This window comes from Pseudomonas sp. NFIX28, from assembly GCF_900107395.1.
In the GTDB taxonomy this organism is placed as follows: domain Bacteria; phylum Pseudomonadota; class Gammaproteobacteria; order Pseudomonadales; family Pseudomonadaceae; genus Aquipseudomonas.
Map to the genome: position 1 here is coordinate 112124 of NZ_FNPW01000001.1, position 109475 is coordinate 221598.

General features: G+C 61.2%; 123 protein-coding genes, 2 tRNA genes and 4 pseudogenes (1 of these 129 cut by a window edge). 83 read left to right on the forward strand and 46 right to left on the reverse strand.

From position 1 onward, the window contains the following. Positions 1–295 precede the first annotated feature (295 nt). The 6 genes from pdxH (at position 296) to BLV20_RS00470 (ending at position 5355) form a co-directional block, all read left to right on the forward strand. Positions 296–943, forward strand: a complete 648-nt coding sequence (pdxH, locus tag BLV20_RS00445; protein WP_092295385.1) for a pyridoxamine 5'-phosphate oxidase — start codon at positions 296–298, stop codon at positions 941–943. A 96-nt stretch (positions 944–1039) separates the two neighbouring features. Beyond that, positions 1040–1606, forward strand: a complete 567-nt coding sequence (gene moaB, locus BLV20_RS00450; RefSeq protein ID WP_092295388.1) for a molybdenum cofactor biosynthesis protein B — start codon at positions 1040–1042, stop codon at positions 1604–1606. Beyond that, entirely contained in the window at positions 1603–2838 is a 1236-nt protein-coding gene (gene glp / locus BLV20_RS00455) for a molybdopterin molybdotransferase MoeA (protein ID WP_092295391.1), read from the forward strand. Before moaB ends, glp begins: the two co-directional genes overlap by 4 nt. Positions 2839–2970: 132 nt before the next feature. Then, positions 2971–3966, forward strand: a complete 996-nt coding sequence (locus tag BLV20_RS00460) for a ubiquinone anaerobic biosynthesis protein UbiU (protein ID WP_092295394.1) — start codon at positions 2971–2973, stop codon at positions 3964–3966. Between the two features lie 10 nt (positions 3967–3976). Then, positions 3977–4867, forward strand: a complete 891-nt coding sequence (locus tag BLV20_RS00465) for a U32 family peptidase (RefSeq protein ID WP_092295397.1) — start codon at positions 3977–3979, stop codon at positions 4865–4867. After that, entirely contained in the window at positions 4864–5355 is a 492-nt protein-coding gene (locus BLV20_RS00470) for a ubiquinone anaerobic biosynthesis accessory factor UbiT (protein WP_371914281.1), read from the forward strand. The genes BLV20_RS00465 and BLV20_RS00470 overlap by 4 nt, the downstream gene beginning before the upstream one ends. A gap of 48 nt (positions 5356–5403) precedes the next feature. Here the strand turns inward: BLV20_RS00470 and BLV20_RS00475 are convergent, their stop codons facing one another. The 4 genes from BLV20_RS00475 to BLV20_RS00490 form a co-directional block, all read right to left on the reverse strand. Then, complete coding sequence (locus BLV20_RS00475; RefSeq protein ID WP_218190290.1) at positions 5404–5871, reverse strand: GNAT family N-acetyltransferase; 468 nt, start codon at positions 5869–5871, stop codon at positions 5404–5406. A 148-nt stretch (positions 5872–6019) separates the two neighbouring features. Then, positions 6020–6697, reverse strand: a complete 678-nt coding sequence (locus BLV20_RS00480) for a Crp/Fnr family transcriptional regulator (protein WP_092295406.1) — start codon at positions 6695–6697, stop codon at positions 6020–6022. 129 nt (positions 6698–6826) lie between these two features. Then, positions 6827–7474, reverse strand: coding sequence for a two-component system response regulator NarL (narL, locus tag BLV20_RS00485; protein WP_092295409.1), 648 nt, complete (start codon positions 7472–7474; stop codon positions 6827–6829). Further along, a complete protein-coding gene (locus BLV20_RS00490) occupies positions 7471–9285 on the reverse strand; it encodes a HAMP domain-containing protein (RefSeq protein WP_092295412.1) in 1815 nt (604 codons plus the stop codon). The genes narL and BLV20_RS00490 overlap by 4 nt, the downstream gene beginning before the upstream one ends. 315 nt (positions 9286–9600) lie before the next feature. On the opposite strand from BLV20_RS00490, the gene BLV20_RS00495 reads away from it, so the two are divergent. The 11 genes from BLV20_RS00495 to BLV20_RS00545 all read left to right on the forward strand — a co-directional run bounded on the left by BLV20_RS00495 (position 9601) and on the right by BLV20_RS00545 (position 25598). Then, a complete protein-coding gene (locus tag BLV20_RS00495; RefSeq protein WP_092295415.1) occupies positions 9601–10896 on the forward strand; it encodes an MFS transporter in 1296 nt (431 codons plus the stop codon). Then, positions 10883–12304: a NarK family nitrate/nitrite MFS transporter gene (locus tag BLV20_RS00500; protein WP_092295418.1), complete on the forward strand. Its 1422-nt coding sequence runs from the start codon at positions 10883–10885 to the stop codon at positions 12302–12304. Before BLV20_RS00495 ends, BLV20_RS00500 begins: the two co-directional genes overlap by 14 nt. 69 nt (positions 12305–12373) lie before the next feature. Continuing rightward, entirely contained in the window at positions 12374–16141 is a 3768-nt protein-coding gene (locus tag BLV20_RS00505; protein WP_092295421.1) for a nitrate reductase subunit alpha, read from the forward strand. Between the two features lie 9 nt (positions 16142–16150). Next, positions 16151–17689 (forward strand): nitrate reductase subunit beta, encoded by a 1539-nt coding sequence (gene narH / locus BLV20_RS00510; RefSeq protein WP_092295424.1) that lies wholly within the window; start codon positions 16151–16153, stop codon positions 17687–17689. A 2-nt stretch (positions 17690–17691) separates the two neighbouring features. Continuing rightward, complete coding sequence (gene narJ / locus BLV20_RS00515) at positions 17692–18447, forward strand: nitrate reductase molybdenum cofactor assembly chaperone (protein WP_092295427.1); 756 nt, start codon at positions 17692–17694, stop codon at positions 18445–18447. Beyond that, positions 18440–19120 carry a respiratory nitrate reductase subunit gamma gene (narI, locus tag BLV20_RS00520; protein WP_092295430.1) on the forward strand — a complete coding sequence of 227 codons (681 nt, stop codon included), beginning with the start codon at positions 18440–18442 and terminating at the stop codon, positions 19118–19120. The genes narJ and narI overlap by 8 nt, the downstream gene beginning before the upstream one ends. A 10-nt stretch (positions 19121–19130) precedes the next feature. Next, the gene (locus BLV20_RS00525) at positions 19131–20129 is read left to right on the forward strand and encodes a peptidylprolyl isomerase (protein ID WP_092295432.1); all 999 of its coding nucleotides are present in this window, start codon (positions 19131–19133) and stop codon (positions 20127–20129) included. 23 nt (positions 20130–20152) lie between these two features. After that, positions 20153–21145: a GTP 3',8-cyclase MoaA gene (gene moaA, locus BLV20_RS00530; RefSeq protein WP_092295435.1), complete on the forward strand. Its 993-nt coding sequence runs from the start codon at positions 20153–20155 to the stop codon at positions 21143–21145. A gap of 1551 nt (positions 21146–22696) precedes the next feature. Next, a complete protein-coding gene (locus tag BLV20_RS00535) occupies positions 22697–24709 on the forward strand; it encodes a ribonucleoside triphosphate reductase (RefSeq protein ID WP_092295438.1) in 2013 nt (670 codons plus the stop codon). 32 nt (positions 24710–24741) lie between these two features. After that, on the forward strand, positions 24742–24906 hold the full coding sequence (gene nrdD / locus BLV20_RS00540) for an anaerobic ribonucleoside-triphosphate reductase (protein WP_092295441.1): 165 nt from the start codon (positions 24742–24744) through the stop codon (positions 24904–24906). After that, a complete protein-coding gene (locus BLV20_RS00545; protein WP_175540112.1) occupies positions 24903–25598 on the forward strand; it encodes an anaerobic ribonucleoside-triphosphate reductase activating protein in 696 nt (231 codons plus the stop codon). Before nrdD ends, BLV20_RS00545 begins: the two co-directional genes overlap by 4 nt. Before the next feature lie 54 nt (positions 25599–25652). Here BLV20_RS00545 and soxR read toward each other — a convergent pair whose 3' ends face one another. Beyond that, on the reverse strand, positions 25653–26138 hold the full coding sequence (gene soxR, locus BLV20_RS00550) for a redox-sensitive transcriptional activator SoxR (protein ID WP_092295447.1): 486 nt from the start codon (positions 26136–26138) through the stop codon (positions 25653–25655). A 96-nt stretch (positions 26139–26234) separates the two neighbouring features. Here soxR and BLV20_RS00555 point away from each other — a divergent pair, with 96 nt between their 5' ends. From BLV20_RS00555 to BLV20_RS00565, 3 genes are all read left to right on the forward strand, one after another. Then, on the forward strand, positions 26235–27431 hold the full coding sequence (locus tag BLV20_RS00555) for an efflux RND transporter periplasmic adaptor subunit (RefSeq protein ID WP_092295450.1): 1197 nt from the start codon (positions 26235–26237) through the stop codon (positions 27429–27431). Between the two features lie 12 nt (positions 27432–27443). Then, positions 27444–30587 (forward strand): efflux RND transporter permease subunit, encoded by a 3144-nt coding sequence (locus tag BLV20_RS00560; protein WP_092295453.1) that lies wholly within the window; start codon positions 27444–27446, stop codon positions 30585–30587. 96 nt (positions 30588–30683) lie between these two features. Continuing rightward, complete coding sequence (locus BLV20_RS00565; RefSeq protein WP_092296957.1) at positions 30684–30899, forward strand: DUF3079 domain-containing protein; 216 nt, start codon at positions 30684–30686, stop codon at positions 30897–30899. A gap of 19 nt (positions 30900–30918) precedes the next feature. Here BLV20_RS00565 and BLV20_RS00570 read toward each other — a convergent pair whose 3' ends face one another. Beyond that, on the reverse strand, positions 30919–31680 hold the full coding sequence (locus BLV20_RS00570) for an alpha/beta hydrolase (RefSeq protein ID WP_092295456.1): 762 nt from the start codon (positions 31678–31680) through the stop codon (positions 30919–30921). A 479-nt stretch (positions 31681–32159) separates the two neighbouring features. Between BLV20_RS00570 and BLV20_RS00575 the strand changes: the two genes are divergently transcribed. Continuing rightward, on the forward strand, positions 32160–33764 hold the full coding sequence (locus BLV20_RS00575; RefSeq protein WP_092295459.1) for a serine/threonine-protein kinase: 1605 nt from the start codon (positions 32160–32162) through the stop codon (positions 33762–33764). An 86-nt stretch (positions 33765–33850) separates the two neighbouring features. Here the strand turns inward: BLV20_RS00575 and BLV20_RS00580 are convergent, their stop codons facing one another. From BLV20_RS00580 to BLV20_RS00605, 6 genes are all read right to left on the reverse strand, one after another. Further along, a complete protein-coding gene (locus BLV20_RS00580; protein ID WP_092295462.1) occupies positions 33851–34684 on the reverse strand; it encodes an enoyl-CoA hydratase/isomerase family protein in 834 nt (277 codons plus the stop codon). A 120-nt stretch (positions 34685–34804) separates the two neighbouring features. Further along, positions 34805–36091: a cation:proton antiporter gene (locus BLV20_RS00585; protein ID WP_092295465.1), complete on the reverse strand. Its 1287-nt coding sequence runs from the start codon at positions 36089–36091 to the stop codon at positions 34805–34807. A 12-nt stretch (positions 36092–36103) separates the two neighbouring features. After that, on the reverse strand, positions 36104–36547 hold the full coding sequence (locus tag BLV20_RS00590; RefSeq protein WP_092295469.1) for an acyl-CoA thioesterase: 444 nt from the start codon (positions 36545–36547) through the stop codon (positions 36104–36106). Continuing rightward, complete coding sequence (locus tag BLV20_RS00595; protein WP_092295472.1) at positions 36537–37325, reverse strand: glutathione S-transferase family protein; 789 nt, start codon at positions 37323–37325, stop codon at positions 36537–36539. Before BLV20_RS00595 ends, BLV20_RS00590 begins: the two co-directional genes overlap by 11 nt. Further along, positions 37322–38266 (reverse strand): DMT family transporter, encoded by a 945-nt coding sequence (locus tag BLV20_RS00600; RefSeq protein ID WP_092295475.1) that lies wholly within the window; start codon positions 38264–38266, stop codon positions 37322–37324. Before BLV20_RS00600 ends, BLV20_RS00595 begins: the two co-directional genes overlap by 4 nt. 29 nt (positions 38267–38295) lie before the next feature. Continuing rightward, the gene (locus tag BLV20_RS00605; RefSeq protein ID WP_092295478.1) at positions 38296–39324 is read right to left on the reverse strand and encodes a cupin domain-containing protein; all 1029 of its coding nucleotides are present in this window, start codon (positions 39322–39324) and stop codon (positions 38296–38298) included. A gap of 279 nt (positions 39325–39603) precedes the next feature. Here BLV20_RS00605 and BLV20_RS00610 point away from each other — a divergent pair, with 279 nt between their 5' ends. Next, a complete protein-coding gene (locus BLV20_RS00610) occupies positions 39604–40161 on the forward strand; it encodes a TetR/AcrR family transcriptional regulator (RefSeq protein ID WP_256577629.1) in 558 nt (185 codons plus the stop codon). A 117-nt stretch (positions 40162–40278) separates the two neighbouring features. Here the strand turns inward: BLV20_RS00610 and BLV20_RS00615 are convergent, their stop codons facing one another. Further along, entirely contained in the window at positions 40279–41055 is a 777-nt protein-coding gene (locus tag BLV20_RS00615; RefSeq protein ID WP_092295484.1) for an NAD(P)H-dependent oxidoreductase, read from the reverse strand. An 85-nt stretch (positions 41056–41140) separates the two neighbouring features. Here BLV20_RS00615 and BLV20_RS00620 point away from each other — a divergent pair, with 85 nt between their 5' ends. After that, positions 41141–42034 carry a LysR family transcriptional regulator gene (locus BLV20_RS00620; RefSeq protein ID WP_092295487.1) on the forward strand — a complete coding sequence of 298 codons (894 nt, stop codon included), beginning with the start codon at positions 41141–41143 and terminating at the stop codon, positions 42032–42034. 6 nt (positions 42035–42040) lie between these two features. On the opposite strand, the gene BLV20_RS00625 is transcribed toward BLV20_RS00620, so the two are convergent. Then, positions 42041–42976, reverse strand: coding sequence for a LysR family transcriptional regulator (locus BLV20_RS00625; protein WP_092295490.1), 936 nt, complete (start codon positions 42974–42976; stop codon positions 42041–42043). A 58-nt stretch (positions 42977–43034) separates the two neighbouring features. Continuing rightward, a complete protein-coding gene (locus BLV20_RS00630; RefSeq protein ID WP_092295493.1) occupies positions 43035–44009 on the reverse strand; it encodes a quinone oxidoreductase family protein in 975 nt (324 codons plus the stop codon). 422 nt (positions 44010–44431) lie between these two features. Here BLV20_RS00630 and BLV20_RS00640 point away from each other — a divergent pair. Beyond that, positions 44432–44505, forward strand: a tRNA-Cys gene (locus tag BLV20_RS00640). Positions 44506–44594: 89 nt separating this feature from the next. On the opposite strand, the gene BLV20_RS00645 is transcribed toward BLV20_RS00640, so the two are convergent. The 8 genes and pseudogenes from BLV20_RS00645 to BLV20_RS00675 all read right to left on the reverse strand — a co-directional run bounded on the left by BLV20_RS00645 (position 44595) and on the right by BLV20_RS00675 (position 48759). Continuing rightward, positions 44595–45644 carry a tyrosine-type recombinase/integrase gene (locus BLV20_RS00645; RefSeq protein WP_092295499.1) on the reverse strand — a complete coding sequence of 350 codons (1050 nt, stop codon included), beginning with the start codon at positions 45642–45644 and terminating at the stop codon, positions 44595–44597. A 1-nt stretch (position 45645) separates the two neighbouring features. Next, entirely contained in the window at positions 45646–45888 is a 243-nt protein-coding gene (locus tag BLV20_RS00650) for a DUF4224 domain-containing protein (protein ID WP_092295502.1), read from the reverse strand. Positions 45889–45926: 38 nt separating this feature from the next. Next, complete coding sequence (locus BLV20_RS00655; RefSeq protein WP_092295505.1) at positions 45927–46130, reverse strand: hypothetical protein; 204 nt, start codon at positions 46128–46130, stop codon at positions 45927–45929. 120 nt (positions 46131–46250) lie between these two features. Next, positions 46251–46844, reverse strand: coding sequence for a DNA methyltransferase (locus tag BLV20_RS31955; RefSeq protein ID WP_371914282.1), 594 nt, complete (start codon positions 46842–46844; stop codon positions 46251–46253). Between the two features lie 433 nt (positions 46845–47277). Further along, positions 47278–47595, reverse strand: a pseudogene (locus tag BLV20_RS31960) (DNA methyltransferase); the annotation flags it as partial. Positions 47596–47644: 49 nt separating this feature from the next. Further along, positions 47645–48073: a hypothetical protein gene (locus tag BLV20_RS00665; RefSeq protein ID WP_256577630.1), complete on the reverse strand. Its 429-nt coding sequence runs from the start codon at positions 48071–48073 to the stop codon at positions 47645–47647. Positions 48074–48115: 42 nt separating this feature from the next. Further along, complete coding sequence (locus BLV20_RS00670) at positions 48116–48295, reverse strand: hypothetical protein (protein WP_092295508.1); 180 nt, start codon at positions 48293–48295, stop codon at positions 48116–48118. Then, on the reverse strand, positions 48292–48759 hold the full coding sequence (locus BLV20_RS00675) for a hypothetical protein (RefSeq protein ID WP_092295510.1): 468 nt from the start codon (positions 48757–48759) through the stop codon (positions 48292–48294). The genes BLV20_RS00670 and BLV20_RS00675 overlap by 4 nt, the downstream gene beginning before the upstream one ends. A gap of 307 nt (positions 48760–49066) precedes the next feature. Here BLV20_RS00675 and BLV20_RS00680 point away from each other — a divergent pair, with 307 nt between their 5' ends. Continuing rightward, a complete protein-coding gene (locus BLV20_RS00680; RefSeq protein WP_081360799.1) occupies positions 49067–49297 on the forward strand; it encodes a hypothetical protein in 231 nt (76 codons plus the stop codon). Here BLV20_RS00680 and BLV20_RS00685 read toward each other — a convergent pair. Further along, positions 49294–51456: a DNA cytosine methyltransferase gene (locus tag BLV20_RS00685; protein WP_092295513.1), complete on the reverse strand. Its 2163-nt coding sequence runs from the start codon at positions 51454–51456 to the stop codon at positions 49294–49296. The two genes, BLV20_RS00680 and BLV20_RS00685, sit on opposite strands and share 4 nt — an antisense overlap. A gap of 53 nt (positions 51457–51509) precedes the next feature. On the opposite strand from BLV20_RS00685, the gene BLV20_RS00690 reads away from it, so the two are divergent. After that, positions 51510–51956, forward strand: a complete 447-nt coding sequence (locus tag BLV20_RS00690; protein WP_092295516.1) for a hypothetical protein — start codon at positions 51510–51512, stop codon at positions 51954–51956. 73 nt (positions 51957–52029) lie between these two features. Continuing rightward, positions 52030–52758: a DUF5677 domain-containing protein gene (locus BLV20_RS00695; RefSeq protein ID WP_092295519.1), complete on the forward strand. Its 729-nt coding sequence runs from the start codon at positions 52030–52032 to the stop codon at positions 52756–52758. A 13-nt stretch (positions 52759–52771) separates the two neighbouring features. On the opposite strand, the gene BLV20_RS00700 is transcribed toward BLV20_RS00695, so the two are convergent. The 3 genes from BLV20_RS00700 to recT all read right to left on the reverse strand — a co-directional run bounded on the left by BLV20_RS00700 (position 52772) and on the right by recT (position 55662). Beyond that, the gene (locus BLV20_RS00700; RefSeq protein WP_092295522.1) at positions 52772–53080 is read right to left on the reverse strand and encodes a hypothetical protein; all 309 of its coding nucleotides are present in this window, start codon (positions 53078–53080) and stop codon (positions 52772–52774) included. A 75-nt stretch (positions 53081–53155) separates the two neighbouring features. Further along, complete coding sequence (locus BLV20_RS00705) at positions 53156–54778, reverse strand: YqaJ viral recombinase family protein (protein WP_092295526.1); 1623 nt, start codon at positions 54776–54778, stop codon at positions 53156–53158. After that, complete coding sequence (recT, locus tag BLV20_RS00710; protein WP_092295529.1) at positions 54775–55662, reverse strand: recombinase RecT; 888 nt, start codon at positions 55660–55662, stop codon at positions 54775–54777. Before recT ends, BLV20_RS00705 begins: the two co-directional genes overlap by 4 nt. A gap of 127 nt (positions 55663–55789) precedes the next feature. Here recT and BLV20_RS00715 point away from each other — a divergent pair, with 127 nt between their 5' ends. Further along, complete coding sequence (locus BLV20_RS00715; RefSeq protein ID WP_092295532.1) at positions 55790–56053, forward strand: hypothetical protein; 264 nt, start codon at positions 55790–55792, stop codon at positions 56051–56053. Between the two features lie 113 nt (positions 56054–56166). Here the strand turns inward: BLV20_RS00715 and BLV20_RS31630 are convergent, their stop codons facing one another. From BLV20_RS31630 to BLV20_RS00735, 4 genes are read right to left on the reverse strand one after another with little or no spacing between them, the layout of a single operon-like run. Further along, positions 56167–56538: a hypothetical protein gene (locus tag BLV20_RS31630; protein WP_256577631.1), complete on the reverse strand. Its 372-nt coding sequence runs from the start codon at positions 56536–56538 to the stop codon at positions 56167–56169. Further along, entirely contained in the window at positions 56535–56729 is a 195-nt protein-coding gene (locus BLV20_RS00725) for a hypothetical protein (protein WP_092295535.1), read from the reverse strand. Before BLV20_RS00725 ends, BLV20_RS31630 begins: the two co-directional genes overlap by 4 nt. After that, entirely contained in the window at positions 56726–56917 is a 192-nt protein-coding gene (locus BLV20_RS00730) for a hypothetical protein (RefSeq protein WP_092295538.1), read from the reverse strand. Before BLV20_RS00730 ends, BLV20_RS00725 begins: the two co-directional genes overlap by 4 nt. Next, entirely contained in the window at positions 56914–57354 is a 441-nt protein-coding gene (locus BLV20_RS00735; protein WP_092295541.1) for a hypothetical protein, read from the reverse strand. Before BLV20_RS00735 ends, BLV20_RS00730 begins: the two co-directional genes overlap by 4 nt. A 978-nt stretch (positions 57355–58332) precedes the next feature. Here BLV20_RS00735 and BLV20_RS00740 point away from each other — a divergent pair. Further along, positions 58333–58746 (forward strand): hypothetical protein, encoded by a 414-nt coding sequence (locus BLV20_RS00740; protein WP_092295544.1) that lies wholly within the window; start codon positions 58333–58335, stop codon positions 58744–58746. 99 nt (positions 58747–58845) lie between these two features. Here the strand turns inward: BLV20_RS00740 and BLV20_RS00745 are convergent, their stop codons facing one another. From BLV20_RS00745 to BLV20_RS00775, 7 genes and pseudogenes are all read right to left on the reverse strand, one after another. Beyond that, positions 58846–59631, reverse strand: coding sequence for a hypothetical protein (locus BLV20_RS00745; protein ID WP_092295547.1), 786 nt, complete (start codon positions 59629–59631; stop codon positions 58846–58848). 78 nt (positions 59632–59709) lie between these two features. Then, positions 59710–60570, reverse strand: a complete 861-nt coding sequence (locus tag BLV20_RS00750; RefSeq protein ID WP_092295550.1) for a ParB/RepB/Spo0J family partition protein — start codon at positions 60568–60570, stop codon at positions 59710–59712. A gap of 603 nt (positions 60571–61173) precedes the next feature. Then, on the reverse strand, positions 61174–61647 hold the full coding sequence (locus BLV20_RS00755) for a hypothetical protein (RefSeq protein WP_092295553.1): 474 nt from the start codon (positions 61645–61647) through the stop codon (positions 61174–61176). A gap of 167 nt (positions 61648–61814) precedes the next feature. Then, positions 61815–62234: a hypothetical protein gene (locus tag BLV20_RS30730; protein WP_139192647.1), complete on the reverse strand. Its 420-nt coding sequence runs from the start codon at positions 62232–62234 to the stop codon at positions 61815–61817. 534 nt (positions 62235–62768) lie between these two features. Beyond that, positions 62769–63719: a hypothetical protein gene (locus BLV20_RS00765; RefSeq protein WP_175540113.1), complete on the reverse strand. Its 951-nt coding sequence runs from the start codon at positions 63717–63719 to the stop codon at positions 62769–62771. A 325-nt stretch (positions 63720–64044) separates the two neighbouring features. After that, positions 64045–64248: pseudogene (locus tag BLV20_RS00770) on the reverse strand (hypothetical protein). A gap of 25 nt (positions 64249–64273) precedes the next feature. Continuing rightward, positions 64274–65062, reverse strand: coding sequence for an XRE family transcriptional regulator (locus BLV20_RS00775; RefSeq protein WP_092295562.1), 789 nt, complete (start codon positions 65060–65062; stop codon positions 64274–64276). Positions 65063–65178: 116 nt separating this feature from the next. Here BLV20_RS00775 and BLV20_RS00780 point away from each other — a divergent pair, with 116 nt between their 5' ends. The 13 genes from BLV20_RS00780 (at position 65179) to BLV20_RS00840 (ending at position 71875) form a co-directional block, all read left to right on the forward strand. After that, on the forward strand, positions 65179–65382 hold the full coding sequence (locus BLV20_RS00780; protein WP_092295565.1) for a Cro/CI family transcriptional regulator: 204 nt from the start codon (positions 65179–65181) through the stop codon (positions 65380–65382). Positions 65383–65463: 81 nt separating this feature from the next. After that, positions 65464–65886, forward strand: a complete 423-nt coding sequence (locus tag BLV20_RS00785; protein WP_092295568.1) for a phage regulatory CII family protein — start codon at positions 65464–65466, stop codon at positions 65884–65886. Position 65887: 1 nt separating this feature from the next. Next, the gene (locus BLV20_RS00790) at positions 65888–66856 is read left to right on the forward strand and encodes a phage replication protein (RefSeq protein WP_092295571.1); all 969 of its coding nucleotides are present in this window, start codon (positions 65888–65890) and stop codon (positions 66854–66856) included. Next, positions 66843–67643: a hypothetical protein gene (locus tag BLV20_RS00795; RefSeq protein WP_092295574.1), complete on the forward strand. Its 801-nt coding sequence runs from the start codon at positions 66843–66845 to the stop codon at positions 67641–67643. Before BLV20_RS00790 ends, BLV20_RS00795 begins: the two co-directional genes overlap by 14 nt. After that, positions 67640–68002, forward strand: coding sequence for a hypothetical protein (locus tag BLV20_RS00800; RefSeq protein WP_092295577.1), 363 nt, complete (start codon positions 67640–67642; stop codon positions 68000–68002). Before BLV20_RS00795 ends, BLV20_RS00800 begins: the two co-directional genes overlap by 4 nt. Continuing rightward, positions 67999–68469, forward strand: coding sequence for a hypothetical protein (locus BLV20_RS00805; protein ID WP_092295580.1), 471 nt, complete (start codon positions 67999–68001; stop codon positions 68467–68469). The genes BLV20_RS00800 and BLV20_RS00805 overlap by 4 nt, the downstream gene beginning before the upstream one ends. After that, entirely contained in the window at positions 68466–69137 is a 672-nt protein-coding gene (locus BLV20_RS00810; RefSeq protein ID WP_092295583.1) for a recombination protein NinG, read from the forward strand. The genes BLV20_RS00805 and BLV20_RS00810 overlap by 4 nt, the downstream gene beginning before the upstream one ends. After that, positions 69134–69820 (forward strand): hypothetical protein, encoded by a 687-nt coding sequence (locus tag BLV20_RS00815; protein ID WP_092295586.1) that lies wholly within the window; start codon positions 69134–69136, stop codon positions 69818–69820. The genes BLV20_RS00810 and BLV20_RS00815 overlap by 4 nt, the downstream gene beginning before the upstream one ends. 156 nt (positions 69821–69976) lie before the next feature. Then, positions 69977–70249, forward strand: coding sequence for a hypothetical protein (locus BLV20_RS00820; RefSeq protein WP_092295589.1), 273 nt, complete (start codon positions 69977–69979; stop codon positions 70247–70249). 120 nt (positions 70250–70369) lie between these two features. Then, entirely contained in the window at positions 70370–70906 is a 537-nt protein-coding gene (locus tag BLV20_RS00825; protein ID WP_092295592.1) for a hypothetical protein, read from the forward strand. A 70-nt stretch (positions 70907–70976) separates the two neighbouring features. Further along, positions 70977–71300 (forward strand): hypothetical protein, encoded by a 324-nt coding sequence (locus BLV20_RS00830; protein WP_009048032.1) that lies wholly within the window; start codon positions 70977–70979, stop codon positions 71298–71300. A 1-nt stretch (position 71301) separates the two neighbouring features. After that, on the forward strand, positions 71302–71574 hold the full coding sequence (locus BLV20_RS00835; protein WP_092295595.1) for a hypothetical protein: 273 nt from the start codon (positions 71302–71304) through the stop codon (positions 71572–71574). 4 nt (positions 71575–71578) lie between these two features. Then, positions 71579–71875, forward strand: coding sequence for a hypothetical protein (locus BLV20_RS00840; protein WP_092295598.1), 297 nt, complete (start codon positions 71579–71581; stop codon positions 71873–71875). Between the two features lie 47 nt (positions 71876–71922). On the opposite strand, the gene BLV20_RS00845 is transcribed toward BLV20_RS00840, so the two are convergent. Beyond that, on the reverse strand, positions 71923–72309 hold the full coding sequence (locus BLV20_RS00845; protein ID WP_092295601.1) for a hypothetical protein: 387 nt from the start codon (positions 72307–72309) through the stop codon (positions 71923–71925). 58 nt (positions 72310–72367) lie between these two features. Next, on the reverse strand, positions 72368–72577 hold the full coding sequence (locus BLV20_RS00850) for a hypothetical protein (RefSeq protein ID WP_092295604.1): 210 nt from the start codon (positions 72575–72577) through the stop codon (positions 72368–72370). Positions 72578–72662: 85 nt separating this feature from the next. Here BLV20_RS00850 and BLV20_RS00855 point away from each other — a divergent pair, with 85 nt between their 5' ends. The 6 genes from BLV20_RS00855 to BLV20_RS00875 are packed head-to-tail and all read left to right on the forward strand — an operon-like array spanning position 72663 to position 78430. Next, complete coding sequence (locus BLV20_RS00855; protein ID WP_092295607.1) at positions 72663–73262, forward strand: hypothetical protein; 600 nt, start codon at positions 72663–72665, stop codon at positions 73260–73262. Between the two features lie 2 nt (positions 73263–73264). Next, positions 73265–74002, forward strand: coding sequence for a GIY-YIG nuclease family protein (locus tag BLV20_RS30735; RefSeq protein WP_139192648.1), 738 nt, complete (start codon positions 73265–73267; stop codon positions 74000–74002). Then, complete coding sequence (locus tag BLV20_RS00860) at positions 73950–75440, forward strand: terminase large subunit (protein WP_092295610.1); 1491 nt, start codon at positions 73950–73952, stop codon at positions 75438–75440. Before BLV20_RS30735 ends, BLV20_RS00860 begins: the two co-directional genes overlap by 53 nt. Further along, entirely contained in the window at positions 75440–76891 is a 1452-nt protein-coding gene (locus tag BLV20_RS00865; protein ID WP_092295614.1) for a DUF4055 domain-containing protein, read from the forward strand. Before BLV20_RS00860 ends, BLV20_RS00865 begins: the two co-directional genes overlap by 1 nt. After that, positions 76818–77930, forward strand: coding sequence for a minor capsid protein (locus BLV20_RS00870; protein WP_175540114.1), 1113 nt, complete (start codon positions 76818–76820; stop codon positions 77928–77930). Before BLV20_RS00865 ends, BLV20_RS00870 begins: the two co-directional genes overlap by 74 nt. A gap of 8 nt (positions 77931–77938) precedes the next feature. Further along, positions 77939–78430: a DnaT-like ssDNA-binding protein gene (locus BLV20_RS00875; protein ID WP_092295620.1), complete on the forward strand. Its 492-nt coding sequence runs from the start codon at positions 77939–77941 to the stop codon at positions 78428–78430. On the opposite strand, the gene BLV20_RS30740 is transcribed toward BLV20_RS00875, so the two are convergent. Then, positions 78414–78857 carry a hypothetical protein gene (locus BLV20_RS30740; protein WP_139192649.1) on the reverse strand — a complete coding sequence of 148 codons (444 nt, stop codon included), beginning with the start codon at positions 78855–78857 and terminating at the stop codon, positions 78414–78416. The genes BLV20_RS00875 and BLV20_RS30740 overlap by 17 nt on opposite strands. Before the next feature lie 185 nt (positions 78858–79042). On the opposite strand from BLV20_RS30740, the gene BLV20_RS00880 reads away from it, so the two are divergent. The 14 genes from BLV20_RS00880 (at position 79043) to BLV20_RS00945 (ending at position 89599) form a co-directional block, all read left to right on the forward strand. After that, the gene (locus tag BLV20_RS00880; RefSeq protein ID WP_092295623.1) at positions 79043–79816 is read left to right on the forward strand and encodes a hypothetical protein; all 774 of its coding nucleotides are present in this window, start codon (positions 79043–79045) and stop codon (positions 79814–79816) included. Positions 79817–79819: 3 nt separating this feature from the next. Beyond that, positions 79820–80797 (forward strand): major capsid protein, encoded by a 978-nt coding sequence (locus BLV20_RS00885; RefSeq protein WP_092295626.1) that lies wholly within the window; start codon positions 79820–79822, stop codon positions 80795–80797. A 55-nt stretch (positions 80798–80852) separates the two neighbouring features. Beyond that, a complete protein-coding gene (locus BLV20_RS00890; protein WP_092295629.1) occupies positions 80853–81158 on the forward strand; it encodes a HeH/LEM domain-containing protein in 306 nt (101 codons plus the stop codon). Positions 81159–81168: 10 nt separating this feature from the next. Next, positions 81169–81546 (forward strand): hypothetical protein, encoded by a 378-nt coding sequence (locus BLV20_RS00895; RefSeq protein WP_092295632.1) that lies wholly within the window; start codon positions 81169–81171, stop codon positions 81544–81546. 2 nt (positions 81547–81548) lie between these two features. Further along, positions 81549–81938 carry a hypothetical protein gene (locus BLV20_RS00900; RefSeq protein ID WP_092295635.1) on the forward strand — a complete coding sequence of 130 codons (390 nt, stop codon included), beginning with the start codon at positions 81549–81551 and terminating at the stop codon, positions 81936–81938. A gap of 1 nt (position 81939) precedes the next feature. Continuing rightward, positions 81940–82593: a hypothetical protein gene (locus BLV20_RS00905; RefSeq protein ID WP_092295638.1), complete on the forward strand. Its 654-nt coding sequence runs from the start codon at positions 81940–81942 to the stop codon at positions 82591–82593. After that, on the forward strand, positions 82590–83006 hold the full coding sequence (locus tag BLV20_RS00910) for a phage tail terminator-like protein (protein ID WP_092295641.1): 417 nt from the start codon (positions 82590–82592) through the stop codon (positions 83004–83006). The genes BLV20_RS00905 and BLV20_RS00910 overlap by 4 nt, the downstream gene beginning before the upstream one ends. A 69-nt stretch (positions 83007–83075) precedes the next feature. Continuing rightward, positions 83076–83732: a phage tail protein gene (locus tag BLV20_RS00915; protein WP_092295644.1), complete on the forward strand. Its 657-nt coding sequence runs from the start codon at positions 83076–83078 to the stop codon at positions 83730–83732. Positions 83733–83741: 9 nt separating this feature from the next. Beyond that, positions 83742–84122, forward strand: coding sequence for a phage tail assembly chaperone (locus BLV20_RS00920; RefSeq protein ID WP_092295647.1), 381 nt, complete (start codon positions 83742–83744; stop codon positions 84120–84122). Between the two features lie 44 nt (positions 84123–84166). Further along, the gene (locus BLV20_RS00925) at positions 84167–84439 is read left to right on the forward strand and encodes a DUF1799 domain-containing protein (RefSeq protein WP_092295650.1); all 273 of its coding nucleotides are present in this window, start codon (positions 84167–84169) and stop codon (positions 84437–84439) included. Further along, on the forward strand, positions 84436–87726 hold the full coding sequence (locus BLV20_RS00930; RefSeq protein WP_092295654.1) for a phage tail tape measure protein: 3291 nt from the start codon (positions 84436–84438) through the stop codon (positions 87724–87726). Before BLV20_RS00925 ends, BLV20_RS00930 begins: the two co-directional genes overlap by 4 nt. Continuing rightward, the gene (locus tag BLV20_RS00935; protein WP_092295657.1) at positions 87726–88064 is read left to right on the forward strand and encodes a phage tail protein; all 339 of its coding nucleotides are present in this window, start codon (positions 87726–87728) and stop codon (positions 88062–88064) included. The genes BLV20_RS00930 and BLV20_RS00935 overlap by 1 nt, the downstream gene beginning before the upstream one ends. A gap of 9 nt (positions 88065–88073) precedes the next feature. After that, on the forward strand, positions 88074–88823 hold the full coding sequence (locus tag BLV20_RS00940) for a phage minor tail protein L (RefSeq protein WP_092295661.1): 750 nt from the start codon (positions 88074–88076) through the stop codon (positions 88821–88823). Positions 88824–88825: 2 nt separating this feature from the next. After that, positions 88826–89599 (forward strand): C40 family peptidase, encoded by a 774-nt coding sequence (locus BLV20_RS00945; RefSeq protein WP_092295664.1) that lies wholly within the window; start codon positions 88826–88828, stop codon positions 89597–89599. On the opposite strand, the gene BLV20_RS30745 is transcribed toward BLV20_RS00945, so the two are convergent. Further along, positions 89563–90174 carry a hypothetical protein gene (locus BLV20_RS30745; RefSeq protein WP_139192650.1) on the reverse strand — a complete coding sequence of 204 codons (612 nt, stop codon included), beginning with the start codon at positions 90172–90174 and terminating at the stop codon, positions 89563–89565. The two genes, BLV20_RS00945 and BLV20_RS30745, sit on opposite strands and share 37 nt — an antisense overlap. 175 nt (positions 90175–90349) lie before the next feature. Between BLV20_RS30745 and BLV20_RS30750 the strand changes: the two genes are divergently transcribed. The 13 genes and pseudogenes from BLV20_RS30750 to BLV20_RS31640 form a co-directional block, all read left to right on the forward strand. Further along, positions 90350–90604: a hypothetical protein gene (locus tag BLV20_RS30750; protein ID WP_139192651.1), complete on the forward strand. Its 255-nt coding sequence runs from the start codon at positions 90350–90352 to the stop codon at positions 90602–90604. A gap of 190 nt (positions 90605–90794) precedes the next feature. Next, a complete protein-coding gene (locus BLV20_RS00955) occupies positions 90795–91409 on the forward strand; it encodes an AbiU2 domain-containing protein (protein ID WP_092295671.1) in 615 nt (204 codons plus the stop codon). A gap of 99 nt (positions 91410–91508) precedes the next feature. After that, on the forward strand, positions 91509–91853 hold the full coding sequence (locus BLV20_RS00960) for a hypothetical protein (protein WP_092295674.1): 345 nt from the start codon (positions 91509–91511) through the stop codon (positions 91851–91853). A gap of 88 nt (positions 91854–91941) precedes the next feature. Beyond that, positions 91942–92502 carry a tail assembly protein gene (locus BLV20_RS00965; RefSeq protein WP_092295677.1) on the forward strand — a complete coding sequence of 187 codons (561 nt, stop codon included), beginning with the start codon at positions 91942–91944 and terminating at the stop codon, positions 92500–92502. Positions 92503–92557: 55 nt separating this feature from the next. Beyond that, positions 92558–93007 (forward strand): hypothetical protein, encoded by a 450-nt coding sequence (locus BLV20_RS30755; protein WP_139192652.1) that lies wholly within the window; start codon positions 92558–92560, stop codon positions 93005–93007. A gap of 47 nt (positions 93008–93054) precedes the next feature. After that, positions 93055–96333: a TipJ family phage tail tip protein gene (locus tag BLV20_RS00970; protein WP_092295680.1), complete on the forward strand. Its 3279-nt coding sequence runs from the start codon at positions 93055–93057 to the stop codon at positions 96331–96333. Then, complete coding sequence (locus BLV20_RS00975) at positions 96333–96629, forward strand: hypothetical protein (RefSeq protein WP_092295683.1); 297 nt, start codon at positions 96333–96335, stop codon at positions 96627–96629. The genes BLV20_RS00970 and BLV20_RS00975 overlap by 1 nt, the downstream gene beginning before the upstream one ends. A gap of 9 nt (positions 96630–96638) precedes the next feature. Further along, complete coding sequence (locus tag BLV20_RS00980) at positions 96639–97364, forward strand: hypothetical protein (RefSeq protein WP_092295686.1); 726 nt, start codon at positions 96639–96641, stop codon at positions 97362–97364. A 56-nt stretch (positions 97365–97420) separates the two neighbouring features. Continuing rightward, a complete protein-coding gene (locus tag BLV20_RS31295; RefSeq protein WP_175540115.1) occupies positions 97421–97942 on the forward strand; it encodes a hypothetical protein in 522 nt (173 codons plus the stop codon). 347 nt (positions 97943–98289) lie between these two features. After that, complete coding sequence (locus BLV20_RS31635) at positions 98290–98649, forward strand: phage tail protein (RefSeq protein ID WP_256577643.1); 360 nt, start codon at positions 98290–98292, stop codon at positions 98647–98649. Positions 98650–98708: 59 nt separating this feature from the next. Further along, positions 98709–99134, forward strand: a complete 426-nt coding sequence (locus tag BLV20_RS00995; RefSeq protein WP_092295692.1) for a structural protein — start codon at positions 98709–98711, stop codon at positions 99132–99134. Then, positions 99131–99649, forward strand: a complete 519-nt coding sequence (locus tag BLV20_RS01000) for a lysis system i-spanin subunit Rz (RefSeq protein WP_092295695.1) — start codon at positions 99131–99133, stop codon at positions 99647–99649. Before BLV20_RS00995 ends, BLV20_RS01000 begins: the two co-directional genes overlap by 4 nt. Before the next feature lie 802 nt (positions 99650–100451). After that, positions 100452–100577, forward strand: a pseudogene (locus tag BLV20_RS31640) (lysis protein); the annotation flags it as partial. Here BLV20_RS31640 and BLV20_RS01010 read toward each other — a convergent pair. Next, positions 100567–101250, reverse strand: coding sequence for an SOS response-associated peptidase family protein (locus BLV20_RS01010; RefSeq protein ID WP_092295698.1), 684 nt, complete (start codon positions 101248–101250; stop codon positions 100567–100569). The pseudogene BLV20_RS31640 and the gene BLV20_RS01010 sit on opposite strands and share 11 nt — an antisense overlap. An 83-nt stretch (positions 101251–101333) precedes the next feature. Here BLV20_RS01010 and BLV20_RS01015 point away from each other — a divergent pair, with 83 nt between their 5' ends. Further along, positions 101334–101543, forward strand: a complete 210-nt coding sequence (locus tag BLV20_RS01015; RefSeq protein ID WP_092295701.1) for a hypothetical protein — start codon at positions 101334–101336, stop codon at positions 101541–101543. 2 nt (positions 101544–101545) lie between these two features. Here the strand turns inward: BLV20_RS01015 and BLV20_RS01020 are convergent, their stop codons facing one another. Then, positions 101546–101875, reverse strand: coding sequence for a hypothetical protein (locus BLV20_RS01020; protein ID WP_092295704.1), 330 nt, complete (start codon positions 101873–101875; stop codon positions 101546–101548). A 754-nt stretch (positions 101876–102629) separates the two neighbouring features. Here BLV20_RS01020 and BLV20_RS30765 point away from each other — a divergent pair. Further along, positions 102630–102710, forward strand: a pseudogene (locus BLV20_RS30765) (glycoside hydrolase family 19 protein); the annotation flags it as partial. Continuing rightward, positions 102701–103246, forward strand: a complete 546-nt coding sequence (locus tag BLV20_RS01030) for a lysis system spanin subunit (protein WP_092295710.1) — start codon at positions 102701–102703, stop codon at positions 103244–103246. The pseudogene BLV20_RS30765 and the gene BLV20_RS01030, both read left to right, overlap by 10 nt. 149 nt (positions 103247–103395) lie before the next feature. Here BLV20_RS01030 and BLV20_RS01035 read toward each other — a convergent pair whose 3' ends face one another. After that, on the reverse strand, positions 103396–104385 hold the full coding sequence (locus BLV20_RS01035) for a fimbrial protein (RefSeq protein ID WP_139192653.1): 990 nt from the start codon (positions 104383–104385) through the stop codon (positions 103396–103398). Between the two features lie 429 nt (positions 104386–104814). Between BLV20_RS01035 and BLV20_RS01040 the strand changes: the two genes are divergently transcribed. The 5 genes from BLV20_RS01040 (at position 104815) to BLV20_RS01060 (ending at position 108401) form a co-directional block, all read left to right on the forward strand. Continuing rightward, positions 104815–105054 (forward strand): YceK/YidQ family lipoprotein, encoded by a 240-nt coding sequence (locus BLV20_RS01040; protein ID WP_092295716.1) that lies wholly within the window; start codon positions 104815–104817, stop codon positions 105052–105054. A gap of 328 nt (positions 105055–105382) precedes the next feature. Further along, on the forward strand, positions 105383–105601 hold the full coding sequence (locus BLV20_RS01045; protein ID WP_092295719.1) for a hypothetical protein: 219 nt from the start codon (positions 105383–105385) through the stop codon (positions 105599–105601). A 337-nt stretch (positions 105602–105938) separates the two neighbouring features. Continuing rightward, positions 105939–106025 (forward strand) — tRNA-Leu (locus tag BLV20_RS01050). 289 nt (positions 106026–106314) lie between these two features. Further along, positions 106315–106941, forward strand: coding sequence for a TetR/AcrR family transcriptional regulator (locus BLV20_RS01055; RefSeq protein WP_092295722.1), 627 nt, complete (start codon positions 106315–106317; stop codon positions 106939–106941). A 188-nt stretch (positions 106942–107129) separates the two neighbouring features. Then, a complete protein-coding gene (locus tag BLV20_RS01060; RefSeq protein ID WP_092295725.1) occupies positions 107130–108401 on the forward strand; it encodes an OmpP1/FadL family transporter in 1272 nt (423 codons plus the stop codon). A 151-nt stretch (positions 108402–108552) separates the two neighbouring features. Here BLV20_RS01060 and BLV20_RS01065 read toward each other — a convergent pair whose 3' ends face one another. Then, positions 108553–109475, reverse strand: partial view of an efflux transporter outer membrane subunit gene (locus BLV20_RS01065; RefSeq protein ID WP_092295728.1) — the 3' portion only. Its footprint extends 538 nt past the window's final position; 923 of the gene's 1461 nt are visible here — the last part of the coding sequence; the start codon falls outside the window, past its right edge — the gene reads right to left on this strand; its stop codon occupies positions 108553–108555.

A 109475-nucleotide genomic window follows, 5' to 3' on the forward strand; every position in this document is an offset into this window, starting at 1 on the left:
ACGCGGATAGCCTGGCATTCTGCGTCGTTCTCGGGATTTTCGCGGGCAAGCCTCGCTCCTACGCGATTGCGCAGGCCCTGCTTTCGTAGGAGCGAAGCTTGCTCGCGAAGCTCTTCAAGGCTCACGCGGATAGCCTGGCATTCTGCGTCGTTCTCGGGATTTTTCGCGGGCAAGCCTCGCTCCTACGGGGAGGGGAGGCGTGTTGCGGGTAATCGGTGCGTGCCGTTGATGGCGATCAAGGTTGTGGGGCGCGCGGCCTCGCAGACTGCGCAAAACCTCAACGGAGATCACCGTCATGCCGCTTTCCCTGGCTCAGATGCGTCGTAACTACTGCCGCGATGGCTTGGCCGACGAGGCCGCGCCGGACGATCCGCTGCCGCTGTTTCGCCAGTGGTTGCAACAGGCCCGCGACACCGAGCAGGCGCCGGTGGAGGCCAACAGCATGTGCCTGGCCACCGTCGACGACCAGGGCCAGCCCCATTGCCGGGTGCTGCTGCTCAAGGGCGTGAGCGAGGACGGCTTGACCTTTTTCGGCAACTACCAGAGCGCCAAGGGCCTGGAACTGGCGGCCAATCCCCAAGCCGCCATGACCTTCTTCTGGCCGGCCCTGGAGCGCCAGGTGCGCATCGAGGGATCGGTGTCGCGGCTCGAGCCGCGGCTGTCGGATGTATATTTCGATTCGCGCTCCCTGGCCAGTCGCCTGGGTGCCTGGGCGTCGCCGCAGAGCCAGCCGCTGGCCGACCGCTTGCAGCTGGAATCCTTGCTGGCCAGCGTCACCAGCCGTTTCGACGGCCAGCCGGTGCCGCGCCCCGAACATTGGGGCGGCTACTGCCTGCGCCCGCAGCGCATGGAGTTCTGGCAGGGCCGCAGCGACCGCCTGCACGACCGCCTGGATTACCGCTTGCAACAAGGCGCCTGGCATCACGCCCGGCTGGCGCCCTGAGCCGGTGGTAGCCACGAGGTACCTCCTTGGAGGAATAGGTTCGCCGGCGGTTTCGGTTCAGGCTGGGGCCTATCTCATTCACGGGAAGGCTTGGATATGGCCCATCTGGCGCAACGTACGTTTCAACCCCTGAACATCGCCGTGCTGACCATCAGCGATACCCGCACCCTGCAGACCGACACCTCGGGGCAGACCCTCAGCGACCTGCTGCAGGCCGCCGGCCATGTGCTGGTCGATCGCGGCCTGGTGCCGGACGACATCTACCAGATCCGCGCCCGCGTCTCGCAGTGGATCGCCGACCCCGAGGTGCAGGTGGTGCTGATGACCGGCGGCACCGGCTTCACCGCGCGGGACAACACGCCGCAGGCGGTACTGCCGCTGCTGGACAAGCAGGTGGACGGTTTCGGCGAGCTGTTCCGCCAGGTGTCGCTGCAGGAAATCGGCATGTCCAGCCTGCAATCGCGGGCCCTGGCCGGGCTCAGCAACGGCGTGCTGGTGTGTTGCGTGCCGGGCTCGCCGGGCGCCTGCCGCACCGCCTGGAACAGCATCCTGCGCGAGCAACTGGATAGCCGCACCGGCCCCTGCAATTTCGCCCCGCACCTCAAACCGCAGCCCCATAAGGAGCCAGGGCAGCATATCGAGGCCTGTGGGGTGCGGCCGTGACCGGCTGTGGCTGCGACAGCGGCCAACTGATCCCGGTGGACCAGGCCATCGCCCATCTGCTGGACCAGGTGCCGCCACCGCCCACGACTCAGAGCATCGCGCTGGAGCAGGCCCTGGGCCGGGTGCTGGCGGTGGACATTCATTCGCCGCTGAACCTGCCCGGCTGGGACAACAGCGCCATGGACGGCTACGCCTTGCGCGCCGCCGACCTGCCGCCCAACGGTGGCTACCTGGGCCTGGGCGGGCGGATTGCCGCCGGGCAGGCGGCACAGGTTGCCTTGCCGCCAGGGCAGGTGGTGCGCATCTTCACCGGCGCGCCCTTGCCGCCGGGGGCCGATACGGTGGTGCCCCAGGAGAGCTGCCGGGTCGAGGGCGGGCAGGTCTGGTTGCCGCCGGCGACCGTGGGCGATCACGTGCGCAAGCAGGGCGAGGAGGTTGCTCGCGGCGCTCTGTTGCTCAAGGCCGGCAAGCGCCTGCGCGCCCAGGAATTGGGCTTGCTGGCCGCGGCCGGGATTGCCCGGGTCGAAGTCTACCGGCCGTTGCGCGTGTGCCTGCTGAGCAGCGGCGACGAGCTGCGCGAACCCGGCCAGCCCCTGGCGCCGGGGCAGATCTACAACAGCAACCGCTATTGCCTGTCGGCGCTGTTGCGCGGCTGGGGCGTCGAGGTGCACGACTACGGGGTCATGGCCGACGAGCTGGCGGCCAGCCGGCACGCCTTGAGCCTGGCCTCGTCGGAGTGCGACCTGCTGCTGACCTCGGGCGGGGTTTCGGTCGGCGAGGAAGACCACCTCAAGCAGGCGATCGAGGAACTCGGCCACGTGGATTTCTGGCGCCTGGCGATCCAGCCGGGCAAGCCCCTGGCCTTTGGCGCCGTGGCCGGCAAGCCGTGGCTCGGCATGCCCGGCAACCCCTCGGCGGCGCTGGTGACCGCGCTGGTGGTGGTGCGGCCGTTCCTGCTGCGGGCCCAGGGTGTGCTGGATGTGCTGCCGCGGCCCATGGCGTTGCCGGCGGGTTTCGAGTGGTTGCAGCGCAACCGTCGCCGCCAGTACCTGCGGGCCCGCCTGGTGCCCGGCGAGGACGGCCAGGTCTGCGTGCAACCGCACCCGCAGCAAAGCTCGGCGATGCTCAGCGCCGCCTGTTGGGCCGATGGCCTGGCGCTGGTGGAAGGCGAGCGCCGGGTGCAGCTGGGCGAGCCGGTGCCGTTCCTGTCGTTCGCCGAACTGATGCAATGAGCGCAATTGATTGCGGTCAAGGCCGTGGCTGCCGGCCTGGCTAGACTGGCAGCGCCTTTCCGATCGCTGCGCACTGGTTGGCGAGACGCAGCGCACGCGCCGTCCAGGCGCGCTCCCTGATGAGGATCCCCCATGCAACTGGTCTGTCCCGCAGGCAACCTGCCTGCGCTCAAAGCGGCGGTGCGCCAAGGCGCCGATGCCGTCTACGTGGGCTTTCGCGATGACACCAATGCCCGGCATTTCGCCGGCCTGAACATGGACGACAAGCAGTTCGACGCGGCGGTCGCGCACATTCGCCAGCACCAACGCAAACTCTATGTCGCGGTCAACACCTACCCCCAGCCCCAGGGCTGGGAGCGTTGGCAGCGGGCGGTGGACCGCGCCGCCGATCATGGCATCGATGCGCTGATCGCCGCCGATCCGGGTGTCCTGGCCTATGCCAGCCAGCGCCATCCGCAATTGAACCTGCACCTCTCAGTGCAGGGCTCGGCGACCAACGCCAGCGCCCTGGCGTTCTACGCCCAGCACTACAACATCCGCCGCGCCGTGCTGCCCCGGGTGTTGTCGCTGGCCCAGGTGCGCCAGGTGGCGGCCAGCAGCACGGTGCCGATCGAGGTGTTCGCCTTTGGCAGCCTGTGCATCATGGCCGAAGGGCGTTGCCACCTGTCTTCCTACATCACCGGCGAGTCGCCGAACCTGTGCGGCGTCTGCTCGCCGGCCAAGGCGGTGCGCTGGAGCGAGGATGCCGAAGGCTTGAGTGCGCGCCTCAGCGAAGTCTTGATCGACCGCTACACCGCTGACGAGGCGGCCGGCTACCCGACCCTGTGCAAGGGCCGGTTCCTGGTCGAGGGCAAGCGCTTCCATGCCCTGGAGGAACCCACCAGCCTCGACACCCTGGACCTGTTGCCGGAGCTTGCGGCCATTGGCGTCGAGGCGGTGAAGATCGAAGGCCGCCAGCGCAGCCCGGCCTATGTCGAGCAGGTCACCCGGGTCTGGCGCGCGGCGCTGGATGCCCATCGCGCCGCGCCGGCGAGCTTCGCGGTCAAGGCGCAGTGGCGCCAGGTGCTGGCCGGTTTGTCCGAGGGCAGCCAGACCACCCTGGGTGCCTACCACCGATCATGGCAATGAGGAATTAACGATGAAACTCAGCCTGGGCCCCGTCCTGTTCTATTGGGACAAAGAACAACTGGGGCGCTTTTATGCCGAGATGTCGGCCTTGCCCCTGGATGTGATTTACCTGGGGGAAACCGTGTGCTCCAAACGCCGGGCGCTGTCCCTGGACCAGTGGCTGGGCCTGGGGCGCGAATTGCAGGGCTGCACGTCGGCGCAGATCGTGCTCTCCAGCCTGACCCTGATCGAGGCCGCCTCGGAGCTGTCGAGCCTGCGCCGGCTGTGCGACAACGGCGAGCTGTTGGTGGAGGCCAACGACATGGGCGCGGTGCAGTTCCTCGCCGAGCGCAAGCTGCCCTTCGTGGCCGGCCCGGCCCTCAACCTGTACAACGGCCACGCCCTGGCGCAGCTGCAAGCCTGCGGAATGATCCGCTGGGTGCCGCCGGTGGAATGCTCGGCGGCGCTGATCCGCGCGGTGCTCGAACAGATGCGCGAACTGGGGCAGGCGCTGCCCGAGGTCGAAGTCTTTGCCTACGGGCATTTGCCCCTGGCCTATTCGGCGCGCTGCTTTACCGCCCGGGCGCAGAACCGGCCCAAGGACGACTGCCAGTTCTGCTGCATCCAGTACCCCGATGGCCTGGCGCTGAGCAGCCAGGAGGGCCAGGCGTTGTTCACCCTCAATGGCATCCAGACCTTGTCGGCGGAGGTCACCAACCTGCTGGCGGACTATGCCGGGCTGGTGGCCTGCGGCGCCGACCTGTTGCGCCTGAGCCCGCGGGCCCAGGGCATGGGCGAGGTGATCGAGGCCTATCAGCGGGTGCGCCAGGGCGCGACGCCGCCGGTGTTCGTCGAGGGCTGCAACGGCTACTGGCATGGCCAGGCCGGCATGTTGCGAGTCGAGGAGGTGGGCCTGTGTTGAGTGGATCATCCCCGCGCCAATCGAGCCGCAAGGCGTGGCTGCTGCGCGGCGCCGACCGCGTGCTGCCGCTGCTGCGGCGGGTACCGTTCGGCGTGCAGCGCCTGGCCTTGCAGCAAGGGCTCAACCGCTGCCTGGCCGAGCCATTGCGCGCCGGCGAGTTCGACCTGTTGCGCCGGCGCTGGCTGTGCCTGCGGATTCCCGACCTGGGCCTGGCCTGGTACGTGACCCGCGAGCGCGACGGCCTGCGCATTGCCGAACGGGCCCGGGCCGACGTGACCATCAGCGGCAATTGGCGCGAGTTCCTGCTGTTGGCCAGCCGCCAGGAAGACCCGGACACGCTGTTCTTTCGCCGGCGCCTGGTGATCGAGGGCGACACCGAACTGGGCCTGACCCTGAAGAACCTGATCGACAGCCTCGACCCGGACGTGCTGCCGGCCTGGCTGTGGCGCAATCTGGAGCGGGCGGGGAAGGGGTTGGCGGCGGGCTGAAGCCGCTGGTGCCGACCGCCCAGGAACGGCGGTCGGCCCCAGCGGTGCCTAGAGTTGCAGCGACCAGAATTCCTGGTCGAAATTCTTGCCGTAGGCCTTCTGGCCTGGCGTCACCTCGGTCATTTGGAAGCCGAGGCGCGCATACAGCGCCCGTGCATCGACCAGGCAGCTGTAGGTTTCCAGCTGCACCTGGGCAAACGAGTGCGCGCGGGCATGCTCGAGGGCGAGTTCGAGCATTGCCCGCCCGGCGCCTAGACCCCGGTGCTGCGGCAAAACCAGCACGAAGTTGAGAAATGCCACGCCGCCGGGGCGCTCCGATATCGCGATCGAGGCCACGGGCCGGTCTTCTATCACGCCCACCCAGATGCGGTTGAATGGGCTTGGCCATTGGAGGAAGGCGCGCATCTTGTCGGCGATGTTGTCCTGGAAGCGCCTGTCAAAGCCGAACTCCGTGGCATAGACGTCGCCATGCGCGGCGACGATCCACGAATGATCGTCCTGTTGTGCGACACGCACCGTCAATTCTTTAGCCGTCACCCGGGCCCCCTGTTGGTCTGGTGTGGTTTTGTCGTTCTTTTCGGCGTGGCGCCGCCTCGACCGTGCGCTGCAACGCCGCTGGAGGGCGATTCAACCAGCCTGGCGGCGATTGTTCCAGCGGCTTTTTTCATCCGTGGTAGGCGGCCAGCTCGTCGACGCCGAGGATCCGGATGTTACGCCGCTGCATGGCGATCAGGCCGTTTTCCACCAGCCGGTGGAGGATGCGCGAGAAGGTCTCCGGCTGGATGCCCAGCTTGGAGGCCACCAGGCGCTTGGACACTTGCAACACCACCTCGCCGCTGTGCGGGTCGCGTTCCTGCAACAGGAAGTTGACCACCCGCCGGCTGGCGCTGCCCAGGGTCAGGGTGTCGATGTCCTTGAGGCGCTGGTGCAGGTGCACGCTCATGCTCGCCAGGATCGCCAGGCAGACCTGCGGCTGGTCCTCCAGGGCATGGCGGTAATGGTTGCCGTCGATGCTGATCAGCACGCTGTCTTTCAGGGCGGTGGCGTTCACCGGGTAGAAGCGTGCCTGGCTGAACAGCAGGGCCTCGGCGAAGGTCTGCCCGGGCTGGATGATTTCCACCAGGTTCTCCTGGCCCTCGCCGGTGATGCGGTACAGCTTGACCTGGCCGCTGACCAGCAGGAAAAAGCGCTTGGCCGGGTCGCCCTGGTGCATCAGGGTGCCGTGGCTGGCCAGGCGCCGGAGCATGGCTTGGGCACAGACTTCTTCGAAGACCTTGTCCGGCAATTGGCTGAACAGATGATGGCGACGCAGCAACAGGACGATGGAAGGGTGGGTCAGCATGGCGTACCTCCGCTGCCGGCCATGGTAGGGCGCCAGGCGCCCAGGGCCTATGCCTCCGGCGGCTTACCTCCAAAGAGGCAAGCCGGGCGAAGAGGCAAGCCGGGCGAAGAGGCAAGGGGCAGGGCGTCTTCAGCCGGCGTTGCGCAGGTGCTCCATGGCCCACACCGCGGCCTCGACCCGCGAGCGCAGGCCGAGCTTGTGCAGCAGGTTCTTCACATGGACCTTGACCGTGCCTTCGGTGATGCCCAGCTTGTGGCCGATGACCTTGTTGCTGTAGCCGCTGGCGATGGTCCGCAGCACCTGGCGCTCGCGTTCGGTGAGTTCCACTTCCGCCTGGCGCGGCGGCGAGCGCAGGGCCTGGGCCATGACCCGGGTCAGCCCCGGGCTGATGACCAGGGCGCCGTTCAGCGCGTCGCGCAGGTATTGGATCAGCAACTCGGGCTCCATGTCCTTGAGCAGGTAGCCGTCGGCATCCAGGCGCAGGGCGTCGCGAATGTCGTCCTCGGCATCGGACACGGTGAACAGCAGCACCTTGCCGCGGTAGTCCATGGCCCGCAGGCGACGCAGGGTCTCGATGCCGTTGAGTTGCGGCATGTTGTTGTCGAGCAGCACCAGGTCGGGCCGCAAGGGTTCGATCAGGCCCAGGGCTTCTTCGCCGTGGCCGGCTTCGCCGACGATCTGCAGGTCGTCCTCGAGCTCGAGCATCTGGCGAATGCCGCGACGCATCATCGGGTGGTCGTCGACCAGCAGGATCCGGTAAGGGGGGGGGGGGTTCATGCGACGCTACCTTGTGGGGGGACTGCGAGAAATTCCGGGCGGAATTCCATCTGCACCAGGGTGCCCTGGGGCGTCCTGGAAGAAATCTGCAACTGGCCATGCAGGCTGCGGGCCCGCTCATCCATGATGTTCAGGCCGTGGTGTTCGCGTTGATTGCCGCTGTTGTCGTGGCCGTCGCTGAAACCGCGGCCATCGTCCTCGATCGACAGGCGCAGGGTTTCGCCGTGCTGGCGCAGTTGCAGCCAGACATTTTCCGCGTGGGCGTGGCGCAGGCAGTTGGAGAGCGCCTCGCGGGTGATCTGCAACAGGTGGATCTGCTCGCTGGCCGACAGCTCGAAGGCGAAGCTGTCGACGTGCAGGTGCACCTGGAAATCGCCCCGGCGCGAGAACTCCTCGGTGGTCGCCTGCAGTTCCCGCACCAGCCCGGCATCGTGGATCTGCAGGCGGAAGGTGGTCAGCAGTTCGCGCAGCTGGCGGTAGGCGTTGTTCACCCCTTCGCGCAGTTCGGCGGTGACGTTCTCCAGGGTGCTCACCGGTTCGCCACGGCGCATCAGGGTCTGCATGCGGCTGACCTGCAGCTTCATGTAGGACAAGGCCTGGGCCAGCGAGTCGTGCAGCTCGCGGGCGATGATCGCGCGTTCTTCGAACAGCAGCAGGCGATGGTCCTGTTCGCGCTGGCGCTTGAGCGACAGCGAGGTGCCGATCAGGTTGGCCAGGGCCTGGATCAGCTCGGTTTCCCAGGCTTGCGGGGCGTGGCCGTCGACGAAGTGCGCCTTGAGCTCGCCCAGTTCGCTGCCCTGGTTGCTGATGCTGAAACTCTGCCGGCGGACCGGCTGGTGCCGCTGGCAGGTGGCGCAATCGCTGACCGCGCAGACGTCCCGACTGTTGGCGCCATGCAGCGCGATCAACTGCTGGGCCGGGGCCTGCAACTGGCCTTGCAGGCACAGCGACAGGCGCAACCCCGGCAGGCGTTGCTGGAAGCGCCGGATCAATTCGTCCAGGCCTTCGGCGTTGGCCAGCCGCGTGGCCAGGCTGCGACTGCTCTGGTACAGCAGTTCCAGGGCGGCATTGGCCTGTTGCAGGTTGTGGGTCTTTTGCCGCACCAGGGTTTCCAGGGTGCGGTGGGATTGCTCGATGGTCTCGGCCATGGCGTTGAAGCTGGTGGCCAGTTGGCCCAGTTCGTCCCGCGACTGGTGGTTGACCCGCACCTGGAAGTCGCCACGGCGAAAACGCTGGGTGGCCTGCACCAGTTCCTGCAACGGCGTGACCACGCTGTACTGCAGTTCGTACAGGCCCAGCAGCAGGACGAACAGGGTGGTGAACAGCGCCGCGCCCTGGATCAGTTGTTGCCAGGTCTGCTTATGTTCGCTCTGGCGTTGCAGCAGGCTGACGAACTGGTTCAGCTGTTCGACGAAGGGCAGGGCCAGGGCCTGGAACGTGGCGGCGTCCTGCTGTTGCAGGGCCGGCTGCAATTGCCCGGCCCAGCGCTGCTGGATCTGCCGGTAGCTGTCCACCAGCTCGGGGTCGGCGCCGTCTTCCAGCACTGCCTTGAGCGACTGGCTGTCGAGGCGCTGTTGCAGGCTGCGGCGGATGCGCTCGATTTCTTCGGCGCTGGCGCCCGCGGCCAGCTTCCAGCTCAGGTGATAGGTCTCCATGCGCACCGAACCCGCGGTGTTGATCGCCGCGGCGTCGCCCTGGCTGAACCAGGCGATCAGCCCGGCGCTCAGCGAGCTGGCCAGCGCCAGCACGGCAATCAGGATGACCGCCAGGCCGGCGCGCGCGGGCAGGGAGCTGCGTAGCCAGCGGATCATGGGCACGGGCCGCGGGTAGAGAAGGGGAACATGGGCATGCGGGGTGGCTCTCCAGGAGGTGCCGATGGTTTTGCCGCCGGTCCCTGGCGCTCTACCTCTAAAGAGTTGTTGTTCGTCGAAGCTGCGCGATTGCCGGGCGTGGCGAGCGCAAGAGCTTGATAAACAAAGGGTCAAGAGGTTTTCCAGCACTACCTCGTTGGAGGTAGGCGGCGCAAGCATATGCCCGCAGGGCTCCGGGCTTCGTTGATGGAGGTCAAGTTTTTGCCGGGTTTGCCTCTCTAGTCTGCCGCCATGAATCACTGACTGGAGAGCGAGATGAGCCAACCGCGTGTGCGACAAGGCCTGGTGCTGGGCATGAGTACGCTGGCCTTCACTGTGTGCTTTATGGTCTGGATGATGTTCGCGGTGCTCGGCGTGCCGATCAAGACACTGCTTGCGCTCAACGAGACCCAGTTCGGCCTGCTGGCCGCCACCCCGGTGTTGACCGGTTCGCTGGCGCGCCTGCCGCTGGGCCTGCTGACCGACCGCTTTGGCGGGCGCAGCGTGTTCTTCCTGCTGATGCTCTGCTGCGTATTGCCGCTGTACCTGATCAGCCACGCCACGGCGTACTGGCAGTTCCTGGTCCTGGGCCTGTTCGTCGGCCTGGCCGGCGGTTCGTTTTCGGTGGGCATCGCCTACGTCGCCAAATGGTTCGAGCAGGACAACCAGGGCTTCGCCATGGGCATTTTCGGTGCCGGCAACGCCGGGGCCGCGCTGACCAAGTTCCTCGCCCCGGCGCTGATCGCCGCCGGCAGCTGGCAGCTGGTGCCGAAAGTCTTCAGCGCCATCCTGTTCATCACCGCGCTGCTGTTCTGGTTCCTCAGCGCCGACAACAAGGCCCACCGCAGCGCTTGCGGCGCCAGCCTGCGCGAGCAGTTGAGCGCGCTGAAAGAGCCGGCGGTGTGGCGCTACTGCCAGTACTACTCGATCGTCTTTGGCGGCTACGTGGCCCTGGCGCTGTGGATGACCCAGTACTACGTGCAGGAATACGGTTTCAGCCTGCAAAGCGCGGCGCTGCTGGCCGCCTGCTTTTCCCTGCCGGGCGGCGTGCTGCGCGCCGTCGGCGGCTGGATGTCGGACCGCTGGGGCGCGCAGAGCGTGACCTGGTGGGTGCTCTGGGTCAGCTGGGTGTGCCTGTTCCTGCTGTCCTACCCGCAGACCCAGCTGCAAGTGCACACCGTCGACGGCACCCTGGATTTCCACATCGGCCTGAACCCTGCGCTGTTCACCGTGCTGCTGTTCGTCATGGGCATCGCCTTCGCCTTCGGCAAGGCCTCGGTGTTCAAGTACATCGCCAACGACTACCCGCAAAACATGGGCGCGGTGTCCGGCATCGTCGGCTTGGCCGGCGGCCTGGGCGGCTTCGTCCTGCCGATCCTGTTCGGCGCCCTGGTGGACCTCACCGGCGTGCGCTCCTCCTGCTTCATGTTGATGTACGGCGTGGTCTGGGTGTCGCTCACCTGGATGTACTTCAGCGAAGTCCGCAGGCGCCCGCTGCTGGGCAAACAGCCGCCGGCCACCTCGTCCCCGTTTTCCAGCATTGCCCAAGGAGAAGATCATGTCAGTGCTTAACAAGCCCGATTCAGGCCCGGTGATTCATGACTGGCGCCCGGAAGACCCCGCTTTCTGGGGGCGCAGCGGCAAGCAGACGGCGACCCGCAACCTGTGGATCTCGATTCCCGCGCTGCTGCTGGCCTTTGCCGTGTGGATGGTCTGGAGCACGGTGATCGTGCGCCTGAACGCCATCGGTTTCAGCTTCAGCACCGACCAGCTGTTCTGGCTGGCGGCGCTGCCGGGGCTGTCCGGCGCCACCTTGCGAGTGTTCTATTCGTTCATGGTGCCGATCTTCGGCGGCCGCCGCTGGACTGCCCTGAGCACGGCTTCGCTGCTGCTGCCGTCGCTGTGGATGGGCTTTGCCGTGCAGGACCCGAACACACCCTACAGCGTGTTCGTGCTGATCGCGCTGCTCTGCGGCTTCGGCGGCGGCAACTTTGCCTCGAGCATGTCCAACATCAGCTTCTTCTACCCCAAGTCGCAGCAGGGCACGGCCCTGGGCCTGAATGCCGGGCTGGGCAACCTCGGGGTGTCGGTGATGCAGTTCTGCGTGCCGCTGGTGATTACCTTCGGCCTGTTCGGCTGGCTCGGCGGGCAGCCCCAGGTGCTGGCCGACGGCAGCCAGCTGTGGCTGCAGAACGCCGGGTTTCTCTGGGTGCCGTTCATTGTCGCGGTGACCTTGCTGGCCTGGTTCGGCATGAATGACCTGTCCAGCGCCAAGGCCTCGTTCAGTGAGCAGGCGGTGATTTTCAAGCGCAAGCACAACTGGCTGATGTGCTGGCTGTACCTGGCCACCTTCGGCTCGTTCATCGGCTTCTCGGCGGCCTTCCCGCTGCTGATCAAGACCGCCTTTCCGGAGGTGGTCGCGCTGAAGTTCGCCTTCCTCGGCCCGCTGGTGGGCGCCCTGGTGCGGCCGCTGGGCGGCTGGCTGGCGGACAAGCTCGGCGGTGCGCGGGTGACCTTGTGGAACTTCGTGGCGATGATCCTGATGGTCTTCGGGGTTCTTCACTTTCTACCAGAGGCCAGCCACGGCGTTCTTCCGCACAACGGCGCCGGCGGCAACTTCTACGGCTTCCTCGGCCTGTTCATGCTGCTGTTCATCACCACCGGCATCGGCAACGGCTCCACCTTCCGCATGATCCCGGTGATCTTCCGCACCCTGCACGAAAAAGCCGCCGCCGGGCAAGGCGCCGCGGTGCGCGAGCAGGCGCTGAAAAACGCCGGCAAGGAGTCGGCCGCGGTGCTCGGCTTCAGCTCGGCGATGGGCGCCTTCGGCGCGTTCTTCATCCCCAAGTCCTTCGGCACTTCCATGGCCCAGACCGGTGGCCCGGAGATGGCCTTCTACATGTTCGTCGGCTTTTACCTGAGTTGCATCGTGGTGACCTGGTGGTGGTACGCGCGCAAAGGCGCGGCGACTCCCTGCTGACACGACCCGAATCCAAACCTTGCCCGCTCGGGGCATAGAACCCCGCGGCAAGCCTGAGAGGAAAGCACCATGAGTCATTTGTTGGATCAACTGCGGTTCTTCAACCGCAAGCAAAGCGAATTCGCCGAGGGCCACGGGGAGACCCGCAAGGAGTCGCGCGACTGGGAGAACGTCTACCGCTCGCGCTGGCAGTACGACAAGATCGTGCGCTCCACCCACGGGGTGAACTGCACCGGTTCCTGCTCGTGGAAGATCTACGTGAAGAACGGCCTGATCACCTGGGAAACCCAGCAGACCGACTACCCGCGCACCCGCAATGACTTGCCCAACCACGAGCCGCGCGGCTGCCCGCGGGGCGCCAGCTATAGCTGGTACATCTACAGCGCCAACCGCCTGAAGTACCCGAAGATTCGCAAGCCGCTGCTCAAGCTGTGGCGCCAGGCGCGCCAGAGCATGGCGCCGGTGGATGCCTGGGCGAGCATCGTCGAGGACCCGGCCAAGGCCGAGTCGTACAAGAGCAAGCGCGGCATGGGCGGCTTCATCCGTTCCAGCTGGGACGAGGTCAACGAGATCATCGCCGCGGCCAACGTCTACACCATCAAGCAATACGGCCCCGACCGGGTCGTCGGTTTCTCGCCGATCCCGGCCATGTCGATGGTCAGCTACGCCGCCGGCGCCCGCTACCTGTCGCTGATCGGCGGCGCCTGCCTGAGTTTCTATGACTGGTACTGCGACCTGCCGCCAGCCTCGCCGATGGTCTGGGGCGAGCAGACCGACGTGCCGGAGTCGGCCGACTGGTACAACTCCAACTACATCATCGCCTGGGGTTCCAACGTCCCGCAGACCCGTACCCCGGACGCGCACTTCTTCACCGAGGTGCGCTACAAGGGCACCAAGACCGTGGCCATCACCCCCGACTATTCGGAAGTGGCCAAGCTCACCGACCTCTGGCTCAACCCCAAGCAGGGCACCGACGCGGCGCTGGCCCAGGCCTTCAACCATGTGATCTTCAAAGAATTCCACCTGGACCGGCCGAGCGCCTATTTCACCGACTACGCCAAGCGCTACACCGACCTGCCGGTGCTGGTGCTGCTCAAGCCGATGCTCGGCACCGCGCCGGGCAACGGTTACCAGCCGGACCGCTTCCTGCGCGCCTCGGACCTGGCCGGCAACCTCGGCCAGGACAACAACCCGGAATGGAAAACCATCGCCATCGACGCCAGCGGCGAGCTGGTGTCGCCCCAGGGCTCTATCGGCTATCGCTGGGGCGAGCAGGGCAAGTGGAACATCCTCGCCCGTGAAGGCGGCGCGGGGCGCGAGATCGACCTGAGCTTGAGCCTGATCGGTGGCGATGTCGCCGAAGTGGCCTTCCCGTATTTCGCCGGGGAAATCCAGGAGCACTTCCAGCATGTGGCCGGCGATGCCGTGCAATACCGCCGCGTGCCGGTGCGCAGCCTGACCCTGGCCGACGGCAGCCAGGTCAAGGTGGCCACGGTGTTCGACCTGTCGGCGGCCAACCTGGCCATCGACCGTGGCCTCGGCGGCGCCAATGTGGCCCGCGACTACGACGACGCCAGCGTGCCCGGCACTCCGGCCTGGCAGGAGCAGATCACCGGCGTCAGCCGCGAGAAAGCCATCCAGATCGCCCGCGAGTTCGCCGACAACGCCGACAAGACCCGTGGCCGCTCGATGATCATCGTCGGCGCGGCGATGAACCACTGGTACCACATGGACATGAACTACCGCGGGCTGATCAACATGCTCATGCTCTGCGGTTGCGTCGGCCAGACCGGGGGCGGCTGGGCGCACTACGTGGGCCAGGAAAAACTGCGTCCGCAATGCGGCTGGCTGCCCCTGGCGTTCGGCCTGGACTGGAGCCGCCCGCCACGGCAGATGAACGGCACCAGCTTCTTCTATGCCCACAGCTCGCAATGGCGCCACGAGAAAATGAGCATGCACGACGTGCTCTCGCCATTGGCCGACAAGAGCCAGTTCCCCGAGCATGCGCTGGACTACAACATCCGCGCCGAGCGCGCCGGCTGGCTGCCCAGCGCGCCGCAGCTCAACACTAACCCGCTGCACATCTGCCGCGACGCCACAGCACTTGGCATGACGCCCAAGGACTATGTGGTCAAGTCGTTGCATGAGGGGTCGCTGCGTTTCGCCTGCGAACAGCCGGACAACCCGCAGAACTTCCCGCGCAACATGTTCATCTGGCGTTCCAACCTGCTGGGGTCCTCGGGCAAGGGCCACGAGTACATGCTCAAGTACCTGCTCGGCACCCGTAACGGGGTGATGAACGAGGACATCGGCCAGGTTGGCGACTGCAAGCCGCAGGAAGCCGAATGGGTCGACGAAGGCGCGATCGGCAAGCTCGACCTGGTCACCACCCTGGACTTCCGCATGTCCTCGACCTGCGTGTATTCCGACATCGTGCTGCCGACCGCGACCTGGTACGAAAAGGACGACATGAACACCTCGGACATGCACCCCTTTATCCACCCGCTGTCGGCGGCCATCGACCCGGCCTGGGAATCGCGCTCCGACTGGGAAATCTACAAGGGCATCGCCAAGGCATTCTCGGCCATGGCGGTGGGGCACCTGGGCGTGGAGCAGGACCTGGTCACCGTGCCGCTGCTGCATGACAGCGTCGGCGAGCTGGCCCAACCGTTCGGCGGCACCGACTGGAAGAGCGCCGGCGTGGCGCCGCAACCGGGCAAGAATGCGCCGAACCTGCAAGTGGTAGAGCGCGACTACCCGAACATCTACAAGCAGTTCACCTCCCTCGGGCCGCTGCTGGAAAAACTCGGCAACGGCGGCAAGGGCATCAACTGGAACACCGACCGGGAAGTGCAATTCCTCGGCGAGCTGAACTACCGCGAAGAGGCGGCGGGCATCAGCCAGGGCCGGCCGAAGATCGATACCGCCATCGACGCGGCCGAGGTGATCCTCTCGCTGGCCCCGGAAACCAACGGCCATGTGGCGGTCAAGGCCTGGGCGGCGCTGTCCGGCTTTACCGGCATCGACCACAGCCACCTGGCGCTGTCCAAGGCCCACGAGGCGATCCGCTTCCGCGATATCCAGGCGCAGCCGCGCAAGATCATCTCCAGCCCCACCTGGTCGGGCCTGGAGGACGAACACGTCAGCTACAACGCCGGCTACACCAACGTCCACGAGAACATCCCGTGGCGCACCATCACTGGTCGCCAGCAGTTCTACCAGGACCACCCGTGGATGCAGGCGTTCGGCGAACAACTGATGAGCTACCGGCCGCCGGTCAACACCCGGACCATCGAGGCGGTGAAGGGCAAGCGCGCCAACGGCCACCCGGAAATCGTCCTCAACTGGATCACCCCGCATCAGAAATGGGGCATCCACAGCACCTACAGCGACAACCTGCTGATGCTCACCCTGAGCCGCGGCGGGCCGATTGTCTGGCTCTCGGAGATCGACGCGAAACGCGCCGGCATCGAGGACAACGACTGGATCGAATGCTTCAACGCCAACGGCGCGGCGACCGCCCGGGCGGTGGTCAGCCAGCGGGTCAAGGAGGGCATGGTGATGATGTACCACGCCCAGGAACGGATCGTGAACGTGCCCGGCTCCGAGACCACCAAGACCCGCGGCGGCCACCACAACTCGGTCACCCGGGTGGTGCTCAAGCCGACCCACATGATCGGCGGCTATGCCCAGCAGGCCTACGGTTTCAACTATTACGGCACGGTCGGTTGCAACCGCGACGAATTCGTCGTGGTGCGCAAGATGGCCCGCGTCGACTGGCTTGACGGCTCGGACGGCGATGAGCTGCCACGCCCCCTGCCGACCGAGATGGATTGAGGAGTTGTCATGAAGATTCGTTCACAAATCGGCATGGTCCTGAACCTGGACAAATGCATCGGTTGCCATACCTGCTCGATCACCTGCAAGAACGTCTGGACCAGCCGCGAAGGCATGGAATACGCCTGGTTCAACAACGTCGAGACCAAGCCCGGGATCGGCTACCCGAAAGAATGGGAAAACCAGGACAAGTGGAAGGGCGGCTGGGTGCGCAACGCCAACGGCTCGATCAACCCGCGCATCGGCGGCAAGTTCCGGGTGCTGGCGAACATCTTCGCCAACCCCGACCTGCCGAGCCTCGACGACTATTACGAGCCGTTCGACTTCGACTACCAGCACCTGCACACCGCCCCCCTGGGCGACCACCAGCCGATCGCGCGGCCGCGTTCGGTGGTGTCCGGCAAGCGCATGGAAAAGATCGAGTGGGGGCCGAACTGGGAGGAAATCCTCGGCAGTGAATTCGCCAAGCGGCGCAAGGACCAGAACTTCGACCAGATCCAGGCGGACATCTACGGCGAGTACGAAAACACCTTCATGATGTACCTGCCGCGCCTGTGCGAGCACTGCCTGAACCCGGCGTGCGCGGCGTCCTGCCCGAGCGGGGCGATCTACAAGCGCGAGGAAGACGGGATCGTCCTGATCGACCAGGAGAAGTGCCGCGGCTGGCGCATGTGCATCAGCGGCTGCCCGTACAAAAAGATCTATTTCAACTGGAAGAGCGGCAAGTCCGAGAAGTGCATCTTCTGCTACCCACGGATCGAGGCGGGCATGCCCACGGTGTGCGCCGAGACCTGTGTCGGGCGTATCCGCTACCTCGGCGTGCTGCTGTACGACGCCGACCGCATCGCCGAGGTGGCGAGCACCGCCAGCGAGCAGGACCTGTACGAGAAGCAGCTGGAAATCTTCCTCGATCCGCATGACCCGGCAGTGATCCGCCAGGCCCTGGAGGACGGCGTGCCGCAGTCGGTGATCGACGCCGCGCAGCGCTCGCCGGTGTACAAGATGGCCGTCGACTGGAAGCTGGCGCTGCCGCTGCACCCGGAATACCGCACCTTGCCGATGGTCTGGTACGTGCCGCCGCTGTCGCCGATCCAGAACGCCGCGGCCGCCGGCACCGTGGGCATGAACGGGGTGATCCCGGATGTCGACAGCCTGCGCATTCCGTTGCGCTACCTGGCCAACCTGCTGACCGCCGGCGACGAAAAGCCGGTCAAGCGCGCCCTCAAGCGCTTGCTGGCGATGCGCGCCTTCAAGCGTTCGCAGCAGGTCGAAGGCGTGCAGGACCTGCAGGTGCTCGAGGACGTCGGCCTGAGCGTGAGCCAGGTCGAGGAAATGTACCGCTACCTGGCCATCGCCAACTACGAGGACCGCTACGTGGTGCCCAGCGCGCACCGCGAGGAAGCCATGAGCGATGCCTTCGCCGAGCGTTCCGGTTGCGGCTTCAGTTTCGGCAGCGGCTGCAGCGGCAGTTCCGACACCAATATGTTCGGGGCGAAGAAGGCCAACCGCCGCGACGTCCTGAAAACCGTACAGCTGTGGGAGGACTGAACATGCGCATCCTTAAAGTGATTTCGCTGTTGCTCGACTACCCGAGCCAGGCCCTGGTCGAGGGCCGCGACGAGCTGGAACAGGCGATTATCCAGGCCCGGGAAATCAGCCCGAAGCAGCGCGGTGCGCTGTTCGAGCTGCTGGAGCTGCTCTGCAACAACGACCTGATGGATGGCCAGGAGCATTACGGCGCGCTGTTCGGCCGTGGCCGCTCGCTGTCGCTGCTGCTGTTCGAGCATGTGCACGGCGAGTCCCGCGACCGTGGCCAGGCCATGGTCGACATGCTCGCGCAGTATGAAGCGGCGGGGTTTGCCATCGGCGTCAAGGAGCTGCCGGACTACCTCCCGCTGTACCTGGAGTTTCTCTCTACCCGCGACGACCTCGAGGCCCGCGAGGGCCTGGCCGATGTCGCGCACCTGCTGGCCCTGCTCGCGGCGCGCCTGGAGGAACGCGAAAGCGCCTACGCCAGTTGTTTGCGCGCCTTGCTGCAGATCGCCGGCGAGGAGCCGCACCAGGCGGTGGCCGACCTGCGCGAGCAGGTGGCGGCCGAGCGGCGCGACGACTCCCTCGAAGCCCTGGACCAGGTCTGGGAAGAGGAGGCGGTGGACTTTCTCAAGGCCGAGCAGCAGGACCGTTGCAGCGCCATGCCCAGCGCGCCGGGCAAGCCCCGGGAGGAAAGCGCGGTACCGCTGCACTGGGTGGATTTTCAGCATCAGGGGCTGGCCGCCGCGCCAGCCGGGGAGGTAGGCAATGTCTAAGTGGAATCTGTTGGTGTTCGGGATCTATCCCTACGTCGCCCTGGCGATCTGCCTGCTGGGCAGCTGGGCGCGCTTCGACCTGTCGCAGTACAGCTGGAAGGCCGGTTCCAGCCAGATGCTCGACAACCGCGGCATGCGCGTGGCCAGCAATCTGTTCCATGTCGGCGTGCTGTTCGTGCTGGCCGGGCACTTTGTCGGCCTGCTGACCCCGGCCTCGGTCTATCACCATGTGATCAGCACCGAGCACAAGCAATTGCTGGCGATGGTCTCCGGCGGCTTCTTCGGCCTGCTGTGCCTGGTCGGCCTGCTGATGCTGATCAAGCGCCGCCTGACCGACCCGAGGGTGCGCGCCACGTCCAGCCCTTCGGACATCCTGATCCTGCTGGTGCTGCTGGCGCAGTTGCTGCTGGGCCTTTTGACCATAGCTGCGTCCACCGCGCACATGGACGGCTCGGTGATGGTGATGCTCGCTAACTGGGCGCAGAACATCGTGCTGTTGCGGCCCATGGACGCGGCGGCGGCCATCGCCCCGGTCGGCCTGACCTACAAGCTGCACGTGTTCCTCGGCCTGAGCCTGTTCGTACTGTTCCCCTTTACCCGCCTGGTGCACATGGTCAGCGCGCCGGTCTGGTACCTGGGGCGGCGTTATCAAATCGTTCGGCAGAAAGTCTGAGGAGACGCTCATGTCAGGTGGATGTGGATGTGGCGGCGGTAAAGGTGGCAGCGGCGGTTGCGGGTCTTCGGCCCGCGAGGAGCCGGTGCTGGGGGAAAGCGAAATCAGCATCGAGGCCGCGGTTGAAGGCAAGGCCGAGAAGGCCGGCGTGCGTGAGTTCACGCCGCCGGGCCAGGCGCCGGTGAGCGATAACGAGGCGCCCGCGCAACTGATCGCCAGCAGCGAGCAGGAGTGGCCGATCATCAGCGTCAACCAGGTGCCGATCACTGCGCAGGCGCTGGCCCGGGAGCTGCAATATCACCCGGCGGCCAGCCGCGAGGAGGCGGTTTACCTGGCGTCCAGGGCGCTGGTGATCCGCGAGCTGTTGCAGCAGCGCATCGCCGAGCTCGAGCTGACGCTGGAGATCGGCGCCGGCGAGAACGAAGAGGAGGCGGCCACCCGTTTGTTGCTCGAACGCGAGGTGCAGGTGCCGGAGTGCGACGAGGCCACTTGCTGGCGTTACTACGACAACAACCGTGCGCGTTTTCACAGCGCGCCGTTGCTGGCGGTGCGGCACATTTTGCTCGAATGCGCGCCGGACGATGCCGGGGCGCGTAGCGCGGCCCGGGTCCAGGCGGAGATCGTGCTGCAACGCCTGGATGAGCAGCCCGGTAGTTTTGCCGAGCTGGCGTTGAAGTATTCGGCTTGCCCGTCGAAAGCCCAGGGCGGCTCCCTGGGGCAGATCAGCAAGGGCCAGACCGTGCCGGAGCTGGAGCGCCAGTTGTTTGGCCAGGGCCCGGGGTTGGTCGCCAAACCGCTGGAAAGCCGCTACGGCTGGCATGTGGTCAGCGTCGACCAGCGGGTCGAAGGCCAGGCCTTGCCCTATGAGGCGGTGGCGACGGCGATCCGCAACCAGCTGCAGCAGGGCGTCTGGCAAAAGGCCGTGGTGCAGTACCTGCAGACCCTGGTCGGCGCCGCCGATATTCGCGGCATCCAGCTGCAAGGCGCCGACTCGCCGCTGGTGCAGTGAACGGTGTGGCCAAGGGGAATGGAATGAACAAGCTGATGCGGGATGGCTTCGGGCGGCAGATCGATTATCTGCGGATGTCGGTGACGGACCGCTGCGATTTTCGCTGTGTGTATTGCATGGCCAAGAACATGACCTTCCTGCCGCGCCAGCAGGTGCTGACCCTGGAAGAGCTGCAGCGGCTGGCGGCGTTGTTCGTCGGCCAGGGCGTGCGCAAGATCCGCCTCACCGGCGGCGAGCCGCTGATTCGCCCGGGCATCGTCGAGCTGTGCCGCAATATCGCCGCCTTGCCGGGCCTGCGCGAACTGGTGATGACCAGCAACGGCTCACAACTGGCGCGCCTGGCCCGGCCGCTGGCGGAGGCTGGGGTCAAGCGCATGAACATCAGCCTCGATAGCCTGGACGCTCAGAAGTTTCGCGCCATCACCCGCAACGGCGATCTCGACCGGGTGCTGCGCGGCATCGAGGTGGCGCGCGGGGCGGGCTTCGAGCGGATCAAGCTCAACTGCGTGGTGATGAAGGGCCGCAACTTCGAGGAGGTGCCGCAGCTGGTGCAGTACGCCATCGAGCAGGGCATCGATATCAGCTTTATCGAGGAAATGCCCCTGGGTGACGTCGGTCGTTCGCGGGGCGAGTCTTTCTGTTCCAGCGACGAGGTGCGGGCGCTGATCGCCCGCCACCATGCCTTGCTCGACAGCACCGAGAACAGCGGCGGCCCGGCGCGCTACATGCGCCTGGAGCGTCACCCGCAGACGCGGATCGGCTTTATCTCGCCCAACAGCCACAATTTTTGCGGCAGTTGCAACCGGGTGCGCATGACCGTCGAAGGCAAGCTGTTGCTGTGCCTGGGCCAGGACGATGCCCTGGACCTGCGCGGCTTGCTGCGCCGTTATCCGCTGGGCGACCAGCCGCTGATCGAGGCCGTGCAGCAAGCGTTGCGGCGCAAGCCGTGGCGTCATGATTTCAACCCCGAAGGCACGGTGCAGGTGGTGCGGTTTATGAATATGAGTGGGGGGTGAGATTGGGGGGATATCCGTTGCTGCGGTAACGGCGGCTTAGGGTTCCGCCCTTACGGCGGGTCACTTTGGAAAAGCCCCAAAGTAACCAAAGGGCTCTTGCCCCACCACTCGGCGCCTCGCTTAGGCTCGGTGTGCCCGAACGCAGGCATTACGGAGCGGGCCGCCGCCACGGGCCATCCATGGCCCGGGGCGGCTAAACCGGCATCCCTGCCGGTTTACCCGCTCCGTAATACCTCCGTTCGGCCAGCGTGGTTAACGGGGCGCTAGAGATCAAGATCAAGATCAAAAGCAAAAGCAAAAGCCAAAGCCAAAGCCAAAGCCAAAGCCAAAGCCGGGCGGAGCTTGCTGTTTTTGCCACACTACGGCTCTTCTGCCGGACATGCTTTGTGTAGCCGCTGCCGAGCACAGCGAGGCTGCGATCGGCCCGCAGGGACGCTAAACCTGACGCCTCGCAGGATCTGGGGAAACGCGGTGCCCGCCTGACGAGTCCTTCGGCCTCGATCGCAGCCTCGCTGTGCTCGGCTACAGGGCCCGCGTTCTCAGCCAGGCCGGCCGGTAGGCCGCCGTCTTGCTTTTGATCTGAGCGCCCCGTTAACCACGCTGGCCGAACACAGGCATTGCTCCGGGGGGCACGCCGCCACAGGCCATCGTCACACTACGGCTCTTCTGCCGGACATGCTTTGTGTAGCCGCTGCCGAGCACAGCGAGGCTGCGAACGGCCCGCAGGGCCGCTAAACCTGACGCCTCGCAGGATCTGGGGAAACGCGGTGCCCGCCTGGCGAGTCCTTCGGCCTCGATCGCAGCCTCGCTGCGCTCGGCAGCGGCTACAGGGCCCGCGTTCTCAGCCAGGCCGGCCGGCAGGCCGCCGTCTTGCTTTTGATCTGAGCGCCCCGTTAACCGCGCTGGCCGAACGCAGGCATTGCTCCGGGGGCACGCCGCCACAGGCCATCGTCACGCTACGGCTCTTCTGCCGGACATGCTTTGTGTAGCCGCTGCCGAGCACAGCGAGGCTGCGATCGGCCCGCAGGGCCGCTAAACCTGACACCTCGCAGGATCTGGGGATATGCGGTGCCCGCCTGGCGAGTCCTTCGGCCTCGATCGCAGCCTCGCTGCGCTCGGCAGCGGCTACAGGGAGTGCATTCTCAGCCAGGCGGGCCGGTAGGCCGCCTCGCGTTGTTTTTGATCTGAGCGCCCCGTTAACCACGATGGCCGAACGCAGGCATTGAGCCGTGGGTAACCCGGCAGGGATGCCGGGTTAGCCGCCCCAGGCCATGGATCAATGCCGGAGGGAGGGCATGCCGAGCCTTAGCAAGGCACCGAGTGGTGGGGCAAGAGCGTTTTGCTTACTTTGGACTGGGCCGGCTTCCGGATCTTCCAAAGTGAGCCGCCGTAAGGGCGGAATCCTAAGTCGCCGTTACCAAAAAAATGGATATGTACACGACCCCAAAAAACTTGATCGCGATCAATGGCAATCCAACCGACTCTCCGTAATCTCCCCGCATCTTGTGTTTTCAGATTTAAAAACACCTATATGTAGTGTCTGGAGGTCAAATGCACAGCACGCTGATCAGGGTGGGCAACAATCGCCTGCACAAACGCGATGGCAGCCGGGTTGCCTTCGATGCGGACAAGATCCGCCAGGCGTTGATCGCCGCCGGCAAGGCCAGCGGCGAGTACGGCGCCGTCGAGGCCGAGGGCTTGCTCAAGGCGGTGCTGGCTCACCTTGAAGGGCATGCGCAGCTGCACGTCGAGCAGATCCAGGACCGGGTCGAGCGGGTGCTGATGGACGCCGGGTTCTTCTTGGCCATGCGTGCCTACATCGTCTATCGCGAACAGCACGGGCGCCTGCGCCGCGACCGCAAGACCCTGGTCGAAGTGGCGGCCTCGATGAACGAATACCTCGACCGCGAGGACTGGCGGGTGCAGGCCAACGCCAACCAGGGGTATTCCCTGGGCGGACTGGTGCTCAACGTGTCCGGCAAGGTCACCGCCAACTACTGGCTGGACGAGGTCTACAGCCAAGATATCGGCCGCGCCCACCGCGAGGCCGACCTGCATATCCACGACCTCGACATGCTTGCCGGCTACTGCGCCGGCTGGTCGTTGCGCACGCTGTTGCACGAAGGCCTCAATGGCGTGCCGGGGCGGGTCGAGGCCGGGCCGCCCAAGCACCTGAGCAGCGCCCTGGGGCAGATGGTGAATTTCCTCGGCACCCTGCAGAACGAATGGGCCGGGGCCCAGGCCTTCAGTTCGTTCGACACCTACCTGGCGCCCTATGTGCGCAAGGACCGCCTGAGCTACCCGCAGGTGCGCCAGGCGATCCAGGAGTTCATCTACAACCTCAACGTGCCGTCGCGCTGGGGCACCCAGACCCCCTTTACCAACCTGACCTTCGACTGGGTCTGCCCGGAGGATCTGCGCGAGCAGGTCCCGGTGATCGGCGGCGAGGAAATGCCTTTCGCCTACGGTGAACTGCAAGCCGAAATGGACCTGCTCAACCGCGCCTATATCGAAGTGATGCAGGCCGGCGACGCCAAGGGCCGGGTGTTCACTTTTCCGATCCCGACCTACAACATCACCCATGATTTCCCCTGGGACAGCGAGAACGCCGACCGCCTGTTCGAGATGACCGCCCGCTACGGGCTGCCGTATTTCCAGAACTTCCTCAATTCGGACATGCAACCCAACCAGGTGCGCTCCATGTGCTGCCGCCTGCAACTGGACGTGCGCGAGCTGCTCAAGCGCGGCGGCGGCCTGTTCGGCTCGGCGGAGCAGACCGGTTCCCTGGGGGTGGTGACGATCAACTGCGCGCGCCTGGGCTATTTGTTCAAGGGCAATACCAGCGGCCTGCTGCAGCGCCTGGACGCGCTGATGGAACTGGCGATGGAGAGCCTGGAGGTCAAGCGCAAGGTGATCCAGCACCATATGGACGCCGGCCTGTACCCCTACACCCAGCGTTACCTGGGCACGCTGCGCAATCACTTCTCGACCATCGGTCTCAATGGCCTGCACGAAATGCTGCGCAATTTCAGTGGCGACGAGCAGGGCATGCACACCGAGCAGGGGCGCCAGTTCGCCCTCCGCCTACTGGACCATGTGCGCGCCACCCTGGTGCGCTTCCAGGAAGACACCGGCCATCTGTACAACCTCGAGGCGACCCCGGCCGAAGGCACCACCTACCGCTTCGCCAGGGAAGACCTCAAGCGCTACCCCGGCATTCTCCAGGCCGGCAGCCGCGAGGCGCCGTACTACACCAACTCTTCGCAGCTGCCGGTGGGCTACACCGACGATCCGTTCGAGGCCCTGGAGCTGCAGGACGAACTGCAGTGCAAATACACCGGCGGCACCGTGCTGCACCTGTACATGGCCGAGCGGATTTCCTCGACCGCGGCCTGCAAGCAACTGGTGCGCAAGGCCCTGGGGCGTTTCCACCTGCCGTACCTGACGGTGACGCCGACCTTTTCCATCTGCCCGGTGCACGGCTACCTCGACGGCGAACACGAGTTCTGCCCCAAGTGCGACGAAGCCCTGCTGCAGGCCCAGCCTTCGGGCACCGTGCACTGATCCGCCTTTTCCCAACCGCAAGGAGTTCGACCATGAATGCACAGCACACACCGCCCCTGGCGCAACGCCAACGCTGCGAAGTCTGGACCCGGGTGATGGGCTATCACCGCCCGGTCTCGGCGTTCAACCCGGGCAAGCAGTCCGAGCACCGCGAGCGCGTGCATTTCACCGAGCAGGCGACGGCAGGGCGCCAATGAGCCGAAAGATGCGGGTTGGGGGCATGGTGCCCCTGACCACTCTCGACTACCCGGGCCTGCTGGCCTGCGTGCTGTTCTGCCAGGGCTGCGCCTGGCGATGCCGCTATTGCCACAACCCGCAACTGATCCCGCCGCGGGGCAGCGAGGAGCTGGACTGGTGCCGAGTCCTGAGTTTCCTGCAACGCCGCCAGGACCTGCTGGACGCAGTGGTGTTCAGTGGCGGCGAGCCGACCCTGCAGGACGGTTTGCCGGCGGCGATGGATGAGGTGCGGGCCATGGGTTTTCGCATCGGCCTGCACAGCGCCGGCATCAAGCCGGCGGCCTTTGCCCGGGCGCTGGCCGGCGCCGACTGGGTTGGCTTCGACGTCAAGGCCCTGGCCGAAGACGGCCCGATGATCACTGGCGTCCCGGGCAGCGGCAAGGCCAACTGGCGCAGCCTGGAGCTGCTGCTAGCCAGCGGCGTCGACTACGAATGCCGCACCACCGTGCACTGGCACCTGCTGCAGCCGGCCCGCCTGCTGCTCCTCGGCCAGCGCCTGCAAGCCCTGGGGGTCAAGCGTTTCGCGGTGCAGATGGTGCGTACCGCGCGCATGCTCGACCCGCAACTGACGACTGCGCCGCAACAGGTGCTGGTGCCCGACCTGTGGCAACACCTGCGCGAGATGTTCCCGGTGTTCGTGCTGCGCGGCTAAGGCGCTGGCGCGGATCGAACGGTCGCCGCCGGGGAGGGCAGGCGACCCCCTCGATCAATCGGCCTGCGGCTCGCCGGGGATCGTGATTTTCTGGTCCCCCAGCCAGCGCCGGGCGCCGCAGCCGTTGCGCGAATAAATGTCTTCGGGGTTGTTGAGCTGGCAATGCTCCAGCGACATGCAACCGCAGCCTATGCATTCCTCCAGGCTCATGTTCAGCCGCTCCAGTTCGGCGATGCGCTGCTGCACCCGGGTTTTCCAGGTGGCGGTCAGGCGCCGCCAGTCCGCGCCCGCCGGCGCCGTGTTGAGAGGCAGGCCGGTGAGTTGCTGGATGATTTCATCCAGCGAGAAACCGATGCGCTGGGCGAACACGATGTAGGCGATCCGTCTGAGGACCGAGCGCGGGTAGCGCCGGTGGCCGCTGCCCGCGCGGACCGCATGGAGCAGCCCGCGGGACTCGTAGAAACGCAGCGCCGAGGCCATGACGCCACTGCGCCGGGCGACTTCGGTGATGGTCAGGAGCGGCTCGTTGGGGTTTTTCATGGGCCCTCCGAAGGGGCTTTACTTAAAGTTGGCTTTAACTTTTATATTCCGCCTGCCTATAAATCAATATCTCTGATGCAGCGGGAGTCCACGTTCATGAATCGAATTCGCCGGGTGCTCGGTCGAGGCTGTTCTTCCATCCGCCAACTGGCAGGGCTGTGCCTGCTGTTGGCGATCGGCGGCTGTAACGAAAAGGCCCAGCCGGTCGCCACCACGGCGCCGGTGGTCGAGGTGATGACCGTGAGTGTGCAGGCGGTGCGAGAGTGGGACCTGTTCAATGGCCGCATCAGTGCGATCGATGCCGTCGACCTGCGGCCGCGAGTCAGCGGTTATGTCGACCGCGTGGCATTTCGCGAGGGCGACGAGGTGGAAAAGGGCCAGACACTGTTCGTCATCGATCCGCGTCCTTACCGCGAGGCGCTGGCCAGTGCCCAGGCCCGGCTGGCGCGCGCCCGGGCCGCGGTGCGCCTGGCCAGCGAGCAGGACCGTCGCGGCCAGGCGCTGGTCAGGCAGTCGGCGCTGTCGCGTGAGGAGGGCGATATTCGCAGCGCCACCCTGGCCCAGGGCGTGGCGGATGTGAACGCGGCCGTCGCCGAGGTGGCCACGGCCCAGCTCAACCTTGATTTCACCCAGGTCCGCGCGCCGTTTTCCGGGCGTGTCGGGCGGGCCATGCTGACCCTCGGCAACCTCGCCCAGGCCGACCAGAGCGTGTTGACCAGCATCGTTTCCCAGGACCCGATGTATGTCTATTTCGACGCCGACGAGCAGAGCCTGCTGCGCTACACCGAGCTGCTGGGCAAGGGCCAGCGGCCGGGCGTGAGCAATACCGTGCGGGTCGGCCTGGCCAACGATGTGGGGACCTTTCCCCTGACTGGCACCGTGGACTTTCTGGATAACCAGGTCGACCCGGCCACCGGCACCATCCGCGTGCGTGCGGTGCTGCCCAACCCCGAGCGGCGGCTGACCGCGGGCCTGTTTGCCCGGGTGCGGCTTGAGGGCGCCAGCGAGACCCGCGCCGTGCTGATCGACGACCGTGCGGTGCAAACCGACCAGGACCGCAAATACGTCTACGTCATCGGCCCGGACAACCAGGCCCTGCGCAAGGACGTCAGCCTGGGCCGCCAGTTGGACGGCCTGCGGATCATCAATGCCGGGCTGGCGGCCGGCGACCGGGTGGTGCTCAACGGCGCGCAGAAAATCTTCTTCTCGGGCATGCCGGTGCAGCCCCGGGAAATCGCCGCGCCGACGCAGCAGGCAGCCGCCGCTGCGCCCCAGCTGCCGTTGGCGAAATAAGGAGGCGCGGCCATGGATTTCTCCAAATTCTTCATCGACCGACCGATCTTCGCCATCGTGCTCTCGGTGATTATTTTCGCCCTCGGCCTGATCGCCATCCCGGTGCTGCCGTCCGGGGAATACCCCGAGGTGGTGCCGACCAGCGTGGTGGTGCGCGCCACTTACCCGGGGGCCAACCCCAAGGAGATCGCCGAGTCGGTCGCGGTGCCCCTGGAAGAGGCGCTCAACGGCGTCGAAGGGATCATGTACATGAAGTCGGTCGCCGGCTCCGACGGCAGCCTGGCGGTGAGCATCACCTTCGTTCCCGGCATCGACCCGGACACCGCCGCGGTGCGCGTGCAAAACCGCGTGAGCCAGGCACTGTCGCGGCTGCCCGAGGAGGTGCGGCAGTACGGCGTGACCACCCAGAAGCAGTCGCCGACGCCGCTGATGTACGTCAGCCTGCTGTCGCCGGACAACAGCTACGACTCGCTGTACCTGCGCAATTACCTGACCCTGCACGTCAAGGACGAGCTGTCGCGGCTGCCCGGCATCGGCGACGTCGGGGTCTACGGTTCGGGCGACTATGCGATGCGCATCTGGATGGACCCCAACAGCCTGTCCGCCCGCGGCCTGACCGCCGCCGACGTGGTGAACGCGATCCGCGAGCAGAACGTGCAGGTCTCGGCCGGCCAGCTGGGCGCCGAGCCTTCGCCCCAGGGCGCCGACTTCCTGGTGTCGATCAGCGTGCGCGGGCGTTTGCGCAGCGAGCAGGAATTTGCCGATATCGTCCTCAAGAGCGGGGCGGACGGGCAGTTGGTGAAGCTGTCGGACGTGGCGCGGGTCGAGCTCGGCGCGGGCGACTACACGCTGCGCGCGCACCTGGACGACCGCAACCAGGCGACGGTCGGGATCTTTCTGTCGCCGGGGGCCAATGCGTTGCAGGTCGCCGAGGCGGTCTACGGCAAGCTCGACGAGTTGTCCCGGCGTTTTCCCGAGGGCGTGGCCTACAAGGCGGTGTGGGACCCGACGGTGTTCGTCCGGGAATCGATCAGCGCGGTGCAGCACACGCTGATGGAGGCGGTGGTGCTGGTGGTCTTGGTGGTGATCCTGTTCTTGCAGACCTGGCGGGCCTCGATCATCCCGCTGATCGCGGTGCCGGTGTCGGTGATCGGCACCTTCGCCTGGCTGTACCTGCTGGGGTATTCGATCAACACCCTGACCCTGTTCGGCCTGGTGCTGGCGATCGGCATCGTGGTCGACGACGCGATCGTGGTGGTGGAAAACGTCGAGCGCTTCATCGCGAAGGGCTACGACCCGCGGGAGGCCGCGCACCGGGCGATGAAGGAGGTGTCCGGGCCGATCATCGCCATCGCCCTGGTGCTGTGCGCGGTGTTCATTCCCATGACCTTCCTGTCGGGCGTCACCGGCCAGTTCTACAAGCAGTTCGCGGTGACCATCGCGATTTCCACGGTGATCTCGGCGATCAACTCCCTGACCCTGTCGCCGGCCCTGGCGGCCAAGCTGTTCCGGCCCCACGGCGCGCCGCAGGACTGGCTGGAGCGCGGCATCCAGAAGGTGTTCGGGGGCTTTTTCCGCGCCTTCAATCGGATGTTCAAACGCCGCTCCGACGGTTATCACGGCCTGGTCGCGCATTCTCTGGGGCGGCGTGGCTCGGTGTTTCTGGTCTACGCCTTGCTGCTGGTCGGTACGGCCTGGATGTTCAACCTAGTGCCGGGCGGCTTTATCCCGACCCAGGACAAGCTCTATCTGTTCGCCGGCGCCAAATTGCCGGAAGGCGCGTCGCTGGCCCGCACCGATGCGGTGACCCGCGAGCTGATCGAGATGGCGCGCTCGGTGGAGGGCGTGGAAACGGTGCCGGCCTTCAGCGGCCTGAATGCCTTGCAGGCGGTCAACACGCCGAACGTCATGGCCGCCTACGTGATCCTCAAGCCGTTCGACCAGCGCCAGCGCGGCGCGCAGGAAATCAACGCCGAGCTCAACGCCAAGCTGGCGCAGGTCCATGAGGGCTTTGCCTATGCGCTGTTGCCGCCGCCGATCCAGGGGCTGGGCAACGGTTCGGGTTATTCGCTGTACCTGGAGGACCGCGCCGGGCTGGGCTACGGCGCCTTGCAGAATGCCTTGAGCGCCTTCCAGAACGCGGTGGCGCAGACCCCGGGCATGAGCTATCCGGTCAGTTCCTACCAGGCCAATATCCCGCAGCTGGAGGTGCAGGTGGACCGGGTCAAGGTCAAGGCGCAAGGGGTGTCGTTGAGCGATGTGTTCAACACCTTGCAGACCTACCTGGGCTCGGTCTACGTCAATGACTTCAACCTGTTCGGCCGGGTCTACCGGGTCATGGCCCAGGCCGACAGTTCCTACCGGCAGACCGCCGAGGACATCGCCAATCTGCGGGTGCGCAACGGTCGGGGCGAGATGGTGCCGCTCGGCGCGATGATCAGCGTGACGCCAAGCTACGGCCCCGACCCGGTGGTGCGCTACAACGGCTACCCGGCCGCCGACCTGATCGGCGACTCCGATCCCAAGCAGCTGTCGTCGGGCCAGGTGATCGCCAAGCTTGAAGAAATCGCCGCCCGGGTATTGCCCCGCGGCATCACCCTGGAATGGACCGACCTGAGCTACCAGCAGGTCACCCAAAGCCATGCCGCGGCGGTGGTCTTTCCGCTGGCGGTGATGCTGGTGTTCCTGGTCCTGGCGGCCCTGTACGAGAGCTGGACGCTGCCCCTGGCGGTGATCCTGATCGTGCCGGTGTGCATGCTCGCGGCCTTGTCGGGAGTGTGGCTCAGCGGCGGCGACAACAACGTCTTCGTCCAGGTGGGGCTGGTGGTGCTGATGGGGCTGGCCTGCAAGAACGCGATCCTGATCGTCGAGTTCGCCCGAGAGCTGGAGCTCCAGGGCCAGGGCATCGTCGAGGCGGCGCTGGAGGCTTGCCGCTTGCGCCTGCGGCCGATCGTCATGACCTCGGTGGCGTTTGTCGCAGGTTCCGTGCCGCTGCTGATCGGCAGCGGCGCCGGCAGCGAGATTCGCCGCGCCACGGGCGTGGCGGTGTTCTCCGGGATGCTCGGGGTGACGCTGTTCGGGCTGTTCCTGACCCCGGTGTTTTACGTGGCCTTGCGCAAGCTGGCGGTGCGCTTCGAGCCGGCGGCCACGGTGTAGCCGGCGGGCGCCGAGGGTTCTTGACCCTGGTCAAGGGCGGTTCGCCGCAGGCGTTGTAGCGTGCAAGCCACTCTCATCGACGCCTCGGGGAACGCCATGGCCAAGCCCTTTCCCATCAGCCCCAAGCACCCCGAACGCATCTGCTGGGGCTGCGACCGCTACTGCGCGGCCGACGCCCTGGCCTGCGGTAATGGCGCGGACCGCACCATGCACCCCGCCGAGATGCTTGGCGACGACTGGTACCTGCACGGCGACTGGGGCATCGAGCCGCCTATCGCGTCGGACAAGGCGCTGGACGAGGAGCGGTCCTGAGCCGGGAAGGCCGGCGCGCTCACAGCCCGCTGCGGAGCAGTTCCAGGAACCGCGGGCTCGCGTCTATCGAATTGTGCCCCGCGCCCGGGACGACCTCGAGCCTGGCCACGCCGGGGGCGAAATGCGCATAGAGCGTCTCGGTGCTTGAACGCGGGATGACTTCGTCGTGTTCGGCGGCGATCAGCAAAGTCGGCACGGCGATGTGCGGTGCGTATTTCCAGGATTCGAACTTGTCCCGCAGCAGCCACCTCACCGGAAGATAGGGAAACTGGCTGGCGGCGAACTCCTGCAGGCTATGGAACGGCGTGATCAGCACCAGGCGCGATGCCGGACGCTGGCTGGCCAGGCGCACGGCGACAGCCGAGCCGAGGCTGCGCCCGACCACCACGATACGCGGGTGGGCGGCTTGCACCTTGTCGAACAAGGCCATGGCATCGCGCGTGATGGCCGCCTCGGAGGGCGATCCGGAACTGCCGCCATAGCCTCGGTAGTGCAGCAGGTAGAGTGCATGCTCGGGAAAGGCTCGGGCAAACTCCGGCAGGTTGAGGGACACGTCCTCGGCGTTGCCGCCGAAGTAGAGCAACGCCTTCGGGCCGTCGTGGGGCCTCACGGAAACCAGCACCTCGGCGTCGGCGACCGGCAGCCTGAGCAGCGTGGCGGGGCTGGCGATGGCGCGGGGCTGGGGGAAGTAGATAAGCGAACGCTGCAACCCCCACGCCGCGACGCAGAGCGCCAGGTACAAGGCGCCGAGCAATGCCAGGAGCGAAACCATTCGTGACATGTGGCTCACCTCCGTTGGGCTATGAAACGCTGCTGAACGACTGCCGGCGGTCGCTTGCAGCGTCCCAGGATAGGCTCATATGCCGGCATTGCGCAGTCGCCGGCCAAGACGGCAGGCCTCGGCGCAGAAGGTCTTCGGCACGCTCTGAGCCTGGCCTGACGGCCCGACACGCCGGGGTTCGCCCAGCCAGGCGCAGCGCGAAACGCCAGGACGGCGGCAGATGGCGAGCCGGGAACTATCATAAAAGTTCCCCGCTCTTATTAATTGGAGACCCGATCCGACGGGTGACATTCGGCCCGACAGGCCGGGGTTCTGCCCAGCCAGGCGCAGTGCGAAGCGCCAGGACGGCAGCAGACGGCGAGCCGGGAACTATTGGAAAAGTTCCCCGCTCTTAATTGATTAGAGACCTGATCCGACGGGTGACATTCGCCCGACAGTATCGGCGATCCCCCAATCAGTGGCTGCGCAGGGATTCTTTCATGGACGAACGATTACCCGAGATACCCGGCTATAGCGTGCATAGCCGGCTTGGCCAAGGCGGGATGGCCGAAGTCTACCTGGCAACCCAGGAGTCGCTGCACCGTAAGGTGGCGGTGAAGGTACTGCTCAACGCCAATGACGAGGCGTTCAGCAAGCGCTTCATCCGCGAGGGGCATATCGTCGCCTCGTTGCACCACCCCACGATCATCACCATCCACGACATCAACAGACTGGCCGATGGCCGCTACTACCTGGCCATGGAGTTCGTCGGCGGCGGCGACCTGGCCCGGCACAAGGGCGAGGTGTTCGAGCCGAGGCGCGCCCTGGATATCGTCCGGCAGATCGCTACCGGCCTCGCCGTGGTGCATGAGCAGGGCCTGATCCACCGCGATATCAAGCCGGCGAACATCCTCTTCCGCGGCGACGGCACGGTGGTGATCACCGATTTCGGCATCGCCAAGGCGCTGGAGATGGACAGCGAGCTCACCGGGCTTGGCATCGCGGTCGGCAGCCCGGCCTATAGCAGCCCGGAACAGACGCAGTGCCAGCCGCTGGATATCCGCACCGACATCTACAGCCTGGGCGTGATCTTCCTGGAGATGCTCATCGGCACCAATCCGTTCCGCGGCGCCAGCTATACCCAGACCGTGATGAACCACGTGCAGATGCCGGCGCCGAGCTTGCCGGCGCACATCAGCCCGTACAAGGCGCTGCTCGAGCGGATGCTGGCGAAGGACCCCAACCAGCGCTTCGCCGACTGCCGGGCGCTGCTGCAGGCGCTCGATGAGCTGGACCAGCCAGAGCATCCGGACGAACCGGACGAACCGGACGAGCCCAGCGAGGTGGAGCTGGAATCTACCCGTTTCGCGCCGGCCCTGATCGATCCTGCGCCGCCCCAGGCGGAGGCCGAGCCCGAGCCCGCCCGCCGGCGCAGCCCGAACAGGCGCCTGGCGCTGTGGGCACTCGGCAGCCTGCTGCTGCTCGGCGCTGCCAGCGGCACCGGCCTGTACCTGCAGCAGCGGATCGAGATCACCGAGCTGCTGGCACGTGGCGAACAGCGCCTGGCGGCGGGCCAGCTGGTCGAGCCGGCGCAGGACAATGCCGAGTATTTCTTCAACCAGGCCTTGCAGCTCGACGAAGCCAACGCGCAGGCCCGACAAGGACTGCAACGGGTAGCCGCGGCGCGGATCGCCGGCTACCGGCAACTGGCCGAGCAGCGCATCGCCGAAGAACACCTGCTGGAGCCCGAGGATGACAGCGCGGTGTTCTATTACCGGCAGATACTCGGCCTGGAGCCGAGGAACGCCCAGGCGCTGGCCGGGTTGAACCAGGTGGCGCTGCTCTACGCCCAGATGAGCGAAAGCGCGTATGCCAAGGGCGATCGCGACCTGGCGCGGGCCTATATCAAGCATGGCCTGGAAGCCCATCCGGACAGCCCCGAACTACTCGCACTCCGGGACCAGCGTGAGCAGCGCAAACGCAGTGGCCAAGCGCCGCGCCCGTCCGCCGCGCCACCTTCCCCGCGGCCCTTGGCACCTCAATCGACCAGCGAGCGGGAGGAACAGCCGAATGCGCTCAAGCGCCTGTGGAACAGGCTCTTTTGATATGACGTGTTCTGCGCTGTCAGCAGCCGTATTTATTGGCGCTGTTTGCAGCCGGTGCGTGCGCCGCACCGGTGACGCTATGCCCCTCAATCCGTGATCAACCCCGGCGTCTGGGGCGGCACATCGCCGCGCAGATCCGGGTGGTCGCGTTCACGGAAGCGGCGCAGTCCTTCCAGGGTTTGCGGCTGATGGATGGAGCGGTTGAAACACTCGGCTTCGATGCGCAGGCCCTCGGTCAGGGGCTGGCCGTAGCCGCGGATGACCGCTTCCTTGTCCGAGCGTATGGCGGGCTGGGGCAGGGTACAGAGCAGGTGCGCCAGTTCCAGCGCGCGTTCCAGCGAGCGGCCCTTGGCGACGACCTCGTTGACCAGGCCGATAGCCAGCGCCTCGCTGGCGCAGATCACCTTGCCGGTGAGGATCAACTCCAGTGCCCGGCCCATGCCGACGATGCGTGGCAGGCGCTGGGTGCCGCCATCGCCCAGGCCGATGTTCCAGCGGCGGCAGGTCACGCCGAAGGTGGCGTGTTCCTCGGCGATGCGCATATCGGCGAAGCAGGCCCACTCCAGGCCACCGGCGTAGGCCACGCCATTCACCGCGGCGATCACCGGTTTGTAGATATCCGTCCAGCGGCTCGGGCCGATGATCCCGGGGCGCTCGCCGCGATTGTGCGCGGCGATCTCGTCCGGGGTGGTGGGCACCAGGTCGAGTGCCGCCTTGAGGTCGCCGCCGGCACAGAAGGCCTGGTCGCCGGCTCCGGTGATGATGGCCACGAGGGCGTGCGGATCGTCGCGAAAACGGCTCCAGGCCTCGATCAATTCCAGGTGGGTGGTGGGGCCGATGCAATTGCGTTGCTGCGGCCGGTTGAAGCGGATGATCCTGATCGGTCCCTGGGTTTCGTAGTCGATTTCGGTGAAGACCATGGCCGCCACACCTCCTGTGGTTGGCGAGGAATGTCCGGTACCCGGCCTGGCTTTCGGGCGCAGGCAAGGCACAACCTGCGAGTGTAGCTCCTGGGTTTTCCCGGCCTTCCCGGTCGGTACTTACCGATCGGAAGTCTGCAGGCGGCCTTTGGCCAGGGTGGATGGGGCGGGCCCGGTCCTGGCCAGGCGCCTGAGCAGCGGGGTGGTCATCAGGGTGGTGGCGATGGCCACCATCAGCAACAGGAAGAACGCGCTCTGGGAGATCAGCCCCATGTCCAGGCCCACGGAGAGCACGATGATCTCGATCAGGCCGCGGGTATTCATCAATATCGCGACGCTGCGCGAGACCTCCACGGGCAGGCCGGCCAGGCGCCCGGCGAGGTAGCAGCCGGCGGTCTTTCCCAGCACCGCGGCGACGAAGAACGCCAGCAGCCACAGCCAGCTGTCGAGCGGCGCCAGGGCGCCGAGGTCCATCTTCAGCCCGGTGGCGGCGAAGTAGAAGGGCACCAGCCCGATGTTGACGAAGCCTTCCATGTGGCGGTGCCAATGCTGGCGTTGCTCGCGCAGCAGCCAGCCGGCGATCAGCCCGCCCAGGGCGCTGTGCAGGCCGATCAGGGTGGTGATCCAGCCACACAGCAGGGCGGTCGCCAGCATCAGCGCCATGCTCATGTCGGCGGCGGGGGCCGCGCTGCGGGTTGCGGGCAGCCGCGTAAACAAGGTGTGCAACAACGGGCGCAAGCCCCAGCGGGCGAGGGTGAGGAACAGGGCGATGAACGTCAGCTGGCGCAACACCCCGAACAGCGAGCTGTCGCTGCTGGACAGGGCGACGATAAGGGTCAGCAGCACCCAGCCAATGATGTCGGTGATGGCGGCGGCCGCGATGCCCACCGTCCCGGCCAGCGAGTGCTCCAGCCCGAGGTCGCTGATGATGCGCACCAGCACCGGCAGGGCGGTGATCGACAGCGCGATGCCGCAGAACAGCACATAGCCGAGCCGGGGCTGGGCGGGCGCCAGGGCGTCGTGGGAAAGCAGCCCGACCATGGCCCCCAGGGCGAAGGCCAGGATCACCCCGCCGCCGGCCACCGCGAGGGCGCTGAAGCCGATCTTGTGGCTGCCCAGGTGGTTGCTGTCGAAGCGCAGGCCGATCTGGAACATCAGCAGGACCAGGCCGATATTGCCCAAGGTCTCGATGCCCAGGCGGATGGCCGCCGGAAAGACCGCGGCATGCCACTGCGCGCCGAGGACCAGCAGCAGGCAGGGGCCCAGCAGGATGCCCACGCAGATTTCGCCGATCACCCGCGACTGCCCCCAGCGGGCCAGCAGCGCGCCGCACAGCTGGCTGGCGACGATGATTACCGCCAACTGGAAAAACGGCAGGGCCGAGAACAGTTGCTGTAGCGTCGACATGGCGTCCTCCGCCTATTTTTCCGCGAGCGACTCCGCGCCAGTGGCCAGGGCGCTCAAGCGGCGCCGCGCTGTTTCGCCGAAGGGTTTCGAGCGCCGGCTCTGGGCATCGATCTGCACGATCACGGTGCTGGCCAGGGCCGCGCAGCGACCGTCCTGGAACAGCGCCTGTTCCAGGGTCATCGAGCTTTTGCCGAGGGTGGCGACCCGGGTGCCGATCTGCACCGTGCCGGGCCAGCGCAGTTCGGCGCGCAGGTCGAGCTCCAGGCGCGCGATGACAAATTCGCTGTCGGGCTCGGCGAGCGGCGCGTGCGGGTCGTAGATGATCTCCACCCGCCCGGTTTCGAGGAAGGTGGCGAACACCGCGTTGTTCACATGGCCCTGGCGGTCGGTATCGGCGTAGCGGATCTTGTCCGAGGAACGGACGGCGAAGTCGTGCAGGGCGGGATCATTGGACATGGCGTGCTCCAGTCTCGAGGGGGGTGGCCAGGGTTGCCGCGCGCGCCAGCCCGCCAAAGGCGTCCAGCAGGCGTTCGCGCCAGGCATGCAGGGCGTCGTTGGGGGCCAGCAGTTCCTCACGGCTGGTGCAGCGCGCCCACATGAACATGCCGAATACACAATAGTCGGCGTAGGCCGGGGCTTCGCCGGCCAGGAAGGGTTGGCCTTTGAGGGTCTGGCGAAGCGGGGTCAGGATCTGGCGCAGTTGTTCCAGGTGTCGGGCCTGGGGGGCCACCAGCTGTTCCAGCGAGGTGCCGAAGTGCGCTTCGCGGGAGCTGCGGAAATATTCCCGGTCCTCGGCGGCCAGTTGTTCGTAGACATCCAGCAGGATCACCCGGGCCACGGCGGGCAGCAGCATGCTGTCGGCCCAGCGGTTGACGAAAGCCGCTAGCGCGAGGGCGTCGCGGCCGCCGAACAGGGACGGGCGCTCGGGGTAACGCTGCTCCAGGTGCAGGGCGATGCGCCAGGAGTCGCTGATGCTCTGGTCGCCATCCACCAACACCGGAACCGCGCCCTGGCGGGAAAAGGCGATGCGCGCCTTGTCGCTGAAGCGCCAGGCGATGCGTTGGCTTTGCAGCCCCTTGTGGGCCAGGGCCATGCGGGTTTTCCAGCAGTGTGGGCTGAAGCGCAGGTCCGGGTCGGCGCCGGCCAGTTCGTAGAGGGTCAGTGAGGCGCTGCTCATGCTTGATTTTCCTTCGTTGTGGACAGTGGCCGCTGTCCGCTTATGCAGGTCGTTCATGGCGTGGGTCCTGGCGGCCGGGGTGTCGGCTGGCCGATGGCGCCCGGCAGCGGGCGCGGGCGTTGCGGCAGCAGGGTCAGGAGCATGCCGGCGGTCACCACCAGCAAGCCGGCGATGGCGGTGTTGTCCGCACGCTCGCCAAGCAGCAGGGCGGCTAGCACCATGGCCGTGCCCGGCACCAGCGCGGCGAAGGTGGAGCCGAGCGAAGCGCCGAGCAGCTGGACCGAGCGGCTGTAGAAGAACAAGGCCACGGTCGACACCAGCAGGCCCTGATAGACCACCTGGACGCCGATATCCCAGAGCGGCGCCTGGAGGATCCGCAGCCCGCGGCTGCCCAGGTAGACCGGCAGGTACAGGACCATCGAGCACACCGAGACGATCGCCGTGGCGTGCAGTGCGTCGCTGCCGGACCATTTCGACACCAGGGTGTAGATCGCCCATAGCAGGCCGCCGAGCAGGAACATCAGGTAGGCGTAGGGCGAGGCCTGGGCCCCGGCGAAACTGTGCCAGCCCACCAGCAGCACCCCGCCGATGATCAGCGCGGTACCGGCATTCGCCCGGGCGCCGAGGCGGGTGCCGAACAGCTGCGCGCTGATCAGGATCGACAGCAGGATCATGCTGCCTGGGGTCACCACCGCGAACAGCTCCACCGGGGCCAGGGCCAGCCCCTGGGCCACCACCAGCATGTACGGCGCGCCGATGCCGACGACCATCAAACCGATGGTTGTCCAGCTCAGGCCCCGGCGGCCATGGCGAAGCAGGTAGGGCAGCAGGATCAGCCCGGAGACGCTGTAGCGGATGCAGGTGATGTCGTAGGCATCCAGCGGCGTGCGGGTCAGCCCCAGCCGGGTGACCACCGGGAACGCGCCCCAGATCAGGGCCGCGGCGAGGCCGCACAGAATGCCGGCCCAGCGCTGTTCGGGACTGACGGTGAGCGTCATGAGCGGGTCCTCGCCGTGATGCCCCGGGGCTAGCGGTGGCCGATCTTCACCGAGCCGGCGTTGCCGCGCTTGCGCAGGTAGGCGTACTCGATGTCGTTGAGCAGCATCTGCGCCCGGTTGATGTGGCGCGAGGCGTAGTTGACGCTGGTGAGGAAGTGCGCCAGTTCCTCGGTCTCGGCGAAGTTGCCGTTGTCATGGGCGACCTTGGAGAGGTCCAGGTTGCGGCGGTTCTCCAGTTTGCTCAGGTAGTCGATGTCGATCACCCGGAATGCCGCGCCGATGCTCAGGCCGCGGGCATTGAGCACCTTGTGCCATTCGAAGGGTGGGTTGATCAGCACGTCGCCCGGCTCGACGTAGACGATGTCGGCCTCGTAGTCGCCGCCCGGCGCCTCGCGGCCGCTGCTGGTTTCGAACATCAGGTCGTAGTCGCGGAACTGGTCGCCCAGCTGCGGTGGGCGGGTGCTCCACTTCTTGGTGCCGGCGATCATCACGAAGATATTCAGGGTCGGGAAAATGTGCCAGTCGCTGCCCACCGCGCCGCGGGCCGGCTCGCCGTATTCCTGGGTGCTGTAGCCGAGGAACATGTGGCCGGTGACTTTCCAGGCGTCGACGTTGAACCAGGGTTTGCTGAAAACCTGCTGCTTGACCAGGTTGAAGGCATCCTTGCCCCACTCGTAGGGGTCGTTGTAGCTCGATGAAATGGTGCCCAGGTGCGAATAGACGTCGAGGTGGTGGGTGAAGATGTCGTCGAGGAATTCCTGCCCGGTGCCGACGCGGCCGGTGACGTAGTTGTAGTCCGAGGCGCCGTTCTCGTCGCGCATCGACACCGGCTGGTCGCCGGCCTTGACCCGCCATTGCAGGTTTTTCCCCGAACCGACCTGATCGAAGAACGATCGTTGCGAGAACTCCTCGCCGATGGGCGCGAGCCTGCGCAGCAGGGCCGGTTTGCTGAACCCCTCGGTGAAGCGCTCGACCTTGTCGCGGGTGAGCTCACCCTTGTGCTCGCAGGGCTCGATGACATTGATGTAGCCATACCGGATACGACTGTTCGAAACCATTTCGAAAACTCCTTTTTCCTGACGTAAAAAGAGAAAACCGCTCGCGCTCACGACCGCTGCTACCGGGCGTGGTTGCGCAGGTGAAGCCGACTTCCTTCCGTGGCACGGAGCGAAAGTCGTGGACCAGTACATCAAGCATGCTTACCGGGAAGCGCCTATCGGCTATTATTGACATGGCTGTCAAAGATAGCAGTGTTGGTATCTTTGACAACGTTGTCAATAACTATGTGAGCAGTGATTTTTATGGCGGGTGTCAGGCAGTTTGACGAAGAAAAAGTATTGTCGGCGGTCCTTGAGGTGTTCTGGCGCAAGGGCTGGCAGTCCACCTCCATGGCCGACCTGGCCGAGGCGGCCGAGGTCCAGCGCGGCTCGCTGTACCATGCCTACGGCGGCAAGGAAGCGTTGTTCCTGCTGGCATTCGAAGCCTACGCCACGCGCTTTTTGGGCAACGCCGCCAAGGCCCTCGAGGCCGCGGATGCCGAGACCGCGCTACGGCAGTTTTTCCAGGTGGCGATCAGCAACATGACCAGCGGCACGCCGCCCAAGGGCTGCCTGACCACCAAGACGGCCACTGAAGCCGATGCGATCGGCCCGCGCATCCAGCAACGTTTGCGCGACCTGCTGGACGCCCTGCAACTGACCATCGGCAGCGCGCTGTCGGCCGAGCAGATTCGGTGCGACCTGGCCCTGGCGCCGGCGGAAGCGGCGCAGGTCATGGTCACCTTCACCCGTGGGCTGGCGGTGATGGAACGCATCTACCAGGAGCCGGCGCGTTTGCGCAGTACGGCCGACTCCCTGGTGCGGATGCTGGTGCCGAGCGTCCAGGCGCGGGCCTGAGCCTCGCGCCGTTTTACCGGTTGTCGTGCCCGGGGGATTGCTTCGTGCATCTGCAAGATTCCTGGCGGCGCAGGTGCAAGGTCCTGGGCGCCGCTTGGCAGTGAGCCGGGCAGGGCGCTACAGCAGGTGGGCGGCAAAGCCCTGGCGGTTCGCGGTGATGTCCGGGTGCAGGGTGAGTTCCGGGATCTGGTAGGCGCCGGCGTTCTGCGGGCGGAAGGCGATGGGCGCGGTCTGCTGCAACTGGTCGAGGCGCTGCCCGAGTTGGTCGCAGAGCCTGGCGTAGCGCGCCTCGTCGATACGCCCGGTGCGGTAGATGACGAAGGGCGGCAGCACGTCGAAGCCGGGGTAATAGAGGATGCCGTGGTGGATCGGGAACAGCAGGTCGTCCATCGGTCCGTTGATCCCGCGCGGGCCGTAGTGCGACTCCCAGCCGCCGGCGGTGACGATCAGCATCGCGCGTTTGCCCGCCAGGGTGCCTTCGCCGTAGCGGTCGCCCCAGCGCGCATCCGAATGCTCGCCCACGCCATAGGCAAACCCATAGGCGTAGACCCGTTCCACCCAGCCCTTGAGAATCGCCGGCATGGAAAACCACCACAGTGGAAATTGCAGCAGCACGGTGTCGGCCCAGAGCAGCTTTTCCTGCTCGCGGGCGATGTCCGCCGACTGCAGGCCCTCTTCGAAGGCGCGCTTGGAGTCCAGGGATGGATCGAAGCGGGCGTCCTCCGCCCGGCCCAGGCTGTCGTCGGCGTCCAGCGGCGCCTTCCAGTTCATCGCGTACAGGTCCGAGACCTGGACCGCATGGCCGGCGGCTTCCAGGCGCTTGAGCGTGAAGTCCTTGAGCGAGCCGTTCAAGGAGCGGGGTTCGGGGTGGGCATACACCAGCAGTACATTCATCACAGGGTCTCCAATGTCGGGAGACCGCAGGATCGATGCTCGCCAGGTATATTGGAAATGAATATCCAATATCCCAGGTATTGTCGTGAATAATTTAAGACGCTTGGACATCAACCTGCTGCTGACCCTGGATGTGCTGCTCGCCGAGCACAACGTGACCCGCGCGGCGCAGCGCCTGAACCTGTCGCAGCCCTCGGTCAGCGTGCATCTGGCCAAGCTGCGGGAGATATTCGGCGACCCGTTGCTGCTGCCGGGGCCGCGCGGCATGCGGCCCACCGCCCGGGCCGACGCGTTGCGCGAACCTTTGCGCCGGGCCCTGGAGGCCCTGGAGCTGGCGGTGGCGCCGGCCAGCCCGTTCGACCCGGGCGCGGCGACCAATACCTGGAGCGTGTCGGCTTCCGACTACGGCGAGTCGACAGTGCTCCTGCCGGCGCTGGCCGGCTTGCGCGCGGCGGCCCCCGGAACCCGGCTGGCGGTCATCGAGCTGGAGCCCGGGCGCCTGGTGCGGCAGGCCGAGCAGGGCATCATCGACCTGGCCCTGCATACCCGTGACGATTCGCCACCCGGCCTGCGCCGCCGTGTGCTGTTCAGCGAGCGTTATGTGCTGGTGGGCCGCGCGGGCCATCCACGGCTGAAACGGCGCCCGAGCCTGGCGCAGTTCGCCAGGCTCGAGCACGTGGTGGTGTCGCCCGATGGCGGCGGCTTTCATGGCGTCACCGACAGCGCGCTGGCCGAGGTCGGCCTGACGCGCCGGGTGGTGCTGTCGGTGCCGCATTTTCTGTTTGTGCTTGCGGCGCTGGCGAGCACCGACCTGGTGGCGATGCTGCCGTCGCGCCTGGTGCGCGACAACCCGGCGCTGAAGGTGGTCGAGCCGCCGCTGGAAGTGCCGGGCTACGACATGGCCATGCTCTGGCCCGAACGCTGCCACCGCGACCCGGCCCACCAATGGCTGCGGGAGTTCATCGTCGCGTCGTTATGAGCGCGGTTACGGCTTGTCCCTGACCGTTTCCCACGGCGCGCCCTGGGCAAAACGCGCCTCGATCCACTGCTTGAAGGCCTGGGTGGTGGCGCTGCTGAAACGCGCGGACGGGCGCAGCAGGAAGATCCCCGAGTCGCTGTCCAGCTGCCACTGCGGCAGCACCCGGACCAGACGCCCGCTGGCCAGGTCCCGGTTCATCAGCCAGTCGCCGCCGGCAAGAATGCCGACGCCGGCCCGGGCCGCGGCCAGCAGCGCTTCGTTGTCGTTGCTCTGCAAGGTGCCATGGATACGCACGGTTTCCAGCCGGCCCTGGCGGGTCAGGCGCCAGTCGGGCCAGGAACGCAGGCCGGTAAAGCCCAGGCAGTTGTGGCTGGCGAGGTCGGCGGGCGCCTGCGGTTCGCCATGGCGTTGCAGGTAGTCGGGCGACGCGCAGAGGATACGTCGGTGCGCACAGAGTTTGCGCGCCACCAGCTGGCTGTCGGCCAGTTCGCCGATGCGGATCGCCGCGTCGAAACCTTCGCCGACGATGTCGACGAAACGGTCCGAATACTCGGTCTCCAGCGTCACCCCAGGATGGGCCAGGGCGAACTCGGCGAGAAGCGGGCTGAGCCAGCGCCGGCCCATGGCGGCCGGCAAGGCCAGGCGCAGGCGCCCGCGGACCTGCGCGGCGCCCTGGGAGGCTTCGTGTTCGGCTTCGCCGATCAGGCACGCCGCATGCCGCAAGCGCTCCACCAACCGCACGCCTTGATCGGTGAAGCGCAATTGCCGGGTAGTGCGTTGCACCAGGCGAATGCCCAGGCGGTTTTCCAGCGCCGCCAGGCGCTTGGACAGAACCGAGGGGTGGCGCTGCAAGGCCCGGCCGGCGGCGGCGAACGAGCCGTGCTCGAAAAGCGCCATCAAGGTGGCGAGTTCATCGGCCTGGCGGCTGTCGAACGGATCCATGTGCCTGGGCTGCCTCGTTGTGCGGCCAGAAGGCCGGAAGTGAAGGAAAGGACCGGCCTCAAGGTATCAGCACAATGGCGCCTTGCGCGCGGCCTTCTTGCAGGTCGGCGTGGGCCCGGGCCACGTCGGCCAAGGGGTAACGCTGCCAGATCCGTGGCTGGATGATACCCGCGGCGAAGGCGTCCAGCACATCGGCGGCGCGCATCTGGTATTCGCTGGCGCTGGCGGTGTGGGCGGCGAGGGACGGGCGGGTGAGAAACAGCGAGCCCTTGGCGTTGAGCGTGCCGACCTGCACCGCCTCCGGAGCGCCCGACGCCGCGCCGAAGGACACCAGCAGGCCGCGGGGACGCAGGCTGTCGAGGGAGGCTTCGAAGGACACCCGGCCGATCGGGTCGTACACCACATCGACCTTGTGTCCTTGAGTGACCTCGACGACCTGTCGGGCGAGGGTGGCGGCATCGAACACCAGCACCTCGTCGCAGCCGGCGGCCCGGGCTCGCTCGACGCTTTGCGCCTTGGACACCACGCCAATGACGCTGGCGCCCAGGTGCTTGGCCCAGGGCACCATCAACTGGCCCAGGGCCCCGGCGGCGCCATAGATCAGCACCCGGCTGCCGGGGCCGACGGGGTAGGTGGTCTTGAGCAGGTATTGCGCGGTGATGCCTTTGAACAGCAAGGCTGCGGCGGCATCCGAGGCCAGCTCCGGTGGCAGCTTGACCAGGCGCTCGGCCGGGTACAGGCGAGCGCTGGCATAGGCGCCGAGGGGCCCGGTGGCGTAGGCCACGCGATCGCCGACCTGGACCTGAGTGACCCCGGGACCGATTGCCTTGACCAGGCCCGCGCCTTCCAGGCCGAGCCCGCAGGGCAGGGCAACCGGTACGGCGCCGCTGCGCTGGCTGAGGTCCAGCGGATTGACGCCGATGGCCGTCTGCTCCAGCCAGACCTCGCCGACCCCGGGCGCCTGGGCTTGTGCCTGCTCGAACTGCAGGACCTGAGGGAGGCCAACTTCATGAAGGTGTACGCGGGTGATCATGCTCATTCTCCTGGGCGCTGCGCGCTAGCAAGCTGGGGAGAAACGAGGATAGGCTGCCGCTCCAGGGTCAACAATCCGGCCTGTTTGCATTTGACTGCTGCATGCAATGCAGCAATTGACGCCGCGTTTACCCGCCCGGTAAGAACCCGCATGATCATTGGGACCAGCCTGTCGATGCTCCGCGACAACACAAAAGAGGCGAGGAGGTGGCTTGCCCACGCCCCGATCAAGGCAGGCCCTCGGCATTGAATTATTTTATTCCTGTTCTTGACATGCCCGGCGAACAAGTCCAGAATTGCGTCCATTCCTGATTCAGGAACGCGAAAAACCCCTTAGAATTCAAAGGGTTGGAAGCTAGAGAAGTTTAAGTTTCCAGCTTCGAGTTGTATGCCTTTGATGCGGTTGCAATGCATCGAAAGTTTGGCCGAGTAGCAAAATGGTTATGCAGCGGATTGCAAATCCGCCTACGCCGGTTCGATTCCGACCTCGGCCTCCAAACTGAAAAGCCCGTAGATCAACGATCTACGGGCTTTTTTATTGGCTGGAGGAAAGCAGGCGTTCCATTACTTTTAATGGGGCGTTCCATTACTTTGATGGCTTTGCAATGGCGCCGATTCGGCGATACACCCGCTTTGTGATTTCCTGCTCCGAGTGACCCAGCAGCAGGCTGGCATCTGCAATATCGAGGATCTCGGATGCAGCTTTTGGACGAATATCCTTGAACTGAAATTGAGAGATTTTCTCCGCAATGTCAGGTTTTGCTTCGGCGATCGCCCGAAGTCGAGCCGCCTCCCGGGCATCGTCCCAGCGGTTGCGCAGCATTTGCTGCGACACTCGTTTCCCGCTCTTGTTGAGGATGAAGTGCTGGCCCCCGTGGTGCCTTGTCCTGCCGGTTATCCTTTGGATGAGTTCACCGAGGCTGTTTTTCTGACCTTCAACCTCCATCAAAATACGCAACCTCTTGTCCGTCTTCCCTTGGCGAACGAGAAGATAGGCCCCCTCAACATCTCCCTTCTGCATCGCCAGGACATCTGCAGGGCGCTGGCCGGTCAAGTAGGCCAGGTCCATTGCATCCTTCAATTCGGGTGGTGCTTCGGCGTAGACAGCCGCCCAGACCACGTCATTGGCGTAATAGTCCCTCGGCTTCTCCTTGTTCTTTCGAACGCCCTGACAGGGGTTCTCCCTGTCGGTGAATCCCCACTCTCTGGCCATGTTGAATACGTGCGATAAAAGCGCGATCTCTCGATTCGCCCTGGTCTTCGCAACCCTGGCGTCCCGATACTGGGCGATTAGCGATGGGGTAATGGCATCGATCGGGGCGGTGTCGAATCCTGCCCGAAGGTGCTTCATTTCAGCCTTGTTGTCCTTCTGGGTCCGTGGAGCTTTTTTCGGGACAATGTCCCGCATGTACCGATCAAACACCCCCTTCATTGTCATCAAGTCGAGCGGCTTGTCCTTCGCCTCAAGTTCAGCCCATTTCATTCTGGCCAGGTCCAGGTCTTTCCCGAGGGGGATATCTTTGCCGGTGGAGTCTCGGTAGTAGTAAGCCACCCAGACCTTTCCGTTTTTCCTGGTCCTGGATCGTTCGTACATTCTTGGGGGGAGGTGTCGGTTTTCGGTCTTGCGGGGGCGCATATCAATTCACTCGCGAAAAATCAGCAGTCCATGTTGAAGCGGCCGGCGGCGGGCTGGGGTCGATGATTGTTGGCGTGACCAGGCCGAGCTTCATTCGTGCGTACATTCGGCCAACCAGGGGGCGTTTCCCGCGGCTTTCGACGTATTGCCAGTTCCGGTCATCAAGCCAGCGGCGCTGGTAGGCCCTGGCCTTGTAACCAGTGATCTCGGCGAGTTCATCGTCCGAGAGGATTTCAGATGCCATGGTGTGCTCCATGCTGCCTGCGGCGGCAGAGAATGAGTTCAGGGCCTGGCCCGCTGGATGATGTAGACAGCTATGGAGGCAGTGGCTGAAAGCCAAAGCGCCGTGCCGAAGGTGCCGATGATGAAGGCAGCATCGGTTCCGCTCTCCCACATGGCCGGGACGGCGTAGAAGAACCAGAGGAGGGTGATCAGCATGTAGGCGAGTATGCCGACCAGGATCTCGAAGAGTTTTTTTGCAGACATGGGGATTCCTTGCCCGCCTGGCGGGCTTCTGAAAGTTGAGTGGGTTTTTCGGAAAGGTCTGATGGTCGCCGGCGTTGCGCGCGGCTATGTTTGAATCGTTCGCCCGGCCCGTTGTCCTGGCTATCCGTCGACTGCAATACGGGCTGTGGCGAACTCCTCCAAATTCAACTGCTTCGGTTTGTTTCGCTCATGCTCAATTCGTGCACGAGCGATCGCCATATACCCGAGACAGTTTCCGTGCTCGTCTTGGTCTCGCTCGATGCCGATGAAGCGGAAGCCCTCGCGCATCGCCGCCTTCCCAGTGCTACCGCTGCCCATGTACGGGTCAAGCACGGTACCGCCTGGCGGTGTGACAAGGCGCAGCAGGTAGGCCATCAGGTCTGTCGGCTTCACCGTTGGGTGGTTGTTTCCGGTGGTACCGACGTTCTCGACTTTGCGCAGGGTGGTGCCCCGCTGGAACTGCAGACCGGGATCGGTCAGGCCCTCGTGGCGGTCCTTGCGGCTGGTCTTGGCGCAGTAGAAGAACCTGGCTGCGCTGCCTTTGTCTGCGTGAAACTCCCCAGCCACCCGCGCACGCTTGCCGGTGACGTTGCCTGCGCTGGCTGCGCTAGCCTCAGTTCCGCGCACAGGCGCCGCCGCGCCAGCCTCAGACGGAAACGCCATCACCACCTCGTCGCTGCCGTCGTGAATCAGGTTGGCGGGCCAGCGGCCCATTCGTTCGCTATGATCAAGCCCTTCTCGCTGGTCGGAAATCCTCCCACTCTCCCCAACGGTCATTTCGCCTGGTCGTTTCGGAAAGGCCTCGTTTTTTCCGCGTGAGTGAGTGGATACGGTCTCTGTCCCGACACGACATCCGCCGATGTTCAGTGCCCCCGGTGCCGTACACCAACACGTTCTTTGATACTGTGCCAATCAGCGGTTTACGCGCTACGGTGATAGGCTCAAGCGCTGGCTTTAGGGCTGTGCCCCAGCCCTCCCAGTGCGCAGCCGCGTCGGTGGCTGGTGCGGTGATCGCTGATGTGTCGATGCGTGCGGATGGATTGCTTGCGTAGTTTCCGCCACGCATGTCGGTGATTGGCGTCGCAGCTCGCCCGGTTTTTCGACCGACTACCTCACGCTCAGCACCGGCCGCCTTGTCGATCGCCTTGCTCACGTCCATCGACTTCGGAAAGCCCGACCCATAGACCCAAGCGATCATGTCGCGGATCTCGAACCCAGCGTCCTCAATGCGGACCGCCATGCGGTGCTGAGTGCGGGTGCTGGCGAACGCGAGCAGGTGGCCGCCAGGCTTGAGCACGCGCAGGCACTCCGCCCATACCTCGACCGCCGGCACGTCGTGGTCCCATTTTTTTCCCATGAATGAAAGGCCGTAGGGCGGGTCAGTCACGATGCTGTCGACGGAGTTGTCTGGCATAAGCCGCAACTGCTCGAGGCAGTCGCCATGGTAGAGCTGGTATTCGCTCATCGCTTCGGCCCCGTGTAGATCAGCCAGGCCATGTAGAGGATGGGAAGGATCATGGCGCCACCCGCCGAGCCCACTGCACATGCGGGCCTTCCTCGGTATCGAAGATCCCCATCAGGAACCACTCGGGGCCTGGTGATTGCGGATCCCAGCCATTGCAGTGACAGCCGCCCTCAAAATACGGATGGCTCGCCAGATCGGCGTCCATGCCCCAGGTCTTCAGCTCAAGGCCCTGCTGTGCCACCCAGGCCTTGTAGGGCGCTGGATCTTCGCCACCGCCGAAGTCTGGGATGCCCGGGTGATGCCACCAGCCATCCTCGTCGCGCTTAACTTCCACCGGCCCGAAGGGGGTGGAGCTGTGCAAAGCGCAGGGCATCACGTAGAGCACGTCCGAGTACTCGCCACCGCCGGAGCTGAAATCCATTTGGCACCCGCACTTCGCCGGCGCGCCATTCACGAACGATATCTTTTCGGTAGGCATGACTTGTCCTTCCGGCCAGGCGGCCGAGTTGAGAGAGTTGAGTTAGGGGTAGTTCTTGCTGATGCGCTGGGCGATGTCTTCGAGCTCGCCGGCTATTTCAAACATTTGGTTGTTGTCTCGCCTAGATACAACGGGAGAGCGATGCACGTTGCGGCCGCTCAAAATCCAGGCGCACAGCAGGATCAGCCAGGCCTCGGCCTTCCGGTGGATGAAGCGCTTCATGCCTGCGCTACCGGGTGTGCTGCGTTCCAGAGCTCGAAGGCTTCTTGCGTGGTTGCCGCTTCGATCTTCTCGTCACACTGGTAGCAGTGCGCCACACCGCCGGCGGCGCCTACATCGCGGTGACCTTGTTTGCAGGGGCTCATGCGCCAGTCGTCATCCGCTGCCGGCGCGCCCTGGCTGAGTGCGGCCTGGGTTTCAGCCTCCAGCTCCTCAAGGCCCCTGTCGTCGTCGACCATGGGCAACCAACGAGCAAGAAGCGCATTACGTTCGGTCAACCGACCTTCCAGCTCATCCGCCCGCTGATCCTGCACGGTCAGGCGCTGCTGTAGGGCATCGCGCTCGGCAAGGACGCGGTCGAAGTCGGCAGCCATTACCAGATCGCCGTCCTTGTCTGCCACGTATCGCTGGTCATTCCAGTGAACCCAGTAGCGTTTCACTGTGGTGAGTTTGTTTTCTGTAGGCATAGGGAGTCCTCAATGGCCGCGTCACGACCAAAAGTGATGTCAAGGGGGGAGGAGTGAGAGAAAGTTTCGACCTGTAGCAAGGGCTGCTACAGGTTTCCGGTATACAAGCGAATTCGTCGTGACATCAGAATCAGTGGCACCTCAACTAAGTGGTGCCAAGCATGAAGCGACTGACAGAGTGGATAAACCTGATTGCCTCTATGATCCGTTTGGCTGACGTGATCCTCCGTACTGGGCTCATTGAGTGGATCAGTGATCGATTGCAGTGAGGTGCTACGATGGCGCCTTCATCAAATTGGGTCGGCCCATGACAAAGCACGATATCTATGACGAGCTGGAAGGATTTCAGCTCTGGAACTACATGGAGTGCGAGAAAGACGAGGAAGGCCGGGAGACTTGGCGTATCAACGTCGAGGTGAAGCGGGGCGGGGAAGTAGTGGTGCCGGTTGTCGCTGGCGATCGCACATTCCCCGACCGCGGTCTGGCCCAGGTCGCCGGCCGAGAGCTTGGGGCGAAGTTGCTGGCGGAGCGTGGTTAAGCTGCTCGCGACTGCTGCTCGGTCACTCGCCATGGGTCGTTGGCCCTGGCCAGCGCCGCCATTGGCGGAGGGCTGACGCTGTTGCCGCACATGTGCACCTGCTGAGTCTTGGTGAACGGCTTGCCGTCGGCGCCGCGGTTGATGATGTAGTCGGCCGGGAAGCCCTGGGCCTTGTACAGCTCTGACGGCTGCAGCATCCGCAGGCAGATATCGACGATCACGTAAGGGGTGCCCTTGATGGTCACGGTGACCAGGCCGAGGCGGTCCTTGGTGGTGATAGTTGGCGCCGGTGCGTCGGCCCCACTGATGTTCTCGGTGCCGTAGTAGCTGATCAGGAAGGCCGCGACGCGCAGGGCGCCGGCTTCGATCTCTGGCGATAACTGCAACTCGACCAGCGAGCTTTTGCCTCCGCCTCCTGCTGTGATGGTGGGGGCTGGTTCGTCCACGGCTTGGCCGATACTTGCGCCAAACTGGCGCTCCATGAAGGCTGTCATCAGGCCGTGGTGAGTACCGCCGGCGCTGATGGTGTGTAGCGGGTCCGCGGCGTCTCGCGCATCGCAGTTTCCGCGCAGGTGCACCAGGTTTGCCGTCACCAGCTGCTGCTGGCTGCCGGTGTTGGTTACAGTCGTCATCGGGTCCTCGATGCTCTTGGCCGCAATGGTGTTGAAACCTCCGTTCATCTGGGCCATGAACACTGTCGAGATGCCCATGGCGTGCGCGGTGCCGGCCGGGCGCTGGTAGTTGCCACCGCTGGTGATGGTCGGCAACGGATCGTCGAGCGCTTTGCCTTCATCCGCAAACCGGAACTTGACCAGGTGCGCCGCCGCGATCGCGCGGTGGTTCTGGGTCATCAGCGTCCCGGCCGGCAAATCCACGGAGACCGGCTTGCCGGAGTACTCGGGTCCACCAGCGCCAACCAGCACCGCGCCTGTAAGGGCGTGTTTTACCCCTCCAGCGACAACAGTGCCCAGAGGCTGGTCGAGTCCTGGCACGCGCGGTTCCTGTCCGGCGCGCTCGCCATATCCGGTCTGGATCAGGGTCGGGCTGATCAGCGTTAGCTCACCGCGATTCGCGCAGGTGACGGTCGGCAGCGGGGCAGCTGGGTCGTTGATCCGGTCGCTGCCCTGGTGCGTAGCTGGCGCGATGATCGGACTTGCCATGGCGAAAGATCCGCCGCGGGGCCAGGATGTCACAGTGCGCAGCGGCTCATGGGCTGACTGCACGCTATCGCCCGACCAGTTCGCAATCGGCACGATGAACGGGTCAGCGGCATCGAGGACGAACTTCTTCATGCCCTTGGCGATCCGGCGCAGGGTGGCCGGCGCCAGTGGCTTCGGACGGTCAAAGATGCTTTTGCTCGGGATGGTCCAATCGATGCACTCGGCAGCGGTGCGCCACTTCTTTTGGTCCTTGGCCGGATTCTTGGCGTGGGTCGGCTCGGGCCAGACGATTGGCTGGCCGTCACATCGGGCGATCATGAACAGGCGCTCCCGGCTGGTCGGCGCGCCGAAGTCGCAGGCTTTGATCACTCGCCATTCAACGGCGTAACCCAGACGCTGCAGCTCGGCGACGAAAACGGCCCAGGTCTGGCCGCGGCGTTTCGGGTTGGGCACCAGGAACTGCTGGTGGACCGGTACAACCTCGCCGGGGGCAGCTACTCCGCCGCCGAGCTTCACCACGCGGCCGGTGGTCTTGTCGCGCTTGGCCACCAGCGGCCCCCATTGCAGGATCTGCTTCACGTTTTCCAAGCTGATGACGCGGGGCTTTTTCTTGCCGGCCCACTTCAGACCGATCCACGACAGGTTCCGGATCTCGCGCTTGCGCGGCTGACCGCCGGCGGCCTGGCTGTGATGCGTGCAGTCCGGCGACATGTGGAACCAGCCCACGGCCTTGCCGTCGCACTCGGTATCCGGATCTCCGTCGAAAACGTCGGTGGTGTAGTGAACTGCACCAGGGTGATTGACGGTGTGCATGCTGATCGCGCTGGCGCTGTGGTTCTTCGCGACATTCACCGCGCGGCCCAGACCCATCTCCAGCCCGGTACCGGCGCCGCCACCACCGCAGAAGAAGTCGACAACGATCTCATCGTCCTGCGTGCTGAAACCAAGTCCGTATTGGGTTTTAAAATCGAAGGGGTGTTTCTTCTGTTGTGCGGACATAGGGGATCCTCGCCGGTATATTGCGGATTCGTAGGGAAGTCGGATGTGATGAAATGAAAATTTGGGATCGGTATCAGGAAGAGCGGAAGCACCGAAAAGATATTGAGGGGCAGATAAAGCGTATTGAACAACTCAGCAAAGTTGTTCCTGAGCAAAGTCTTGATATGGAGCTCTGGGGTTATGTTCCTGAGGAGGTCAAAACTCTTGAGCAAGCTGAGCAGTGGTTAGCCGTGCTGCAGACTGCGCAGCTTCGGCGCAGAGCCGAGCGGTATGGAATCGAAATGCCCGATACCTCTGCGGAAGACTTGGGCCGCCGGATGGAATGGGATGCGGATCAGAACGAACCTTACTATTTGACCAGCAAGGGCATGCGTCTCGTGAACCTCGCACTGCGAGAGGAAGAAAAGTATCGTTGGGATAAGTGGAATACGCGCATTTCCGTAACCATTGCGCCGCTCAGTTTGATCGTGGCGATCCTCGCACTTGTCTACGGTAAGTAGGGTGCCGGCTGGCGTGATTCGTTGAAGTGTGCGTAGGCGGCTAACAGCCAATCGAATTACTGGAGGACGGTACATGCCTAACAGTTTTGCTTCTAAAGGCTTCTTGTCCTCTGACATAGACGCCTTCAAATCCTCAATCAAAAAGCAATATTCGGAGGAGTTTGATAAGGCTTCAGCGTTGTCCGAGCGAGCCCATCAACAGCTGTTGAGTTTGCCCATGGAAGAGCAGACAGCGTGCATTCTAGCGGCCATTGTTTTTACTGAGCGCACCATACGGGGCTGCCAGGGGGCAATTCTGCTTTGCGAATCAGGCCTTATCCAAGAAGCCCAAGTGCTAGTTCGTACCGCTACTGAAACTTTGTTTGCAGCTTCAGCACTAGTTACAGATGACCGGGTTTACGACCGAATGGCTCGCGCTAGCGATCATGAGGATTTAGTTCAAGCGCGAGGGATGATGAAGTCTCCTTGCTCGGACTTTACGGATGATCATTTGGCTGCCCTCCAAGAGGTTGTTGGGCGTGCGGAAGAAAATGCTGCTAAATATCCGATTTATGAGGCTGCACAGGCGGCCGGGCTGCTTCCTATGTATGAAACCTTCTATCGAGGACTTTCCGCTTTAGCTAGTCATGCGACATTCCGGTCGCTCGACAGGTCTTTTGAGGGGGACGGGGAAAGCTTTACGTTCATCATGGGGCCCAGTGATAAGCAGCTAGCTTTTACATTAGGCACAGTCTGCTCGTGTCTTTCTGAAGCTATAAATTGCCTTAACAAAATATTGAATAAAGCAAATATGAAGGATTGATTGCCTTGCACCGCTAAACCTCGGCGCCAGTCTTGGCAAACTCTTCAAGCTGTCGCGACCACTTTTCAGTAACGACCATTTCAGGTCGTGACATGGTGGCGTAGCGGGCGGATTCTTCTGAGGGCGCTGCAGCCAAGTTGATCACTATCGTAGAGATCGTTTCCTGCCATTCCTCGAAGTCGTGGCGCTCGCCGAGGATCAGCAGGGCATCATCGAGCGCTTTCGAAACAATCAGCGAACGTTTCTCGGCGCCGATCCGCTCGAGCAGCGCCTTCTCCTTGGCGCGTTTGTCCTTCTGTAATTGGGCATTGCTCTTGGCCATGGCCTACCTCTTCAATTCCACTGGCCGGCAGTGCCAGCCAGGTCTGTCGTTTGCGTTGTTGGATGCGAAAGCGTCTCAAGCTGCCACCTTGACCAGTCTCACGCCGGCCATGCTGAACTTGGCACCCTGAGCTGCGACCATCGCGTCGAGTGCTTCCCAGTCCACCGTCAGCACCGAAATAGGGGCTTGGCCGTAGGCGACGGCCTTGATCAACGACTCCAGATCGAACACTTCAGCCTGCAGGTTCACCGGCGCCGCAGTGGTGGTCACTGGCTTCGTGGCGGACTGAGCCGGTGCGGTGGGTTTCACCGACGCTGGGCTGGCGACTGGTGCAGGCTCAACCGGCGCCCTGGCCTTCGCCTCGTCTTCGATTCGCTTCAGTTCCTGTTGGCGGATCTGCTCGCGCTGGGCTTCGGCTTTCTGCTCCTCGGCCTTCTGATGTTCGGAGATCCGCACCTTGATCAGCGCGATCAGGTCGTCGTTCGCCTTCATCACCAGCTGCTGAATGTCGTTGAACAGGAAGGCGTGATCGACTGCCAGCTCGGCCAGGCTGGCCAGATTGATGCGGATTGCGTCCGCGGTTTGGCTGGCAGCAATTTTCGCTCGAGCCAGCTCGGTATCGACGGCGTCCTGCAGGCTGGCGATCGTGCGCTTGTTCTTCATGGCTCCAGCGAAGTCAGCCGTCACCGCGGGCAACACAACCCGACCCAGGGTCTTGTTGATCGCTGCGACGTGATCCGCCAGAGCCTGCTCGGCCTTTTGCTTGATGTTGCTCTTCACCAGCAGCTCTTGGGCTTTCACCAGCTTGTCGACTTTCAGGCGAGTTTCCCGGGCGTGTGCGCAGATGCGATCGAGAGATGAAAACAGCTCGTCGATGGTCTGGGTTTGCGAGAGAGCCTGTTTCTTCGCAGTGTCGACTGCTTGCTCGACATCGCTGCACCACTTCACAGCCTTCTTGGCGTCGGCGAAGTCCTGGTCTGTAACCAGCGTGGTCTTCACCGAGTCGATGACAGCCAGCGCCGACTCCTCGAACACCTTTAGGTTGCTCGCAGTGACCATGCCGGTCAGCTCGATGCGCAGTGCGGGCAGTTCGTCCGGGGCCTTGCCGACAACGATCGACGGCGCCTCGGCCATTTCGAAGTTGGCCAGGTCGGCCTCGAACTGCTTCCAGCCTTCGACCAGTTGTGCGGCGCGGCCGGCGACAGGCCGGTATTCCATGTGCACGAAGTTCTCGGCGGTGCCGTCAGAGCAAACAAAAATCACGCGTTCGGCGCCGCTCACCAGCAGCTGCTGCTCAAGCTGCCAGAAGTAGTGCGGCTCCAGCTCCCCGGCCTTCACCTGGGCAACCAGCGACTCGTTCCACAGCTTGTGCTCGAACAGGGTCTCGCCAAGCATCGTGGCGCCGTCCATGGAGGCCAGCAGTTTGCCGTTGGTGCCCACGACAGGGTAGAGCTCTTCGCCGATCATGGCCTCGACAAGCGGGCGGGCCAGAGCTTCGGTGGCGTGACCCTTGTCGAAGATGTGTTGTTGAGCTGGGGTGATCTCCGGCGTGATGCCGGTTTTCTTCACGGTCAGCAGGTCAGTCCGGGTTTGGTATTTCGAGACGCCCATCATGGCGGGGGCCTCGGAGGCGGTGTCGTGCTGGGCGCGGAGGGCATTCCACTCGGCGGAGCCTTGGACTATGTTGTGAATTTTCATACCGGCTCACCTTCAATCGGCGCGAGGCCTTGGATGGTTTCGATCTGCTGATCGGTCAGGGTGTACTTGCTGGCGATGGTCGCGATGACTTTCTCGGGTGTTGACCGGCCCGCGTCGATCGCGGCGCGCCATTTCGGCAGGTTCTCGGCGAGCTTGTCGTCGGGGTAATCGGGGAGTTCGTCGGGAGAGGCTGTCGGGCGTGGTGAAACGTCGCGGACAGCTGGTGCGCTTTCTTCGAGCTCGTCTGGGCTGTATACGCCTAGGATCACGTCCGGGCAGTAGAGGCGCGACCAGCGTTTGGTGGCCAGGTAGGCCAGTTGCTGGCGAGGATCGTCCGCCCAGAGCGTGCTGTTGCGGGTGCGGGCCTGGGCCAGAAGCAGCTCAAGGACGCGCGGTTCGTCCTCGCCGCGGAAGGTGGCCCAGACCTTTACGCCTAGACCTTGCTCGTCCTCCAGCTTCCAGCCCGGGACGCGGTACTCGCCCTTGTCGCCGTTCTTGATGGTGAACTGTCCGATCACCTTCTCCCAGGCTCCGAACCACTCATAGTGCAGGCGATCCATCACCGGTGCGCAGGTGGTAATGACTGCGTTGACCAGCTGAGCCTCATAGCCAAGGACGCCGTTGACCAGGTGCGTTTTCTGGGCCACCGCAAATGGATTCATCTTCCACTGCATCGATTGCATGACGACCGCCAGACAGTCCGCAGGGTTTCCGTTGAAGTGCTTCGGTAATGTGGCGCGGCCGGTGGCCATGACTTCGGCCAGGCGCATCATCTTGTCCAGGCTGTCGCCGTCCAGTACCAGAGCACTGGTGCTGGTTGCTGCGTGAGGAAGGACGTGAAGATTTCGATCGTGCGCCACCGGCGCCACGCTTTGTGCGGACATGACTATTCCTTGCCGCGCCTAACGCAGCTATTGAGGAGTGGACTAAAAATGGATTGCCAACTTGCTGGCAATGGGTCTCAGTTGGTTGCTAGCATCGCCGGCCATTAACTCAGCAAAAGGACTTGTAATGGCTTCCAAAAAAAAGGCACCACCATCTTTCGTTATCAAATTTGAACCGATGCAGGTATCGATTGAGCGTCGTACGAAACAAAAAAAATGGGTGGATGCTGATTCCCTCTATTTCCGGACCAATGACGGGGTGACGCGTATCCAATACGCAGGAGAAATTGCCGAGGAGGCATATAACGAAATTCAGATGCCGAGTGATCCAGAGTTTTTGCGATATCTTGCAAAAAAACTCAAGGCTCTAGCAAAGAAGCTGGAAAAGTGACTACCAAGTGATTCGATCAGCGAGGGCGCCCAGCAGCATCAGGAAGGTGCAGAGGAGAAGGGTGAATGCAGAGCCGCGCCAGAAGCAGTAGCGCTTGGCGCGTTGGTAGGAAGTCATGGCCATGGCCTCAGTTGCTGAAGCACCAACTCATGAAGCGCCTTTCCGTCACGACTGATGCGTTGCCCACGAAGCTGCCACTTTTTCGTGCTGGGCCAGCAGTCGATCATTCGCCCGTCGGGAAGCGTCAGCACAACGTGGTAGCCGTTGTTGTGCTTCTTGTGGGCAATGCCAGTTCGGGATAGCCAGCCTTCAAAGCGCTGCATGGCTTCGGCCTTCATGCGCTTTTTATGACCTTCGGGGTTCGGTTCGCTGCCTTCGCCGCCACAATTCCGGCAGCAGCGCGGATAGCCAACATCCTCGCCGATGAGCTGGCAGCAGCTCATGCAGTGACTGCCGTCGGCCACGCTGTCTTCATAGAAGCTCACGGCCGAACCCTCACCGCTATCCGGCCGCCCTTCATCGTCGGCGCCAGGCGCTGGGGCAGGCTGGCCACGGCACGCTCGCGCGGCAGGCCGATCACTTCGTTGAAGGGGAGGCCGAAGCCCAGCATGATCAGCTTCGCTTCGATTTCATCGAGCTGTTCGTCGATCAAGGTTTTTACTGGTGGAGTACTCACGATGCCTCCTTGCGCCGCTGACAGGCTTCCATCAGGCGCTTGCAGTAGTGGTTGAACTCGTCGGTGGTGATCGCACCGTCAGTGTATAAACGGGTGATCAGCTCCTGAACCAGAAGGCCGATATCAGACTGGCTGCCCTGGTCGCTGACGCCTTCGAGGGCCTGGTCGATGAGGATGTGAGGGCTCACAAGCCACCATCCACGTCGTCTTCGCGCTCTTCTCGTTCGGCCGCCACCGCATCAACGGCGTATGGCCTGAGCATGTCGATGGCGATCTGTTCCAGGGTCTGGACAGGCCTTTCTGAACCGAGCAGGTCGCCGGCATGGCTGTGGGATTCGCTCTGGCTCCCAACGACCGCGGCCAGAACCAGGCGGGCGAACGAATCACGCTTGTCCTCGCCATCGATCTGCCGCTGATTCAGGTGGCCCTGGAGGTAGGTGGCGAACTGGCCAGCCGTGACGGTGATGGGTTTGCTGTAGCGCCGCTTCCACGACACGTCAGCACCGCGCACCAGCTGCTCCGCCGCATGCTCCAGCCATTCACGCTCGGCTTCGCTGTCGTCGGGTGCCTCAGCAGGCAACAAAGCGTCGAAGCGCTCCTGGCAAATCTTCAGTGCTGCGTTCATGGTTGTCTCCAGGGTGGAGGGGTGTTGATCCAACAAAACTCGGCTGCACTCGACTGCTCCACTGGTTGCCGTTGGGCGTGGAGGGGAGTGCATGCGGGTGGTGTCGGGGAGGGCGGTCAGGTTGCTGGCTGCTATATTTCAGCGAGTAGTTTTGTAAAAAGGAGAGGCAAATGGGCTGGGATGAAAGCCGGCACAAAGCAACTTGTGGTTCTTGTGGGCACGAGGGCGTCCAGGTCAGACGCTCAAATGACTATGGCGAATCGGATGATCGGTGGGAGGGTTTCGCTACTGTTCCGGCGAAGGAGTGCGATTACCATCGAAAACGCTCCGGTGCTCGCGTGCCTGTCTGCAATTGCAAGAGTCAGAACATCATCGTTGGTCCGCTAATACAGTAAAGATGCGGGCGCCCGGCGCTGCCCGGGATGCGTCAAGTCTGGCCAGCTGTTGCCCTCGGACTCGCCCGCGATGCCGGTTACTTGTTCGGCGCTGATGTCATCAGCAGATCCTCAGGGCTATGCCCGCTGCGGGGCGCTGACAAAGCGCGCTCTCCGGAACCGATATTCTCTCGTCGGTCCAAGCGCCCAGCACTGTAGTGGCTGGGAACACTGTTGCTCGGCAACCCAGGGTTAGCGCTTCATGGCGGTATCTCCTATTGCTTGCTCACTGGGCAGGCAGTGGCCACCTATTGAAGCTGCATTGGAATGTCGGTCCTGACCAAGATGCCTAACTACGTCCGCCCGTTCGCATACAAACAGTTGGCCTGGATCAGCTTTTTTTATGGGGCGCCGACATTCCAATACAGCCTCTTTCGAGGTGGTCGGGCCGCATGTGCGAGCACTGATCGCGGCGCGGGCCAATTCCTGAAAGCTGGCCATGCTTCGCCGGCAGTTTTCGTCAGGCTGACGTGGCGCTGGTTATCCTGCTTGCCGGGTCAGAGGCTGGTAGCATCAGTGCCTCTCCTCACAACATGGAGTCGCTATGCGCCAAGTTGTTGCTAGAGCGCTGGACGTGATCGCATTAGAAAGCGGTAGGCCGGAATACACAGAGGCTTTCAGGGCTGCCCAGGAAGTCGTGACTGAGTTCGGCGAGTTGGATTTGGCTGATCGGCTGTTTGCTGATATCCCAGAGTCGATCCCGTTTTTACTAGTGGCCAAACTCTTCGACCTGCTGGCCTGGCAAACAGACGACAACGGTTCGGCGATGACTCGCACTATTGAACGTTGGCTTGTTGAAGGCACGCATCTACGCAAGATTCAGATCGCTCTATATCTCGATATCTACCCGTTTCCGGATGAGCGCGAGATGTATCGCGTACTGTCCAATGTGGCGATATCCCACCCGGAGGTGGCTGATAAATGCCGGCAGCTAATCAGCTCTCGGCAAAATCGGTAGCACCTGGTAAACATCCCAAAGCCCGCTCAGTGAACGAGCTTCAGTGTTGTTTTCCATCGTGACCCGCGTATAGCGTCAGACTGACGTGGCGCTGGTTGGTCAGTCGTCAAAGCCGTAGGAAAAGTCGTCGGGGTCGCAGTCGATCACAAGAATGGCGTTGCCGAAGTACAGGGACGCCAGCATGCGCTCCCACTTCGAATACACCTGCATGTCGATCGCGATCTTCCTGTCATCCAGCTTGGCGCTGTAGACCTCACCAAACGCCAAGGTTGGTTTCCAGTGGTCGCCGGTTTCACGCTCGCCCTTGATACTGATGTGCAGCGCATGTTTCAGGCTGTAGTTGCTGCGCGAGGAAGATGAGTAGTGTCCGCTCCGGTAACTGTCTTCCGGCTCTGGATCGAAGTAGATGTGCATCGTCTTGTGGGAGTAGCTGCCGTCGCCTTCTTCAACGCGAATTTCCGGGCGCTCCCATCGGCCTTCGGCGGCACTCTCTTTGTGGTGCTCCACGAATTCGTCGAGCAGTTTCTTCAGCGAAACTTCGCCGGTCAGCAGGCCCTCACCGGTGAGCACATCAGCTATGGACTTTTCGGCGCGCTCCAAGATGAGCGAACCCATGGCCGCTTGTTCCCAGCGCTGGTTCAGGGCGTTGGCGACGAGGGCGTTGTAGCGCTGAAGCTCGAACATGTCGCTGACGTTGGCCGGCAGTGCAGCCTTGACGGCTTCCTTGATTGCTCCGCCGAAGTCGCCGTAGGAGCGGAAGGTATCGCTCACAACCTCTTTGAACAGCTTCTCGATGCCCTCGTCGATCAATTCGCGCGGACGGTCGGAGTGGGCGTATGCAGTGACGCGCTCGGCAAGCAGCGCTTGAAGGGTTTGTTCGCTCATTTGGTGCTCCGTGCTTGATCGGTTGATTTCCCGTCTTTCCTCGTGAGAGGCCGGGTGCTGCTTTGCGCAATTGAATTGCTAAGCCGCCTCTTTGGAAGCGCTTACGGCTTGTTGGAGTTTGATGAGCAGTATTGTGGGGAGGCTGACCTCTGGCCCCGAGCTATTCAGGCATCCCTCAGGCAACGCTTTGAAGATTTCCTGCGCCGCTGCGCGGATTGCTTCGAGCTGCTGGCGTGGTGTGGTCGGGCCGCGCATCGATCCCGCGGTCACCTTTGACTTCCCGGTGGCCTTGGCTTTTTGCAGTTCTCCACCGAGGACCTTGCCTGCGTTCTCGCCATGCTGGCGGACGACTTGAACAGCCGTTGTCGCAGAGACCTGGCCTGAGGCGACCAATTGCTGCACGTCGGTGTTTGCATTGCCGAGCGTCATCACCTGCTCAACATGCTGGCGGGTCTTGCCGACCTTTTTTGCGATCTGATCAGGTGTCCAGCCGAACGCCGTGAGCCGCTTGTAACCGTCGGCCAGCTCAAGAGGAGAGAGCTTCTTTCCTTCCTGGCTGGTGATGACCCTGGCGACACGTTCGGCGTCGTTACCCTCGAAGGGGACAATCGAGATCCAGGCCTCTAAGCGCTTTGGGTCATCTTTGCTCGGCACCCTTGGAAGTCGTCCCGCCTGGTCGAGCTTCAAGTAGGCGCGACGACGGCGATGGCCATCGACAACCCACATTCCACCCTCAGCGCGAGGTCGAACCTCCAGTGCCGGGATCTGGCCGCCGGCGAAGATGAACTCAGCCAGAGCATCAATACTTTCTTCCAGCTCTTCGCCTTCGGCTCGAAGGTTGAAGCCGGGTTCTTCGTAGAGATCCTCCAGGCGCGCCTTCATTGCGTCGGCACGTTTCAGATCCCCGTCCTTGATCATTTGCTTGAAAGACTTGGCCATGCAATTTATTTCCAAGTGGTTGTCATCCCAAGCAGCCCTCGCGAGAAGGCTGCTCAGTGATGCTTTCCGCCGTGACCCGCTACTGGCGTCGGTCACTGGCTCAATCAAGTTGTTCCTCCAGCCGCGGGCCTTTCGGCTTGTTCTCCCGCTGGATAACTGTTCTTGGCGCTTTACGCTGCACGCCCGGGTCAGTTGCCAACCCTCTGAACCGTTGAGGCCGGTTCATCGCTGCCTTTGAATCTGGGCCGGTGGTGATCCGGCAAGGGGTGTCGCTAAAGAGCGGCGCGGCTTTCGCTGCTAGGCCAGTGTTGTCTGGCTTGCGAATAAAAGTAGCAGTGCTGCTATTTAATGTAAATAGCGCTGCTAATAATATTTTTTGAGAGCGAAAAAAAGCCCGCTCAGTGGCGGGCTCTCGTGGACTGAATTAGCTAGCCCTAGCAAGGGGTCGGCACTAGGGACGGGATAGGCTGGCGCTGAGCGCGAGGCGGGCTGGGGTAGGGCCTCAGAATGAAAAGCATGGTGTCTGTCATGCCTGGGCGGGACACAGGCAACAAGAAAGCCCGCGCAGGGTGCTTCCCCGCTATGTCTCGCGAGCGGGGCGCTTCAGGTGTGAATTATGAGCGTCTGTAGATACCCGCTCTCATCGAATAGGACCGGGTATCTACCCCCATCAATCAGCGAGCGCAACTGTTGGGAATGACTGGATTGCCTAAATGCAATCTGGCACTCGGCAGCATCAAAGAATCGTCTCAGATGGGGTAAGGCAAGATAGAGTGCAGACTGGTCGACTCTCAACGAGAAACTAACTATATCCAGTTGATCGGTTAGATCTCGATACAGGTCCATGACTAGGAAGCTTTCATTTTCAGCGGACGGATAGATGTGGACGTCACCAGCACCAACAGGTGTGTCGTCGAAGTAGGTATCGTACAGCTCAGTAATGTTGAGCGCGATTCCCATAGCCTTCAAAGCTACTGCTAGATCAGCGTTGGGGATGTGCTCGTCCTCTGCCCATGTGACGAAGTCAGGCATTGAAACGCAGATGTCGAACTCATTGGCGCAGATGATAGGGGGCACTGAAGGCTTGTCCGGTCAGAGTTGTGGGCGCTGATCGTACCACCCCTGTGAGCCGTTTCTCTCATGGGGCGAATATGGTGTGGTTTGATGGATGAGTCACCAACTGGATTGGCAGGGAAGGGCGGAAAAAAAAGCCCGGCGCTGGACCGGGCTGACTGCGCATGAGTTCAGTTTGGTTTGCAGGTCGTTCGGTACTTTCCGTTTGGAAGGTTGTCAGCGAAAATATGGCAAGATTTTTGATACTCATTGTTTTTGTATACTTTAGCAGTAAGGTGCACAGATGAATTCTCAGCCTCTCCCCCTTTGTGCCAGAGATTACGCTTCAGATAAAGGTTTGTGTTCCCAATAGATTCGAAGCCATTTTTTATGGAGTCGTGACTCGAATTTTTAAGTGCAAAATCGACTGTAGGTCTTTTTTCAGGCAACGGTGTGATATCTCTCTGGGCTTGAGTGATTAGGGCATAATCATTACATTTATTTGTCTCGGGATCGTCTTTACACACATAAACATCTGCTGTTGAGTTTGTGGAAAAAGCTGTGAGCCATAGTACTGATGTTATTTTCAGTAGAGATTTAATTTGGTTCATTGGAGTCCATCCCAATTGCAGTGCGATAGATGATTAATGCTGGGCAAAGCCTACCTTGGATTTGCCAGCAATAACTCTAGCCCATGATCCAGGTATTCGCCTGTAAAATTCGTGTGATGTTGCGATTCTAATTAGTTAAGTACCTGCACGGCGCACAAAAAAGCCCGGCGCTGGCTTGCTTACCGAGACATAGACTTTTTGCAAATGCTAATTATTGCAAGGCTAATAAAAAGCACTTGAGCCATGCTGTTCATTGATAACACAAGTGCGCACCGCATGAATAAGTGTGCTGATGTTGCGGAGAGAGACATAATCGAGAAAATAAACGTGGCAGCCAGAGTGGCAATGCAATAGAAGTACATGGCGAAAAATACATCTAAATATTTGTTTTTCTTATAGTTCTGAAATGCCCTGGATTGAGAGAAATTGAGTAAAATGGCGATGACCGCAGCAAGGAAGCCGAGCATGGTAAATGCATAAGATGCAATTATTGCAGCCAGTTCCTTTCTGTTTGAATACAAACTAAATGATAAGTCAATATTGTAGGCTGTAAGTGCTTTGTAGCTCGCAAGCAAGATCGGACCAGGAGCTGACATTATTGAAATGTAAAAAACGACTAAAATCAGCCTTGTCAGTTTGTCCATCTTCAATAAACGCCTCTAACTGTTCCTTTAGTTTTGCATTCTCTCTGATTTTCGTTTCCATGATTTCAGAAATAACGCTTTCTTCGTAGTTGCCGAGATCGTCCGAGATGACCCCGCGTCCTACCACATAAAGGTCGAGCATAGCAGACTTCGCATCATTTTTCGCTTTCATTACCAGCTTTTCGACACCCTGGTCAGACGTCGCGCTCACCAGTCTCTGAACCACAGGCTTTATGCTTCGCCCCTTGATGGGTTTCAATGTTATCTCAAGTGAGTCTAGATCATCTATATCTCCTCCAGCGCTTATAACATTGAGGATGTTTTGAGCCAGAGAGTTTTCTTTTTTAACTTCAATTGTGGTTTTTCCAATGAAGTTCATTTTAACCGCTTCATCTCGTGTTGCTTGATGTATAAGCGGATGTATGCAGAATGACCAGCTCCCATTGTTTGTATAGGTTAGTAGCGTGTTAATCATTTCGCAAAATGTGTCAAACTTTGGAGAAAGAGAGGATGACGCGAAGCCGAAGAAGTTGTTCTTTATGATAAGGTAGGAGGCAAATCCGACCTTTTCATCTTGCCCAAGGAATTGCTTGAACTCTCCAATTGACATGCTTGAAGTATCAATTTTCTTAAATGTTTCCGCGTCCCGCGTCATTGCCAGTACGCAAACGTTTCCAGCTAACCTCTGCAAGTATATGTTTTCAGAGTTGTGCTTAAAGCTACCCTTTAGGGTGGGGTCTTGGCATTCCGCAAAAGAAAGTATAAATCTTGACAAGTCAAATAGATGTTTTCCGTAGTGTAGCTTGTGGCTTAGATAATATCCGTAATAACTAATTCTCATCGAATCCATTCCGTAATTTTGTAGGTGCCTGCCTGGGTTGCGTTATTTAGATAATCTACGAGATCACTATGCAGTCATTCCCCCGCAAATCCTTCCTGCCTCCAACTCATCCGCGCGCTGCATAGAACTGGTTCAGCGCTATCAGCTCAATAACAGCCACCATCACGCAGAATGCAACAAAGCCTCGAGTGAAGACCCTGCGAGGCTTTTCGTAAGGCTGGATGTTAGCGAGACCGCCGAGAAGGTCGGATAAAAAGTCGAGCAGCCCCATCACCCATCAGCCTCGCTGTTAATACGCCCAGCCTTCAGCTGGGGCGTGCACGTTTCAATGAAGAGCCCTGCGGCTTTCGCCAATCCTAATCCGATCCAGTGCCCGGTTTAGCGCGTCCAGGGCATCGAGAAGGGCTTTAGCCTCAGCCTCTCGTCCGTCACCTCAAAGTCGCTCAGCCATTTTGTTGAGGACCTGGATGGATCGCTCAATGTCAGCAGCAGTAGCTGCCTTGGTATCTGTCGGCTGCTTCTTCGTCATTCAATACTTCCGCGGCGCAGGGTGGTCAGCGCGAATACATCGCCCACCAGAACACATGACCCAGGATAGAAATGTGCTGCTCCTGGATTTGCTGGAAGGTGTAGTCCTCGTCCGGGTGCTCGTCACGGTTAAAGCTGCGCAGGCGAATCCCGATCGGGATGCGGTAGACCTGCTTCACGCGCAATTGGCCGTTGTGGTTGATGGCGTACATCTCACCGTCGACGATATCGCTCAGGGAGTTTTTCCCTACGTTCACGCCTACGGTGGCGCCGTCACGCAACACGGGCACCATGCTATTGCCGCCAACCCTCACACACTTCGCGTTGCTGAACTGAACGCCGTTGTGGCGCAGATCTTTTTTGTTGAAGCGCAGACGCGAGTTGGCGCTTTCCTCAATCGCAAACCTGCCAGATCCGGCTGCCAGTTCTACTTCATGGAGGAAGGGGACGTAGACCTCATCATCATCGAGCGGTGTTTCGTCGTCCCAAGTCTCGATACTTCCTAATTTTACGCTTGGCTGTATGCGGTCCTGCTGCACGCTGGCAACAGTGGATAACAGTCGAGAGCTGACCTCGCTTGCATCAAAGTTGAGCGCCTTTGCGAGCTTCAGCAGTGCTTCCACATTTAGTGGCACCTTCCCGGTGGCGTATTGGCTGAATGCACTTTGCCCAGACCATCCGCACGCTTCGGCAACGTCAGCCTGCGTCAGGTTACGCCCGGCAGCTTTTGCAGCTGATTTCCGCTGTTCGTAGATAGCTTTGAGCCTGGCGCTCTCGGCGACTTCTTCGGGGGTGAGGGGGCGACGTATTTTCATACGAATAAGAGTATTAGCAGAGCTGATATCCGAGCAAACAGCGCTGCTAGTATTTTATTGCTGATAAAAAACAGCGCTGCTACTATCAATGGCAGATATCAAGCCGTGGAAACTCCATGAAAAAGATCCCTTTGAGCAAATACCTAGAAGAGCACGGCACTCAAGCCGCGCTTGCCGCTGCTCTCGGCGTGAACCAGAGCGCGATCTCGCAAATGGTTCGAGCCGGCAGAAGCATCGAAATCACCCTTTATAACGACGGGCGTATTGAGGCGAATGAGATTCGTCCGATCCCGGCACGCCCCAAGCGCACAGCAGCCTGAGGCAGTCATTGCTTACTGCCTGAGCAAATGATCGCCCACGCACTGGCAGGGCGCCACGGAAACAGAATTGAGGTTTTACGAATGGAAGATTTTCTCCGGTCCTGCCAGAGCGCTGTGCTGGGCAACGAGGCCAAGGCCCTGGCTGCGAAGATGGGCGTTCCCCATGTCAGCCTGCTGCAGCGCGCCAACCCAGACAACGACGCTCACCACCTAACAGTCGAGCATCTGTTTGGGATTCTGCTGCACACCGGCGACATGCGGCCGCTGACGGCCTTGGCCAACGAGTTTGGCTTTGACCTGGTGGCGCGGACTCCCCCTAAACCCCAGGCCTTGACCAGGTCCCTGATCAATGTAGGCAAGGAAGTGGCTGATCTGACGATCGCGGTACACGAAGCCCTAGGCGACAACCACGTCAGTGCTTTCGAGAAATCCCTGATCCGCCAAGAGATCGACCATGTCCGACACAGCCTCGACGTGATGGATGCGTCGGTAAAGGCCGCTTGAAATGCAATTCACCATCACGATCAACCAGGTGAAGGCGCTCGAGTGGGGGCTGAATTCTCAGCAGGCCCTGCTGTTCGCCTTCATCTACGGCTGCCCGAGCTGGACCAAGCCGGTTAAGACCGACGATGGGATCTTCTTCGCGCTGAGCAAGGCCAAGATCGTCGAGGAGCTGCCGCTTCTCACTGACAAGCCGGACACTGCCTATCGCATGCTGAAGGTCCTGGACGAGGCCGGCTTAATTGAGCTTTCCAGTACTTCGAACATCACGCTTTTCCGGCTGACCGAGAAGGCCGTCGAGTGGAACCAGAAGCTTGATGGGTCGGAAAAATATCCGACCCCGCCAGAAAACAAAGGTCGGAAGAAAATCCGATCTACCTCGGAAAAATCTCCGAGCAAGATCGGAAGAAAATCCGAGCGAGGGTCGGAAAAAAATCCGACAAATCAGGATACCAATCATCAGGATACCAATCAGGGTACCAGTATCAGTTCTACGCCCCAGGCTGCCGCCAAGGTCGCGACGGGGCAAATCGTTGCATTCGCTCCCCAGCAACCACGGTGCGAGATTCCGGCCGACATGCCAGGGCCGAAAGACCAGGCCTGCAAGACCTTCAAGACCTGGGCGAACTACGCCATGGCCTACCGCAAGCGCTACAGCACCTGGCCGGTGTGGAACGGAACGGTCGGTGGCCAGATCGGAAAGCTCATTGATCGCCTCGGCATCGACGTTGCCCACCACGTCGCCGCGTACTACCTGACCATCGACGACTCGCGACTGATCAACGGTTGCCACAGCATCGGCGACCTGCTGGCCAAGGCCGAGGGCTACCACACCCAGTGGGCCACCAACCGCCGCATGAACTCGACCACTGCCCAGCAAATCGAGCGCAAGCAAGCGAACCTCACCGCGGGCCAGGACGCTGCCAATCGCATCATCCAGCGAGCAGGGGGGCAGCCAAATGAATTCCTCTGAACGCATGGCGCCGGAACAGGTAGCGCGGCTGGCATTGGCAATCACTGCGACTGCCGAGGTGCTGGGGCAGTCCCTGACCGCCGATGCAGCCGAGATGATGGCGGGTGACCTGGCCGAGTATCCGGCCGAGGTTGTGGCCGGTGCGCTGAAGGCATGTCGCCGGGAGCTGGTCGGCAAGTTGACTCTGGCTGCCATCCTGCAGCGCGTCCAGGCCGCCGACGGCCGCCCGGGAAAAGACGAGGCCTGGGCCATCGCCATGAACACTAACGATGAATTTGAAACCGTGGTGCTGACTGACGAGATCCAGCTGGCCCTGGCCGCGGCGAAGCCTGTACTGGACGCCGGCGACAAGGTCGGTGCCCGGATGGCTTTCATCAGCGCCTACGAGCGATTCGTTGGCCAGGCCCGGGAAGACGCCAAGCCGGTTAACTGGCACGTCTCTGTGGGCTTCGACGCCAGCCGCCGCATCCAGGCGGTTACCAAGGCCGTGGAGATGAAACGTATCCCGCAGGAGCGCGGGCGGTTGTACCTGGCCGACCTGAGCGTCACGCCAGTTACCGAAGACGGCCGGGCAGTCGTGGCGCTGCTCACGGGGGAGGTGGCCAGGCCATCGCCAAAGCTGCGCGCAAAGCTCGCTGCGGTGAAGACATCAATGCTGGAGATGCAGTCAGCATCAGCCAAAAGGAAGGACGAAATGCGGATTGAAGCGGCCAATGAACTGGCTGATCGCCGGGCGATGCTGGTTCAGCAGGCCAAGGAATTGGAAGCGATGAGGGCGGCGCAATGAACATCGACAAGACAAAACTTAAATCGCTGCTGTGGTCTGTAGTGGCCTCATGGAAGGCTGACGATGGCGACCTGCAGCGTCACACTACGGCGCTGGATGAAATCCTGGGCGACAAGACGGTGGAGGAGGTGGCGCTGCTGCTGATCGCGGAGAACGACAGGCTGGAGGTCGAGGGTGACAGCTCGAAGACGCTGCTAAGGGACGCAATTGCTCGCGAGGATCAGCTCAAGGCCGAGAACGAGACGCTGCGCACCGCGCTTGGCGACTTGCTTTCGCTCTACGAAGCCGACGATGGCTGCCGGAGCCTTCCTGAATACATCGCGGGTCGTGCCGCCATGGGCAAGGGAGAGCAGCCATGACCGACAAGATCAGCGTCAACTGCCAGGCCAAGCTCTCCGAAGCCATCACCTGCCTGACCACCATGTTCCGGGAGAAGAAGTTCGTGGTTGTCTCCCTGCGCCCGGGGAAGGACCGCACGCTGGACCAGAACGCCCTATGGTTCGCGATGTACAGGCGCATCGCCGAGATGACCCAGATCGGCGATGCAGGCGACGCGCGCCGGTACTGCAAGCTTCACTTCGGCGTTCAGATCCTACTGAACGAGGATGCCGGGTTTCAGGCTGAGTGGTACCGGGTCATGCGCCATCTTCCCTACGAGACGAAGCTCTCAATGATGGGTGGGTGCAAGTTGTTTGGCCCGGATGGTTTCCCGGTGACCAGCCTGTTCAATCGCGCCCAGGGCATCCAGTACACCGATCGCATGGCTGCGTACTTCACCGGCCATGGCGTGGTGTTCAGTGACCTGCTGAGCGAGGTGGCGGCATGAAGCGCACCCCACTACAGCGCAAAACCCCGCTCAAGTCAGGTGGACCGCGCCGTAAGCGCTGTCCTTCATGCCGCGTGATGTTCGTGCCTGCTCGAACCTCGCAAGCCGTGTGCGGGGAGATCGAATGCGCCATCGCTTACGGGCAGTCCGAGAAGGGCCAGGCGCGCGCCAAGAAAGCCTTAGCGGATGTAGGTCGCCGCGAGATCAAGGACCGCAAGGAGAAGCTGAAGAGCCGCGGCGATCACGTCCAGGACGCAGAGAAGGCGGTGCGGGATTGCCGGCGCACTTTCGAGCTGTGGATCGGCAGCGGCTGCATCAGCTGCGGGAAGACGCAAGAGGAAGTGCAGGCTGCCCAGGGCTGGAAGACTGGCGGGGCCTGGGACGCCGGCCATTTCCTCGGCAAAGGCGCCCGGCCAGAGCTCCGCCTGGAGCCGAACAACATATGGCTTCAGTGCAAAAGCTGTAATGCCGGCTCCTACAAGTACGCACGCAAGGGGCTGACTGTATCTCAGGGTTTCAGGGAGGGCCTGATTGCCCGTATTGGCCTTGAGGCGGTCGAGGCGCTCGAGGCCGACCACGAGCCGCGCAAGTACACCGTGGATGAACTCAAGGCGATCACTACCGAATACCGGGCCAAGACCCGAGAACTGAAGAGGACAGCAGCATGAAGCTGATCAATGCAAGACAAGTATGGACTGAGGCCCAGCATGAATCGAACACGTCGATCAGCGCTGTGGCAATTGAACGGGCGGAAGCGGCACCCGTGAAGACGGGCGGGCGCATCAGTAAGCGCGAGGCCAAATTCCCGGCGCTTGGTAGCGAGAAGGGCGAGGAGGCGGCGCGCTTTTCCGTGCCTGGGCAGCGGATCAGCATTAGCGAAACGCGCCGCACGCCGATTGGTCGGTCCACGGCCCGTGCCGCGCACCTGGCCACCATCGGGAAAGTCCTGCGCGCCATCGACACGCTTCCTTTCCAGGTGCAGCAGTTTGGGCACTACCTGTACCACCCATGCATGACCGTGGTGCACATGCTCAACGCTGAGAAGCTGATCTGGGCCGACACTGACTTTTCGGCGCTGACCGACGCCAAGGCCGCGAAGGTCCATTGCCTGGTCACCTGCGCTTTGCAGTCCTACAAGGCCGAGGCGAACGGCGGAAACCCATGGGGGCCTGCGCGGGTGGCTGAGGGGATGATGAAGCTCTACGGCATCGCCATCGAGCCCAAGGTCTGGGATCGGGACTGGAAGGCGATATGGGACTTCCTTCGTGCGGCCATCAAGGAAGTGGATGATCAGGCTCAACAGCCTATTTGGCAGGTTATTTACGCGGAAAGAGAAGAAAGTGCAGCGTAATTAGTTGACATGTTGGGGTTTTTAAGGTAATTTTTCTACATTGCGCAACGTGGCTCCAGCGCAAACTCCTTCGAAAGCCCGGCCATTGTGTCGGGCTTTTTGTTGCGTGTTTTCCGAGATGACGGCACATTGCTATCCTCATTGAGGAGGTTGGCTATGGTCAGAAGCAAGCGCAAAGCATTCGCTTTACTACAGATGGTAGAGCTCCACGGTGATTTAGGTGGGTTGTCTTTGCCAGCCATGCGCTCAGAAATTGAGCGGACAGAGTTTGTGTGGTCTGGTGCCGACAATTACCACCTTCAGCTGTTAGTTCAAGGCGGCTATCTTGCCAAGACAGAAATTACAGCTCACGAGCCGGCAACGGTGCAGCTCACATGGGCAGGGCACGACCTCCTAGATTCACTTCGGGAGGAGTTTGATGCGGATTGACCCGTGCGCTCCTTTGATGCCCCGCCCAGAGCGGGGTTTTTCTTGCCCGCAGGAAATCTGCGACGTACCTATTCAGGGCCTCAGCATTCGCTGGGGCTTTTTCGTTTCTGGAGCATAGCAATGCAGAGTGATGACTTCGTTGAAGGTGTATCAGGCTGGCGGATGAGCCGGGGCAAGATTGAGCTGTATGGCTGGAAATATCCGGTCATCCTCGGAAAACTCGACGAGCCGGAGCCTGAAGCGAGCGAAAAGTCGCCCAAGCCCTTCATCATCGTCGATGGCGTGACCTACATCAGGCAGGCCAAGCTCGATGCCAACTGGCAGGTGAAGATGGAGCCGCTGAATGGCAAGTACGTCGCCACTGGCGTCGGCGTTGGCCTTGAGTCGCAATTCCTGGTGGACGCTGATCGCTATGCGGTCGGCGGCTATGTTGGGAATGGTCCACAACCTGGCGATGCGCCGAAGGCTGGAAGCGCGACCTCAATGCTCGACGCCATGGCCAGCACGATCAGCGAAACATCGCTCGGCAAGGACCTGTTGAACGAGATCGGCAAGGGCCCAGCAATCGCCGATCAGGTCCGCGACGTTCTTCGCGCCGAGCTCAGGCCGGGCGGCATCCTGTACCGCGGTTTATCACATTCACAGGCCCCGCACTGAGCGGGGCTTTTTTGTTTTGGGCAATGCCCGGGCCAACGCAGGCCCTTTTTAATCCCCATGGAGACACCCAATGGCAGAACCAACGAGCACTGCCGCCAGCGTGCTGCTGGTTAAGTACGGCGTGGTCATGGCTGCATTCATTGGCTCGATACTGTCCCTCGGTTTTCTGAAGGACCTGACTCGGGGCCAGGCGGCCGCGGCTGTGGCTACTGGCTTCTTTTTCTCGGTGTACCTGACCCAGCCCGTTACCGCATGGCTCGCTACAAAGCTGAGCCTTGTGGTGGATGACAACCTCTTGTGCGGGGTGGCGTTCGTGCTGGGCCTGACCGCGATGAACATCATCCCGGCCATCAAGAAGGTCATCGGGTCGTTCCCTGCGACGCGAGGTGCCTGACATGAACAGTATCCTTGTATCGGCGCTCAGCGTGACCGATGCGGTTCTGTGCATCCTGGTCGCCCTGGCAGCCTGTGACTACCTACGCCGTGTTCGCCCGATCGACCAGCCCCTGCTAAGCATCGCCTTCTACCTGGTGGCCATCGGCGCGTTCGGTTCGTTCGTGACGACCATGCAAGGTCAATGGGTTAACCCCTTAGGCGTAATGCTGCATGGTGGTGTCGTGGCGTATGCCTGGGCCCGCCGCGGGCATGTGTTCGAGGTGAAGGGGTAGAGCAGTGGAGTACCTGATCGGCAACAACCAGTACGCGGCCAGCTACCAAGAGCTGCGCGAGGAGCGCGCCCGCTTCACCCAGATGACCGACAAGCGCTTCCTGAAGGAGCTTCCCGCGGCCCTGCACTTCGCAGTGTTCGTGTGCTGGTTCAAGGAGCTGCCGTCGAGCGTTGTCCTGTCGGATGAGGGGATCGTCCACCAGATGGCGCACTTGATCCACTTGAAGGACGAGCCGCTGGTTATGGCCAGGCTTGGCGAGATCCGCGAGCTGTTCAACAAGCAGCTGCAGCTTGCAGCGTAAGTCGCGACACGTTTCGCGAATCAGCAAATTGTGTCGCGACGCTTAGTTTATGAATTCTTTTTGAGGTAAGCCTCAAGGTTATGCAGTGCGTAAGAGAGCTCGAGCTCAACCTCATATAGTCCTCTGACCCAGGATTGGCTATGTGGGCTTGTGTCGGTTCGCATTCGGAAGTTCGCGGAAGTGCTCCTGACGGCTGGGCCAAAGAAGAACTGCTCAAGATCAGTCTTTGGTGTTTTACGGCGCGACAGTGTTTCGTACTTGGCAGCATCCTTAATCTCACCCTTCAGCTTGGTGAGTCGGGCCTTCAAGAGGTCAATGCTGTTCGAGGAGAGTCTTGATTTGTCGGCAGCATCGTTGACTAGGCTACGAGCTTCGTCATGCCATCTTTTCAGCTCGGAAACAATGGCCTGGGCCTCATTTTGGTCAAGTTCCATTTGGGCTTCCATTTATATGTGTAGTAGGTGTGCCGCAGGTGAGTGCGGCACGGATGCATCAATCTGCCGTTTTAAGAGCAGCTTGGATCTTGTCAGCATACTGCGACAGCTTGCCCATTTCAGTTTCAAGACTGGTTCCGGCGATAGCTGTGCCGATACGGCTTTGAATCAGCTCCAAGGCTGCACCAACGGCGACAGCACGCTGCGCTGCGGGAATCAATTGGCGGTAGGAGTTTTCACCAACTTTCGAGATCGCTTCGATAGACATCTTCTTTCCTTAAAACGGTTAATTGGGTACTGCGCCATTACTAATGGAGTCACGTGCTCTACCAATCAAGTGCCTGAGACAATTTATGACAACCAAGCAACCCGACTGGGAGGCGATCGAACGAGCCTACCGGGCTGGTGCGCTTTCCATAAGAACCATTGCTGAGCGTAACGGCATCAGCGACACCGCGATCCGCAAGAAGGCCAAGGCCTCTGGGTGGAATCGCGACCTTTCCGAGCAGGTGCGTAAAGAGGTTCGCAATAAGCTGGTTCGCGGTGAGGTTCGCGATGAGCAATGTGCGAACCCTGAGCATGACGCGGAGATCATCGAGGAAGCGGCAGAAGAGGGCGCGACGGTTGTTCGCAGCCATCGCCGAGACATTCGCAAGGCCACGAACCTTGCGAACCTGCTGATGGATGATCTGCTGATGACCATTCAGAAGCGCGAAGAGATCGAAGACGCGATTGTCGACGAGACGGCGGAGGACACCAACAGCATGCGCCGCGGCTCGATGCTCGCTGCGGTCGGCTTGCCGAGCAATGCCAAGACCCTGTTCCAGCTTTCGTCTGCCATGAAGAACCTGCAGGTGCTCGAACGCCAGGCTTTCGGTCTGGATGAGAAGGAGAAGACGGACGACGCGGACGAGCTGTCCAAGCTGATGGATGAATTGTCGAAGGAAGCCTGATCATGAAGCCCGGAGTTATCTACGTCATCGAGTGCGCTGGAAACGGTAAGCGCTATGTCGGTTCGACGTCCCGTAGGCCAAATCAGCGCCGGCTTGAGCATTTGCATCATCTGCGAGCAGGAAAGCACCACTCGAAGCGGTTGCAGCGGTGCTTCAACAAGTACGGCGAGGATGCGCTTTCATTCTCCGTCGTCGAAACAGTCGAAGACCTGAATATGCTGCTCCCACGAGAACAGTTCCACATCTGGCGTGCCGAAGGCGATTGCCTCAACAGCGCAGACGTCAGTGATTCAGTTCACTGCGCGAGGATTGCCAACACTGGTCGTATACAGGACGCTGATGAGAGAGCGCGTCGATCAGCCTCCTTGCTTGCGGCTGTCGCCTCTGGCACCAAAAAGCCAAGGGCTTGGACGGACGAGCAAAGGACTCAGCATTCGATAATCCTGACCGGTAGGAAGATGCCGGCGGTCAAAAATTCAACGAGAGAGAACATCAGCAAAGCGCTCAAAGGGAGAGCTCCTTCGATTGCCGGCAATACTAGATCAGTGGCCGTGAGAACCGAGTTCATTGCCGATGAGCTCGGCGGGTGGCTGGAGATGCGTGCCGCAGGCTTGAGCTACCGCGAAATTGAGCGGCGAACCGGCAGGTCGCGAAGAATGTTAGAGCGCGAATGCTCAAAGGCCGCCAATGAAGCCAGAACACCTGAAACTACTGAGAGACAAGAGATTCCGGCTCAATAATCTCTACTTCATCACCGACAAGCAGGGTAAGAAGATCCGCTTCCGGATGACGGACGAGCAGATCGAATATTTCGAGGGGATGCACACCAGGAACATTATCCTGAAGGCTCGCCAGCTCGGCTTCACCACCGAGTGCTGCATCATCCAGCTGGACGCTGCGCTGTTCGAGTCGGCCAAGTGCGCATTGATTGCCCATACCCTGAACGACGCCAAGCGCCTGTTCCGGGAGAAGGTGAAGTATGCCTACGACAACCTGCCGGCCGAGATCCGTGCCGCCAACCCGGCCAGGAACGATGCCGCCGGCGAGCTGGTGTTCAGCAAGGGCGGTTCGCTTTATGTATCCACCTCGTTCCGGGGTGGCACGCTGCGCTATCTGCACGTCTCCGAGTTCGGGAAGATCTGCGCCAAGTTCCCCCACAAGGCGCGTGAGATTGTCACTGGCGCCTTCGAGGCGGTGGCCACTGAGTGCTTTGTCACAATCGAGTCCACGGCTGAGGGCCGGGCCGGTTACTTCTTCGATTACTCACAGAGCGCCGAGAAGCAGCTGCTGTCCGGTACGCCGCTCGGTAAGCTGGACTGGAAGTTCTTCTTCTTCAGCTGGTGGAAGAACAAGGCCTACTGGCTCGATCCGGCTGAGGCGGTCATCCCGCAGCGCCTGACCGACTATTTCTACGAGCTATTCGCCAAGCATGGCATTGACACCAACCCGGGCCAGCGCGCCTGGTACGCCGCCAAGGAGAAGACCCTCGGCGACGATATGAAGCGGGAATACCCTTCTCTGCCGGCGGAAGCCTTTCAGCAGTCGATTGAGGGCGCCTACTACGCGAAGCAGTTCACGAAGCTGTACAGCGCGCAGAAGATCGGCCCGCTACCGGACAACAGTCATCTGCCGGTCCACACGATTTGGGATATCGGCGTCGGCGACTCCACGACCATCTGGTTCGTTCGGATCGTCGGCGAGGAATACCACGTCATCGACTTCTACGAGAACAGCGGCGAAGGCCTGCGGCACTACATGAAGGTGCTCAAGGATCGCAAATACACGTATGGCGATCACTGGGGCCCGCACGACATCGACAACCGCGAATTTGGTAGCGACGGCAAGACCCGCCGCGAACTGGCCCGTGAGGGTTACGAAATCGATGGGCAAAAATACAGCCTCAAGTTCAGCGTTGTTCCGAAGCTTGGCATCGACGAAGGCATTGAGCAGGTGCGGGAGATCCTTCCGGCCTGCGCCTTCGATGAGTCCAAGTGCGAGCTGGGTATCTCCTGTCTGGAGAACTATCGAAAGGAGTGGGACGACAAGCGGGGCTGCTGGAAAGACAAACCACTTCATGACTGGTCATCGCACGGCGCGGACGCCTTCCGCTACTTCGCCGTCTCGATGGGCCGACGCAAACGCACAGGCGGAACACGCCGAATAGGAGGCTTGGCCTGATGCCAGTGCAATCGACAAATCCGGACTACGACGTGCACATCGCCGAGTGGGAGATGATGGACGACGCGCTCGAAGGTGAGTGCGCCGTGAAGCGCAACGAACGTAATCTGCCCAAGCCGAGCGGTATGGTCGAAGCTGAAAAGATCGACGGCGCCGGCAACAAATACCTCTACGAGAATTACACGAACCGGGCTCAGTACGAGCACTGGGTGCGCGACTCGCTGCGTTCGATGATGGGCTTGGTGTCTCGGTTGATCCCGGAGATCGAACTGCCCGGCGGCCTGAAAGGGCTGGAGGACAACGCCACATCGGACGGCTTCGGCCTGAAGCAACTGTTCTTCCGCATGGTGCGCCAGGCTATCTCGCACGGCCGGGTGCCGCTGGTGGTGAACATCGATGAGCGCGGCGAGCCGTACTTCTCGACGTATGCCACGCGCAACGCCATCAACTGGGACACCGCTGATCAAGGCGGCCGGCAGGACCTGGTCCTCTCGGTGTTCCGTGAGTTCCGCAAGAAGGGCGGCGACCGATACAGCCATGACTGCGACACGGTGTTCCGTGAGTTCTTCATGCAGGACAGCGTCTGCCATACCGCTGTGCGGAACGAAGGCGGGGAGCTGGTCGGGAACGAAAAACCGTTAGGCACCACCGGTACGGACGACCGCTTGGTCAAAGGCCTGCCCTACCTGCCAGTGATCTACTGTGGCTCGACCGACAACTCGCCGGACGTCGACGAGGTACCACTGCTGACCATGGCGCGCGCCGCGTTGAAGTCCTACCAGCTGAGCGCTGACTACTTCACCGCGCTGCACCAGACCAGTCATCCTCAGCCGTGGGTGTCCGGCCTCGATGACTCTGTAGAGCTCAGCGTGACCGGGCCATCTGCTGCTTGGGATCTTGGCCCGAACGGCGAGTGTGGTTATCTGGAGTTCCAGGGGGCCGGCATCGAAGCCGTCCGCAAGGCCATGGATGACCAGAAGAATGCCGCGCTTGAAGCCGGCGCCAAGGTCATGGATGTGGGTGGCATTGAGTCAGGCGAGGCGCGCAAGACACGCCAGAACGACCAGCACGCCACGCTGCACAGCATCGTCGTCACGGTGGCAGAGGCGGTGGAGCAGGGGCTGCGATATGCAGCCGAGTGGAAGGGCTACGACCCCAAGCAGGTCAAGTTCAAGGTGAACCCTGAGTTCGTGACCCCGGTGGTCGACGCCCAGGTGCTCGCCGAGCTGCTGAAAGGTGTGATGTCCGGAACGATCAGCGCCGACACCTACTGGCAGTACCTCACCACCGGCAAGCTGCCGGATCGCCCATATGAAGATGAAGCCGACCTGATCAGCGATGAGCGCGAGTCGGCCGGCATCAACTTGGATAAAGAAGATGTCAACGACAAACCAGGCGCAGGCGGACAGCCAGCTGCTGGAGCAGACGACCCGTCACTCGGTAATGCTTGAGCGACTTAAGGCCGGCGAGGTCAAAAAGTTCGAAAAGTACCTGCGCCAGATCGACACGCTAGTGCGGGAGCAGTTGACCCGCAAGGAGCTGACGACCTACAGCCGGGACCGTCTTGAGCAGTTTCTGGCTCGAGTGGACGGCAAGCTGCTGGAGATCTACAAGGCCTATGGCGATCTGGTGCAGGCTGATCTGGTCGACATCGCGCTGTACGAGTCGACCTTCGAGGCCAACAGCCTGAGCAATGCGCTCTCCATCGACGCGGTGGTGCCGAGCAATACCGTGATCCGCGCGGCGGTGTTTTCCTATCCGCTGCAAGTGAAAGGCATCGACGGCGGCAAGCTGCTGAAGAGTTTCGTCAGCGGCTGGACGCGCACAGAGACGATGCGTGTGACGAACACCATCAGACTCGGCTTCGGCCAGGGCCAGACCAATGCCCAGATCATTCAAGCGATTCGCGGCACCGCAGCTCAGAACTTCACGGACGGCGTCTTGGCGGTGAGCAATCGCAATGCTGCATCCGTGGTGCAGACGGCAATCCAGCACGTGGCCACGACGGCACGAATGGAGACGCTGAAAGCCAACAGCGACGTGGTGCTGGGCTATCGCTGGGTGTCGACACTCGACCGCAAGACCTCGCAGCAATGCAAGGGCCTGGACGGGATGCGCTTCGACTTGGGCAAGGGGCCGTTGCCACCGGCGCACATCAACTGCCGCTCCACTACGGTGCCGACCACCAGACTATCGGAGATGTTCGCCAAGGACGCCACGCGCGCCTCGGTGGGCGACAACGGCGGGGCCCAGGTGGACGCCAGCCTGAACTATTACGAGTGGCTGGCGACCCAGCCGGCAAGCTTCCAGGATCATGCGCTGGGCCCGGTAAGGGGTAAGCTGTTCCGGAACGGCGGCCTGACGCCCGAGAAGTTCGCCAAACTGCAGCTCGACAAATCGTTCAGGCCACTGACCCTGGCCCAACTCAAAGAGATCGAGCCTGACATGTTCACCCGAGCAGGCGTTACACTCGGCGCTCCCGCAAGTTGAGATAGCCGATGCAGATCATCGTTGAGGACGGGCAGGGTAGGTCTGACGCCAACAGCTTTGTGCCGCTGGAAAAGCTGACCTTCTACCGCGACTACTACGGGTTTCGGATACCTGAGGCCGTGGATGAGCAGGTCGATCTGCTGTTGCGAGCGGCTGCCAACATCAACAGCCGCGACTGGAAGGGCAGGAAGGCCCATCCTGACCAGGCGATGGCCTGGCCCAGGCGTTACTGCAGGATTGAGTATCAGACGCTTTCCGAAACGTTCATACCCTTTGAGCTGGAATGGGGTCAGGTTCGGCTGGCGGTTGAGCTGTACGCCGCCGAGCAGGGCTTTGAGATCGAAGAGCCGACGCACTGCACGGAGCCAAACGGACGGCGGACACTCCTGCGCCGCGGCAATCCCGGGCGACGCATGCGACCACCGCCGTATGCGCCGAGTAGAACACAATTCGCTGATTACCTCGTTTGGCGAGGCTTACAGCTCATTTATCCACAGTAGCGGCAGAGCTATTGTCGGGCGTTGGCTTGGGAAGCACGAATGGAAACTTCAAGGTTTTGCTTTCAAAAAGAGTGGATTGTTCGATGCACTTGCTTGAAATCGACTTATCAGCAGTCAAGGGAATTAACGCCGCTATCGTTTCAGGAATTTTAGTGTCGGTTTCTTGCCCGATACTCGTGATCATTCCGTTTGCTAAAGCGACGTTCAGTTTGGCTGACCCGAGTCCGCTTTTGAATTTCAAAGAACGTTTTTCTCCAGGCAGTGTGACTGCGGTTACGCTTTGCGAACAGTCTGCTTTGTTTGACACCAGCAAGTAAGGCACTGGGTCGTAGTAGGTGAGCCCTTCAGTTCCTAGATCGATGCCGGCACAGCCAATAAGAGCTGATGAGCCGACAAGTACCACGAATCCTTTTGTGATGATTTTCATGCTTATCTCCCTGCTTGAGCCAGAATGGCTACCAAGGGAGTGTAGTTAGAGTTTTGACAACGTTTCTGGTCGTTGTATCGCAACGAATCGGCACATCTATGGCCCATCCATAAACACTTTGCCTCGACTACGTCGGGGCTTTTTTATGCCCGTTAGGCGGGCCAACTAATCCCCAGGGGATACCCATGCCATTTGAATTTGACCCGGCCGCCGCTGGACTCACCCTCGACGCAACTCAGACCGCAGCCCTCCAGGAGGCGCTCGGCGGAAAGGTTCAGGAGTATCTGGACAAGGAAGTAAATGGGCTCAAGTCCAAGAATCAGGAATTGCTGGGTTCCAATCGGACCATCAAAACCGAACTGGACAAGCTGAAAGGTCAGTTTGAAGGCCTGGATATCGACGCGGTGAAAGGCTTGCTCGCCAAGGTCGGTCAGGACGAAGAAACGAAGCTGATTGCAGAGGGCAAGCTCGACGAAGTGATCAACCGTCGCACCGAGCGCCTGCGTACCGATTCCGAGAAGCAAATCAAGGCCGCCAACGAGCGTGCCGACAAGGCCGAAGCCTTCGCTGCCAAGTACAGCGACAAAGTACTGGCCGACTCCATCCGCGCTGCCGCCATCAAGGCCGGCGCGCTTCCCGAGGCTGCCGAGGACATCATCTTGCGCGCCCGGGGCACTTTCAAGCTCAGTGAAGACGGAGAGGCGATTGCCACCGATCGTAACGGCGAGGTCGTTTACGGGAAGGACGGTAAAACACCGCTGTCGCCGCTCGAATGGGCGGAATCGCTGCGTGAAACAGCAACACACCTGTGGCCAAGGGCTCAGGGCGCCGGGCAGATCGGCGACAACGGTGGCAAGGCCACGAAGAAATGGGGCGAGTACACCGAGCAGGAGCGCGCCGCGCTGGCCCGGGACAACCCCGACGCATTCAAAAAACTCCAGGCCACCAAAGGAACCTAATCCATGGCTACTACCCAACTGACCGACATCTTCGTCGGCGACTACTACGCCTCGCTGGCACCGGTTAACAGCCCGGAAAAGACCGCTGTTTACGAGTCGGGCATTGTGACTCGCTCGCCTGTGCTGGACGCGATCGCCTCCGGTAGTCAGGGCACCGCGGAGATCAGCTACTGGCAAGATCTCAACGCTGATGAAGCTCCGAACATCAGCAACGATGACCCGAACGACCAGGGTGAAGTCGGCAAGGTCGAGCAGGACAGCATGCGTGCCCGCGTCCTGTACCTCAACAAAGGCTACGGCGTAACCGATCTGACTGCGGAACTGGCCAACACCGAACCACAGCAGCAGATCCGCAACCGCTTCGGCACCTACTGGACCCGCCAGTGGCAGCGCTACACCCTCGGCGCCGCTCGCGGCATCATCGCCTCGAACATTGCCAATAACGGCGGTGACATGGTTATCGACGCGGGCGCGACCATCAACGCCAATGCCTTCCAAGACGCCGCGTTCACGGCGGGCGATGCTGCTGATCAGTTCGGCGCGATCGGCGTGCACTCGGTCGTGATGAACCAGATGGTCAAGCAAGACCTGATCGAGTACCTGCGCGACTCCGACGGCAAGATCATCCTGGCCACCTACCTGGGTAAACCGGTGTTCATGGATGACGGTCTGGTCTATGGCGCTGGCAAATACCTGTCTGTGTTCTTCGGCCAAGGTGCTTTCGGTTACGGCGAAGGCGCTCCGAAGGTGCCAGTCGAGCTGGAGCGTAAGCCGGGCGGCGGCAACGGCGGCGGTGCGGAAGTGCTGTGGGAGCGGAAGACTTACATCCTCCAACCTGCCGGCTTCAGCTGGAAGGGTTCCGAGGCTCAGAACCTCAGCCCGACCGCGACCCAGTACGCCGCTGCCGCCAACTGGCAGCGTGTGTTCAGCCGCAAGCAGGTTCCATTCGCCGCCGTGATCAGCGGTACCACCACGCCGTAACTCGGCCCACACAACCTGGCGCCCGTATGGCGCCGGGATGCTTTTGAGGTGACTCATGAAAGTGATCTACACGGAAAAGCCGGGCAATGAGCGCGGCGTCTGCTACCGCCTGTTGAGCGAATTCTTCGGTGTCATCGGCTCCGCTACCGAGGTAGTCGTCGATGGCGATGCCCCGGATATCGTCGATGCCTACCAATCGGCTGGCATCAAAGTATCCGACGGCAATGAGCAGGATTCCCCGGAAACCGACCCTCTGAAAATGAAGGTTCCCCAGCTGAAAGAATGGCTGACCGAAAAGGGCATCACCTTCGATTCGACCGCCAAGAAAGAAGACCTGCAGGCCTTGGTGCCGGCGGAATAAGGACAAGCACATGACTGACTTCATCACCGTCGCCGATGTTGACGCCCAGCTCGGTTCTGGCTGGGCCGGCACCGGTGATCCGGTCCTTGCCGTGACCATGGCCAATGCCTGGCTCACGACCAAGATTAAGCGGGCTGTTCAAGATCCGGTTCCGACTGAGATCAAAACAGCCGGCGCTCAGGTCGCCAAAGAGGCGGCGGCGGGCAAGCTGTACACGTCCACGCAGAAGGAAGTGCAGAGCAAGACCGTATCGGCTCAGTCCGGCACGTCAGTGAGCAAGACCTACGTGGCGGGCTCTACCGATCAGTCAGCGGGTGTGAATTTCGCTCTGGCGCTGCTCGATCCGTGGCTCAAGCGCTCCGCCGTAATGATGCTAAAAAGGACTTGATCATGGGCATGCGCAAAGAGATTCAGGCCGAAATGGCGGAAGCGTTCGATGATCCTGATGGCCTTGCCGATGCGGTGAAGCCAGTGACAGGTGTGCGCAAGGTTGCAGGCGAGTATGACCCCGACCTGGGCGGTGCGCCCGAGGTGACCACCACCTACGGCGGCCGTGGAGTCTTCGGCAGCTACCTGGCCAAAGAAATCGACGGCTCCTTGATCCAGACGACCGACGAAAAGCTGCTGGTACTCCAAAACGAGCTATTCATCACCGTGATGGGAGAGCCAACAGCAGAGGCTGCCACTCCAAAAATTGGCGACATCATTGGCGGCAAGCGCGCGCTCAACGTCGCTCAGGATCCTGCAAGTGCCACTTGGACCATCCAGTTGAGGATCTGACGTGAGTAAATACACGGGCCTCAACGGAAGCTTTGCCGAGAATATTCGCCAGTTTGCCGAGCAGGCCCAAGCCGGGCTCGACGCCACCTTCCGCGAAATCGTGATCGAGATTGGCAGTAGCGTTATTCGGATGTCACCCGTGGGCAACCCCGAGATCTGGGCTGCGAACGTCGCGTATCGCGCTACCAACACCCGTGCCGCTGATCACTACGATTTCAAGGTCGCCGTCCGCAACACCCTCATAAATCTTGAGGAGAACAACTTCAGCAAGGCCGGCAAACTGAAGCGCGGCGTGAAGTACGCCAAGCCGCTGACAAAGACCGAGCGCGACCAGAACTTCAACGTGAATGGACTGGTTGCCGGTAAGGATTACGTCGGCGGCCGATTCCGCGGTAACTGGCAATTCTCGATCGGGGCGCCGGCTGAAGGTGAGCTTGATCAGGTCGATCCGGCCGGCGGCGTCACGCTGGCGAAGCTCAGGCTTCAGGTCGAGCAACTGACGATAGGGCAAACGGCCTACATCGTGAACAACCTGCCATATGCGGTGCCGCTCGAGTACGGCCATTCCAAACAGGCACCGGGCGGCATGGTGCGCATCACGCTCGCGCGGTTTCAGCAGATCGTCGACGAAGCCATCAGGAACAATCAGGTATGAGCCACAACATCATCGCTTCGATCTACGAAGCCCGGCTGATCGCCTGGGCGAAGGCTTTGCCGACACCCATCAAGGTCGTCGTCGAGAACGAGGCCTATGAGCCCGGAAGCGGTGCCACCTACCTGCGAGCTTTCACTCTGCCGGGCGACACCGCGAGCAACACGCTTGCAGGCGATCACAAGCTGTACACCGGCGTGTTTCAGGTCAGCATTGTGACGCCATCGGGCAAATACCGTGGCGCCGCTGGCGCAATTGCTGATCAGATCACCGAATTGTTCCCGCTGTATGAGCGCAATACGAGGGGCGCGCTGACCGTGGTGACCATGTCGCCAGTCGATCAGGGGCCAGGTATTTCCGACGACACGACCTACACCGTACCGGTCTCGTTCATGTACCGGGCCGACACCAACTAACCCGCCCATTGGGCGCACCCAGAACCCGCCATTGAGCGGGTTTTGTCATTTCTGAGAGAGGAAGAACCCATGGCCGGCATTCAAATGCCCAACGGCGCAACGTTCGAAATTGCTTCCGCCTATGGCGTTGCAATCCCATTCACTGCCCTGACTAATGCAAACCCGGCAGTGGCCACGGCCGCGGCGCACGGACTGGCCGAAGGCGACATCATCGCCGTCAGTTCAGGCTGGACGCGCCTGGACGGCCGCGCTGTGCAAGTGGGTGAGATTGCCAGCGGCACTTTTGCGCTGGACGGCGTGAACACCACCAACATTCAGCAGTATCCGGCCGGTTCGGGCGTCGGTAGCGCACGAGAGGTGATGACCTTCACCGAGATCTCGAAAATTACCGAGCTCGGATCGAGCGGCGGCGATCAGCAGTTTCTCACCTTCGGCTTCCTGGCTGACGATGATGACCGCCAGATGCCGACCACCAAGAACCCGATCACGCTCACAATCACGGTCGCCGATGATCCGTCGCAGCCTTATGTTGATGTCTGCGAGGCGGCGGACGACGACAAGCAGGCCCGTGTTCTGCGCCTAAACCTGCCAGGCGGCAGCCGCATCATCTACAACGGCTACGTCTCGATCACTTCGACCCCGACCATGTCGCGCAACAACTTGATGACTCGCGTGATCAGCATCGCGCTGACCGGTCGCCCAACTCGTTATAGCGCCTCGGCGTAAGGAAGGCACATGGCAAAGTTCACACTCGCCCGGAACCCAACCTTCAATCACGTCGTGATGCTGCCAACAGTCGGCGGCGATCCGGTAGGCGTCGAGTTCGAGTTCAAGTATCGCGATCGAACCGAATTGGCCGGCCTCTATGCAGAGTGGGGTGAGCGTCATAAAGCCCTCAAAGAAAAAGCGGAAGAGACCGGCATTGAGCAGTTCACTGCTTTGCTAATCGATCTGCAGGTCGAGCAGTTGAAGGCGATCGTCGCCGGCTGGGATATCGCCGAAGAGTTCACCGACGAGAACCTACGCATCCTGGTCAAATCCATCGCCGCCACTCCTAGCGTGGTACTGGCTGCTTATTCCGATGCCTTCAGTAACGCACGCCTGGGAAACTCCTAAGCGTCTCCCGCAAGCTGTACGAGCCGGGGCCGTCAGTCGAATCGCTGGCGGCCTTCGGCCTTTCTCTTCGTGACATACCCGATGAAGTCTGTGAGGTCTGGCCTGATGTCTGGCAGTCCTTCAGGGTCTTCGAGGCCATGTACACCCAGTGGCGTACAGGCGCGTGCGGCGCTACCGGACTCGATTACACGTCAATTCGCCATGTCGCCGGCTTCCTCGGGCTTACCCGGTCGGAAGTCGTCGACGTCTTTCCAGATATCCGCGTCATGGAAGCCGAAGCCCTGCGGGTGATGGCGGAGCAGAGGGACAGTAAATGAGCACTACCTTCGCGTCCCTCGGTATCGAGGTGAATTCCTCGTCTGCCTCCAAAGCGGCTGATGATCTCGACAAGCTGGTGGATTCGGCAGTTGATGCTGAGAAAGCCATTGATGATCTCGGTAAGTCGGGCGAAGGCCTGGCCAACACCAGCAAGAAGATCAGCCAGGCCGAGACTGAGGCCGCTCAGGGTATCGACAAAGCCACGGGCGCCAAAGAGCGTCAAGTCAATGCCAGCCGCAAGGCTGGTGCAAGCGCTGCCAGCGAAATCGCGATCATCAGCCAACTCGACAAGGCAATGTCCGGCAACATCGGCAGCATTGAGCAGCTGATTCAGGCTGAAGGTTTGCTGGAGCGCGCCCGAAAGGGTGGTCTCGTCACCATCGAGCAGCAGGAGTCCTATCAGGATCGGCTCGGCAAGGCGTATGAGCGGATCGAGAAAGCCGAAGCCAAGGAGATGGCTCAGAAACAGCGGCTGATCGAGGCTGAAAATCGCCAGATCGAAGCGCTGAAGCGCACGGTCAACAACATTGATCCGGTCACCGCGAAGTTGGCCAAGCTCGAGGCCCAGGAGAAGGCGCTGGAGGCTGCGCATAAGGCGGGTGTGATCGATGCGAACCGCTACAACGAGGCGCTGGCCAAGATCGGCAAGGACCGTTCCGCGCTTACGACCACAGAGACGGCTTTCGACAAACTGAAGCTCGGTACCCGTCAGGCTCAGGAAAACGTTACCCAGCTGGGCAACGCTTTGGCCTCTGGCGACTTTGGTAGCGGCGCGCGGGCGATAGCGCAATTAGGGGTAGGGGCTGGGGCTTCGGCAAAGAGCATGGCCGCGCTGCTGCTTCCCGCGGGCGCCTTGACTGGCGTGATCGGGGGGGTGGCCTACGCCTACTTCGATGCGATGAAGCAGGCGCGCGAGTTCAACGCCGCGATCAATGGCGGCTCGAATGATGCAGGCCAGACTATCGGCAGCCTCAAGTCCATGAGCGAGTCGGCAGGCGCGCTTACTGGCAACTTGTCAGGCGCGCGGGAGGCCGTCATTGCCCTGGCGTCTGGTGCTGCCACCAGCGGCACCCAAATGCAGAACCTGGCACAAGCTGCAGCAGCCATCGGCGAGGTGACGGGGAAGGGCGCTGGCGACATCGCGAAATCGCTGGCCAATGCCGGGGACACCGCTACAGAAGCCGCGTCGAAGATCAGCGACCAGTATGGCCTGCTGACCTACGAGCAGTACCAGGTCATCAAGGCGATCGACGAGCAAGGAGATCATCAGCGCGCCCTGGACACCCTCAGTGAGAACCTGAACCAGTCGGCCCAGGAGCGCCTGAAGGCTTACCGGGCCTCCCTATCTGATATCGAGCGTGACTGGGATGACATCAAAGTCGCGATCAAGGGGGCTTATGCTGCGGTCCGATCCGAAGTCTTTCCTGACTTGGCCAAGCAGATCGAAATCACCCAGCGGGTACTGGACACCCGGAAAGGTGGCGGCGTTGCTGGCGCGGTATCGAACGGGCTCAGCTCGCTCAATTCCTTCCTGGGGCTGAACGATGGCGAGAACGACGACTCGACGCCGGCATTGGAGGCAAAACTGGCTTCGCTCAAGGCGCGCCAGGCTGCGAGTGAAGGGCTTACCGCTTCCACCGGTGAGACAACTCATGCGAACAAGGAGTTGATTGCGGTCCAGAAGGAACTGGATAAGCAGCTCGATAACTTGAACCCGCTGGCTAAGCGCCAAGAGGCCTACAAGAAGCTTGACGACCAGTTCACCAAGCTTTACCAAAATGCCGAAAAGACAGGGCAAAAGTCGGCGACCCTTGATGGTGTGCAGTTCGATGGAAAGAGGTTCTCCGGCGGTGCCTACGACAAGTTGCGCAAGGCAATCGACGATCAGAACAAGGATCCAAAGTCAGCAACTGGCTCCGTCGACCTGACCAGCTTCAACAACTCGAAAAACGCCCTCACTGGCATTCTCTCCGAGTACAAGAACGCCCAGAAGGAGCTGGAAGCGGCGCAGAAGGCCGGCCTGGTCTCCCAGGCGGATTACCTGCTCAAGCGTCAGGCAATGATCGGCAACGAGCGCGATGAGGTCATCGCGGCTTACGAGGCGGAGATCTCGGCGCTCGAAGCGACCAAGGGAAAGGCCGGCACCTCGGCGGCCCAGCGCATCCAGCTGGACCAGAAGATCGCCGACGCCCGCGCAGCGATGGTCAAGGCACAGAAGGATGCCGACTCGGAACTGGCTGTGTTGGCCGCGAACGAAGAGGGCAGGCTCAAGAAGCAGGCCCTGGCTGTCAGCACCTACACCGGAGCCCTGCAGCAGCAAGTCGACACTTTGCGCCGGCAGGGGCAGCGTGCGGCCGCCGGTCTTGGGCAGGGTGATCGGCAGCGCGGGCTGACCGACCAACAGAACGGCATCGACGACCGCATCAACCAGCAGCGTCTGACCTTGGCCGACCAGTATGGCGACGGCTCCCGTGGCATGAGCCTCGACGAGTACAACCAGAAACTGGCGGCCCTGGACAAGACTCAACGGGACCTGCAGGAAACGGCGATCTCCAACTACGACGAGATGACCGCTGCCCAGGGTAGCTGGAGCGCCGGCGCTACATCGGCCTGGCAGAACTACCTGGAGTCGGCTCGCGACATTGCTGACCAGACGAAAAGCTTGTTCACCAACGCCTTCAGCTCCATGGAGGACTCGGTCGTCAACTTCGCCATGACCGGGAAGTTCTCGTTTTCCGACTTCACCAAGTCGGTGCTGGCGGATATGGCACGGATTGCAACCCGCCAGGCCAGCTCAGCGTTGCTGGGCAGCTTGGTAGGGGCAGCAACCAGTTATTTCACCGGTAGTGGTAGCGGCGCTGGGGCGACCTCGGCTGGTAGTACACAGGCTGGTTATACCGGGGTCGATTTCTCTGGATATCGAGCCGCTGGCGGTCCTGTCGCGCCCAACTCTCTGTACGAGGTCAACGAACTGGGACCGGAGCTGTACAACGAGGGCGGTCGGTCATTCCTGATGACCGGGGCAAATGGAGGCAGCGTTACGCCCCTGAGCTCTGGAGGCGGGGTTGGAATAGCGGCTATGAGTGGTAACGGCGGGCCAAACATCCAGATCAACGCGCCGGTGAGCATCGTCACGCAGGACCGCAGCGGGGAGGGTATGCAGCTCGACCAGCAAGCTCTTCAACAAAGCCTTCAAGCCCAGATGAAAGCAGTCGCTGAAAAGGCTGTGGCGGATTCGTGGCGCGCCGGCGGTACCAGTTTCAGGAACACAAACGGGAGGGCCTGATGGCAATCGAGACATTCACTTGGCCAACGCAGAACGGGGACGCACCCGAGATCACCTATCGGGTGCGAACCGCGCAGTTCGGTGACGGCTACAAGCAAACCGCCGGCGACGGGCCGAACAACAAGGAAGACTCCTACCCGGTCACCTACACCGGTTCGAAGGCCCGGGTGCTTGAAATCATGGCCTTCTACGATCGGCACGCCGGCGCGAAGGCCTTCCTCTGGACTACTCCGCTCGGTGAGCTGGGCCTGTTCACCTGCGTCAATCCTGTTCCCACCCCGGTCGGGGGCGGGGTCTTCAAGATCACGGCCACGTTCAACCGGGCCTTTCATCCATAAGGGGCAATCATGCCGCTGATCAGTGATATCCAGGCGCTTGAGCCTGGTAGCGAAGTACTGCTCTTCGAATTGGACGGATCGGACTATGGGGCGGACGTATTGCGCTTCCACGGGCATGCGATCCCACACTCGCCCGAGGAGCTGCTGGCAGCAGGGCCAAACGCCGACCAACTGCCGGCAAAGTCCATCTGGTGGCAGGGCAACGAGTACGGCGCCTGGCCCATGCAGATCGACGGCATCGAGGCCAACGGCGACGGCACCGCGGTACGCCCGACGCTATCGGTCGGCAACGTCAACGGTCGCATCACAGCCCTATGCTTGGCCTTCGACGACCTGCTTGAGTTCAAGCTGACCATGCGGCACACGCTGGGCAGCTACCTGGACGCGCAGAATTTCCCGGTCGGCAACCCAACGGCCGACCCCACCCAGGAAACGATCGAGGTCTGGTACATCGACCAGAAGACCAACGAGGACGGGGAAACGGTCAACTGGGAGCTGGCCAGCCCGGGCGACGTTGGCGGTGAGTCCATCGGCAGGCAGGCGACCACGCTTTGCCACTGGTGCCTCACTGGCGGGTACCGCGGGCCGAACTGCGGTTACACCGGCGGCTATGTCGACAAGGACGGCCTGCCCACGAACGATCCGGAAAAGGATGAGTGCGATGCCACCCTGGGCCGGGGGTGCATCCCGCGCTTTGGCGAGGGCAACGAGCTGTCTTTCGGTGGTTTCCCCGCTATTTCCATCATTGCCCGGAGTTGACCATGCGCAAACACATCCTGAGCGCGATCCAGGCGCACGCGGCGGCCGAGTATCCGAAAGAGTGCTGCGGCCTGCTGTTGGCCGTTGGGCGCAAGCAACAGTACTTCCCGTGCCGCAACATCTCCACCGAGCCAAACGAGGAGTTCCGGCTGGATCCGGAGGAATACGCCGCGGCCGAGGACCAGGGCGAGGTGATCGGCATCGTGCATTCGCACCCAGACGCCACCAGCCGGCCGTCGCCGCGCGACCTGGCCATGTGCGAAGCCACAGCGCTGCCCTGGCACATCCTGAGCTGGCCTGAAGGGGATCTGCGCACCATCGCGCCGGCGGGCAGCACGCCGCTGCTCAAGCGATCATTCGTTCACGGCGCCTGGGACTGCTGGCAGGTCTGCGCGGACTGGTACAAGCGAGAGTGGGGGTTGGAGTTCGAAGCCTTCCAGCGCGCTGATGGCTGGTGGGAAGACCCGGCCGGGCCGAGCCTCTACGAGCAGGCCTATGAAGCGGCGGGATTCGTGCAGGTCGACAAGCCGCAACGTGGCGACATGATCGTCATGTCCGTGGGGCGCACGGCGCACCCGAACCACGCTGGGATTTACCTCGGCCCGGATCCTGAGTTGCCGGAGGAAGCTGCTGAGGTGTTCGGCCCTGGGCCTTTCCTGCTGCATCACCTGTATGGCCGACCAAGCGAAATCATCGTTTTCGGCGGGCCCTGGGCACAGCGCACACGTCTAATATTGCGTCATCTTGATGCTCGGGCCAATTCGCCAAGCGAGTAAATTGAAAATCCGCTTCTGGTCAGGTGATTGATCTGTACAGAGCCACCAATATACACACGGTCTACGGCTTTTTGATTTTCCTGCATTTCCTGGGCTTGCATGATTTCTACTGCGCAATCCGGGAACGAGCTCAAGTCTATGTCGGCATTGTCAGCAAGTGGTGGTTTTACCCCAAGGCCATATGCCAACCATTCGGACGCGAAGTTCGACTTTGATCGGTAGCTATAACCATGAATTTTTCCAGTCTTTTCGGAAAAACCGAAATGATAGATCGTTGCTGTCTGGTCACGGAGGGAGGGGAACTGGTTGTTCAATTCTTGCCAGAGGGATTGAAGGGGCTTGGGAGCATGAGCATCGACCGCATCTACATCGAGGGCAAAACCCTGTTCATTCACAAGGCCGATCCAGCGATTGAAAAGAGCAGCCGAACCGGTGCCAGCAACAATCATTCTGAGGTGAGGGATAGCAATAGCTTTACTCGAATACCCGGGAGCTGCCCCATCGGGATAATGTAAAAGCGTATCTGTTGCGATGATTACTTCTTGGGCGTCCGAATAAAATAGCAATGACGACATCTTGCTTCCTTGCAATACGAGCTGAACGCAGGAGGCTACTATCCGGCGGGAGAGGGGCGTTACTGGCTTTTCATCCATGTTGGATGGTGGACAGGCATCGCGTTAATGATTGGCTCTACCTCTCCAATGAGGCATGCTTTGCGCAAAATGGATCAGCACATCGCAAGGAGGGTTTATGTCGAACAAGTCGTATGAGAAAGGTCGCTGGAGCGTGCACGAGAGTCGCGGTCCTGGTGGTGCACTCGGATATATCGTCGACGGCGTAGGTGAAGAGAAGAGACCGGGGGAGGGTGCTTTTCAAATCAGAGATGGCGCGCTCTTTGATCCGACAGGGAAGCGTTTAGGCTATTTAGCAGCATTAGAAAGTAGCTGGGCAGTGAACTTGGGTGATCACATGATTGGTCACGTGCTCAGGCGCGTACCGGACTAACCTGACCTGTAGAGAAAGCCCAGCCCCGCGCTGGGCTTTTTCGTTTCTCCCCACCTTAGAACTACCAGCACGATTTGGCTGGCAGGTGCAGGAGCCTGGGAAGAGGGGCGTTACCGGCTTTCCCTCCAGGTTGGATGGGTGGAAAAGCTCGAGTTATCGTGTTCGTCACACCATCGGGCTTGGAGGCCTCGTGACTACCAGAAGCAGTGAAGAAATACTGGCGCACTATATCGAAACTATGGGCGAGCCACTCGGTCAGGCGTTTGGGCACCTCAATCAGCGAGTGCTTGAGTTGCATCTTGTATGGGAGCAATACACTCAGCTTTTCGGTGAGAGCGAGGAAACCGTTCACCTGTTGAACAAAACGGCTGGGCTTTTCTTCATGGTTGTGCAAGATGGGCTATGGGACAGCGTGCTTCTGGGAGTGTCAAAGCTGACCGACCCTGCGCAGACTGGAAAAAACAAAAACCTTTCCATACGCTGTTTGCCCGACTTGATTGCAGATGGCGCGCTACGTGGCCGTGTATTAGACCTCTGCGACGAGGCCTTGATAAAGGCAGAGCATGCGAGGGATCACCGAAATAAGCGCATAGCGCATCAGGATCAGCAGTATTTCTATGATCGAGAGGCGCAGCCATTGGGCGGAGTCAGTAGAGCTTTAGTCAAGGAGATGCTTCAAGCTATCACTGCGGTGATGAATGAGATAAACGTCTTCTACTGCGACACGACGATGTTCTACGACAGCATCAGCGCTGGTGGAGATGCTGCTTGGCTAGTGCACAAACTCAAGACGATTGCTAAATAATAAGTTGAATCCAGCTAGCAAAGCCCAGCTAACCCGCTGGGCTCTTTCGTTTCTGACACCCAGTGCTACATTGCAGGCCTTTCCACAGGAGTGAACTGCATGAGATTTTTCGTAGGAGCGGTAGCGGTGGCTTTGCTGGCTGGGTGTGTATCGCCCGGCGACCTTGAGTCGAAAGACCCCAGCATCTCGGCCAGCACCGCGAAAGACCCCAAGCGGTATGCCCTATGCGTATTACCTCGCTGGCAAGACGCCCGTAGCGATGTATCGATGTCGGAGACTGAGCACGGGTATCGCCTGATCGCGGCCAGCAGCAACATGACCGACGAACTGCTGAGTATACGTAAGACGTCCAAGGGCAGCGCTGTAAAGCTGTACCAGCGCATGGCCTGGGCCCCTGGTTATGGGCGGGGCGATATGGAGCAGGCAGTGAGAAGCTGCCTGTAAAACGAAATGACGTACACCTAGCCGCCTCCGGGCGGCTTTTTCATGCCCGGAGGAAACCGTGTCAGTGATCAATTGCAGTCATCAAACGATGACCACCATCCTTCTGTCTGGACCACTGATCAAGTTGTTTGGTCGGGTCCACCGCCGAGAGCTTGGAAGCAAGTCGGTCGGCGAGGCGTTCAAGGCCCTGAAGTGCACGCTCGAAGGCTTCGATGTGGCAATCAAAGATCTGGAGCGCCGAGGCATGCGGTTTGCGATCTTTCGCAACCGGAAGAATGTCACGGAGAAGGAATTCGCCCTGGGTGGCACCGAGGAAATTCGGATTGTTCCGGTGATCTCGGGTAGCAAGCGAGCAGGCTTGCTTCAGACAATTGTCGGGGCCGTGCTCATTGCTGCATCGTTCATCCCTGGATTCCAGGCTCTGGCACCGGTGGGCATTGCCCTCGTCGCCGGAGGCGTCATCCAGATGCTCAGCCCGCAGGCCTCGGGCCTCAAGCAGAGCGCATCCCCCGAAAACGCCCCGTCCTATGCCTTCGGCAGCGCCAAGAACACCACCGCCAGCGGCAACCCGGTTCCGATCTGCATCGGTGAACGGCGCTGGGGCGGGATGATCATTTCCGCATCAATTTACGCCGAAGACAAAACCTGAATTTTCATTGGCCTTATGCCATCATCCGAATCTTTAACTGGGTGGGCCAAAGGTAATGAGCAAAATCGTTCACTTCGTAAAAGTAGAAAATAAATTTGAAGAAACTTGGGAATATGAGTGCAAACCTATACCTGAGGTTTCAATCGATACTATTGCGTATTTGCTCTTTTCCGATGACTCAGGGTTCTGGCTGGGTAAAGTCAATCAATGGAATGATCTGCGGCAGATAAAAAACCAAAGTGTTTTCCAGAGTTGGGTTTTCAAATTCAGCGAAGGGAGGGGGTTTGGATCACACGCGACGGACCTCCTCAATCTGTGTAATCGATCTCTGTCGGAACCAGATATTTATAAAATTGAAGGCTATTTCGGCTCTGGTCATAAAGCGCCTCAAACCGCGAATATTAAGAACTCCATGGCTTTGGACCTTAATGATGGAAGAGAGGCGATAGCAAATTATTATCGAGTTGAGTCAAGACAAGTCGAAATTTTCATAAAAAGTAATTAGCAGTGCATCAACCCGCTTCGGCGGGTTTTTTATGCCTGGAGGAAAGCATGGGCGCAGCAGCACAGATCGATATCCACGGCGAGAAGGGCGGTAGCAGCAAGCCAAAGTCGCCCACCGAGGCCAACGACAGCCTGCGCTCGACCAACCTGGCCAAGATGCTGATCGCCGTGGGCGAGGGGGAATTCGACAGCATCCCGACTGACTACGACATTTACCTGGACAACACACCGATCAAGGATGCGAGCGGGAATATCAACTTCCCGAACGTGAAATGGGACTGGCGCTCGGGCTCCGTTGATCAGTCGTACATCCCGGGCATCCCCTCGGTCGAGAACGAGACCACCCTGAACATTGAGCTGCGCAGCGATACCCCGTGGGTGCGCTCGATCACCAACACCCAGCTGTCGGCCGCGCGCGTTCGTTTCGCCTGGCCGGCGCTGCAGCGCCAGGACAACGAAGGCAACGTCGGCGGCTACCGCATCGAGTATGCGATTGACGTGGCCACCGATGGCGGGGCCTATCAGCAGGTGCTGCTCGAGGCCGTGGACGGCAAGACGACCACCCGTTACGAGCGGTCCCGCCGGGTCGATCTGCCACCCGCCACCAGCGGCTGGCTGATTCGCGTGCGCCGCCTCACGTCCAATCAGAACAGCAACAAAGTCGCTGACACCATGCTGATTGCCGGCCTGACCGAGGTGATCGACGCCAAGTTGCGCTACCCGAACACTGCGCTGCTATACATCGAGTTCGACGCCGAGCAGTTCACCAACATCCCGGCGGTCACCGTGAAGTGCAAGGCGCGGCGCTGGATGGTGCCGAGCAACTACGACCCTGTCGCCCGCACCTACACCGGGACCTGGGACGGCACCATGAAGCAGGCCTGGACCAACAATCCGGCGTGGATAACCTACGGAATTTGCACCGAGGACCGCTTCGGCCTGGGCAAGCGCATCAAGCCGTATATGGTCGACAAGTGGGAGCTGTACCGGATCTCGCAGTATTGCGACCTACTGGTGCCGGACGGCCTGGGCGGCCAGGAGCCGCGCTTTCTCTGCGACATGAACCTGCAGGGCAAGGCCGATGCCTGGTCGCTGCTGCGCGATATCGCTGGCATCTACCGAGGCATGACCTACTGGGCTCAGGGCCAGCTGGTGATGCAGGCGGACATGCCGCGCGCCCAGGACTACGACTATGTCTTCACCCGGGCCAACGTCGTCGACGGGAAGTTTGCATATGGCAGCGCCTCGGCCAAAACCCGGTTTACCCGCGCCTTGGTCAGCTACGACAACCCGGCGAACAACTACGACACCGACGTCATTCCGTTCGCGGACCTGGAGCTGCAGCGCCGTTTCGGCGACAAGCCCACCGAGCTGGCGGCCATTGGCTGCACCCGTGCTTCTGAGGCCCAGCGCCGCGGGAAGTGGGCGATCCTGAGTAACAACCAGGACCGTACCATCAGCTTCAAGACCGGTATGGAAGGTGTGATTCCGCTGCCTGGCCACATCATCCCGGTGGCGGACTCTTTGCTGGCCGGCCGGCAAATTGGCGGCCGTATCTCGGAAGTGGCCGGGCGCGTGGTGACGCTCGACCGCGACACCCAGGCCAAGGCGGGCGATCGTCTGATCATCAACCTGCCGGGCGGCCGCGCCGAAGGCCGGACCGTGCAAAGCGTCACCGGGCGCGCTGTAACAGTGACCACGGCCTACAGCGAGCCGCCTTTGCCGCAGCTGCAGTGGGCGCTGGATGCTGACGATCTGGCAATTCCGCTTTACCGGGTGCTGAGCACCAAACGCACCACCGAGGGCGATTTCGAAATTTCCGCCCTGCAGTACGAGCCCGGCAAGTTCGCATTCATCGACACCGGCGCGCGCCTGGAGGAGCGGCCGATCAGCGTGATCCCGATCACCGTCGTTCCGCCGCCGGCGAGCGTAACCCTGACCTCGAACTACGCGGTCGACCAGGGCATCGCCGTCAGCACCATGAACATCTCCTGGCCGGCCGTGAATGGCGCGGTGGCCTACGACGTGGAGTGGCGTAAGGACAGCGGGAACTGGGTCAAGGTGCAGCGCACTGGCGCGACCAGCGTCGACGTGACCGGGATCTACGCTGGCGCCTATCTGGCCCGTGTACGGGCGGTGAGTGCCTTCGATATCTCCTCGATCTGGAAAAGCTCGAACCTGACCCAGCTCAAGGGCAAGGAGGGGTTGCCGCCGTCGGTGTCGTTCCTGACCGCGACGAGTCTGGTCTACGGCATCCGCCTGGACTGGGGCTTCCCTGTGGGTGCCGAGGACACCCAGCGCACCGAGATCTGGTACAGCAAGACCACGTCGCTGGCAGACGCGATCAAGCTGGGCGACTTCGCCTATCCGCAGGCCCGGCACGAAATGCAGGGCATCCTGGCGGGGGCATCGTTCTTCTTCTGGACGCGTCTGGTCGACCGCACCGGTAACGTCGGGCCGTGGTACCCGACAGGTGTCGGCGTCAACGGCCAGGCCAGTTCTGACCAGAGCGAATATGAGGAGTATTTCGAGGGTCGGATCGGTGAGTCTGCCCTCGGTCAGCACCTGGGCGATCGAATCAACCTGATCGATGGCCCGGCCGATTTACCTGGGTCGGTCAACAATCGCATCCAGGTGGTATCGGGTGAGGTGTCGGCGATCAGCGAGAAGGTCGACGGCGTGTTTGCCCAGGTGAACCCGCCGATGGCGGGCTCCACCGAGGATCTGGCCGGCTCGACGGAAAGCTTCGTTGGCGTATGGTCGGTGCAATCGGCTGTGATTGAGGGGGACGTGGCCACCGGCAAGCGTGTGGACGAAGTCCAGGTGCAGATGGGCCAGAACAGTGCCGCGATTCAGCAGGTCAGCCAGGCGCAAGTCGCGCTCGATGGCAAGGCCTCGACGATGTGGTCGGTGAAGATGCAGATCGATTCTGCGGGGCGCTACGTCGCCGCCGGTATCGGGCTCGGCATCGAGAACGGCCCGGCCGGCCTGCAGAGCCAGTTCCTGGTGAGTGCGGATCGCTTCGCCGTGGTGAATGGCATGGGCGGTGGCGCTCTTGCCGTGCCGTTTGTTGTCCAGGACGGTCAGGTCTTCATCAACCAGGCGTTTATCAACCAGGCCTTTATCAAGGAGCTGGTACTCGGTATGACGCTCAGGTCAGCGGCACTCAACAGCGAAGGCTTGCCATTGCTGGAAATTAACATACCGGCAGGGACGTTGACGCTTCGTGGCCAGTCGGCGGAAGGGTCTACGTTGCTGAACAACAATGGCATCTTCGTTTACGACCTGAACCATATCGAGCGGGCAGGGCTGGGGAGGCTTTCGTAATGGCGTTTTATGGAGCCAGAACAAGGAATGCCGCCGGCGTTGAAACGCTCAACACGTCAACCATGGGGATTCGCTCGATCGTGACCAAGAAGGTCACGGTCCCGCCGATCACCAGCGACTTCACCAGCTTCATCGATATGCCGGAGATCACCGCGGCTTCGTTCGTTTGCGTCACGCTTCAAGACGCTTCGAACAGCTCCTCGGCGCTCCCTGCTGTGTTCTGGTCTATCGGCCAGCTCAGGGTTCGCCGCGGCGCTGGCACCGCCTTGAACGTTTTCATCCTGACTTATCAATAAGGGGGAGGCATGGACTACGGATTCAGGTCGCGTAACGGTCTGAACTTTTTTCAGATCGACAGCGTGAACAGGGTTCTCGGGGTCGCTGCCAGTGGCAGCTACGTGATCGGTAAGCCGCCTGGCGTCTCGCGCACTATCACTTCAGCAACCATCACTTATCCAACGCCGATCACTACGCCCGATCCGCCCATGGTGTTCTTGAACCCGAACAACCAGGGCATGTATCACACTCTGGAGAACCTCGGCAGCTCGGGAAACTGGACTGGATTTCGTTTTCAACTGCAACTGATGCCACCCTTCAGCAGTTCCGACTGCAGCGGCAAGTGGCTAGTGGCGACGTTCCGTTCTGTTGGCCCGCCCAGCGAGTATGACATCAGGCTGAAAAACGCAGCCGGCGAGGTGATTTTTGTCGGGGCCGACAACCTGCTTTCGATGAGAGGGTTTCCTGTCAATGAGGGCTGGTCACTCGATAATCGTGGCGAGCAGGTCGGAGGAGTCTACTGGTCTGGCTGCCAGATGCCGTGGACTGGCGACTATGCGGACTACTTCCTAGCTTCGACCCTGATCGGCGGGAAGATCTACAACGGCAACTCGACGCTTGAAACGCCTTGTGGATTCCATGCTGGTGTGCGCTCAACCCTCAATGGCTACATAGGTGCGATGGTGAGTTCTGAGGGCGGCACTGCAAAGAACGGACGAACCACCTTTGCCGCCAGGCCAATGCGGCCCCTGTAATCAGGCACACATTCAACCGAGCCCTCTGCGTGAGGGCTTTCTTTTGGGAGTAGTAAATGGCTAAGCAGGTAATTCAATTAGGGACACCGCCTACAGGTGTCGGCGGGGATACGCCGCGTAGCGCCAACATCAAAATCAACAGCAACTTTGATGAGCTTTACGCGGCCGATCTCGTTAGCTACAAGCGCGCCAACATCCTTGGCGCCGTCAGTCAATCTGGCGGCACCCCAACGGGTGCAATTTTTGAGTACGGCAGTAATGGAACTGGAGAGTTTTGGAAATTCGCAAGCGGGTTAATGATCACTTCTCAGACCATTTCTGCACCGGCGCAGGCATGGTCATCAGCGGGCACCCATCGGTATGCGAACTTCACCGCTGGAACGCCGGCGACGTTCATCTCCAACCCGCGTCTTTCTACAAACTTGATGGATTCGGATGTTGCTGGTCGGGGCGCGTGGTTGATTTATGCGGGAGCAACGGGCGCCTCTTCGATGACTTTTTGGCTGGGGGCCCCGATCGGTACTACCGGATCCGGGATTGTAGCAATGACAGTCTTGGCCAATGGGAGGTGGTTCTAATGAGAGTTAATCTTTTCCCTCAGCGTCGTGATGACACGCTTTCAGTCGTGCGCGATGGAAGTATTCTGACATTGAATGGCGAGGTTTTCGACTTCTCAAGGATGTCCGATGGCGACACGCTGCCGATGAACGCATTCAATGATGGCTGGTTCATGGGCGATGTCGACAAGAAGGACGGCGAGCTGTCATTGACGTTGATATTGCCCCTGCCATACAACTACAGCCAGGCCCAGGCTTTCCCTTTGCCGCTTCTCAATGTGCCCGACGGCCCCGTGGTGTTGCCTCAGCCGCTGCCCAGCGACCAGCCAGAAGTCGAGCAGGAGCCATGGCCCGCCCGCCAGGGTGTTATCGACTGGACGAAGCTGATCACCCGGGCCGAGAAAGAGGCTCAGGCCGCGGCCGATCGCCTGGCCCTGGCAAAGGCGGAGCTTTCCGCTCGAAATGCAACAGCAGCGGCGCAGATCGACCGCATAACCGACCGCGTAGAAACGCTCGGTTATGGCATCGATGCTGGCGAGGCTACGGCCGAGGATGAAGCTGAACAAGCCACCTTGATCGTTAGCATGAAAGCCTGGAAGGCCTACAAGTTCGCCCTGGGCAAGGTCACCACCAAGGAAGGCTGGTATGACTCACCAGCGTGGCCTGTGGAGCCGCCCATTCCAGAGATTGTTGCCGATCCGATGCTTGTAGCCGACGAAACAACCTGACCCAAACCAAACGAAAACAGCCCGCCACTGAGCGGGCTTTTTATTGCCTGGAGAAAAGTATGCCGACCACCGAAACCCGCGGGGTGCGCAACCGCAACCCCGGGAACATCGACTACAACCCGGCCAACAAGTGGCAGGGCCAGCTCCCACCAAACCCAGCGCTTGAGAAGCGGTTCGCCCGTTTCGATACGCCAGAGAACGGAATCCGCGCCCTGGGCAAGCTGCTGCTGACCTACCAGCGCAAGCACGGGCTCAAGACGGTAAAGGCGATTATCAATCGCTGGGCGCCGGCGGTAGAGAATGACACAGCTGCCTACGTGCGGGCCGTAGAGGCAAACACCGGCACTCGGCCGGGGGCGGAGATTGACCTGGCCCAGGCCTCGGTCATGGCCGGGTTCGTCAAGGCGATCATCCATCACGAAAATGCAGGGTATGCCTACCCGGATGCGGTGCTGGCCGAAGGCGTGCGGCGGGCGCTGACATGACGCCGGTGCAGAAGCTGCTCGGCATGCTGGTCCTGGCCGGTCTGCTGATCGCCGCCGGCGCGGGCGGAGCATGGAGGGTGCAGGACTGGCGCTACGGCAAGAAACTGGCCGACCAGGGGCGGCTTCATCAGGATGACCTGGCCGCCATCAGCAGCGCGGCCTCTGCCCAGCAGCAGGCCGAGCAGGCCAAGCGCCTGACGCTCGAGCAGCGCCTGGCCACCGCCGACCAATCCCACCACCAGGAGCTGACCAATGCTCAGAAAGACCAAGCTCGCCTGCGCGATCGCCTTGCTACTGCTGACCTGCGGCTGTCAGTCCTTGTCGACGCCGCGGATACAGCCAGTTGCAGCAACCTGCCTGCCACCCCCGCCACCGGCGGCCTGGTTCATGGAGCCGCGCGCGCCCGACTTGACCCGGCGCATGCTCAACGAATTGTCGGAATCACCGACGACGGCGACCGGGGACTGATCGCCCTGGCAGCGTGCCAAGCGTATGTGAGGGGGCTGAATTTTTGAGGACTAAAGTGATGCATGTTAGACGAGTGCTGTTTCTATGTTGGTGATCTTTGCTACAGATTTTTCGACTGCTATAAATTTCATATGCTGTGGAGTGGGCTGCATATTGGGCATGCGTAGTTGGCCTTATACTGTTTAGGCAGTGCCCCCAGAGTAATTCAGATTGCTGGGGGCGTAAGTATGCTCAGGTTAGATTAGGTTACAGAGAAGGTTGCAATAATTTGATTGGCGTATATTACGGCGTCGTCATTGCCGTCTCTGACTGTCCCATTAAATACGACGCTGAAATACCCTGATTGAGGGATAAGTCGCACTGTAGCGCCATCTGAGATTGAAACGCCAACATACTTTACGTCTGTTAGTTCGCCAGTTGGAGACGTTACCTTTAGGTCTTTGGTGTATTTGTGCTGGTCAAAGATAGAGATTACGACCAAGGTTTTTTGAGTTTCCTGATCTGTAGATGCGTCATATGTGCATTCGACGAAGCAGTTGGGCGATAGGAGTGTTGTGTTCCGTATCGATTTGGTTTTGGCCATTGTTAAGTTCCTTCTTAAGTGTTTGTTGTGAATGAGATACTTGACTCAGTATCGAGTCTATTCATTGTTTTAATGTTTTATAGGTGCAGGTTGTAAGATAAAGAGCGGTGCAGATATTTGATGCTCATAAATAATTAGGCAACCATGGTGCACGCAGAGCCTCTAGCCTGCACATTGTGAAGCAGCTAACGTCCAGAAAAGTGAGTCAGAGAGAAAAGGACCGCTGGTCGGGTTTCTAGTACTAGAAGTATTCATAATTGGTTCGTGGGAGCGCGAGCGCCCAACTTGATCCAGCGCATGCTCAACGAATTGTTGCCATCACCGACGACGGCGACCGAGGGCTGATCGCCCTGCAGGCGTGCCAGGCGTATGTTCGAGCGCTTACGCGCTGATTGGGGCTATCAAATGAGACCCCTGGTTACGCGAGTTGCCCACGGCGCGGTCGACTTTGAACCACTCGAAGGTCTCAGACGGTTCACACTGATACAGCACCATCTGTTCGGCGCGCTCCAATGACGTCGCCGGATCCAGCCATTCCCTGGCCAGGTCCGGGGACAAGACCACCGGCCGCCGATCGTGAATGTCGACCATGCCGCCCTGGGCGTCGGCGGTGATGATCACGAACCCGTCGTGCTCGCCATAGCCCTCATCAGGATCCAAAAGCTGCCCAATGGAAGCACAGAGGCATGGAGCGCCGTCTTTGCGGCGGATGAAGTAGGGCTGCTTCCTTGGTTCGCCTTCGTCGACCCACTCAAACCAGCCGTCGATAGGGGTGATCGCTCGGCGCGGCCAAATTGCACGGAAGAAGGGCCCATGGGCGACCTTTTCGACCCGGGCATTTATCGGCGGTGCGCGATCCTTGGCCCAGTGCGGGCGCCATCCCCAGCGCACCAGGTCGGCGTGCAATCCGTCTTTAGTCTGGTGCAGTAGTGCGACCAACGTCGTAGGGGCCACGTTGTACCGGGCCAGCGGTTTGTTTTCGATCGACGAAAGCCATTTGCCATCGAGCCCGAGGACATCGCAGTAGTCATCGATGTACCGGTACTGCGCGATTCTTCCGCACATTTCCAGTCTCCGCACGTCGGAGGAGGTGAACGGCCAGGCCGCAGCCGGTTTCTACACTGTAGACCCCGGTAGTAGGTGTCATCATGGCTTTGGATATCAAGCAGATCGAAGAGCTGGAAAAGTGGTATGCGCTCTTCAATGACCCGGAATTCGCCAAGGCGTTGCCTGAGGATCGGTATGACGCCCGGCTCGAGCTTGCCGATGACATGCTGGAGCGAGGCGTAATAGATGAGGGCGAGTGGAGGGAGCTGATCGAAGAAGCTGCCGCCATCTTTGCAGACGAGCTTGGGTAGAGCTATCGCAAGCGCTTTATATTCTCGGGCCGTATGAGCTTCCGCAGATCCTCGTTTGTCCGATCTTTCGCCGTGCAGGCTCCGTTAAGGTTTGCTACCTCACGGCGTAGGCGGGCGGCTTCGCCAGCGCGCTCGCGAAGTCTGGCCCGCGCTTCGTCACGCTCTTTCTCGGTCTCTGCCAGCAGTTTCACAAGCTTGAATATCTTCTCCCTGGCTTCGCGCAGTTGGATGGTCAGTTCCTGGATTTCGTTCTCAAGCAGCTCTCCGTGCTGTGTTGCTATTTCGAGAGGCGTGGGGATGCCCAGCCAGTCGTCTGTGTCGTCGATATGCACGGTACTGCCTCACATGCTTTTGTTGCTGTATGTGCATACAGTAATCGAGGCGATGGCAGTGCGCGATTTGAGGCGACGAGATGTAGGGTGAGGGTGGGGGTATGTTCGGTCGGCAGAACGCCGGAGGAGGGGGTGAAAACAGTTCCATAACTCGAGCGGCACCCCCTTATAGAATGCGGTCTGTAGAGCACCGAAATCTTCTTAGTAATGGAACGCGAAACACGGCGCAGCCCAGGAAATACAAGGCTTTGCCTGTCGGATTGCAAATCCGCCTACGCCGGTTCGATTCCGACCTCGGCCTCCAAACTGAAAAGCCCGTAGATCAACGATCTACGGGCTTTTTTATTGGCTGAAATTTGCAATGTGTTCCGCAACTTTGGCAAGCGTTCCACAACCCTCCCTCTATTTTGTCGGTTTGACGACTTCCCCCAGTACGACGATAAACCCACTTGGTGATCTCTTCGCAGGTATGCCCAGCTTGCTGGCATGCGTCCAGACGTGCTGAGGATCCATGGCGTCTTTCAGTTTCAGGCCAAAGTACCGCGTATGGATCGCTTGGGGCGAGTCTGATTTCAACCTCATCACCCGCATCGCCAGGCAGTACAATTGCGCAGCGAAATTGGTGATTCTCCAGGCGGCCATTTCAGTCATGTCTCAATGGAAAGCCTCTATGTCTTTCACAAAGCCAAAGCTGCCCCGCATGCTGGCCAACATCTACTGCCAGGCAGGTGTTTTTGTTTCTGCCCTCAATGTCCGCAAGATCAACGGCGGCCTTAGCGGCTTGGCGGATCGCCTGGAGCTGTGGGGGCGAGCGAGGAGGGTCCTATGCGCCTGATCGAGCTGATCCCGGCCCATGTCCGGTTACTCGCTGCTGGTTTGGCCATGATCGCATTGCTCGGTGGCGTCGCCGTGGCGGTCTGGAAGGTTCAGGATTGGCGCTACGGCAAGCAACTGGCCGAGCAAGCCCATCTGCAGGCCGAAAGCCTCAATCAGATGATGCTGGCCGCAGCTGCCCGGCAGCGTGATGAGCAAGACAAGCGTCTGGCATTGGAGCAGCGGCTGCAGGCCAGTGATCAAAACCATTACCGAGCCTTAAGCAATGCACAACGTGATCAAGGTCGCCTGCGTGACCGCCTTGCTACTGCTGATCTGCGCCTGTCAGTCCTACTCGACGCCACTACCGTCGTCAGCAACGGATCGATGCCTGCCACCACCGCCACCGGCGGCATGGTTCATGGTTCCACAAGAGCCGAACTTGACTCGGCGCATGCTCAACGAATTATCGGCATCGCCGATGACGGCGACCGAGGATTGATTGCGCTGGCCGCGTGCCAAAATTACGCTAAAGAAATATCAAGCCTCGGTCGGTAATAATTGAATTTTGCGTTGTGTCGCTACTTAAACAGAAGGAGCTGATCTGGCGTCATAGTAGTTAATTACAAACGACATCTTGGCATTGGTCGTTCCTGCAGCAAGGTGAAAGTATAAGGGGGTTAGTGCTGATATAGTTTGATCTTGCATCAAAGATAGCTCATGACAAATGATATATCACTGTTGGCGGTTCCCGCGCTCATTCCTGTATCATGTTCGCCAAAGTTTCCAGTCGGAAGTGTTCTGAAATATCGCGCAGCCAACGGAATATTGAAATTTCCTCCTGTGGAGGAAAAGTTGCTGAAGGTGTAAGTCTTATTGAGTTCCACAGGTTGCTCGTTGCTATCAATTATCTGCAGTGCAATACCCTTTGCAGTTGAGTTGGCGTGCAGCTTGATAATGCCCATGCTGGCATTCCAGGCAGGAGCGGTTGTGTTTGGGGTCAGGCTATATGTTACTTTTTTTATTCCCGAGGGGCAGTTGTTAAGCTTTATATCGAAGTTGATCGATCTTGAATATGATCCGCTTTTGGAGAAAACATCTAAATCATGCTCTCCCATATCAACTTTTACGTCTGGTGTTTCGCACGATGCGGCCGTGATCGTGATGGGTTGGCTTGTACGTATAGTTGTAAGGAAAAGGGTGTCTGCCTTAATATACCCAACGTCTCCAGCTGCTATTGTCACGCCACTTTTAATGTCTCCAGTCTTGATTAAGCGCAGTGCGGTTGTGTAGTTTTCGAAGTGCCAAGTTCCGGCTGACTCAATGAACCCGCCATAACCAAACCTTGCTTTTCCATTTAATATATATTGCCACGAAATTCCAGTCCCGCCTATTGGAAAGGTATCGCTAGTTGTCGTATCAGTGCCGAGGTTGTTCTTGACTCCCCATGAGTGTGCGCTTGAGCAGTTGTATTTATTTGTTGTGCCATGTTGATAGGGTGTTGACTCGTAAAGTACCGTGCCGTTGGGAGTATCTCGCGGGATAGACATTGTCTGGCCAATATCGATAGTTATGATGTCTTGCTTGCCTCCCGTCAATGCATATTTGCATGAGTTTTCTGCCGCATTTGCAACAGCTCCGAACAGGGAAATTATAAAAATAATTTTTCTTGGCTTCATTTTGTAAGTGTTTTTCAAGAAGTTAAAGTTCTACTCTCTGTATTTTAATTTCGCAAGGCTTGTATCGTTTTGAGAGTATTTATCGGTAGGCGGGGGTGTAATAGATAGCGCGACTATACAAATAGCTGCGTTAGTTTTTTGTATTTGCGTGATGTGCGTAGACAATAAACTATTAAGGATCTGTACATGGGCTTCGCGTCGTTAGCTATTTATCAGCTAGCTAGCATATGTATAGATGTTGTCACTTGGAATCAGACGATTCCTAGTCGTGTCAGGGAAGTGGCGGGCTATCTCGGATGCTTGAACCGAGGTCTTTAGAGAGAAATCTAGGCTTTATTCGCTCGGAGGCGCTACTCGCATGCTGGCTTCGCAACTGTGTCGCAGGAGTGACTAGCTCCGCTCGAGAGCGTCTATGCAGCCTGTGCAAAGAAGTAATAAGGACGTTACGTGTTTCGGAACGTGATTTTGCTGGTATTGATCGCCAGTTTGGGCGGGTGTATGGCCACTGCCATGCGCATGGATTACGACAAACATCGCTGCCCCTACATCGGATTGCGCTTCGACTGGTGGCTGGTGGGTACATCGAAAGGCAAGCTCATTCCTTTCTTGCTGATCGACGCGCCGTTTTCATTGGTGGTCGATACGGTATTTTTCCCCTTCGAATATCAGTACAGCTGCAACATTTAAACAGACTTGGATGGTCCGTCCCACCCATCACGGCCAGCCGGCGAAACCTGTCGAATAAGCAATTTCGCGATATTCAGGATTATTCAGAATTGTCTTGAGGACATCGGCGGCCGCCCTGGATAAAGTGGTCCCGCTCGCCCGGCCAGGTGTGTTTTCGATGGATTGCTGAACGGCCAACAGCTGGTCAGGGTGGGCACCCCATTCAAATTGAAACCGCTCGCCGGCGTTGCGCCTGCAAGCGGTTTTTCCGCTGTATGCCGTACGTCGTACACGACGAACCCGTCGAGACATGGGGCCCTCTACCGAACACAGTCCTGGAGAGTTGGCCATGTACGATGACGCGAAGGTGCAGGCATTTTCTGCCTTTCATGACTTGTTGGTGAGCCCTGAAGTCCGGATGGATGCGCAGGAGCAGTACGACGAGCTGCTGCGGCTTGTCGACAACTTTCGGGCGAAGGGGATTATCGACCAGCAAGAACGCAAGGCCTTGATAGAGGTGGCGACGGTAGCTTACGCGCGGGCCGTAGGCGCGGAAGGTGGCGCCTAGGGAAATCCGCCGCGGCGCTCGGCATGCTGCTGCAAGCCTTTTAAAATCAGATGGTTACGCCAATTTTTGTGTGCTAACCTATTGAAATATAAGGCTTTATCTTCGGGGTGCAGGCTCGTCTGCGCCGGTTCGACTGTGATCGCTATCCCCGTTTATCAAGAGAGTTCTGTAGATCGATGATTTATGGAGCTTTTTTGTTTGCGGGCAGGTTGGATATCCAGTCTCGAATTTGACGCCAATGAACTTGCTTCAAGGGGAGGGGATGTATATATTTCACCCCCTTGCCGCAAGGCACTGAAACGGCTCAAGCCTTTTCAGCGTGCAACACCGCGCTACCGCCCGAATGGCGAAACTGGTAGACGCATGGGACTTAAAATCCCCCGCTCGTAAGGGCGTGCCGGTTCGATTCCGGCTTCGGGCACCATGAATATCAAGGGCTTGCATGACTCCTCATGCAAGCCCTTTTTTTGTGCAATCAAAAATCCAATTCGCGACAGTCAGTCACTTCGTAGGGGGGGCGTCATGCCTTTCACATGCCGACGTTTTGGTGAAGCTGTGGCCAGGCTAATCGCAGCCCAAGATGCCTGTGAGGTATTTGGTGCCCGCCGTACCGAGCGTCTAGAAAGCTTGTGAGCGAGGCCCGGGTCGAAGGTGACAATATTCATATTGAGTCACAAGTTGTCAGTCCACGATAGGGTAAGTAAGCTGTTCCCATGAACCAGCCAACCAAATCTTCATCGTCCCCCAGCACGCGTGGCCCAGCCGATCATGACATTCGAGACCAGATTGTCGCGGCCGCCAACGAGCACTTCAGTCAGTATGGCTACGGTAAAACCACGGTTTCCGACTTGGCCAAGGCCATCGGTTTTTCCAAGGCCTACATCTATAAATTTTTTGATTCCAAGCAGGCGATCGGCGAAGCCATCTGCTCAAACTGTTTAGGTCAAATCGTTGCAGCAGTCGAACAGGCCGTTAAGGCAGAAGCTATTTCACCGACCGAGCGTTTCCGCAGGCTGGTGAAAACCGTGATTGCTACGGCTGTGAACCTGTTCTTCAATGATCGCAAGCTCTACGACATAGCGGCATTTGCTGCTTCGGAGCACTGGCCCAGCGCCCAGGTTTATGAAGCGCAGATCAAGCGCTTTATCTTCGACATTGTGCGTGAAGGGCGAGAGGTCGGAGAGTTCGAACGCAAGACCCCGCTGGACGAGACCGTCGAAGCGATCAATCTGGCGCTGCGACCTTTCGTCAACCCATTACTGCTGCAACACAATCTGGATTTGATTGAGGAAGCGCCCACGCTTACCGCCAACCTCATCTTGCGTAGCCTGATGCCTTGACTCTTCGCTGAGCAAAATACTCAGCTCATTGGAGTCAAGGCGACATCCCTCTCATCTGTTTCCTGTTTCCGCTACTCGAACACCGGGAAGGGCATTTCGTTTTACTGGTTGTGACCATTGACTGAAATGGTCACTAGAATAATATAGGGTTTCTGTTCTATTTCGTGACACCCCATAGAGTTCAAACAATGAAAAAAATAATGCTCAACAGTCCCGTTGGCCTGGCGGTCGTCATTGCGTCCGCCAATGTGTTTGCCGGTGGTTTCGCACTCAACGAACAAAGCATCAGCGGGATGGGAACCGGTTTTGCGGGGCGCTCTTCTTCTGCGGACGATGCCAGTACGGTTTTCGGCAATCCGGCTGGCATGGCGCGACTTAAAAGAGAGCAGATCAACCTGGGGGCGGCGACGTTGTTCGCGAAGTCTGACATTAGCCAGACTCGCAGCACGTTTGGGGGAGAGGAAGACGGGGATATGGTGCCCACAACCACCGTACCGATGGGGTATTACGTCAAGCCTATCGATGAGCATTGGGCATTCGGTGTCGGGTTTTATGTGCCTTTTGGCCTGATTACCGACTATGGCAGTGGTTTTGCCGGACGCTATTACGCCAACAAAAGCGAAGTCACGACACTGACTTTCCAGCCCACAGTCAGTTACGCCTTCAACGAGAAAGTCTCGATCGGCTTCGGTCCAACTATCAACCGTATCGGTGGCGAGATATCGGGGATGGTGGCCAACCCGCTAAGCCCTGGTCGCAATGACGGGAAACTTAAAAGTACGGGGGACGACACTGCACTTGGCTTTAACGTGGGTGTCCTGGTGCAGGCGACAGATCAGACCCGCCTGGGGCTGACCTACCACTCCAAAGTCAGTTATCACCTGGATGCCAAGACCAAGGTCACCGATGGCATCTTCAACTTGCTGGGTGTCAGCGGCCGTAGCTATGACGCGTCGCTGGATGTGGAGACTCCCGAGTCGCTGGACTTTTCGGTTACCCATCAACTCAATGGCGACTGGACGCTCTATGTGGGCAGTACCTGGACGCGCTGGAGCCGCTTCAAAGAGCTGACGATTGAGAACAGCGGTTTGCCGCCATTGCTGAGTGGCCAATTGGGGACGATTAGCGAAGAACAGAACTGGCGTGATACGTGGGCTCACGCGATCGGTACGACGTACCAACTAAATAACCAGTGGGTGCTTCGTGCTGGGTTTTCGGTTGATCAGTCGCCTGCCAACAATACCGACCGAGGGCCCCGTATTCCCACGGGCGACCGAAAGGTAATCAGCTTGGGTGCCGGCTGGACTCCAGCGAAAGATGTCACGATCGATGTCGCGTATTCCTATCTTTGGGAGGAAAGCGTGAAGATCAATGAGACCTCGGCGAGCAGGGGTGCCTACAGTGCCCAATACAGGAACAGTGCCAGCGGCCTTGGTACTTCTGTTAGTTACCGTTTCTAGTTGAGCGCGTTTTTTGGCTTGGCGCTTGCCGCAAATCCGCTGTCTGGGAATTTCCGGGCAAGCCCTCCTGTAGATTTGTTCATTGCCTTACGGCTGCGCCATCGCCAAGACGATGTAGGTTGAAGTTCCGACAGTGGAAACCTGGCCAGTTTTATCGCGCTGCAACAGGCTGGGTTTCGGGAGGTTGCCAGCCGCCACCGAGGGCCTTGAATGCCGCGACCGCCGCCCGTGCCGACTCCGTTTGCGCCTGCGCCCGGGCATCGGAAGCTTGCAGCATCGTTTCGTCGGCGTGCAGGACATCGATCAGGCTGGCCGTGCCTTTTTCGTATGCAATGAAGGACGATTGGCGAGCCTGTGTCAGAGATGCCTCGCCTCCCGTCAGAGTAGTTGCCTGGGCGTCCCGATTCACCAGTGCGGAGAAGGCATTCTCAACATCCTCGGTGGCGCGTAATACCGACTGACGATAGGCAGCCAGGGCTTCGGCTTCCTGTCCTTTGGCTTGGTCGATTTGCGCGTTGATGCGGCCAAAGTCGAAAAGTCTCCAGCGCAGTCCCAGTACGCCCGCCGACTGGTTGGCGCCGCCGGAGAACAGATTGCCGCCGGATACATTCGTGGCGCTACCCAGCAATGCGCTGAGGGAGAACTTGGGGTAGTACTCAGCAATCGCCACTCCGATGCGTGCATTGGAGGCGGCAAGGCGGCGCTCGGCGACGATGAGATCTGGCCGGCGGCGCAGCAGGTCGGCCGGCGTGCCCGTGGCCTTTATCTGTGGCGCAAGGGGAATGCTTCCTGCATTTGCCAGTTGCGTGCGATGAGTGCCAGGCGGCGTACCGAGCATGACATCCAGTGCGTTCATGGCGGCATCCAGGCCGGACTGCAGAACTGGCACTGTCGCTTGGACCTGCGATAGCGCTCCCTCGGCCTGCTGAACCTGATACTTGGCGGCGAGGCCCTTGCCGTGGAGCAAGCGGACTTTCTCTAGCAGTTCCTGCTGCGTTTTGACTTGTCGGTTCGCAATGTCCAGCCGGGCCTGCAATCCGCGGACAGCGATGTAGATATCGGCGGTTTGCGCGA

Bases quoted from the DNA above. Each gene is read 5' to 3' on its own strand.
- BLV20_RS00900 (WP_092295635.1), top strand. From the start codon at position 81,549: ATGGGCATGCGCAAAGAGATTCAGGCCGAAATGGCGGAAGCGTTCGAT.
- BLV20_RS00735 (WP_092295541.1), bottom strand. From the start codon at position 57,354: ATGAACGCAGCACTGAAGATTTGCCAGGAGCGCTTCGACGCTTTGTTG.
- BLV20_RS00970 (WP_092295680.1), top strand. From the start codon at position 93,055: ATGGGCGCAGCAGCACAGATCGATATCCACGGCGAGAAGGGCGGTAGC.
- BLV20_RS30745 (WP_139192650.1), bottom strand. From the start codon at position 90,174: ATGTCGTCATTGCTATTTTATTCGGACGCCCAAGAAGTAATCATCGCA.
- BLV20_RS00595 (WP_092295472.1), bottom strand. From the start codon at position 37,325: ATGAACGACCTGCATAAGCGGACAGCGGCCACTGTCCACAACGAAGGA.
- BLV20_RS00630 (WP_092295493.1), bottom strand. From the start codon at position 44,009: ATGATCACCCGCGTACACCTTCATGAAGTTGGCCTCCCTCAGGTCCTG.
- BLV20_RS00625 (WP_092295490.1), bottom strand. From the start codon at position 42,976: ATGGATCCGTTCGACAGCCGCCAGGCCGATGAACTCGCCACCTTGATG.
- narH (WP_092295424.1), top strand. From the start codon at position 16,151: ATGAAGATTCGTTCACAAATCGGCATGGTCCTGAACCTGGACAAATGC.
- BLV20_RS00500 (WP_092295418.1), top strand. From the start codon at position 10,883: ATGTCAGTGCTTAACAAGCCCGATTCAGGCCCGGTGATTCATGACTGG.
- BLV20_RS00580 (WP_092295462.1), bottom strand. From the start codon at position 34,684: ATGGTCTTCACCGAAATCGACTACGAAACCCAGGGACCGATCAGGATC.
- narI (WP_092295430.1), top strand. From the start codon at position 18,440: ATGTCTAAGTGGAATCTGTTGGTGTTCGGGATCTATCCCTACGTCGCC.
- BLV20_RS00685 (WP_092295513.1), bottom strand. From the start codon at position 51,456: ATGTCCGCACAACAGAAGAAACACCCCTTCGATTTTAAAACCCAATAC.
- BLV20_RS00570 (WP_092295456.1), bottom strand. From the start codon at position 31,680: ATGTCACGAATGGTTTCGCTCCTGGCATTGCTCGGCGCCTTGTACCTG.
- BLV20_RS00690 (WP_092295516.1), top strand. From the start codon at position 51,510: ATGAAAATTTGGGATCGGTATCAGGAAGAGCGGAAGCACCGAAAAGAT.
- BLV20_RS00590 (WP_092295469.1), bottom strand. From the start codon at position 36,547: ATGTCCAATGATCCCGCCCTGCACGACTTCGCCGTCCGTTCCTCGGAC.
- BLV20_RS00875 (WP_092295620.1), top strand. From the start codon at position 77,939: ATGCAGATCATCGTTGAGGACGGGCAGGGTAGGTCTGACGCCAACAGC.
- BLV20_RS00765 (WP_175540113.1), bottom strand. From the start codon at position 63,719: ATGAGAATTAGTTATTACGGATATTATCTAAGCCACAAGCTACACTAC.
- BLV20_RS00615 (WP_092295484.1), bottom strand. From the start codon at position 41,055: ATGAATGTACTGCTGGTGTATGCCCACCCCGAACCCCGCTCCTTGAAC.
- BLV20_RS00535 (WP_092295438.1), top strand. From the start codon at position 22,697: ATGCACAGCACGCTGATCAGGGTGGGCAACAATCGCCTGCACAAACGC.
- BLV20_RS00780 (WP_092295565.1), top strand. From the start codon at position 65,179: ATGAAAAAGATCCCTTTGAGCAAATACCTAGAAGAGCACGGCACTCAA.
- soxR (WP_092295447.1), bottom strand. From the start codon at position 26,138: ATGAAAAACCCCAACGAGCCGCTCCTGACCATCACCGAAGTCGCCCGG.
- BLV20_RS00885 (WP_092295626.1), top strand. From the start codon at position 79,820: ATGGCTACTACCCAACTGACCGACATCTTCGTCGGCGACTACTACGCC.
- BLV20_RS00495 (WP_092295415.1), top strand. From the start codon at position 9,601: ATGAGCCAACCGCGTGTGCGACAAGGCCTGGTGCTGGGCATGAGTACG.
- BLV20_RS01000 (WP_092295695.1), top strand. From the start codon at position 99,131: ATGACGCCGGTGCAGAAGCTGCTCGGCATGCTGGTCCTGGCCGGTCTG.
- BLV20_RS00965 (WP_092295677.1), top strand. From the start codon at position 91,942: ATGACCACCATCCTTCTGTCTGGACCACTGATCAAGTTGTTTGGTCGG.
- BLV20_RS00825 (WP_092295592.1), top strand. From the start codon at position 70,370: ATGCAGAGTGATGACTTCGTTGAAGGTGTATCAGGCTGGCGGATGAGC.
- BLV20_RS00810 (WP_092295583.1), top strand. From the start codon at position 68,466: ATGAAGCGCACCCCACTACAGCGCAAAACCCCGCTCAAGTCAGGTGGA.
- BLV20_RS00815 (WP_092295586.1), top strand. From the start codon at position 69,134: ATGAAGCTGATCAATGCAAGACAAGTATGGACTGAGGCCCAGCATGAA.
- BLV20_RS30730 (WP_139192647.1), bottom strand. From the start codon at position 62,234: ATGAACCAAATTAAATCTCTACTGAAAATAACATCAGTACTATGGCTC.
- BLV20_RS00995 (WP_092295692.1), top strand. From the start codon at position 98,709: ATGCCGACCACCGAAACCCGCGGGGTGCGCAACCGCAACCCCGGGAAC.
- BLV20_RS00585 (WP_092295465.1), bottom strand. From the start codon at position 36,091: ATGTCGACGCTACAGCAACTGTTCTCGGCCCTGCCGTTTTTCCAGTTG.
- BLV20_RS00910 (WP_092295641.1), top strand. From the start codon at position 82,590: ATGAGCCACAACATCATCGCTTCGATCTACGAAGCCCGGCTGATCGCC.
- BLV20_RS00945 (WP_092295664.1), top strand. From the start codon at position 88,826: ATGCGCAAACACATCCTGAGCGCGATCCAGGCGCACGCGGCGGCCGAG.
- BLV20_RS00880 (WP_092295623.1), top strand. From the start codon at position 79,043: ATGCCATTTGAATTTGACCCGGCCGCCGCTGGACTCACCCTCGACGCA.
- BLV20_RS00920 (WP_092295647.1), top strand. From the start codon at position 83,742: ATGGCAAAGTTCACACTCGCCCGGAACCCAACCTTCAATCACGTCGTG.
- BLV20_RS00700 (WP_092295522.1), bottom strand. From the start codon at position 53,080: ATGGCCAAGAGCAATGCCCAATTACAGAAGGACAAACGCGCCAAGGAG.
- BLV20_RS00865 (WP_092295614.1), top strand. From the start codon at position 75,440: ATGCCAGTGCAATCGACAAATCCGGACTACGACGTGCACATCGCCGAG.
- BLV20_RS00845 (WP_092295601.1), bottom strand. From the start codon at position 72,309: ATGGAACTTGACCAAAATGAGGCCCAGGCCATTGTTTCCGAGCTGAAA.
- BLV20_RS00675 (WP_092295510.1), bottom strand. From the start codon at position 48,759: ATGCCTACAGAAAACAAACTCACCACAGTGAAACGCTACTGGGTTCAC.
- BLV20_RS00650 (WP_092295502.1), bottom strand. From the start codon at position 45,888: ATGGCATCTGAAATCCTCTCGGACGATGAACTCGCCGAGATCACTGGT.
- BLV20_RS00745 (WP_092295547.1), bottom strand. From the start codon at position 59,631: ATGAGCGAACAAACCCTTCAAGCGCTGCTTGCCGAGCGCGTCACTGCA.
- BLV20_RS00790 (WP_092295571.1), top strand. From the start codon at position 65,888: ATGCAATTCACCATCACGATCAACCAGGTGAAGGCGCTCGAGTGGGGG.
- BLV20_RS01015 (WP_092295701.1), top strand. From the start codon at position 101,334: ATGGCTTTGGATATCAAGCAGATCGAAGAGCTGGAAAAGTGGTATGCG.
- BLV20_RS00460 (WP_092295394.1), top strand. From the start codon at position 2,971: ATGCAACTGGTCTGTCCCGCAGGCAACCTGCCTGCGCTCAAAGCGGCG.
- BLV20_RS00935 (WP_092295657.1), top strand. From the start codon at position 87,726: ATGGCAATCGAGACATTCACTTGGCCAACGCAGAACGGGGACGCACCC.
- BLV20_RS01010 (WP_092295698.1), bottom strand. From the start codon at position 101,250: ATGTGCGGAAGAATCGCGCAGTACCGGTACATCGATGACTACTGCGAT.
- BLV20_RS00505 (WP_092295421.1), top strand. From the start codon at position 12,374: ATGAGTCATTTGTTGGATCAACTGCGGTTCTTCAACCGCAAGCAAAGC.
- narL (WP_092295409.1), bottom strand. From the start codon at position 7,474: ATGAACCCCCCCCCCCCTTACCGGATCCTGCTGGTCGACGACCACCCG.
- BLV20_RS00575 (WP_092295459.1), top strand. From the start codon at position 32,160: ATGGACGAACGATTACCCGAGATACCCGGCTATAGCGTGCATAGCCGG.
- BLV20_RS00930 (WP_092295654.1), top strand. From the start codon at position 84,436: ATGAGCACTACCTTCGCGTCCCTCGGTATCGAGGTGAATTCCTCGTCT.
- BLV20_RS31955 (WP_371914282.1), bottom strand. From the start codon at position 46,844: ATGGGCCGCTGGCCCGCCAACCTGATTCACGACGGCAGCGACGAGGTG.
- BLV20_RS00800 (WP_092295577.1), top strand. From the start codon at position 67,640: ATGAACATCGACAAGACAAAACTTAAATCGCTGCTGTGGTCTGTAGTG.
- moaB (WP_092295388.1), top strand. From the start codon at position 1,040: ATGGCCCATCTGGCGCAACGTACGTTTCAACCCCTGAACATCGCCGTG.
- BLV20_RS00645 (WP_092295499.1), bottom strand. From the start codon at position 45,644: ATGCGCCCCCGCAAGACCGAAAACCGACACCTCCCCCCAAGAATGTAC.
- BLV20_RS00465 (WP_092295397.1), top strand. From the start codon at position 3,977: ATGAAACTCAGCCTGGGCCCCGTCCTGTTCTATTGGGACAAAGAACAA.
- BLV20_RS00805 (WP_092295580.1), top strand. From the start codon at position 67,999: ATGACCGACAAGATCAGCGTCAACTGCCAGGCCAAGCTCTCCGAAGCC.
- BLV20_RS00860 (WP_092295610.1), top strand. From the start codon at position 73,950: ATGAAGCCAGAACACCTGAAACTACTGAGAGACAAGAGATTCCGGCTC.
- BLV20_RS00655 (WP_092295505.1), bottom strand. From the start codon at position 46,130: ATGTCTGCAAAAAAACTCTTCGAGATCCTGGTCGGCATACTCGCCTAC.
- nrdD (WP_092295441.1), top strand. From the start codon at position 24,742: ATGAATGCACAGCACACACCGCCCCTGGCGCAACGCCAACGCTGCGAA.
- BLV20_RS01045 (WP_092295719.1), top strand. From the start codon at position 105,383: ATGTACGATGACGCGAAGGTGCAGGCATTTTCTGCCTTTCATGACTTG.
- BLV20_RS00525 (WP_092295432.1), top strand. From the start codon at position 19,131: ATGTCAGGTGGATGTGGATGTGGCGGCGGTAAAGGTGGCAGCGGCGGT.
- BLV20_RS00670 (WP_092295508.1), bottom strand. From the start codon at position 48,295: ATGAAGCGCTTCATCCACCGGAAGGCCGAGGCCTGGCTGATCCTGCTG.
- BLV20_RS00715 (WP_092295532.1), top strand. From the start codon at position 55,790: ATGGCTTCCAAAAAAAAGGCACCACCATCTTTCGTTATCAAATTTGAA.
- recT (WP_092295529.1), bottom strand. From the start codon at position 55,662: ATGTCCGCACAAAGCGTGGCGCCGGTGGCGCACGATCGAAATCTTCAC.
- BLV20_RS00605 (WP_092295478.1), bottom strand. From the start codon at position 39,324: ATGGTTTCGAACAGTCGTATCCGGTATGGCTACATCAATGTCATCGAG.
- BLV20_RS00695 (WP_092295519.1), top strand. From the start codon at position 52,030: ATGCCTAACAGTTTTGCTTCTAAAGGCTTCTTGTCCTCTGACATAGAC.
- BLV20_RS00480 (WP_092295406.1), bottom strand. From the start codon at position 6,697: ATGCTGACCCACCCTTCCATCGTCCTGTTGCTGCGTCGCCATCATCTG.
- BLV20_RS30750 (WP_139192651.1), top strand. From the start codon at position 90,350: ATGTCGAACAAGTCGTATGAGAAAGGTCGCTGGAGCGTGCACGAGAGT.
- BLV20_RS30735 (WP_139192648.1), top strand. From the start codon at position 73,265: ATGAAGCCCGGAGTTATCTACGTCATCGAGTGCGCTGGAAACGGTAAG.
- BLV20_RS00680 (WP_081360799.1), top strand. From the start codon at position 49,067: ATGACAAAGCACGATATCTATGACGAGCTGGAAGGATTTCAGCTCTGG.
- BLV20_RS00600 (WP_092295475.1), bottom strand. From the start codon at position 38,266: ATGACGCTCACCGTCAGTCCCGAACAGCGCTGGGCCGGCATTCTGTGC.
- BLV20_RS00895 (WP_092295632.1), top strand. From the start codon at position 81,169: ATGACTGACTTCATCACCGTCGCCGATGTTGACGCCCAGCTCGGTTCT.
- BLV20_RS00775 (WP_092295562.1), bottom strand. From the start codon at position 65,062: ATGAAAATACGTCGCCCCCTCACCCCCGAAGAAGTCGCCGAGAGCGCC.
- BLV20_RS01055 (WP_092295722.1), top strand. From the start codon at position 106,315: ATGAACCAGCCAACCAAATCTTCATCGTCCCCCAGCACGCGTGGCCCA.
- BLV20_RS01030 (WP_092295710.1), top strand. From the start codon at position 102,701: ATGCGCCTGATCGAGCTGATCCCGGCCCATGTCCGGTTACTCGCTGCT.
- BLV20_RS30755 (WP_139192652.1), top strand. From the start codon at position 92,558: ATGAGCAAAATCGTTCACTTCGTAAAAGTAGAAAATAAATTTGAAGAA.
- BLV20_RS00835 (WP_092295595.1), top strand. From the start codon at position 71,302: ATGAACAGTATCCTTGTATCGGCGCTCAGCGTGACCGATGCGGTTCTG.
- BLV20_RS00785 (WP_092295568.1), top strand. From the start codon at position 65,464: ATGGAAGATTTTCTCCGGTCCTGCCAGAGCGCTGTGCTGGGCAACGAG.
- BLV20_RS00705 (WP_092295526.1), bottom strand. From the start codon at position 54,778: ATGAAAATTCACAACATAGTCCAAGGCTCCGCCGAGTGGAATGCCCTC.
- BLV20_RS00560 (WP_092295453.1), top strand. From the start codon at position 27,444: ATGGATTTCTCCAAATTCTTCATCGACCGACCGATCTTCGCCATCGTG.
- BLV20_RS00890 (WP_092295629.1), top strand. From the start codon at position 80,853: ATGAAAGTGATCTACACGGAAAAGCCGGGCAATGAGCGCGGCGTCTGC.
- BLV20_RS00940 (WP_092295661.1), top strand. From the start codon at position 88,074: ATGCCGCTGATCAGTGATATCCAGGCGCTTGAGCCTGGTAGCGAAGTA.
- BLV20_RS00820 (WP_092295589.1), top strand. From the start codon at position 69,977: ATGGTCAGAAGCAAGCGCAAAGCATTCGCTTTACTACAGATGGTAGAG.
- BLV20_RS00830 (WP_009048032.1), top strand. From the start codon at position 70,977: ATGGCAGAACCAACGAGCACTGCCGCCAGCGTGCTGCTGGTTAAGTAC.
- BLV20_RS01060 (WP_092295725.1), top strand. From the start codon at position 107,130: ATGAAAAAAATAATGCTCAACAGTCCCGTTGGCCTGGCGGTCGTCATT.
- BLV20_RS00960 (WP_092295674.1), top strand. From the start codon at position 91,509: ATGAGATTTTTCGTAGGAGCGGTAGCGGTGGCTTTGCTGGCTGGGTGT.
- BLV20_RS00980 (WP_092295686.1), top strand. From the start codon at position 96,639: ATGGACTACGGATTCAGGTCGCGTAACGGTCTGAACTTTTTTCAGATC.
- BLV20_RS00565 (WP_092296957.1), top strand. From the start codon at position 30,684: ATGGCCAAGCCCTTTCCCATCAGCCCCAAGCACCCCGAACGCATCTGC.
- BLV20_RS31295 (WP_175540115.1), top strand. From the start codon at position 97,421: ATGGCTAAGCAGGTAATTCAATTAGGGACACCGCCTACAGGTGTCGGC.
- pdxH (WP_092295385.1), top strand. From the start codon at position 296: ATGCCGCTTTCCCTGGCTCAGATGCGTCGTAACTACTGCCGCGATGGC.
- BLV20_RS00850 (WP_092295604.1), bottom strand. From the start codon at position 72,577: ATGTCTATCGAAGCGATCTCGAAAGTTGGTGAAAACTCCTACCGCCAA.
- BLV20_RS00915 (WP_092295644.1), top strand. From the start codon at position 83,076: ATGGCCGGCATTCAAATGCCCAACGGCGCAACGTTCGAAATTGCTTCC.
- narJ (WP_092295427.1), top strand. From the start codon at position 17,692: ATGCGCATCCTTAAAGTGATTTCGCTGTTGCTCGACTACCCGAGCCAG.
- BLV20_RS00740 (WP_092295544.1), top strand. From the start codon at position 58,333: ATGCGCCAAGTTGTTGCTAGAGCGCTGGACGTGATCGCATTAGAAAGC.
- BLV20_RS00665 (WP_256577630.1), bottom strand. From the start codon at position 48,073: ATGCCTACCGAAAAGATATCGTTCGTGAATGGCGCGCCGGCGAAGTGC.
- BLV20_RS00795 (WP_092295574.1), top strand. From the start codon at position 66,843: ATGAATTCCTCTGAACGCATGGCGCCGGAACAGGTAGCGCGGCTGGCA.
- BLV20_RS00555 (WP_092295450.1), top strand. From the start codon at position 26,235: ATGAATCGAATTCGCCGGGTGCTCGGTCGAGGCTGTTCTTCCATCCGC.
- BLV20_RS00855 (WP_092295607.1), top strand. From the start codon at position 72,663: ATGACAACCAAGCAACCCGACTGGGAGGCGATCGAACGAGCCTACCGG.
- moaA (WP_092295435.1), top strand. From the start codon at position 20,153: ATGAACAAGCTGATGCGGGATGGCTTCGGGCGGCAGATCGATTATCTG.
- BLV20_RS00870 (WP_175540114.1), top strand. From the start codon at position 76,818: ATGTCAACGACAAACCAGGCGCAGGCGGACAGCCAGCTGCTGGAGCAG.
- BLV20_RS30740 (WP_139192649.1), bottom strand. From the start codon at position 78,857: ATGAAAATCATCACAAAAGGATTCGTGGTACTTGTCGGCTCATCAGCT.
- BLV20_RS00750 (WP_092295550.1), bottom strand. From the start codon at position 60,570: ATGGCCAAGTCTTTCAAGCAAATGATCAAGGACGGGGATCTGAAACGT.
- BLV20_RS00975 (WP_092295683.1), top strand. From the start codon at position 96,333: ATGGCGTTTTATGGAGCCAGAACAAGGAATGCCGCCGGCGTTGAAACG.
- BLV20_RS00490 (WP_092295412.1), bottom strand. From the start codon at position 9,285: ATGATCCGCTGGCTACGCAGCTCCCTGCCCGCGCGCGCCGGCCTGGCG.
- BLV20_RS00545 (WP_175540112.1), top strand. From the start codon at position 24,903: ATGAGCCGAAAGATGCGGGTTGGGGGCATGGTGCCCCTGACCACTCTC.